Source organism: Microcoleus sp. AT3-A2 (assembly GCF_036705685.1).
GTDB lineage: Bacteria > Cyanobacteriota > Cyanobacteriia > Cyanobacteriales > Microcoleaceae > Microcoleus.
Genome location: NZ_JAUBVF010000028.1, coordinates 1 through 86,640, shown reverse-complemented (window position 1 = coordinate 86,640; position 86,640 = coordinate 1). Strand labels below are relative to the sequence as shown.

Genomic DNA, 86,640 nt, shown 5'->3' with positions numbered 1-86,640 from the left:
TGCATATTGACCCTACCTCTCGCTCTTTGCTTATCGGTGATAAGCCTATAGTTTTCAAATCTGTTTCTGAAGTTGTTGCGGAGGAAGAGATTGACTCTATCCCTTTTGATTCTGAAGGTACTTTTCATGAGTTTTGATATGGAACAACAATTTGACTTGCAATCTCAGTTAGCTGCTGCTCAAGCTGAGATTGCACGGCTTCGTGAGGACAATGAGCAGATGCAATTTCGCATCCGTTCTCAAACTGAAACTATTAATAGAGCTAAAGATATCAATCCTGTTGCTCGCCCCAGTTTTAAAAGAGTTTTAGCACTTGCTCAGGCTGCTTGTTTTGATTTATGTAAGCATCCTGGTGGTGGTTGGCTTCTTAGTTTAGGTCAGCGCGTCCGTAAGTTTAAGTCTCTTACTCAAATCTGGGATATTTTGTGCTTGGATGATTGGTTTTTGGAGGATTTATTGGGGGAGTTCTTAGTAATTAAGCCGCCCAAGATTTTGGATGTTTCCCGTGATTTTGACTGGGACAATGCTGTTTCTGGTAATGTTTTGACTCAAGCTCAGAATTCTTTTGAAGCTTGGCACAATTTTGCTGGTTTTATTCCTTTTTCTTCTGAATAACCGCCTGATGATGGCTGTGTGACTTAGCGGCCGAAACTCATTTTGAGTAGCGGATTGAGTCCAAATCATCCGTCAATTAATTAAGTTATAGTTTAGGGCTTTAAAAATGAAACAAGCTGTAATGGCTTTTCTGGCTTCATAAGCTCGGCTATTTCTTGATTGATTGCAATCTTCCCCTGCAATTTATAGCTTTAAGAGTGAATTAGGCTTCTGGCCTTTGGGTGATTCATAAGCTTTGCTATGGGGATTTGGAAACTATCACCTGTAAAAATTTAATGCAAATTATTGGACTTGACGTTAGCAAGGCCTCAGTTTCTGCTTGTCTTTTAACGCAGAAGCCAACTGAACCTCGACAATTTTATTATGATTATGACTTTCACAAGTTTGATGCTACAGCTTTTGGGATTCGTGGATTGCTGGCATTGATTGGTGGCGATGTATCTAATACGATCGCAGTGATGGAGCCCACCGGGGTTAATTATTCTCGTCTCTGGGGAACTCAGCTTGCGCGGGTCGGTGTGGAAGTGCGGCTAGTCGGTCATAAGGAATTGAGAAGTTTTCGCGAGCACCATCTCGGACTGCCTGATAAAGATGATGATGCCGATGCTCTTGCCCTGGCGATTTACGGTTGGGATTTTCTTGAAGTTCCCCGGCGATTTGTTCAAGTGCGATCGCAAACGATTGTCGAAATTCGCCGTTTAGTTTTGCGACTGTCTCATTTGAATCGCGTGCAGTCACCTATTATTAACCGTGCTCGTCAAGATTTGGCCTGGCAGTTTCCAGAGGTGGCGCTCGTGCGATCGGTGCGACTGGGTGAAAAAGTTCCTTTGTTGTGGGGTTGGCTCTGCGGTCAGAGACAGTCTGTTAAGTACGATTTGCTTTTGGAAAAGTCGATTGGATTGGGTTTGACTGATGAACTTTGTCGTCACGCTGCCCGCATCTGTGACATTCAGCGAGAAGAGATGGTTTTAGAATTTGAACTTTCTAAGTTAGTTGGAGAGCCGCAGTTTTTGCCTTACCGCAAAGTTTTTGCCCGTTTTGGGTTTGGTCGCCGCGTTGAGGCTCTTCTATTGTCGCAAATATACCCATTTGAGAATTATCTGCTCGACGGCAAACCAGATGTGAAGATTCGTAAAGGCCGAAATTCTGGTAAGCCGACTAAGCGGCATTTGTCACTTCGGCGATTTTGTAAGGCTTTGGGGTACGCTCCATCTCAAGAGTCCAGCGGTGATTTGCAAAAATCCAAGGTCAGTGGTGGTAGTGATTTGTGTCGGCGCGCGCTCTGGCAATGGATATTCACTAGGATTGAACCAGTTCGCGCTCGACTTCATAATGACATTGGCGATCAGCTCGGTGCAATCATGGATGCGGAAAAACTCAGCGGTCGGCCGGTGCGGTTAGTGCGATCGCGTGTGGCGGCTAAAGCTGTTAAGTTGTTGTTCAAGGAACTTGTGCTCGAGCTTGTTCAATCTAAAATCTAAAATCTAATTTCCAGCGGGGTTTTTGTCAGGGGCCGCAAGATTTCCGGCGAAGTGTCAAATATATAATTCGGCCCCTGCAAAAATTCCGCCACCCGTCCGGTAGGACACCTTAGTATATTTTGGTAGTGTTTAATTTTTTGTCGCTTTAAAATCTAGAATTGTTAGAGTGAAGCCAGTGTTAACGTTTAAAGCCTAGGAACGGGGCATTTGAGAATTAAAAATTAAACAAGGGTAAGGTGCGCGCCGAGCACCCTACTAATTTTTAATTCTCGGCCCTATTTCCGATGCCCCATGCCCTATGAATGATTCTCAAGTATCACCAAATCCATCAAAACCTGTCCATCCCCTAAAGCGGCTGATGAAGTACGGGCGCCGCTACCGCCTGAAAGCTTGGCTGGCCAGTATCTGTTCGCTGCTGAATAAATTCTTTGATTTAGCGCCGCCAGCATTAATCGGTATTGCCGTTGATGTGGTGGTGAAACAGCAAGATTCTATCCTCGCTCAGTGGGGCATAAAAGATGTCTTTTGGCAACTGGCAATTATCACTCTTTTGAGCGCGGTTGTTTGGACGTTGGAATCTCTTTTTGAATATGCCTATGATTATTTGTGGCGCAATTTGGCTCAGGATATTGAACACGATTTGCGTCTGGAAGCTTACAGTCATTTGCAGGAATTAGAATTAGCTTATTTTGAAGAACGCAGCACGGGCGGTTTGATTTCTATTCTCAATGATGATATCAATCAACTCGAACGTTTTTTGGACGACGGTGCTAATGAGGTAATTCAGGTAATTACCACTGTTGTTGTGATTGGCGCGGCTTTTTTTGCTGCATCTCCTGGTGTTGCTGGGCTGTCAATGCTGCCGATACCTTTTATTATTTGGGGTTCGATCGCCTTTCAAGATCGCCTCGCTCCTCTCTATGCTGATGTGCGGGAAAAAGTGAGTTTCCTGAACGGGCAACTGTCGAATAATTTGATGGGAATTACTACTATTAAAAGTTTTACTTCCGAAGATTATGAAATTCAGCGTATCGAAGCACAAAGCCAAGCTTACCGCCAAAGCAACCGACGGGCGATCGCACTTTCGGCAGCTTTTATTCCGCTAATTCGGGTTGTGATTTTCTTGGGGTTTATTGCAACACTATTTCTGGGCGGTTTGGAGGTGGTGGCGGGCCGGTTGTCTGTGGGGACTTACAGCGTTTTGGTGTTTTTAACCCAGCGGTTGCTGTGGCCGCTGACTCGCCTGGGAGATACTCTGGATCAATACCAGCGCGCAATGGCTTCTACTAATCGGGTGATGAATTTGTTGGATACTCCGATCGCAATTCGCACGGGTGATATTCGGCGGCCTGTTAGTTCGATTAAGGGTGAGTTGGAATTTAAAAATGTTACTTTTTCTTACAATCACAGAAAGCCGATTTTGCAGTATTTTTCGTTGACTCTGCCGGCGGGCAAAACTACTGCGATTGTTGGCGCTACTGGTTCGGGCAAAAGTACGCTGGTGAAACTAATCTTGAGGCTGTACGAGGTACAGTATGGCAATATTTATCTCGACGGTATAGAATTAAATAACCTGAATTTAAAAGATTTACGGAGAGCGATCGGATTGGTGAGTCAAGATGTGTTTTTATTTCACGGTACGGTGGCTGAAAATATTGCTTACGGCAGTTTTGAGGCTAACAATCGAGAGATAGTAAATGCTGCGAAAATTGCGGAGGCTCACGAGTTTATCGTACAATTGCCGGACGGTTACAACACTATTGTAGGGGAACGCGGTCAAAAATTGTCGGGGGGTCAGCGGCAGCGAATTGCAATTGCACGGGCTGTTTTGAAGAATCCGCCGATTTTGATTCTTGATGAAGCTACTTCAGCGGTGGATAACGAGACTGAGGCGGCAATTCAGCGATCGCTCGAACGAATTACCAAAAATCGCACTACAATTGCGATCGCCCACCGTCTTTCTACTGTCCGCAATGCCGATTGCATTTGTGTCATGGAAGAGGGGCTGGTGGTAGAATCGGGGCAGCACGAACAACTGATCGAACAGGACGGAATTTATGCGGCGCTCTGGCGCGTGCAATCTGGTATAAGATAGAAACGCAGCGGTTTTGGGTAATTGGGAATTGCTAATTTGTAATTGGGGATGGGCCATTGGGCATGGGTAACTAATGACAACAGTCAACTGCCAACTGCCAACTGCCAACTGCCAACTGCTAACTGACAACTGACTGTAAAATATTAGTTTATACAAACAAGAAGAGAAAATGTTTCTATTTGATAGCCCTGAGTCTAAACCCAACGAAAATAGCTGGAGTCGGAAATTAGATAAATTTGTGAAAGCTAATCAACATGAATTGGCTGCTTTGGCTTGGGGGCTATTTCTGGAAAGGGGAGAGGAAAGCGAGGAGATTTTGGCAATTGATGTTGCAGAAACTGCGCGTTTTGTGTATTGTAAGAAAGAGGCGGTTGAGGAGTTGAACCGTCAAGTAAAAAGTCATATTCAGGAAGTTGTAGGTGTGTTGAACGCTCACAAGCCTGAGAAGGAAGTGGCGATTTTGGCGATCGGTGAAGGTCAAATTAAGTTGATTCTTTTTGAACCTAAGCCTGAACCTCCTGTTTGTTTTGAGGAAGCTGCAACAGATGTTGATACATTGTTGGCTAAGCTGGAACAGCAGATGGTTGAATATATGAAATAGGAGTTATATCAAATCCGGTGGCATCGGAATTGATATTACCTACAGTCAGGAGACGACGCCGTGCGGTTTCCCTGCAATTAATCGGGCGATTGTTACATCTCTTATCGAGGAAGATTGATTATTTGGTGGTAGGGAAACGGCAATCCCGTGTTTTCATTTGCCTTATTGTCGATGGTTATATCCGATCGCAATCTGAGAGCAATTCTATCCCGCAGTCTCTTTCAATCCCTGGGTGATCTCAACTTCGTATCAGCAACAGGCTTTCAGGCGTGTTCCACAAAGAGTAAACCCGGACTTATTATAAATATCAGAATAACCAGCAATCAAAATAACCAGCGGGCGGCGAATCGTCAAGCAAAATTTGAGCTTTGTCTAAATTAGGTATAGCTTCCGCCAATTCTCTACCTAATTTTACTTCCTGTGATCTGTCTGTTAATGGAAATGAAAATTGATAGCTATCTTGCAAATATTTTGCCTTAGCAACAATCTCATCTTTCTCCAAAATCTGGCTGTTGCTACCAATCAAAATGCTATTACTTTCCTGGCAAACACACAGGCACACCTGAGAAAACACACTTTGAAAAGTCGTGATTTTTTCGGCATAAAACTGATCTCTGTGCAGCAGATTTGCTACCACAACTCCCTCGTTTGACAAGTGTTTTTCGCAGATTTGATAAAATTCTTTGGTGGATAGGCGGTGCGGAAAGTAGCCGTTGCCAAAAGCTACGTCGATCATAATGATATCGTACTGAGTATCTGATTTTTGCTGCTCTAAATACTCTCGGCCGTCTTGAATTGTTACAGTTAGCCGATCGTCGAATTTTACCCCAAAACACTGTGTAGCTGCTTCGATCGCGATCGGGTCTACATCCGTACATTCTATAATAGTTTCCGGCAAATAGTGGTGCAAAACTAAGGGAATTCTGCCGCCGCCAAATCCAGCCATATAGATTCTTTGAGGTTGGTTTTGCCACACTAAACCCAACATCATCGCCTGAGTATATTCAGACACTAGATGTAAAGGATTGTGGAAATCGAAAACAGATTGCAGTAAATCTGTTTGCCGATTTACTTTTTCTACTAAAGATAGCTTAATGTGCGATCGCTCTTTTGTGACTGCAACATAGTGAACACCAGACTCTTTGCAAAAAATAACTTTGTCTGGCTGTTGCTGTAGCCAAGCCAGCCGCTGTCCAATAGCGGATAAATTAATAGATTGCCAAGTTTTGTGTTCATCAATCATCTGATTTTAAATTTTATTTAAATTCGATATTCTCTAAGAATATAGCCTCATCAACGCGGTTTCTACCAAAATGGCTTAGTCGCCCGATATCTGCGAAGAAACCGGGTTTCTAGTCAAGGCTGGCGCAAGTCATGTTCTCATTTTCCAGCCGGGCCAAAAACGAGAACACAACAGAAATTCAGCCGATTACAGCCGCTTGTACGCCACCAACTCCAAACCTGAAACCGAAAGTTCCACTTTTTCCCAGTCTTCCTTGTCACCTTCTAACTTTTCAAAAGCTGCTGAGGTAAGCAAAATCTCTCCCCTTTCCGCCAAATCCTCTCCCAGCTTAGATGCCAGATTAAATTCCGATCCGTACATATCCTCTCCTTCCAGCATTAAAACATCGCCACAGCCAATACCAATGCAGAGGTAAATATCCATATCCGGCGGCAGTGTCGTGTTGACAGCCGCCGTTTGTTTCAAAGAGTCGATCGCAGCTTCCACCGCCGATTTTACATCGGGAAACACTGCAAAAATATTGTCTGCTTCCTCCTTTACTACAGTGCCCCTGCATTCTGAAATTATCGGTTTGACAATTCCGTGCATCCGGTGAATCATTGCCAAAAAATGAATAATTCCGTAGCGGACTGTCGTGCGCGAAAATCCCGACATATCCATTACTAAAATTGCGTAATTTTGGCGAAAAGTTTCATTTATTTTCGCATCAATTTCCGCCATTCTTTCGGGATGCTCGTTCCTTTCTTGCAGCAACTTTTCTAAGTTAGCGCGGTTATTTGTTTTCATCTTTGTTTAATTAAATTCCCAATCGCGACACAGTTCTTGAGGGCGCCCAGCAGGATGCACCGCACAATTGATGCCATCCTTACCGTAATAATAATCGCAGACTTTGCAAGGTTTAGTTTGCTCTAATTTTTTCATCAAAATTGCCCGGATTGCCTGGACTCGGTTTCGATACTTGTTTGCATTCGAGTGACTCGGTTCAATTGCCAAAGCTTGCTCGAAAGCTGCTAAGCTGGAATCGTACAATTTAATAATTTGGGAACTGTACTTTGTCCAAGCATCGGCATGGCTTTGATACAGTTCGACTGTACTTAAGTTTAAAATTCCGTATTCTGTCCAAGCGTCGGCTGAAGCTCGATCGAACTTAATATTGGCATTGAGCAAAACTTTTTTGATCGTTGCCAAAAGTTCCCTCGGCTGCCAAGGTTTGCTAACATAAGCCTCGGCGCGATCGCCCTGGAACCTCGCAAATAAAGCTAACTGCTGTCCCTTGCCTGTTAAAAATACCACTGGTATGTTCCGAGTTTCGGGATTAGCTTTAATTAAACGACAAACCCCGTAGCCGTCTAGACGGGGCATTATGACATCTAATAATACTAAATCGGGGCAATTTTTCTCAATTTTATCCAGCGCTTCCACACCGTCCGATGCCTGAATTACATTCAATCCGCTGCATCTCAACTGATGTGAAATGCACTCCCGCTGGCTGCGGGAATCTTCCACCACTAAAACTGTACTCATCACTCCCCACCTGGTTTCTGAGGTAAACTTGTTCGCTGCTTCGAGTAACCCTTGCTGAAATCAGTTTACCCATATTGGAAGAGTTTGTTATCACTGGCAAGCTAAACTTACTAAAATTGCAACAAATCTTAAACTGGGAAGCAAAGGTGATACTTATCAGAAAATGCTTGTTGCTAATACCCGAAAAATTATTAGATATTTGGGCGACAAATATTCGACTTTTAAGCCTTCATAACGCCAAATCTTACTGATGTCGGACGAAAACCTTGTTGAATTGCAACAGATAATCGGTTACTGTATACATTAAAGTTCTTAAAGACGACAAATGAATAGATTACTCCTCACTTTATTGGTAAGCCCCACGCTGTTTGGATCTGTGATGTCTTTGAGCGCGATCGCAAATCCCGCTCAAATTGGTGAAACACCAAGCCAATCGGCTGATTCGCCCCGCTGCGTGCGATCGCCCCACAGTCAGCGTCTGACTTGCGTGCGCCTCCCCGCCAAAGCTGCTGCTAATTCTAAAGTAAAAATCAGTTGGCAGCGGCCTGATGATCAGCAGGTGGCGATGCTGGATTTTTCGGAAGAAGAAAGCGATGCGGCTGTGGCCCTGTTTGGCTGCGACTGTCAGATGTGTATCAACTCGCTGCGACAGTTGCGCGGTTTGCCACCTCTGGATCTAGCTTCTTGAGGGCGATCAGACACCATTGGGAGTCAGTCTCAAAAATCTGGTTTCCGATCGCTGCGGGCTTTGGAATGCCTTTAGCTTTCTCACTTTTAGAGAAATTGTAGCCAATTTGTTCCATAATTTATAGAGTTTTTTTATCTCTCAAAACCGGGCCTCTACTTTTTAGCTAGAACTTGTTTAAGTTGAGCAGTTGCTTGCTCAATTTTTTCGATACTACCTGGGTTGACCAATCCGTAGTAGTCAAAAACGTAAACTCGATTATTTTTTGTGGCCGTTAGTTGATTCCAAAATGAATCAGATTTAAATTGGTCTAAAATTCCTTCTCCCCGATCGACTACAATGATTACTTCGGGATTAGCCTCTAAAACCTTTTCCGCTGAAAGCGTTACGTAGCCTCGCACGGGGCTATCTCCTTGCAATTGGGCTGCGACATTTTTCACGTTAAACTTACCCAGCAAATCTCCAGCCCAACTGCTTTGATTCGGCGATAAAATTGGTTTTCTGCTTACCAAAACTAAAGTGGCGGGGCTTTGATTTGGGATGTCTGCTAAAAATGTTTGGTAGCGTTTTAACAGAGGTTCGGGATTTGTATTGAGGGATTTAGCTAAAGTTGTTGTTAACTCTTCTAGGGATTTCCAGCTATCAACTTGAGTGAGTAAAGTTTTTATTCCTAGCTGCTGCAACTTTTGCATTGTTTGGTCATGAAACCCCGACGCACCTACCACCAAATCCGGTTTCAATGCGATGATTTTTTCCAAATTAGGAGGGGTGCGTTCGGCAGTGACTGCGGTAATTCCTGTAAATTTGGGGTTGCTGCTGACTAATTTGCTGCCGGGAATTCCTACAAGTTTGGTTGAGTCGAGTTGATGGATAATATCGGCGGTTAAAGGTGTTAAAGCTACAACTTTTTGTGCTGATTCGCTGTTAGTTCTTTGCGGTTGATTTGCTGGCGAAATAGCAGGAGTTGATGGCTGAATTTGGGGTGAAGTGGCGGCGGAGCAAGCGGTAAATGCTAAACTCAGCAACAGGATAGCGGTACGAGAAAAAAAAGTTTTGTACATAGTTTATGCTGGATTTACAGCGAGTTTAGACCAGGTTGAGACAGAATTGACGGGAAGTGCGATCGCACTTTAGCGCTTAATGATTTAAATATCAATAGTTTACGGTAGATTTTGTATAAAAAACTGCGCTTATTGCCTGAATTATGATTTTTTAAGTATCTCTTAAGTTTTATTCGATCCTTTGGAACCACTACTAAGCAATAGTTTAAAGCCTGTGCTACTCAGATAGAACAGCGGATTGTGGCAATAAGTTAATAGAAATAATTATGAAGAAATTGATAATTTAGTGCAAGATACAGCTTATACTTATCATAAAAGTATTAAGTGTGAAAAGTGGGAGCGATCGCACAAATCTGCAAGCCGACAGAAGTTTCTAAAATAATAGCTTCGACGCCAAAAATCTGAGCTAAATTATCAGGAGTTAAAACTTCTGCGGGAGTTCCTACACAAAAAAGTTCTCCTTTATCTAACATAGCAATCCGCGAACTGTACCTAGCAGCTAAGTTAATTTCATGCAGCACCGTAATAATCGTCAATTTGTGTTTTAAATTTAGTTTGTTAAGCAAATCTAACAATTGCAACTGATAGCAAATATCTAAATAAGTAGTAGGTTCATCTAATAGCAAAACTTGCGGATTTTGAGCCAAAGCTAAGGCGAGGAAAGCGCGCTGGCGTTCGCCTCCTGAGAGTTGTTCGACGGGGCGATCGCGGAATTCCTCAATCCCAGTTTGACCGATCGCAACTTCCACCTTTTCCGCATCTTCCTTGCTCAATTCCCACTGCCACCAACCCTGATGAGGAGAACGCCCCAAACTAACTAATTGCCTTACCGTCAAACCTTCAGGTACTGTTTGCTGCTGCGGCAAAATCGCTAATTTTTGAGCGACAACAGCCGCAGGTTGAGTATGAATTGCCTTGCCATCAAGCAACACACTTCCTTGCTGCGGAGTTAGGATGCGGCTAACTAACTTCAAGAAAGTAGACTTACCAGAACCGTTGGCACCGATGAGACTCAACCACTCACCAGGTTGTAAAGATAAAGTGATGTTGTGGGCGATCGCAACTTCGCCGTAACCACCAGTTAAATTTTGAATTTCTAAAGACATTATATTTTGGTAATGGGTAATTGGGCATGGGGCATGGGGCATGGGACATGGGACATTGGTTACTAATAACTAATGACTGATGACTAATAACTAATGACTAATGACTACTGACTAGAACGCCGATAAAGTAACCAGACAAACAGCGGAGAACCCAACAAAGCCGTAACCGTACCCACAGGCAATTCTACCGCACCCAAACGAGCCAAAAAATCAGCAAAAGTCAACACCCAAGCACCGCCGATCGCACTCAACGGCAATACAAACCGATAATCATTACCAACCAACAAACGCACCCCGTGAGGCACAACCAATCCCACAAAACCAATCAATCCGCCGATGCTGACAGCACTCGCAGCTAGCAAAGTAGCAACACCACCAATCAATAAGCGCGATCGTACCAGCGAAACCCCCAAACCAACAGCTAAATCGTCGCCCAAAGCCAGCAAATTTATCGATCGACCCAAAAAACATCCTAACAGCAAAGCAGTCAAAATATAAGGTGCAGCCACCTGCAAATCCGACCAACCGCGACCGTTCAAACTACCGATTAACCAATTCAAAGCAGCTTGCAAACGGCTGTCTTCAGCTAACAGCAGCAGTGTAGTTTGTATTGCCCCAAACAGAGAACTTACAGCCACACCAGCTAAAACCAAACGTTCAACAGAAATCCCGGTTTTAGTTTTTCCCAAAAAGTAGACCAGCATCGAAGTGAAAATAGCACCTATCCAAGCAGCCAAAGGCACCCAAGTTTGAAATATTCCCAAAGTCAGCATGGTAATCGCAACCAACCCTGCACCAGCCGAAATTCCTAATACAAAAGGATCGGCTAAACCATTGCGGAGTAACCCTTGCAGCAAAGATCCCGACATTCCTAAAGCCGCACCAACTGTCAGCGCCGCCGCAACTCTGGGCAAACGCAATTCCCACAAAATAGTTTGATTGACAGCATCACCTCGGTGCAGAAATGCTTGCCACAATTGATCTGTACTCATCGGCACCGCACCAAAAGAAAGCGAAAGAACGATGGTTAACAGCAAACCCAATCCTAAGAATGCAATTGCCTGAAAAACTCGATATTCTAGCCAGATTTTTTGCAGATTCACTACATTACACCACAATCTTCATTAACAGCACGAAATACCATATTTCCTGCGTTTTTAACGCTCGAACTCGTTAACTACAATAACAATAACCGATTCACCTGAAGACGGCTGCAGTGGGAGCAGATGAGCAGGCGATCGCACCCGCCGCCAAAATTAAATGTATAATATTAACGAAGTAAACCGCTACGAGTGAATCATGTCCGCAAACACCGCGCTACCCGCAGCCCTAGCTAAAATCGTTCAGCGCTTTCAGCGACATTCCGATCCCAAACAGCGCTACGAACAACTGCTGTGGTATGCCAAGAGACTCCCAGCATTTCCTGAAAGCGATAAACTGCCGGAAAACAAGGTTTCTGGCTGCGCGTCGCAAGTTTATGTTACTGCAAATTTGGCAGAAGGAAAAGTATTGTTTCAAGGCGATTCAGACGCTCAGTTAGTCAAAGGATTAGTTGGCTTACTGGTGGAAGGTTTGAGTGGATTGACGCCTGCTGAAATCGTCAGCGTTACCCCAGATTTTATTCAAGATACGGGATTGAATGTCAGCCTGACACCCTCCCGCGCTAACGGATTTTACAACATCTTTCAAATGATGAGAAACAAAGCCCTTGCTTGCGAAGTGAGCAAGCAAGCCGAAGCAAATTAAAAGAATAAACAGCCATGACTCAAACTACAAATTTAACAAAATCAGGTTCTGGCAACTACCCCGTCGCAGTACAACAATATCTCTGGAATTGGAAAGAAACGCAAATCAAAGTTATTTACGAAACCAGAGGACAGGGAAACCCTGTATTGCTGCTGCCGGCTTTTAGTACGGTTTCCACACGAGAAGAAATGCGTCCTTTGGCAGAATTGTTAGCTTCTAACTTTCAAGTTGTGAGTTTAGATTGGCCGGGTTTCGGCGAATCGGATCGCCCGCGAACCGACTATCAACCGCAATTATATCATCAATTTCTCAAGGATTTTGTTGAGGCAAATTTTAATAGTCCTGTTGCTGTAGTTGCAGCAGGTCACGCTGCGGGTTATGTGATGCAATTAGCGCAATCCCAGCCGAATGTTTGGTCAAAGATTGTATTAGCTGCGCCGACTTGGCGTGGGCCTTTGCCGACGATGAGCAAACAGCAAAGCGGGTGGCATGGAATCGTGAGAGAATTAGTACGATCGCCCTTACTGGGACAATTCCTATACAAACTAAACACTGCGCCGTCATTCCTCAGTCTCATGTACCGTCGCCACGTCTATGTTGATGCAGCTAAAGTCACGCCGGATTTCATCCAAACCAAATGGCAAGTGACGCAAAAAGCGGGCGCGAGATACGGTTCCGCTGCCTTTGTGACTGGTGGTTTAGATCCGGCAAAAGTGCGATCGGAATTTACAGATAAATTTAAACAGTTAGCAGTACCGGTGATGGTTGTAGTTGCTGAAAATGCGCCGCCCAAATCCAAGGCTGAAATGGAAGCATTAACGGAATTACCGGGTGTTGAATCGCGAGTTATTCCCGGTTCTTTGGGTATGCACGAAGAGAATGCAGCAGCTTTAGCAAATGCGATTCAATCTTTTATTTGAGAGGATTAAGAGGGGATGAACCGCAGAGGGCGCAGAGAACGCAGAGGGGAGAAGGGAAGAGGAGAGGAATGCAAGCTGTTTTTTTTACGTTAGTTTGGATGGTTTGCTATTGGTTTTGTCTGCCAGTTTATGCTGTCGGAGATTCGCCGATAATCAATTTGCCAAAGAGTACGATCGAAAGTGCGATCGACTTTCACATTCATTCTTCTCCTGATGTGATTCCCCGCAGATTGGATGATTTTGAGGTAGCGAAATTAGCTGCTAGGGCGAAGATGAAAGCTGTGGTATTGAAAAATCACTTTGCGAGTACAGCAGCGCGGGCAGTTTTGGTTAATAAAATAGTACCAGAAATCGAAGTTTTTGGGGGAGTGGTTCTCAATCATTCGGTAGGTGGCCTTAATCCCGATGCTGTAGAAGCAATGCGCCGAATTGGCGGCAAATACGGTAAAGTAGTGTGGCTACCAACGGTTGATGCTGAGCATCACTTGCAGGTTTTTCACAAGTCGGGAATTGGGATTAAAGTTGCGAAAAATGGCAAGGTTTTACCGGAAACAGCAGCGGTATTGAAGATTGTAGCAAAAGAGAATTTGGTATTGGAAACCGGTCATATTTCATCAGAAGAAGTGATGGCGGTTGTCGGTGCAGCCAACCTGCTCAACATTAAGAACATCCTGATTACCCACGCAATGGCGGATGTACCCGGTTTATCCCTAGAAAATATGCAAACAGCCGCCCAGATGGGAGCTTTTCTAGAACTCGCATTTGTCAACGATTTGATGGGAGAAAATGCCGTTGATGACGGACACAAAAACTGGCATCAAGTTTCTATTAGTAAGATGGCAGCAGCGATTAAACTAATAGGAGCCGAGCATTTTGTTATGAGTACAGATTTGGGAAGAAAACCCGATCCTTTACCTGCGGAAGGTTACAAATTATTTGTGAAAAAATTGATAAATCAAGGCATTTCCCCGCACGAAATTGATTTGATGATGAAACACAATCCAGCTCGATTGTTAGGCATTTAGAATTGGTAATTGGTAATTGGTAATTGGCAATCGGGGATTGGGAACTGCTAATTGGGAATTCTATTCCCTCTTTTCTCTTCCTTCTTCCCTCTGCCTTCTGCCTTCTGCCTTCTTCCTGACATCCGTTACATCCGTTACATCCGTTACATTATCCGTTGCCGAACTTCCTTTTTCTATTCTTGATTGCCTTTGCCCCGCAGGTATCCGTTATCTGCAATGCGCCAAGCACCCCCAGCATTGCCCGTTAAATCGCTATCTTCCACGGTAGCAATGCCATCTCTGTAAATGGCGATCGCCTCACCTTCATTACCATTAATCCGACACCGGCGCACGATCAATTTTCCTCCCAATCCCACACCTATTCCCAAACTGCCGTTGTCAAAAATACTGCAATCTTCCACCGTTGCTTTCCCATGATCCGATATAAAAATTCCGTTCCATACCCCATCATGAATTTGACTGCGGCGGAGGATAGAATTTGCATCGGGGCCGCAAATTCCCACCACAGAATAGTCCGCAGAAGTGATATCGCTGTCTTCTATGATTAACTCGCCTTTGCGAATATCTACAGTGTAATATTTCCCAGTTGCGTTCAGTGTTAAACCGCGCACTAAAGCACTGTCAGTTGCCATTTGAATGCAGTTTGAGTTGATACTTTCAACCACAATGCGATCGACATCTCCGCTGCCGATAATTTCTACCGATTTGTCGATAATTAGACTTTCGCGGTAAACGCCTGGATGCACGTCAATGCGCGTGCCCGGTGCTGCATTTTTCAGCGCTTCGCTAATAGTAGTATAATCGCCTTCACCCTGCTGAGAAACAACAAATCCTTGACTCTTCCCAACTTTGGTATCTGAAGTAGATGCTTTAATTTGCTCTGATTCCGAGTCAAAATGCTCAGATTGTCGATCGCCCGCTTCGGAAAGTTGCGATGTTACCAGCAAGCGTTCTTGATAAACTGTCTCTAGCTGATGTTCTAACTCGGATACTTGAGATTGAAGTTGAGCTTGATTCTGGTTGGCTGTCTCGATTTGACTATGAGTTTCCGAGAGTTGAGAATAAAGGTGCGATCGTTCTCTGTTAGCAGTTTCTAGCTGAGATGCCAATTCAGAGCGAGTTTGGCGAACACTTTCTAACTGGTGTTCTAACTCGGATACTTGAGATTGAAGTTGAGCTTGATTTTGATTAGCTGTTTCGATTTGACTTTGAGTTTCCGAGAGTTGAGAAGTGAGCTGAGATTCCAATTCAGAGCGACTTTGACGCACACTTTCTAACTGACTTTCTAAGTCGGATACTTGAGATTGAAGTTGATTTTGATTCTGATTGGCTGTCTCGATTTCACTTTGCAATTGGGAGATTTGAGAAGTGAGCTGAGATTCCAATGCAGAGCGACTTTGACGCACACTCTCTAACTGATTTTCTAACTCAAAAATTTGAGATTCAAGTTGATTTTGATTCTGATTGGCTGTCTCGGCTTGACTTTGAATTTCCGAGAGTTGAGAAGACAGTTGCGATCGTTCTGTGTTAGCAGTTTCTAGCTGAACTTCTAATTCAGAGCGAGTTTGACGCAGGCTATTTAGCTGATTTTCTAACTCGGATACTTGAGATTGAAGTTGATTTTGATTCTGATTGGCTGTCTCGATTTCACTTTGCAATTGGGAGATTTGAGAATTGAGTTGAGATTCCAATTCAGAGCGATTTTGACGCACACTTTCTAACTGGTGTTCTAACTCGGAGATTTGAGATTGAAGTTGATTTTGGTTCTGATTTGCTGTCTCCGTTTCACTTTGCAATTGGGAGATTTGAGAAGTGAGTTGAGATTCCAATTCAGAGCGATTTTGACGCGCAATTTCTAACTGGTGTTCTAACTCAGAGATTTGAGATTGAAGTTGATTTTGATTCGGGTTGGCTGTTTCGATTTGACTTTGCAATTGGGAGAGTTGAGAATAAAGTTGCGAGCGTTCTGTGTTGGCATTTTCTAGCTGAACTTCTAATTCAGAGCGAGTTTGACGCACACTTTCTAACTGGCGTTCTAACTGGGAGATTTGAGATTGAAGTTGAGTTTGATTCTGATGGGCTGTCTCAATTTGACTTTGGGATTCCGAGAGTTGAGAATAAAGGTGCGATCGTTCTGTGTTAGCAGCTTCTAATTCAGCTTGCAGTTCTGATAACTGAGATTGGAGTTGCGAGCTATCTCCCTCCTTGCGATGTATCTGAGACTCCAATTCTGACAACTCAGACAGCAGTCTCTCTCGCTCTAAAACCACCATTTCGGATTGAAGTTGTAATTCATGAACTTGAGAGTTTAACTGCATTTTCTCCTCATTAGCTGCTTCTAACTGTCTTTGCAGTTCTAATAATTCAAACGGAGGTTGCTTTGCTTGTTCGCGAGCTGTTTGCAATTGAGAGTTGAGTGTTTCGCGTTCTTGCTCTGCACTGTCCAATTGAGCTTGTAGCTCTGACAATTCCGAAGTAAATTGCGATCGCTCTGCTTCGACTAATTGCAGTTGAGTTTGCAAACCCGACAGTTGAGACTGAAGTTGGTGCCGCTCTTCAATGGAGCGATCGAACTTAATTTGAATTTCCGACAACTGGTACTGTACCTGCAATCTGCTTTGGCTAGCCGTTTCCAACTGACTCTCAAATTCCGACAGCAGAGCGTGAAATTGAGAACGTTCTGCATCCACCGCCTCTAACTCTGCTTGCATTTCCAGCAATTGAGCGTTAAGTTGCGATCGCTCCCGATCCGCAACTTCTAACTGATCTTTAAGTTCGGCCACTTCTGCTAACTGCGACTCAGCTTGTTGAGCATTTTCTAGTTGAAACTGCAAATCCGCAATCAAAGCATCAATTTGCGATCGATCCTGGGCAATTCCTGCCAAAAATTCTTCCATTTCCGACACTTGATTGTTTAACAATTCTTGCTCGCGAGTCACAGTTTCCAACCGACTCTGCAACTGCGACAATTCAGAATTTAGCTGATTTTCATTCTGTACTTTTTGTCGCAATTCCGAAGTTCGGGCATCCAACTGAGCAGCCAAATTCGATATAGCCTCCTGCGAACCCTGCATCCGCACCAAATTGCGTGAATTTCGCTTATTCAAAATTAGGTAGCAGACTAATGCCCCGCCTCCAAAGCCTATTAATAAAAGTAATGCTTCCATTTGTTTTATCTAATTAAAATAAATTGACTTGTTTTGATACTGACCAAAAAATGGACATCCACAAATCGCTATCTTATATCGTTTCCGGTTGCATCGGAATAATAAAATCGAGTCAACAGTTAACACTCAACCATTCAGTCTTCTGACTCCGAGCCAACAGTCAACAGCCAACAGTCAACAGCCAACAGTCAACAGCCAACAGTCAACAATCATGAGAAGTGCAACCGGAATTGATATTACTCAAAGCTATCACAACTTGTCAGCCTGTGTTCACTTGGCTCAACAATTTATATTTCTTTACAAATCCCTTTTGTTTAGAGGTAAGGTGCAGCGCACCCTGCAAGTCCGATTAATGAAGCAAATCCACAATATGAGGAATAATTTCGATATGCTGAGTCAACAAATAATCCAACCTATCCGCCAATAAACTAAAAATTAAATCGTTATAACTCATCCCGTATTCCGCCAAACCTAAAGCTACCAAACTCGTCACATTTTCCCCTGGATGTTTCAAATCCGGTTTAGGATTTGCTTCCAAAACATAAAGAGAGCCATCAGCATCACTTCGGACATCAATCCGCACCAAACTGTTCAAACTAAACTCCCAATAAATTTTTCGAGCTAACTCAATTAACTTTTGTTTGAGTTCCGGTTCATCAGCGCCCATCAACCGCCCTCTATCTGCCGTAATCGCCTTTTGATCCATAGAAGTAAAGATACGTTCGTCAGGCTCCAGCACGCGCTCCACAGTCGAAAAAGCAAAGGGTTTTGTATGTTTATCAAATCTGCCTTTAGCATAAGTAACATAGCCACAGACCGCTACACAAAATTCTCGTCCCGGCAAATATTTTTCAATTAAAGCAGTATTGTGAGTGTCTCGGTGAACTTCCGAAACCGCCTGAGACAAACCCTCAACCTTGTCTACAAAATGAACGTGCAGCGAAGCGCGACCGCATACTGGTTTGACAACAAACGGCCCTTGATACTCCCCGAATGCAATGGCAAAACGTTGATGCAAATTAGGCTCCAAAATCCCTTGAGAAGGATGCCAAGTCATAAAGGGAGCGGTTTTAATTCCGACTGATTGCAGTTCTCGTTTAAAAGCGTGTTTGTTATCTAAAGTTGAACTATTTAAAGGATTATGACCGACATAAGGCATTCCCAACATTTCCAACAATGCGGGAGTGTGACAAACAGGATTGTAGCCCTGGACTCCCCCAGTATTCAGCCACACTAAATGGATATTTTTTTGTTTTAGTTGTTCCGCCAAGTTCATGTCGTCAGGCATGACAAAGACTTGCTGAAAGCCAATTTTTGCTAATGCTTTAGCAATCTCGCGGGCGACCACTTCGTAACTCTTCCAAGCGCGGGGATTGTGAGTTTTGTAAATCACAGAACCAGGGCGATCGCAGTTGCCGCCGAACACCACAGCAATTCGCAATTTAGCAAACAGCACCTCCAAATATTGAGGCAGCAAACTAAAGTCATAATGCCAGCGATTCAGGCTAATTGATGTTGGAATCATTTAAGTATTTTTTCCTGTGTGTTTTATTTTTTATCGGCCGAACGGCTAGATTTTGCCAAATATATTCCCGCTAAAACTACCGAGAAAGCAAACCAATTAAACAAGCTCAAACTTTCCGCAAACAGCACCCCAGCAATAATCGCAGTAATCACGGGTTCTAGCAGCAGGAAAAGAGCGACAAATCCCGACGACAAACGACCGAGACTGTGGATGAGCAGTCCCTGGCCGAAAGCTTGACAAATCACCGCCAAACCAATTACAGCCAGCCATCCCTGCCAAGAATAAGGAAAAACTTGATCGCCCGCCAGCAGAACCAGTGGCCAAACCAATATACTACCAATAAAACAGCGCCACATCAATATAGTTGTCGCCGGAAACTTCGTTCGCAAATGTTCTGCAATCAGCAGATTTCCTGCATAAAACATCGCCGATAAAAGAGCAGCAACGTCGCCGACAAGAGTGTCTCCCGCCGTTTGCAAATCGTCGATTCCGATCGCAATTGCACCACACAAAGCCACCGCCAGTCCCACCAAAAACCTGTTATCAAAGCGCCGCCCCAATAGCAGCCATCCCCCCAAAGTAGTAAATAAAGGAGTTAAGTTTCGCAGTACAGTAGAATTAGCGACATTAGTCTGAGTTAGTGACCAGGCCCAGAAACCCAAAGAAGCAGAAGAAACCACGCCTACGGCTGTTAACAGCATCACATCTTGCAGAGTGTAGCTCGATCGCTCTTCTACTTGGGCCCCAGACATTCGGCGGCGCGCAGCATCAGCACCATTCCACACTCCAAATACTACAGTTGCTATCCACAAACGGTTAAAAACAGTAGCATTCGGGCTGATTTCCCGTTCGCTAAACTTAATAAAAATCGCAGCCAGCGACACCGCTAGCAGCGCCGCAGACAGCGATACGATCGCCCAAAATTTGCCTTGACTGTCAGCTAATTCACCGTTATTTAAACCGTCTTGCTTTCCCGAAACAATAGTTTTGTCTTCAGTTGTCAAGGCAGAGTTTAACTCGGTTTTTTCCAAAATATTGCGCTGAAGTTCAATATTTGGCTCTGGCAATCCCAGTTTTTTTGACATTATTAAAAGTTCCAATGAAGGCAGAATGCAGTTGTGTAGGGTGCGTGACAAAAGAAAATTTGGGCGACGAATGGAGTGACTCAAAAGTCACGCACTCTACTTACTATGGCTGCACCAACTATTTTTTATAGTTAACAGCAGCTTAGGCTGAAGGTTTAACAGAAAGCCTCGTCAAAGCCTCCTTTATCGCCGGTGGCAATTGCCGGATAATCTTGTTCTTGTCACGATCGACACCAACCAAAGTTACCTGTGCTGTCACATATAACTCCTGAGTATCAGCCGATCGAATTTCGTAATCCCAAAGCAGCCGCACACCCTCGGTAGCAGCGATCCGCGTTCTGACTGCCACAGATTGACCCATTTGTACAGCCCGGTGGTAGCGCAGCGAAAGTTCCACCACGGGCAATTCCAAACCCTGCGCCACCCAGTCTGCATACTCGATGCCAAGAGAGCGCAAACTTTCTACCCTAGCCTCCTCCATCCAAGCAATATAAGTCCCGTGCCAAACCACACCGCTGTAGTCAGTATGATGAGGGTACACTCGCACCAAATATTCAAACCAGCCCTCAGAGTCCATCCCGGGCCGATTTTGAATAGCACCAGCCGGTGCGAGTTCTGGTTGAGTTCGATCGTTCTCTAACACTTTACAAATCGTTCCAAAACGCTACATTTCTACAAATCATAAGACAAACTTCAGGTCTATGCTTAACATTAACGAACTAGAGTACCAACGGCCTAGTTTAACGTCGCACAAGAAAACTCAACTGTTTTTACCGCCAAAACCATGATAGAAAAAATTTTAGTAGCCGTCGCCGGTCGCGGCTTGTGCGAAGAGATGTTTAATATGTTGATGGACATCCCTTCCTTGCAACAAACCTCTGTCACCGTCTTGCACGTCGTGCCGCCGCAAGTAACCTCTGATGGCATGGCCGAGAAGTTGGAAGAAGGAGGAAAGATCTTAGCACAAGCAGTCCAGTCTTTGAAAATAGATCCCAGCAAAGTCAACCCCCGGCTCAAACAGGGAGACCCGAAAACCACAGTTTGCCAAGTCGCAGAAGAAGAACAATCCGACTTAGTAATTATGGGTTCTCGGGGACTCGGACGGCTGCAATCGATTTTGGAAAACTCTGTCAGCCAGTACGTTTTCCAGCTAACATCCCGACCGATGTTGTTAGTAAAAGACGACATCTACGTCAAAAAAATCAAGCGCGTCATGGTGGCAGTAGACAAATCAGAAGCTGCCAAACAGTCATTAGAGCTTGCGCTATCTTTGGTTAAAGAAGTCAGCGGGGGAGAGATAATTTTAGTACACGTCACCAAAGATTTGACGGGAAAAGCCAGCGAAGATTTAACAGCAAGTGCTGAAAAAGACCCCGTATTAGCTCCGGCAGTAGCACTAGCGAAACAAATGGGAGTTAGCTACCGCTGCGTGAGTGCTACAGGCAAGCCAGGGGAAGAAATTTGTCGGATTGCAGACGACTTGAATGCCGACTTGTTGGTAATCGGTTCCCCGGATCGGCGACCCAATGTTGCCAAAAACTTTGTGGATATCGATCGACTCCTAGGAAATTCGCTATCAGACTACGTGCGAGTTTACGCCAACTGTCCCGTCTTGCTAGCCCGCACAGTCGGCTAGAATCTCATAAAAATTAATACGGGATGCGGGAAACTCAGTGGCTTCAGCCCTGAGAGGGAAGCGGCACGGGGGAATTCAGTCCCCGTGTCTTTCTTTGTTGCTATTTCTATTGAAATATTGTACTCTGATCGAGAAGTGAGTAAGAACAACCATCTACGTGTTGAGACATCCTAGTACGGAGAAATTCCCGCCCCTGGAAACAACGATCAAGTGCAAATTTGATGAAAGTATGACAGTAAAGGGCAAGTAATAGCAGGTTGTTGAGCGTACCGCATTTTGGCTTAGCGATGGACTCGGAAAGCTTTAAAAAAATAAAAGTAGCTAGAAACCTAAATTTAATGTGGGTGACTAGGTAGACGGCGTTTGACGGTCGTAGCGAGAGTAAGACTTAAAGCTTCCTCTGTCAGCAGAATCTCAGTGGCTTCAGCCCTGAGAGTGTCAACGTTAAGAGTTAGCAGCTAACACTCAACAGTTAATAAAAAAAGCGCCTCAGCAAAAAGCTGTTGGCGCTTTTTTTTTGCAAGCAGCTTGCGCCTGACAGAAATAGCAGCAGTTGCTAATCTTTTCTACCTTGACGGCTAGCTGTTTGAATGTACAGAATGATTAGAAAAACACTGGGAACCAATACAAACAGAATGGTTGCCACAAACCCTAAATCGTTAACTTCCATGAAGACGCTCGCCTCTATCGGAAAATAGAAAAACACACACAACTAGGATATCACTCAAAGGCAAAAGGCAAACTCGAAGACAGAAGAAGAGCTGACGGACAAGCATCTAAACCCGCTTTCTGCCTGGATGCCTCGCGGCCGAATCTCTTATTTGTCCTAGAAACCAAGTTTCTTTTCCTAGGTCGGCAAAAGGCGTGATTATACAGTGAAATAGGAAAAAAACACAATTATTGCATTCTTCATTTTTCTTTCTTTCTGCATTAGAGCATCTCTAGCCTTCTGCCTTCTGAAAGTTACGGTTTAGTCTTCACGCTCACCTGGCCATTGACCATAGCTTGACAAGCCAACCGATAGTTTTCGGGCTTTTTCTTGAGCTTGCGGTTCTCAAAGTCAGTGCGGGGCGACAGATTTTCACTGCCCTCGACAATTTCCACAATGCAGGTGCCACATTGACCAATGCCCCCGCAATTCATGAGCTTTCCCGAAAACGTGTACAAATCGATGCGGTTTTCTAGAGCTTTGAGTCTCAAATTGGCTCCGTCTGCTGCGATGACTTCCTGATTTTCCTTCACAAACTTGATATTGGCCATTGCCGATTCCCTAACGCAGTTGACATGGAACTCTATTACAAAATATTAACGAATGTGTCAGACGTTTAATACAGGATGTCCAATTTTTCTGGTAATTAAAGCTCGCCCCAACTCAATGTCAAGGAGCATCCGAGAGGTTATTAGTCGGAAGATTGCTCACAGCCCGCTGAAGAGACGAAAGCCCCAGGTTGTACGTGACAATTGCCGACAATCGGTTTCTCTCAGCCCTAGTCAAATCAGTTTCCGCCTGAATCACATCCGTCTGAGTACCCACACCAGCTTGAAACCGCAGTCTCGCCAGACGCAGAGCTTCCCTCGACTGCAAAACCCCCGCCTCCGAAGTTTCGATATTCTCAAAACTCGACTCTAAGCCAAAATAAGCTTGTTCTACTTCCCGGCGCACCTGATTGCGGAGTTGGTCGAATCGACTTTCGGCGATCGTAATATCAGCCTCCCGCTGTTTTACCCTGGCGTTCGCCGCGCCCCCGTCGAAGATACTCCAAGTCAGACTCGCCCGGATCGAATAACCATCGGCCCACCCACGAGGAATAAACGGAGCGGGGTCGTCAGGGTCTTGTCCCTGCACGTTGTAACTACCTCCAACACTAAGTTGAGGCAAACGCCCCGCCTGAATCGATCGCCTCTGCTGCTTGCTGATATCCCTCTGCACCAACTGCTGTTCCAACTCGGGGCGATTCCTAAAAGCCTGCACGATACTCTCTTCCAAAGACAGCCTCCAAGAGCCCGCTTGCTCTACCGGATCAGCCGCTGTCAAGTTCGCCGACTGGCTGACATTCAAAATCTCAGCCAGACGCCGCTGGGCAACTCGCTGATCGCGACGGGCAACTGACAGTTGTTGCACTTCGTTAGCCAAATTTGCCTGAGCCTGCAACACAGCAAATCTGGTTCCCACCCCTGCCCGTTCCAAAGCTTCGGCATCCCGCAAACTTTGCTCGGCATTTCTGACCGAAGCTTGGCGGATGGCAACTTGTCCGTCCGCGTTTTGCAAAGTGTAGTAAGCCTCAGCAGTATCGAAGCGGAGTTGCTCGGCTTGGCGTTCCACATCCAGTTCCCGAAGGCGCAACTGTTCCTCTGCCGCGCGGATGTTAGCCCGCCGCCTTCCGAACAAATCGACATCATAGCTCAACTGCAAAGCGCTGTTGAGACTGTTGCTGCCTAAATTTGGGGGGGCTTGGGGGGCGGGCTGCCCGGTTTGGTTTGCCACAGAGTTGAGGCGACGCTGCTGAGCCCGGACTTGGAGTTCTCCGCCGGCACTCACAGAACGGCTGGCGTCCATTTGAAAATTCAGGTCTGGATAAAGAGCAGCTTGCTGTTCGCGCAAAGCTGCTCTGCTTTGTTCCACTTGCTGTCCGGCGATTTGCAAAACTTGGCTGTTGCGGCGGGCGAGGTCGATCGCCTGCTGCAAGGTAATTGACTCTGTTTGCTCGATCCTGACATCCTCCGGGTTTGTCGGAAACTGCAGGGGATTCGGGTTGGGTTCCAGGGAAGCCGGAGGCTTGGTGTCTAAAATGCCCCTCGGAGGGAGAGGGGGGAAACTTTCGTTCGGAGTGCCCCGGAGAATTGGTACCGGGGAACTGGGCACAGGAACATTGTTGGGAGGGTTCGGGGAAGGCTGCTGAGTCTGTGTCGGTTCCAACCCTCTTAGAGGCGTCGAACCGGCCTGAGACAGAGTTGATGGGGAAGCCGGAGCAGCCTGTTGAGGCTTTGATGCTTGCTCGGGACTGGTTTGAGGGTTAAGGGCGATCGACTGTTCGGCCTGTGATGCTGATTCTGCCGCTGTGTTCGAGGTCGATCGAACATTCGGCCCTAATTCGACGAGCTGATTGCTAGGGGCCAAGCTGTCCTGAGACTGAGCCGGAGGCTGTGCTGAAGCACTCTGTGCGGCGTTGCCCAAAGTAATTGCAGCGCCCACTCCGACTCCGATGATTTGACGAAAAACACGCATAATTTTTTAATTAGTCTGCAATCCTAGAGACAATTTTAGAGCAAGAGTTGGCTTCAAGTTTCTAGTTTGTAGCCTAAACTCGCCAGTTACAAGTCAGAATTACCCTACTCATCTTAACTTTTGAATGTTCGATTCAAAATTTACAATTCAACCTCAGCAGTTGCCAGACCGATCGCCGCCGAGATTAGTTCCTCTACTCCGCTCACCGGCAAAATCCGGGTTTTCAGCGAGCTGGCAAGCTGTTCGAGGGTCATGTCGTCTAGAAAACGCGGTTCCCCCTGTTTTAGCATCACCGACGGCAGCAGGATGCCATCTCCCAAGTCTCGCCCCTGCAAAGCTTCGAGCAAATCTTGCCCCGTGAGCAAACCTGTGACAGTGATAGTTTGTCCCCAGTAGTGGCTGCACAGTGCTGCCATGTTGACGGACAAGCCGGGAATTTGGTTTAGTTGTTGTACGATCGGCTCAAAAGCTTTTTCTACAGCATTCCCCACCACCCAAACTAACTTGCGCGGGGGTTCGACTTGCATCGGTTGCAGCTTCTCAAAAGCCGTTTCAAACTGCTGGATAAACTGCCGAATCGAACCCACACCATTACCAATTTGGGGATAATCTTCGTAATCAGCAGCCGACGGCAAATCTAAACCCGCTATTAAAAACCACTCGTCAGCCAGCCAAATACAGCGCGATTTTGCATTCTGCTTTTTCGCCTTTTGACCACCTTTTCTTTTACTTAAAAGCACTTGAATTTTCTGCACTTGCTCAATTACTTCTCGCGCTTTTTCCGCAGTTACTGCGCTCAGTTCATCTTCTGCGGGGCGAAAGCGAGTTAAACCCACCGGCACTACAGCCACCGATGCTACAGCGGGAATATTTCCGGTATGGAATTTTGCCAAATCTAACAAAGTGCGTTCTAAATGTTCGCCGTCATTAATACCGGGACAAACAACTACTTGAGCGTGAATTTGCAAGCGGCGTTCTTGAAACCATTTGATTTGTTCGAGAATCTGGCCAGCGCGGAGATTTTTTAACAGCCTAATTCGTACTTCCGGTTCGGTAGCGTGCACGGAAACATAGAGAGGAGAAAGCCGCATTTGCTCGATTCTCTCCCACTCTTTTTGAGTCAGATTGGTCAGAGTGAGATAGCTACCATAAAGAAAACTAAGTCGGTAGTCATCATCTTTGAGATACAAAGTTTCTCGCTTTCCCGGTGGTTGTTGGTCGATAAAGCAAAAAGGGCAGCGGTTGTTGCACTGAATTAGTCCATCGAAGAGAGCAGTTTCAAATTCCACTCCCAAGTCTTCGTCGTACTCTTTTTCGATTTCTAACTTGTGAGTTTTGCCTTTACTGTCTAATACTTCTAGTTCGAGAAATTCATCGGAACACAGGAATTGATAGTCGATCAAGTCACGGGGTTTTTGACCGTTGACGGCGACGATTGAGTCTCCGGGTTCAAATCCGATTTCGGCGCCGATGCTGTCGGGGATAACTTTGGTGATTAGGGCTGGTCGGGTTGATAATTCGCTCATATTTATTAGTGATTCCCAATTAGTTATTTGTTATTAGTGGGACTCTGTTACACTTGTTTTGAATTGATAAAACTTAGGCTATTTTATCGCCAACGATGACAGCGATTGGAACCGCATAATGAATTTTCTCGCCTCGAAAATGCGCGCCAATTCCGAGACTATCAACACCAATATCCTCTCTAAAAATTTCTCTGATTTTCTGGTCATCGCCGGGGTTGGGAAAAGAAGCAGCTAACTGTTGTTCTAGTCCAAGTTCTACCTTGTAAAAAGCCAATTTAACATTTTGAAGATTGGCATCTGCGACTAATTTTGGAAACTCTTCCAGAGTCAAGGCGCGAGTATGAGAGGGATCGCGCAACTTCTCAATCCGGTCATAAGCATTCACTTTATCCGGTGGCAAAGCAACATCAGCAATCAGGATTCGACCACCTGGACGACATACGCGAACCATCTCTGATAGAACAACATCTGGCTGCAAAAAATGATGGAAAGCGTAACGACTCAGAACAATAGAAAAAGTAGCATCGGGAAATGGTAGTGTTTCAATATCTCCTTGTTGCCAGGACAGATTAATCAAGTTTTTCTGTTGCGCCAGAATCTGGGCTTGTTCGAGCATCGCTGGTGTGATATCAATGCCAGTAACGTGACTGGCAACTTCCGCAAAAGCACAACTAACAATACCTGAACCGCAAGCAACATCTAAAACTGTGTCTTTGTCAGATACACTCGCCATTTCTCTCAGCAGGTACAGAGACTCTTGATTGGTGTGAGCGTACAATTTAGAGAAGGGGATTGCCTGACGAGTGAACTGGTCGATGATGGATTCCTGATGTGCGGTCATAGTTTAGGATGTGGCTAGCGGAGAATGTTTACAGTTTAACTTGTCTAGGCTGAATTTGGCGATCGGGCAATTTGCCCTTTGTTTTCACCAGGGACTCATTTCTTCTGGCACCTTTTTAATGGTGTTTTGCTGTACCTGTCAGCAAGAAGCCTGCTCTTAAATTGGTCAGAGCAAGTAAAAAATTAAAACTCAAAGTAATATATCGCGCATACTCCCTCTCAGGTTCCTACGATCGCATACCACAAACTCAGCATCAGGCACAAACTCGCTAAATGTTGCGGAATCAAAGATTTAATTGAGCGCTTGGCAATTTTTTGAGTCACAAATATTGTAACTAATAATGATACAATCAAAGTTAAACCTTGCAAGAAACTAATCACCGCTGGATCGCCAATAAAACTCGGTAAATCGTCTCTCATTTGTCCGAAAGTGGCAAAAGTTACGGGAATCAATCGGCCGCCTTCCTGCAATCCCAATCGCCAATAGTGAGCCAAACTACCGCCCCAGACTAAGGGTAAATAACCGTAGGCGAGAGATACAAATGAGAGGGGTTTGTAGGTTGTAAATGGCATGGTTTCTGCTTGTCCCAATCGATAAATTGCCTGCATGATTGCGTAGGCAATTAGGGGAATGATCGGCGGGATAATTAACACTGCGATCGACAGTCCTAAATGAGGTAAAAATTGCTCTAAATTGATGCCCAGCCCCAACCAACTATTTATCTCCGGCAAGCGATGGAGATAGATACCGCCTAATAATAGAAATAACAGGGCAACTTCATAACTGTGAGGAACGTGGGTAGTCCATAATTCGATGCCGGGAGGGCGCAGATTTAATTCTACCGATCGATGCGGACAAGCTTTTAAGCAAGTCATGCACAACACGCAATCTTTATTATCGGTTAATTGGGCGGGATGGGAATAAATCGGACAGCCATTAGTAGTTAATCCTTCCCCCAAGCCGGGGCCGCCTTTGTAACATTGGTAGGTGCTGCATTCCGCCCCGCAGGTTCCTTGTTGGGCGCGAAGTTCGATAATTGAGAGTTTAGCAAATAATCCATTCATTCCCCCGATCGGGCATAAATAACGACACCAAAATCGCCTCTCGAAGATTAGGGAAAAAACTACCGCTCCGGCGGTGATGAGCAACAACAAACAACTGGATAAATAGGCGGTATTTTCTAAATTCCACAACTCTTCCCACAGAAATATCAGAGTAAATAGTCCAAATAGAAGCCAGCCACCCCATTTTTCGGCTTGTTGGCGCGGCCATTTATTGAGAGTTCGAGGGAAAATTTTTAGCGATAATTTTTGGACGATTTCCCCATAAATCATAAAAGGGCAAAAAGCACACCACAATCGCCCGATGATGGGGAATAATAATAAAATTAACGGCCACCACCACGCCCAAAAGATATTTAGGGCAAAATTATGTTGTCGATCTTGGGGAGCAACAAACAGGATAATTACCACCAATGCAAACACCCAGGTGGTAAACCAATAATTCACGCGATCGGGATACCAATCGCTCCGTAAAAATTGCCGAAATTTTGGATAAATATTTAATAAATTCAGGCGAAACTTTTGTTTCTTCGCTGCCTGTGCCCAAAACACTTCTTCCGTTAATACCTGACTCCCCTGTGCTTGAACTAAGGCGCGATCGACCATTCCCTGCAATTCCTGCAAGTTCCCTGGAAAATCGTAGGCTTGTAAGCGGCGAATTGCTTCCGGTGTAACTTGGGGCTTGACTAATTTCTTTTGGCGACCAATGATATTGAGATAATAGTTGACTTGTGCCTCTAAATCTGCTTTTCGCACCCGCAAGGATGGGACTTTAATCTTGTGTTGTGTCAGCTTATCTAGCTTGGGCTGCACAATTTCTGAGATTAAAATTATCCGGGCCTTACTAGAACGCGGTGGTCGCGGTATTTGTCCTTCCTTGACAACGGGCGTATAGGTTCCCTCGGTTAATAATTGCTGAATTTGGGGGCATAATTGAGCGGGTAATTCTTGCACGTCATTTAAAATTAACGTCCCTTCTCCCAACCATTCCAACAGCCCCGGTTTGCCGCCCAACCGCCCGAATAATTCCGCTCCATTGCTCTGAAGTAAAGCAGTTTTAATCTGAATAATTGGCTCGTTGCGACGCTGGGAACCGAAATGAATTAAAGCAGCTAAATTATCTTTTTCTAAACCAGGTTCGCCAGAGATTAATACCGATCGGCTGTCACTCGATGCCATGCGAATTTGTTGGCGCAATTTCACTGCATAACGACTATTGCCAATGACTCCTCGTTTTGCCCTGGGTACTAGATAGCTGCGGAGGGCATTTTGACGCTCGCGTTCGTAGGCAATTTCTGCTTCTAACTGCTCTAATTTCGCTGCCAAGCGTTGAGCGTAGGCTTCGGTAATGCGTGGATATCTTTTTAGCAAATTGCGCCAGCGATCGGCACTAATTACCCAAAATTGACATTCTGTCCGAGTTATAATTCGACTATCGGCAGGTTGCGATCGCTGGAGGGCTGATAAATTCACGATCGCCCCCGGCAACAAACTACTCGCCCACATTAATCCCGGTTGTTTGCTGCGGTAGCGATCGGCTTGTCCCCGTTCTAAAATATAGAGATTAGTGACAGGCGTATCTTCAATTACCACTCGAAATCCGGGGGGAAAAGTTGCCATTTCCATTTCACGCGCGATCGCCTGTAAAATCTCGCGGGATAATATGCCTAATTCGGTGGTCGATTCGAGCCAGTTAACTAATGTTTCGGTAGACATCGCTTAGCGTCGGCGAAAGCCGAATCGTGGTAGTTGGTGTAGAATCTATTATATGCAAAAACTCGATAACCATTCCTCAGCCATTTGGGGAGATAGCAAATGTACCACAGATTTACAGATGATCAAACCATTTACCTTTAATTGCAGTTTTACCTACAGACACTACCTAAGAGGCAACTTTTTCCTTCATCTTAATCTCAGCAATAGCCACTAGGAAACCTGGATACTCACTAGGTATCAAAGCAATTTCTTCAGCAATTTCATCGGGAATATTTTTGCTGTTGATTTCTCTAGTAAAGCGATGAAAACTGTAAGGTTCAAATACTACCCCTTTGGCATAACTCCCTTGAATAACATTACGAACTTCTCCCCACATTGAATAGTCATTTCCTAAAAGCTCTAACGATAATTTATGGCAAAATTTAATAATTGAAATGTCTGATCCATTATAGTTTTTTAAGTATCTTGAATTGCGAATCAGTTCAGTATATCTGATGTGATAAACACTTTTGCTACTTCGTTCCCGATCTATATATTCGCGATATCATTGGAGTCAAATATTTGTGACACAACCAAAGCACGCGGTAACTAATCATCTAACCCTTGAATATTGGACTATTGTCTGGCCAGCCTTCGGGCGGATTAAAGTAACCCGAGATCATTCGTTTAGTCATCAACCAGGAATGCACGTATAGCGGTAGATCGACATAAACCAGAGTATCCGCCTCATCAAGTCGCAGCCAGACGGTTTCCATGCAACCAAACCCGTCAATAATCCATCTGTCAGTCTGCAAAATTTCCTGATGGGCGTGCTTGTATTCTTCCTGTGACACCTCAACGCCGCCCGATCAATATTTAATCTTGTCCAAGACGTAAAGCGGCAACCCAGTGATGTCCGATAATCTCTTGCTGAGAGTTGATTTACCGCCTCCAGCGTGGCCCAATACTGCTACTTTTGTAAAGTTTTTCCACGTCAATGATAGTTTTAGAGTTTAAGGCTAAGGCAAAAACAACTCAATACGCTGCTGCAGACGAAGCGATTAAAACCGCTCAGTTTGTCCGCCACAAATGTGTCCGTTTTTGGATGGGCAACCGAGGTGTGGAACAAAAAGATATGTATCGTCACAATACAGCATTGAGAGCCGAATATCCCTTTGTCAAAGCCTTAAACTCTCATGCTTGTCAAGTTGCAGCTCTTACGGCATATATAGGGCAAAAAAGTGTGAGTAAGGTGCTAGGGCGAGCGATTGCTTTATTACCCATTACCGAACATACCTCACTGCCCTTGAGAAGGGCTATAATTAGGTTCAAGTTAGTCGTGTTTTAGATATTTCTCAGCCCCCCACCTGCGAGCGCCGTTAAAATGGCTACGCCAAAAGCTAGCCGATATAACACAAATATCCACGTCTTTTGAGTTTGCAGGAACTTCATTAGCCACGCGATAGACAAATAAGAAAACACAAATGCCGAAATCGTTCCCACTATCAAAGCTGCAACTCCAGCATCGCCGATTCCTTGTCCCAAATCACCCTTTAATTCCACTAATCCAGCCAGAGTAATTGCCGGAATTCCCATTAAAAAAGAAAACCGCGCGGCGGCAGGCCTTTCCAATCCCATGAACAATCCTGCTGTTAGAGTGGAACCCGATCGCGAACACCCCGGAATCAATGCAATTGCTTGAGCTAATCCCATAAAAATTCCGTCTAAGACAGTTAACTTTTCATAAGTGCGATTGCGCTTGCCAGTTTTTTCTGCTGTTGCTAACAGTAGCGACATGACGATCGAAGCAATGGCGATGCTGGCCAAACTCCTGAGTGGCGAGTTGTCAAAATCTGGAACCAATGCCTTGATTAGCAGCCCAAAAAAGACTATAGGTATTGTTCCCAAAACCAGTGCTACCGCCATTTGAAACTCTTGCGATTTGTAGTCGCGCCGCACCACGGATTCAACTGCACCAACAGTTATATTTGTCAAGTCTTTCCAGAAATACCAAAGCACTGCAATAATGCTGCCCAACTGAATAACAGCAGTATAAGCAACCCCCGGATCGCCCCATCCCAGGGCGATCGGCACTACCTTCAAATGAGCGCTGCTGCTGATGGGCAAAAACTCTGTTAATCCTTGTACAATCCCTAAAACAAGGGCCTGCACCAGATTAATTTGAGCAGACCCGGAAACATCAGCAGCGGGCGTTTGGGCGAGGAGTGCGTTAAGCAAAACTATCATTAGTTGTAAATTCCCAGTTGTCAGTTTCTAGTAATCAGTTGAATTTAATATCTTGCACCCTTCTGGCAAGCTAGAAGCTCACCCCACCACAAATAAATTTTATTGTGGCGCGGACAGTTCCAGTCCGCCGCTGAAAAGCCGAACGCAAATAGTGATCTTCTGCCTGTAGAATCGCCTTGTCGATCGCCACTATCAGCAATTTATGATCATCGAGCCGAAACTACTTTAACCTACTCAAGAACATTTGCCTACATTTTGCTGATAAACTTAGGAAAGTTTTTGCATCTGATTTCGCTTTCCTTACAGCAACTGCCAACAACCTATGATATTTCCTGAGAACAAAAATTCACTTGTTACTGCTGCTTCAGGCATCCGCTGGCTGAGGCGAATCTTGTCAGCCAGTCTTGCAACAGTGGCGATCGCACTTAGCTTAATACTGCTAAGCGGAACGGCCCCAGCCTTGGCAACTCTTACGGACGATCGCTTTGACGGTACAATATTTGCCCTCTACGCCGGCAACGGTTCCCTAGTTCCTCCTAAAGTCAAGATTGCAGATTCTTTCAAACGTCATAAACCCGTACTGTTAGTTTTTTACACTGATGACAGCAGCGACTCCAAGCAATACGCGATCGTCGTCTCTCAACTCCAGGAATTTTACGGTCGCGAAGCCGATTTTATGCCCATAACAATTGACTCTTTGCCTCCGCAACCGTCACCAGAAATCACCGAACCAAGCCATTATTACGAAGGTTTCGTACCTCAAACTGTCATCCTCGACCAATCGGGAAAAGTAGTGTTTAATGAGAAAGGACAAATACCATTTGAACAGGTAGATGATGCTTTTCGGAAAGTATTTGACTTGCTGCCCAGAGAAAAATCAATCCCGCTCAAACGCCGTGTCGTGAACGAACTTAACGTCGAATTGTCGAAGTAATAGGTAATGGCTAATTGCTAGTCGCTATAGCAATTTTCAATGATTCCTTAACGAGAGTTTTTTTGTTTTATATTGGGTAAGGTGCGCTAGGCGCACCCTACATTTCGGGTGAGACAGTCAACAGTCAAAAGTCAACCATTATTCTCCCTCAGTAATTCTTTACAAACACCATATCGGGTCTCAGGGCAAAATGGACGTGAACTATTTAAACTTTAAACAATGAGTAGAACCTTAATTCCTGTGATTCTGGCCGGCGGTAAAGGTGAACGTTTCTGGCCACTGAGTCGCAAACAGCGCCCCAAGCAGTTTTTGAGTCTCGACGGTAGCGGCAAGAGTTTGCTGCAAGCTACAGCAGAAAGACTATTAACATTAGGTAACGGCTGGGACGATTTGTGGGTGGTAACGTCGGAAATGTTGGCTGCGGGGGTTCGCGAACAGTTGCCGCTGTTACCTCCTGAGAATTTGCTGGCGGAACCGGAGGGCCGGGATACTGCGCCGGCGGTGGCATGGACTGCTATAGAAACTGCGAAGCGTTACGGTGAGGATGCGGTGGTGGGTTTTTTCCCGGCGGATCACTGGATTGGGGAACCACAGGAGTTTATCAAGACTTTGGAGGCGGCGGCGGAGTTGGCGAACAATCAGGATGCGATCGCCACTTTGGGAGTAAAACCGAGTTATGCTTCCACCGGCTACGGCTACATCGAACAAGGCGAGGAAATTGGCAGTTTTGGGGGTTTTCCGGCCTATCGAGTGGCGCGGTTTACCGAAAAGCCCGATCGCACAACTGCTGAAGAATTTGTAGCCAGCGGCAAGTTTAGTTGGAACGGCGGAATTTTTGTATTTCGAGTCGGAACTGTCTTGACAGAATTGCGAAATCATGTACCGGAAATGATGGCAGCTTTGGAAGCAAAAGGCGCCCAGGCGTACTCGGAATTACCCAAAATTAGCATCGATTACGCGCTGATGGAGAAGACGCAAAAGGCTTGTGTTCTGCCCGTAGGCTTTAGCTGGGACGATTTGGGAGATTGGAATGCGATCGGTCGTTTGCTGCAAGGAGATAAGCCGAATGTGGAGTTAGCAAAACACGTCGGAATTGATACGAAAGGTGGCATTTTCTATGCAGCCGATGAGAATGAGGTGATTGTCACCATTGGTTTAGAAGATGTCGTAGTTGTCAGAGATGGCAATGTAACTTTGATTGTGAAAAAGGATAGGACGCAAGAGATAAAACAGGTAATTAAAGTGTTGGGAGAAGATGAGAAATTGAAAGATTTGCTGTGAGAGTGAAATGAGGCAGCACGACACGGATTCTGAAGGCGGATACACCAACTATTCATCACTGTTTATCCAGGCATTCGTTTTTGAATCTGTGTTGGGCATTAATATTTACTTATTTACATAATTTCTTCTAAATTCAACACAAAACCAGGCAGTACATCTTCACCTGATAGAGTGGCAGGATTTTCGAGAATTTCAACATCTTGACCGGGGCGATAAATTTCTACCCGCCGATTTTGCCTGTCAATTAACCAACCCAATTTAGCACCGTTCTCTATATATTCTTGCATTTTCTCTTGAAGTTTCTTCAAGGAATCAGTCCGAGAACGCAACTCAACAACAAAATCAGGACACAAAGGAGCAAAACTGTCTTTTTGTTCCGGTGTTAAAGCATCCCAGCGTTCTTTTTTGACCCAAGAAGCATCAGGAGAGCGATCGGCACCATTGGGGAGTGTAAAGCCTCCAGAAGAGTCGAAGGCAACTCCTAGATTATTTTGGCGGCTCCAGGCTCGAAGTTGATACGATAGATCCATATTGCGCTTGCTAGTTTCACTGCCTGTCGGTGGCATAATAATTAATTCCCCGGATGCTGTACGTTCAAATTGATAATCGCGGTTGTTCTGACAAAGCTGAAAAAATTGCTCGTCAGTTAAGTTGATGGATAATTCGATCGAGTTGGTAGGAAATTGGATGGCAATCATGTCTTTTATACGGTTTTAAACACATTTAGACTCGGGTTATTTGATCACTTACTCATTCCAGTATTTAACACAATTTTTCAATTAAATAAATTTAATTATAAAAATATTATGTCTGCTTTAAATGTAAATTACTATGAGAAGTAATGCCAAAGCCAAAGACCGATCGCCCCCACACCCCAAAGCTCTCACGCGCATTCCCACTATTTCGCCCAAGTTATTCCCCAAGACACTGGTCAGCCCGGTCAACAGCGCTATCCTAGTAGTTATATAGCCCTTAAACCGATCGACCCGGAGGCCCCTTGTTTAGCCTAGTTCAAAACAATTCTCGCAAAGGAGAAATTCTAGAGGTCGTCTTCCGCAACGGTTGGGACTACATGAAAAGCCTCCTAACCGGCCGCAAAACCGACGCACCCAGTCTCCCAACTCCAGCAGTGCTCCGCAACATCCTCGTCGAATTAGGCCCAGTATTTGTCAAATTGGGTCAATTGCTGAGCACCCGTCCTGACCTTTTACCCGCCAGCTATATCGAAACTCTCTCCACGCTACAAGCGGAAGTGCCGCCCGTACCGTGGTCGCAAGTAGAAGCAATCGTCCGCCTGGAACTCACACAATCTCTCGAAAATACCTTCGCCAAATTTAACACCGAAGCCATCGCCGCAGGTTCCATTGCCCAAACCCACAAAGCTACTTTAAAAGACGGTCGCGAAGTCGCCCTCAAAGTTCAGCGCCCCGGTATTGATATTGTCATCGAACAAGATATCGCCGTGCTCCGAGGTTTGGCAGAACTTGTCATGCTCACAGACTTCGGTCAACAATACGATATTGTCGCCCTAGCTGAAGAATTTGCGATCGCCCTGCGTGCAGAATTAGACTTCATTCAAGAAGCCAGCTACACAGACGAACTGCGCCGCAATTTATCTAAAAGTAAATGGTTTGACCCTACACAAGTTGTCCTACCAGAAATTAACTGGGAGTTAACTACAAAAAAACTCTTAGTAATGGAGTGGCTGAACGGAGTCCCGATTTTGTTAGGCGATTTGCAAGGAATTCGCCAAAAAGGAGATGTAAATGCCGAACGCGAAGAAATTACAACGCTGCTTTGCCGCGTTTTCTTCCAGCAGTTATATATCGACGGATTCTTTCACGCAGACCCGCATCCCGGCAATTTATTTTATCTCAAAGACGGCCGCATAGCTTTGCTAGACTGCGGCATGGTCGGCAGATTAGACCCGCGAACTCAGCAGAATTTGACCGAAATGTTGCTGGCAATTGTCGATTTAGACGCTCAGCGCTGCGCTCAATTAACTTTGGAAATGGCAGAATTTGCTCAGCCGACAAGTTTAGTTAATCTAGAGAACGATTTAGCTCGAATGCTCCGCAAGTATTACAATGTGAGCTTGTCGCAAATGAACTTGTCGGAAATTTTTTATGAGGTGCTGGAAATCACCCGCAAAAATAAAATTCGGCTGCCCAGCAATCTCGGTTTGTATGCAAAAACTCTCGCTAATTTGGAAGGACTGGCGCGCTCTTTTAATCCCCGGTTTAATATTGTAGAGCAGGTGAAGCCGCTGATGACCGATATGTTTCGGCGTCAGTTATTAGGAGATGATCCGATACAAGCTCTGCTGAGAACTGCTCTGGATCTCAAAAGCTTATCTTTGCAATCTCCGCGACAAGTGGAAGTGCTTTTAGACCGAGTTACTTCGGAAACTTTGAAGTGGAACTTGACACTAAAAGAACTCGATCCGCTACGCCGCACTCTGGGGGATTCTGCGAACCGACTTTCTTTTAGTATTGTCGTGGGTTCGCTGATTGTGGGGGCGGCAATTATTTCTTCAAACGCACAAACTTCTCAGTTATCTTTTCTGAGCACTGGTTTGTTTGGGGCGGCAAGTTTTTTGGGTTTTTGGTTGATTATTAGCATTCTCAGATCAGGGCGTTTGCGGAGTTGATTGGAAAGAGGAAATAGAGAAAATCAGGAGATATAGAAATCCTTTCGGGAAACGCGCAACTGGCTTTTTTTGTGAAGGAACCGCGAAGACTCTCTTGACGCGGATGTTGATAAGAGAAGAGAAAGATTTCACACTTTATGCCAGGAGTGCTATAGCATCCTCAACTATTAAGCAACATCTCTGACTTAAGATAGGCGATCGCCCGCAGCCGCTAAGTCTAAGCTAGAAATTGTTCCATAAACCTAATTGAGGAAAAAAAGATGAGCAGCGGTCACGCCAGCCATAAAGGTTCTTCCACAAAACCCAATACCAACACAAACGGTCAAATTACATCCCCTGACGACCAACCCGCTGACCCGCTAAATCAAGAAACATCCGGTTATCCGTTCCATAACGAAGCAATGGAAAATCCTGTTGCCACCGCGCGACCCGGCGAAGATGCTGAGTCTGGCGAAGAACAGCAATAGTTATATCGATTAAATAGGCCTCGATATGCTATCTGCGACGCGGTTGATTAGATCTTTGATAAAAATCCGGTTTGTACTAATTACATCTTGCACTTGCATAGTCCGCCAGGGATTTGAATCTCCGGCGGACTCTTCGGGCAGGTTCAGTAGTACCTCATATCAAATCCGTTGAGATCGGAATTATCATCTCTCTCTTCTCTTTCTCTGTGTCCTCTGTGCCCTCTGTGGTTTAATCATTCCGATACAGCCGGAATTGATATCACAGCTTCAGAACCAAGGACTAAAGTCCTTACTACAAAACTATCTAACCTCTAAAATTCAAGTTAGGAATTATTGAGAAATGAGCGAGATTAACCAACTATTTCAAAAAGACAAATTGCCGGAATTGGGGTTAGTCTGCATTACAACATCCAATGAAGTTCGCTTTCGCACTGTCACGCGGAAGCGACTTTTACAGCTTTCGGAAACTGAACAAGAAACTGTATTGCGCGAGCTTTATGCAGACAACTTAAAACGGCTTGACAAAGCGATCGACTTCTGTTGTGCTAATCAAATTAAGCTCTACCGCATGACTTCCGCACTGTTCCCTTTTGCAGATACAGATTTGGGGGAAGCAGTGCTACACTCCATGACTGAGGAATTGCGGATTATCGGCGATCGCGCTCTTTCTTTGGGCATCCGCTTGGTACTCCACCCGGATCAATTTGTCGTCCTCAGTTCCGACAAGCTTTCTGTAGTTGAAAACAGCATTAAAATTCTTGCCACTCATGCTTTAATTTTAGATATGTTGGGACAGCCCCGATCGCCCCAGGCACTGATGAACATTCACGGCGGCAAGAGCGATCGCACTTCGCAGCTCAAATCAGTCATCCGCGATTTACCCGAATCAATTAGATCGCGCTTAACCTTTGAAAATGACGAATACGCTTACAGTTCCTCGGAAATTTTAGAAGTTTGTCTCGATACCGGCGTACCAATGGTTTTTGATGCCCACCACCACGTCATTCACGAACATTTAGAAACTTACGACGATCCCAGCGTTGCCGAAATGCTCGCAGCAGCCCGCACAAGTTGGTCGGTTCCTGAATGGCAATTAGTGCACATATCGAATGGCAGAGAATTTTTTGCCGATCCGCGCCACAGCGATTTAATTACAGAAATGCCTAATTGCTATTATCAGGCTCCGTGGATTGAAGTAGAAGCTAAATTCAAAGAATTAGCGATTGAAAAGTTGCGCGCCGAATGGTTGTCTGCGAATGTTCCACAATTTAGCAATGTCTAGTAGGGTGGGGTTTTACAAACCATCTTTGCCTAACACGAATAATCTCCAAAACCCGCCCCGCTTGGGCGGTAAATCGCGATGTCTCGTAGGGGCGGGTTTTACCAACAATCATTGCCTAACACGCATAATCTAGAAAACCCGCCCCGCCCAACGGTAAATCCCAATCTACCTTTTTGTTAATACCAATTATAAATTATGTGTGGACGATACACTTTAACTACTTCAGGTCAAATCATAGCCGAATTCTTCAAACTTTCGGCAGTTCCCGACATCAAACCGCGATACAATATCGCCCCAACTCAATCAGTTGCCACAGTCACAGTTTCTCAAGAGCAAATGCAGCGACAGTTCCAATTTATGCGCTGGGGTTTGATTCCAAGTTGGGCAAAAGACATGAAAATAGGCAGCAAGATGATTAACGCGCGATCGGAAACTGTAGCCGAAAAACCTGCTTTTCGCAGCGCCATCAAGCACAGGCGATGTTTGATAGTCGCTGACGGTTTCTACGAATGGCAACAGCAGGGAAAGAACAAACAGCCTTACTATTTTCAAAAGGCAGATGGGGAACCTTTTGCTTTTGCCGGTTTGTGGGAAAATTGGGAGTCTCCTGAAAAAGAAAACATTGTATCTTGCAGTATAATTACTACCGCTGCTAACGAAACAGTGCAGCCGATGCACGATCGAATGCCGGTGATTCTCCCCGACAGCGATTGGGAACAGTGGCTCGATCCTGCTGTTAAAAATGCTCAGGAAGTTTTGCCCTTGTTAAAGCCCTATGCTGCTGCGATGAAAGCAAAGGCGGTAAGTGCGATCGTCAACAGTCCAAGTAGAGACACTCCCGAATGTATTAGCGATCGGCAATAAATGATGGGAGCGGACAACACCGAGATAGTGTCAGTTATGATGTAAAATGATGTTTGAGTTGTAGCTTTGGTTTTCTAAGGATCAGTTTAACTCAGTTGTTATTTGCTCAAACATTTTTTTATCTTAACATCAGTTAGAGGACAAAAAATATGATTGGATACGTTACAGTCGGCACCAACAATCTTGAACGTGCAGCCAAGTTTTATGATACTTTGCTTGCGGAAATTGGCGCTCAACGATTCATGGAATTCGACCGATTTATCGCATGGAGCGTTTCTCCAGAGATGCCAGGATTTGCTGTTGCAAAACCCTTTGATGGCAACGAAGCAACTGTTGGTAATGGCGTAATGATCGCACTTCAAGTTGACAGTCCAGAAAAAGTCAACTTAGTTTATAACAAAGCGATCGAACTTGGCGCTAAGGATGAAGGAGCAGTGGGGTCAAGAGGCACGTTACCGGGGTTTTATGTGGGATATTTTCGGGATCTAGATGGGAATAAGCTGAACGTGTTTTATATGATTGGGCCAAACAGTTAAGAAAAAAAACCGCTAGGTTAAGGTGCGTCGTCACTCGTCAATAATCTACAACTTTCCCTTGAATATCTGACAGCGACGCACCTACAAAATCAAAGAATTCTCAATCTATTTAAGCGCAACATGAGAACATTAGAGCCAGAGGTAAAGCTGATTGATTTCAGCCAAGAGAAAGCAACAGATTTTATGCTGCCTCAGCCTGCTGTCCTGACAAGTTCAGGATGGGATAATATATATTTTGAACACCATCAACAGCCGCAGTTTGAAACGCCCGATCATCAAGGTACATGGCACGTTATTGCTTATTGTCCTGCTTTTGATGTGTCGGGAGAGCGATCGGGAGAACGATGGTTGGATGGTAAGCTGAAAACAGAAGCGCGGAATCAGGGAGACATTGCGGTGATTCCGGCGGATATTTCCCAGCGGTGCAATTGGAATACTTTAGCTCAGTTTACCATTTTGGCGATCGCCCCTGCACTCCTGGAACAAGTCGCTCAAGATTGGGTAAATCCCGATCGCATTGAACTGATCCCTCATTACATGACAGAACAAGATATCCTGATTCAAGGGATATTCGGCGCTTTGAGACAAGAATTAGAATTTGGCAAAATCGGCGGTTATTTGCTGATTGATAGTCTCAAAACCGCATTAGCTATTCACCTGTTGCGGAATTATTGTACCGCGCAACCTCGACTTTCTAGCTATACGGATGGATTATCTAAACCCAAGCTGCAACAGATAACGGAGTATATCAACGAACATCTTCATGAAGACGTAAAGCTCCTTGAACTTGCTGCGATCTCCCAAATTAGTCCTTATCACTTTTTACGTCTGTTCAAGCAAAGCATGGGCTTAACACCCCACCAGTATATCTTGCAGCGCCGCATCCAGAAAGCCAAGTACCTATTGCAAGAGAGCGAACTTAGTATCGCAGATATTGCTTTCCGGGTAGGATTTTGCGACCAAAGTCACTTCACTCGATGTTTCAAGCGCCTGCTGGGGAGGACACCGAAACAATTCCTGGCCGGGCGATCGCAATAATCTACCAAAAATCCCGCAACTTTTTTCTATATTTATCAATAGCGAGCTTCCTAAACTATTAGTAAGTTTTACGAGGTTTGTTTATGAATTCGCTTAACATGACCTTTCCTCTCTGGGGTTTAGCAATTTTCATTGTGTGGACAATTGCTGTGGTTATCCTTCTCCTCGCAGTCAGAATCCGGCACCTATCTGCGGGTGGATCAGTAAAAGATTTTGGGACACCAAACGATGAAAGCTTGCTGTGGCGACTATTTCGGGTTCAGTCAAATTTAGTAGAAAACCTGCCTTTATATCTGGGAGTTGTTTTCCTGCTTACAGTTCGGGGCGTATCTGGAACAGCGGTAGATTTGCTGATTGTTGCATACATCGTGTTTCGGCTTGTACACTCAGTCATTCACATCGCTGGGATTAATCCAATATTTCGCCTTTTTTGCTTAGTGATTCAGTTAAGTTGCTTAGTTACCTTAACTTTGATGACTTTCTTCTAAAGGCAGAAGGTAGAAGGCAGAATTTTTGATTCTTCCAACTGCCAACTGCTTTCCTGTCAACTGACCAATCACCAATGACTAATCACTAATCATTAAATTAACTGTCGTACATCCGGGCTTCAGCCGCCTCGGGATTTTCCTCGCAATACTCGTCAAAAGCCGTTTTTTCAAGCTTCATCGATCGCTGGTGAGAAGCCTCAGCCTGCATTTCCTCTACAATGTCCCACGCTACCGCGCACTCTCTAGAAGTAGCGCCTTTCTCGGCACAGATAGTTCTGGCATCCGCGATCGCCTGTTCGATTTGTTCCTCAAATAAAACACTTTTCGGCTTCTCGACAAAATCGCTTTTTGTCAAGATATCCGTTACCGAAATAATGCCCAGCAGTTTGTCTTTAATCACCGGAGCTCGGCGGATTCGGGTATTGGCGAACAGCCTCGCCACGTATTCCACGCCCAGGTCGGGATTCACCGTGATGCACGGTTTGGTCATAATCTCGAAGACGCGGACTTTCTGCGGGTCTACTCCGTAGGCTGTTACTTTGTAAACAATATCCGTTTCCGTCACAATTCCGTAGGCGTCTTGTTCGTGGCGGCGTTCCACAATTAACGCGCGCAAACACAGTTCGTTCATCATCGCCACCGCTTCAGCTACAGTTGCCGAACCGCGAATGGTAACAACTTCTGTTGTCATAATATCTTGGGCTTTCATCATCATTTTTTATTCCTTCCCGCTGATAAAGTCTACTGCGTCCCGATTTGGGGCTGTCCATTTGATTTGCGATCGTCATTAGGACTTACCCTCAGAAACCCGGTTTCCACCAAAATGTTGGGTTTAGTAACGATAAATCCGGTCTAGCAACTAGGTTTCTGAGAAATCGTGGGATCGCAAACTAATCATAAAACCTTTAACGGCACTCGGAATGACAAGTTGCCTGAAACAGCCGATCGCTCCCCCGGAGCCTCTGGAGTCCGCGATTTAGCCCTCAGACGGGGCTAGCGTGCGATCTTCCAAGCAACAGTGAAGTATTGCGATCGATCTTTGAGCTTGTTGGGATCAGATTTTCCAGCCCCAGTCTCAAAGAAGCAAAAGTTAACACAAACTAGGCAACTGCTTGCGCTCGCACAGATCCCCGCCTCTGATAAACTTGATTGCTGGGAGTGCAAAAGAGCACAAGGCACGCATCAGCAGTTGAGAGGATCTAGTTCGTGGACAATGTAATCGGTTTAGAGATTATCGAAGTAGTTGAGCAGGCAGCCATCGCCTCCGCTCGCTTGATGGGCAAAGGCGAAAAAGATGAAGCCGACAGAGTGGCTGTAGAAGCCATGCGGGAGCGCATGAACAAAATTCATATGCGCGGCCGCATCGTCATCGGCGAAGGCGAACGCGATGACGCACCCATGCTTTACATCGGTGAACAAGTAGGTATTTGTACCCGCGAAGATGCCAAAGATGTCTGCAACATAGATGAATTGATCGAAATTGATATCGCTGTGGACCCCTGCGAAGGTACTAACCTGGTAGCTTACGGTCAAAACGGTTCGATGGCAGTTTTGGCAATCTCTGAAAAAGGTGGTTTGTTTGCGGCACCGGATTTTTACATGAACAAATTGGCTGCTCCTGCGGCTGCTAAGAATCATGTAGATATTCGCAAAACGCCCACTCAAAACCTCAAAATTATCTCTGATTGCCTCGGCCGCAGTATTGAAGATTTGGTAGTGGTCGTGATGGATCGCGATCGGCACAAAGGTTTAATTAAGGAAATTCGGGAAGCGGGTGCAAGAGTTCGGCTGATCAGCGACGGCGACGTTTCGGCAGCGATTTCTTGCGCGTTTTCTGGTTCCAACATCCACGCACTTATGGGTATTGGTGCAGCACCGGAAGGTGTGATTTCCGCAGCAGCAATGCGCTGTTTGGGCGGTCACTTCCAAGGGCAGTTAATTTACGATCCGGCTGTCGTAAAAACTGGTTTGATCGGTGAAAGCAAAGAGAGCAATATCGCCCGCCTGAAAGAGATGGGCATCACAGACCCAGACAAGATTTACAATGCTGAAGAGCTGGCATCTGGAGAAACAGTTCTGTTTGCAGCTTGCGGGATTACCCCCGGAACGCTGATGGATGGAGTTCGCTTCTTTGGCGGCGGCGCTCGCACTGAAAGTTTGGTAATTTCTTCTCAGTCGAAGACTGCTCGGTTTGTGGATACAATCCATATGTTTGACCAGCCTAAATCTCTGCAATTGAATTAGTGATTAGTTAGTGGTTAACAGTTAAATGTTAACAATTAACAGTTAACGGTTAACAGTCACCGGTGATTAGCAATTAGCGATAAACTAATAACTAATAACAGGTGACTGTTAACACCTAAGCAAGAAATAGTGACAAATCACAGATATGAATATTGCAGTCATAGGTCTCAGCCACAAAACAGCGCCGGTTGAAGTTCGCGAAAAACTGAGCATTCCAGAACAGAAAGTTGAAGCCGCGATCGCCCAATTGCGTGGCTATCCGCACATTCAAGAGGTTGCCATCCTCAGCACTTGCAACCGCTTAGAGATTTATATTGTTACCAGCGAGTCGGAGCCTGGTGTGCGAGAGGTTATTCAGTTCCTTTCGGAATGCAGTAAAGTTCCTTTGCAGTCTTTGCGCCCTCACCTGTTTATTTTGCTGCACGAAGATGCGGTGATGCACTTGATGCGAGTGGCTTCTGGCCTCGACAGTTTGGTGCTCGGAGAAGGACAAATTTTGGCTCAGGTGAAACAAACTCACAAACTCGCCCAGCAGTACAAAGGTGTAGGCAGAATTTTAGAGCGCTTGTTCAAGCAAGCTCTCACAGCAGGGAAGCGAGTTCGCACGGAAACTAGCATCGGTACCGGTGCAGTTTCTATCAGTTCGGCGGCGGCAGAATTGGCTCAAATGAAGGGTCAGCATTTAGCAAGCAGCAAAATAGCAATTATCGGTGCTGGCAAAATGTCGCGGCTTTTGGTGCAGCATTTGCTCTCAAAAGGAGCTAGCCATATTTCGATAGTTAACCGCTCTGTGCGGGGCGCCCTGGAGTTGGCCGGTCAGTTTAAAGATGCTCAATTGCACCTCTATCAGCTCTCGGAAATGATGCAGATAATTGCCGCTTCTGACTTGGTTTTTACCAGTACGGCAGCTACCGATCCGCTGTTAAATAAAGCTAAATTGGAAGCGGTTTTAGACCCGAATCGCCCTTTGATGTTGGTGGATATTTCTGTGCCGCGCAACATTGACTCGGATGCGAACGAACTCGCTAATGTGCGATCGTTTAATGTGGACGACTTGAAAGCAGTGGTAGCTCAAAATCACGAAAGCCGCCGCAAAATGGCAATGGAAGCTCAGGGCTTGCTCGAACAGGAAGTAGAGGCTTTCGATCTCTGGTGGCGCAGTCTGGAAACTGTTCCTACTATTAGCTGTTTGCGGGATAAGATAGAATTGATTCGGGAACAAGAGTTAGAAAAAGCTTTATCGCGTCTGGGTTCGGAATTTTCGGAGAAACATCAAGATGTGATTGAATCTTTAACAAGGGGGATTGTGAATAAGATTTTGCACGATCCGATGGTACAGTTGCGCGCTCAGCAGGATATTGAGGCGCGGCGGCAAGCGATGCAAACTTTGCAAACACTGTTTAATTTGGATGTGGATGTCAATCAGCAGTACAGCTAATTTGTCATTAGTCATTAGTCATTAGTCATTTGACAGGAAAGCAGTTAGCCCTTGACCCGAAAGCAGGTGTCATATCATGTCCGGTCGAGCGACCGCGATTTTTGTAGGGGAGGGTTCGCCAACAATACCTGCCAATAATTGACCAGCTCAAAAACCCGCCCCGACCGGGATATTATGGTTAATCGATCGGACATGATATCATATTATGTCCGATCGACTACCATGAATAAAAATGCCTCCAACCCTTGCGGCAAAAGCATCATTCGGGAGGGTAATTTGCTCAAACCTGATATCAGTTATCATTTAACCAATAACTAATGACTAATGACTAATGACTAATGACTAATAACTAATAACTAATGACTAATAGGCGAATTTATCAAATAATCCTACTGATTGGGGGGCTATGGCTGGTTGTTGAGTTTGCCTCCCGCATTGCTGCAGAAATTCTCTGGTTTCAGGAAGTTGGATATCTTCAGGTTTTTCTCTTAAAGCTGAAAACTCAAGGGTTGCTGGGGGCGATCGCAATTGCCGTTTCTTCTGTCTTTTTGCTCGGAAATTTGGCTTTAGCCCGCCGCCTGCAACATCCCGCAGAGGAAATGAAATCGCCGGTTGCGGGGGCGCTATTGGCTTCACTGAGGGCGAACAAAACGGGGAAGAATATTGGGAAGAATTACGAAATACCTGTTGCTAAATCCCAAATAACCTTTTCCTGGCTGCTGTTGGCAGTATTTGGATTGAGTTCGATCGCAACTTTTATAGTAATTCACTGCGGGCTGTTAGCTGCAAGCAGCATCACCTATTTGGGTATAGCTGACAATTTACCTGCGTCGCCTGTGCAGTTGGGAATTGAGTCAATCCAACAAATAGGGGTGCAGCTATTTTCTCACTGGTGGCAGTTGGGCTTGCTGCTGGGGACAATTTTAGCTGTGGCAATTAAGCCTGATTTTTTGCTGCAGGCGATCGCCCTTTTTCTCAGTTTGGCGATCGGGCTTATTGCCACCAGTCGCTGGACCAATGTTTTGCAATGTTTTCACCCTACTAATTTTAACACAACCGACCCTCTTTTTAATCAAAATATTAGCTTTTATGTATTTATTTTGCCAATTTTAGATTTACTAGGCTTCTGGCTGACAGTTGTATTTTGGTACAGTTTAGTATCTTGTGCTTTAACATATTTGCTGTCAGGAAATAGCCTGAGTCAAGGGAGATTTTTGGGGTTTTCTCGATCGCAGCAGCGGCACTTGTACGGGTTGGGTGCAGCTTCAATGCTAGCCGCCGCATTCCGCTACTGGCTGGGGCGCTACGCATTGCTGTATTCGCGGGGAGACGTTACTTACGGGGCGAATTATGCTGACGTGACGGTGCGGCTGCCCTGGTATGGATTTTTGAGTATTTTGGCGGGGGCGATCGCACTTTTGATGCTGTGGCAGGTTTACCAATTCAAAATTAAAAATGAACTCATAAAAAAAATTCTTTTAGCGTGGCTAACTTTAAGTTTTTTGGGAGTTTTCCTGCTGCCACAAATTGTGCAGCAACTCCTAGTTAGACCCAACGAACTAGCACGAGAGAAGCCATATATCCAGCGCAGTATTGCCTTTACTCAAGAAGCCTTTGACCTCAACACAATCGAAATAAAAACTTTCGATCCCGCCGGAAAACTTACTTATGCCGACTTAGAAAAAAATCAACTTACTATCAGCAACATCCGCCTGTGGGACAAGCGACCGCTGCTGCAAACCACCCGACAGTTACAGCAAATCAGACCATATTATACATTTCCTGATGCCGATATCGATCGCTACACAATCAAAAATGAAAAAGCACAAAAGGGAGATTCGGAAAGCCAACAAGTGTTTCTGGCAGCGCGGGAATTAGATTACACAGCAGTTGCCCCCGATGCTCAAACTTGGGTGAACGAACACCTAGTTTATACTCACGGTTACGGCTTTACTCTTTCTCCCGTAAACAGAGTCGGTGTCGGCGGTTTACCCGATTATTTTGTCAAAGATATTGGAGTTGCAGCCCAGAAAGGAGAGACTGCTTTGGAAGTCACTAGCGATCGAATTCGGGCCAGTATTCCGATCGGCTTCCCGCGAATTTACTACGGCGAAATCACCGATACAGACGTGATGGCGCCCACACAAGTCGCAGAATTCGACTATCCCAGTGGCGAAGAAAATGTTTACAATACTTACAGCGGTAGGGGCGGAATTGCGATCGGTCCTATTTGGCGGCGCTGGCTGTTTGCTAATTATCTCAAAAATTGGCAAATGGCGCTTACCCGCAATTTTACGCCAGAAACTAAATTGCTGTACCGCCGAAATATTAATAAAAGAGTCCGGGCCATCGCTCCTTTTTTGCGCTACGATTCCGACCCGTATTTAGTAGTAGCAAACGCCAATCTTAGCAATGATGACATAGAAAAAGCCAGGGAGGACAATGGCAACAAGATTAAACCTTCACCCTCGGCTACTGATAAATCTCCCAACTATCTTTACTGGATTATCGATGCCTACACAGCGAGCCCTGGCTATCCGTATTCTGACCCGGGAAATCATGAGTTTAACTACATCCGCAACTCCGTCAAAGTAGTGATTGATGCCTACAACGGGTCTGTTGACTTCTACGTTGCCTATCCCTCCGATCCCATTATTAACAGTTGGATTGCTATCTTTCCCGGACTCTTCAAACCCCTTGACAAAATGCCTCCGGCTCTCCGCACACATATCAGATACCCAGTAGATTTGTTGAGCATTCAATCCGAACGCTTGCTAGCTTATCATATGGAAGACCCGCAAGTATTTTACAATCGGGAGGATTTGTGGCGAGTTCCCCGTGAAATTTATGGCAGCGAACAGCAGCCCGTAGCACCGTATTATTTGATTACGAAACTGCCAACGGAAACAGAAGAAGAATTTATTTTGTTGCTGCCATTTACACCAGTAAGCCGCAACAATTTAATTGCTTGGATTGCAGGGCGATCTGATGGTGGCAATTACGGAAAATTGCTGTTGTATCTGTTCCCCAAACAGCGATTAGTTTACGGCCCGGAACAAATAGAAGCTTTAATTAACCAAGATCCAGTTATTTCCGAACAAATATCTCTCTGGAATCGCCAGGGTTCAAAAGCCATTCAAGGAAACTTATTAGTAATTCCTATCGAACAATCTTTACTGTATGTGGAACCTCTTTACTTAGAAGCAGAGCGCAATAGTTTACCAACTTTAGTCAGAGTTATTGCTGTCTACGAAAACCGCATAGTCATGGCAGAAAATCTTGACTTGGCACTCAAGGCACTTTTTCAGCAACAATCTACCAACAAACCGGCCATTATTCGACCTGTAGAAGGAACAGCACCAGCTTTAAATAGTGAATGATATCAATTCCGGTTGCACTCCTGATGATTGTTTACTGTTGACTGTTGATTGTTGACAATCAAGCATCCAAGATGCAAGCCCCCGCATTCATCGGTGGAGAAAGAAAAAATCTGTATCCGATGAAACTTGCCCCTCGAATTTATCCGTGGGGTCAATGCTTCAATCGAAAATCGAAAATCGAAAATCGAAAATCGATTGACTCTGGGTCAAAAAACTGAATGGTTGAGTGTTAACTGTTGACTCAATTGTATTATTCCGATGCAACCAGAAACGATATAAATTACTGCAATTTCTGTTCGCTAGCAGCCTTAATATCCTGCCACCAAACATCGACATAGGGCCACATCAATCTCTCGTGTCCTCCAGAATCTAGTTTCACAGTCACCTCATAACGGTAAATATGCGTGAGTTCGCCAGTTTTACCATTCAAATAAAATTGTTTGGGATTGTCGGTGATAATTTCTACCCTTTGATTCAACAGCGGCAGCATCTGGGTAGAAGAACCCTGAAACGGATTTTTGCCTTTGATCACATAGCCACCAATCAAAGAGAAGTACATTAAAGCTAGGAAAAATACTGTACATAAACCCACAATTACCAGTGTTTTTTGTTGTGAAAAACTGGTATAAACGCTCACATATCCTACGATCATAGTTCCCAAAAACAACAAATTTGGCAGGTACAGCCCATCTTCCAAAAAAACGCTACCAAAAAATATGAGGGCTACCTGAAAACCAAATAATGCAGCCACCCAACTCCAGCCAGTTAGCAACGATGCAGATAGTAGCAAATTCATTGCTACAGTAAGGGCGATCGCCATTGCTATAGCCGCAAGTGGTGCTGCATAATCGTACTGTCTGAAGGGAAGAAGAACAAAAAAGACTAAAGCATAAGCAAAACCCCCAAAAGCCAGTGCTAATCCACTAATTATTTCATTCCCGTTCAGCATGGCGAGGCATTTTTTGCTCGGTAAAGTGAAGCGTTCATCTTCTGTTGTGATAGTAGCCGTTGAAAATTCCCAGCGGACTCAGGCCAGGAACTCTAAACGTAGCGTACGCCACAAGCAGCTTACCGCTATATTTAGGGTAGCGAACCGATTTGTTAACCAAGCGTGCTATCCCAGTTTCCGAAGGCAGAATTCAGCCGGATCTGAAGGTAGAATTTTCAGCAAACCAGATTATTTAGGGTCGATCGACTTAACAAATTGTTGCACAGGCTGCGGTAGAGCCGGCACAAAAGTCTTTCTAAAACCCCTAACATCGAACACTCGCCACAAAATACCCACCGCTACGGTCAAGAAAAATAACGCTCCCAAAAAATTGAACACAGTAGACAGAAAACCGCTGTCCCTTTTTTTCGGAGGTGTAATATGTTTCATTCGATATACAGCCGGCTCGTAATCTCTCGATTCCTCGCGACTGCGCCGCGGCGTTTTGGGCCGGGAACTCGCACTGCGCTTCTCAGTCAAACCCGTTTTATTAGTTTTAGTAAAACTGCTAGCCGACTTCAATTCAGAAGCGCCGCGCGTCCCCGTTAACTGGCTACCCGAAGTCCCCGTTGTCCCTACAGCAGCATCCTGAATTCTGCTGTTAGAGCGCTGAGTCGATTTGCGTTCGGCGAGGGTACGCATCAAACTTTGCAATTGCTGAGTCGCCGCCGGCGGGCGTTCCCCTTTCCTCGCCCAGTTTAACAGCATCGCCCCGGTAATCCCGCAGAGATTCGTAGCCCCTACAGAAGCCAGCCGCTTCAGCAGAGGCTGGCTGTTGGACACAAAAATCACCAATGCCTCCGGGTGTTCGGTCGCCAAACCATAAACGCACTGAGCCGTGGCAACCACGAGCATTGCTGGCTTGCTTTGATTTTTGATCGAAGGTTCGAGAGCTCGGTGTGTTTCCTGAGCGTCAGTTGCAATCCAGCCGCTGTCGGCAAAAAATCGCATAAATTCTCTAGCTACTTGCTCTTGAGCTTTTTCCACAGCTTGCCCTGTCAGACGATCTATTTCGTCGTACACTACTTCCGGGATATAGCAAGTTCCCACTTTGGAATATTCTTGCCACACTTGGGTTCTGCCAGTCATTAAAACATCTGCATCAAAAGTTACCAATACAGGAGGAAGTTGATTAGCCATGACTTTATCCTATAGGCTCAGATAAGTTATTTAAACTTAATCGATCAAGTTTAAACAAATTTTGGGTTATAAAAAAATCAACTTTTGGTAGTAGATAAATTGCCCTGGGCGGGGGTCTTAATTGGAAATTAGTAGTTAGAAACCCGATCGCCCTTCAGTTACCAGTTTGATCGCTCAATTCTTATATTCCACTAATTTACCGCAACCCAAGAGCCTATTACCAAAGATGCCCGACTACTGCTAGTTCCCGATTCCCAGACGGCCAGCCAAAGCCGGAGTCAAAGGCAACAGGGCAGCAATCATCAAGAACAAAGCTAGCAAACCCAAAGCCGCGCGAGCGTCGTCAGGCTCAGTCAGCTCGTTGAGGCTCGGTCGCTCCAGATTCCGCTGTAAAATCAGAATCACGATCGCCCAATACAGAGCCAAAGGATTAACTAAAGAAACGATGGCTAGCACCACAAAAGTCGCCAAAGTAGCGCGACTAGCTATTTTCCGACCGTAGATGGCTTGCACGATTCTACCCCCGTCCAACTGTCCCGCCGGCATCAAATTAATCGCCGTTATTACCAAGCCCAACCAACCGATAACTACCAGCGGGTGAACGTCAACAATCTGCTGCTGCAACGCCGAACCCAAAACCACTTTTGCCAAAGTTCCCACCAAAACCGAGCCCTTGAAAAATTCTGCGGGAATTTGAAATAAACTGCCGGGGTGAGACAGCAGCAAACCCGTTACCAGCATTAGCACAGAAACTATTCCCCCAGCCGCTGACCCGGCAAAAGCGATGTCAAACAAAACTTTACGGTTGGGCAACAGCGACTCAAAACGGTCGATCGCTCCAAAACAACCTATCTGCAAAGTTGGTATAAAAAACGGCCAACTCAAGCCAACCTTGTACCGATTTGCCAGCACTCGGCGAGCAATTTCCCCAGAGCCTAAAACCGCCCAAATTCCGGCTGCAATTGGCAAAACTTCTAGATATCTAGCCGGCGAGTTAAAGAAATCGAAACCCAGCAGCAAACCGCCTGTTTCCAAGCTGGTAGCAATTGTTGCCAGCAGTAGCACGACTGCTAGGATTTTTTGAGATAGGGTAGTTGACTGCGGGTCGTTGGTGCTGGGCAAGATAATAACTACTGGCTTGTCGTCCTGATTTTCTACTAAAAATAGACGGTAGCGATCGTTTAATCTTTCTTCCAAACTTGCCGTCAAACGTGAGTGTACTTGTTCTGGGTCTCCCCGGAGATTCCCTTTCAAGATTACCCCATCTTGATAGGGAATCGTTTCTGTGGCAAAGAAAGTATCAATTCCAAAGATGCCTTTAATTGCCTTGAGGTCTTCAACTGGAACGGGAATTATTTCTGATTCATTATTCGCAGGCGACGAGGTGACGATCTTAATGGTTTCTGGGCCTGGTGGTCGCTGCGACTCAGGAGCCGAGAAAGCATCGCTTTGGGACTTTACCTCAGCAGCATCCGGCCGCGGCAGCACTGTATCAGATGCAGCCTTACGCAATTGCCGGCCCAGATAAATGTACAATCCCGTGGATGCCACTAGCAGCAACAATACCGCAACTAGATTGAGGTAAATTCCGGCAGCGAACAAACCAAAAAACAGCAGCCAGGGACTCATCAGCGCAACAGACTGCAACCAAGCCAAAATTCCCAGTTTGCCAAAAGGTCTGGCGCGATAAAATCCCCAACCCAGAATTCCCAGAGCGACCAATACGAGCGCAATTGTTGCCGTATTTTCCGATGCAACTATAGGCATTCCGGTTGCTTGCGCCAATAGGGGCTTTAATCGGTCGATCGGGCTGCGGTCGAGTAATAGCATTAAATTTTGGGGAACATGAAATAGAGTTGTTGGGAACATATCCAAACCTGTCGGAAACTAGCCTGATTACTAAGGATAACCTCTGAGGGCTACTCGGCCCACAACCTGCTGCTGGTGCTGTTTGAACATCGCAGGATCTAGGCTATTGACACAATAGACTTTTTATGATACCACATCGGCTGTGGCAAACCTATACTCAGAAAGGTAGCAGTGTCGATCGGTCAGAAGCAGGAAGATTCGCCCGGTTTGGCAGGTGGGGCTTTTGCTTCGGATTTGTTTCGGATGCCCGAATCCGAAACAAATCCGAAGCAAATAAGATCTCAGCCTCTCTTTTCTTGGCGGGATAAAACTGCTGAAACCCTTGATCTCATTAAATTTATGTAACGGGTACGGCAGGACTTGAACCTGCGGCTCGCTGCTTAGAAGGCAGCTACTCTATCCAACTGAGTTACGCACCCAACTCAAAAATCGCTAACAACATTATTGTATCGGTGCAGTGTGCGATCGAGCAAGTAAATTATGTGATGACTTACGCAGAAACCGCTTTGATGTACAAAAATATGGCGTGCAGCGCGATGATTCGGGAAAAAAAACCAAGGTGATGAGAGTGCCTTTGCCTCCAAGACTGTATCTGACAAAAGCTGGAGGGACTCACCTGCAAACAGCACAATTGTAAATTTACAATCAAAACTAGGTAGGACGTGAAGTCGGGTAAAGTATTTAGAGGTCGAGTTGAAACCCCCATATTTGGTCGATCGGATATCTCCCCAAATTAAGACGGAGCTCAGACAGGAAAAGAGTCACAGGTACTTTTTCCAATATCTCTATTAGTTATGTTAACATCCCCTAGTGGCAAAGCCTAAAACGCTGACCGCATTACCGCAAAACCAGAGATCGTCCCCTGCCTGATTTGAGGTATGAGTTGAGCCCGAATGAATAATTTGCTGATATTGAGTTATGTTGGCTAACATTCTACTCGACTTGATATTTCATAAAAATGTGGTAGAACTAGGATTGAAAGACTCAGGTGAAAATCCCTGATGGTACGGAGCCTCTATATAAGCTTCCTCTACGGCATCAAAGCAAAACAGTCAATCGCCCGCTCGGCACGAGCGCTAAAATCAAGCGTTGCCAGTACAGCAGTCGTAAATTGTGCGCGGGGGATTTTCCTTCGTGCATAGATTTATACGCCAAAGCTGAGAGACAATCTCAGCTTAGATATTTGTTAGCATTTGTTAGCAAAAAAGTATCGGAACGCTTGAGGAGAGAACCATCTCTGGGTGATCGGGAGCAATCCTGCTAATTTAAGTGGACTCGCTGAATCAAGAATCCCCTCGCCTTTAGGCATGGGGAGTGTCAAAAGCACAGCACCTCGGCCATGACAGGAGTCAAATCGCAGTGTCATGTTTATTCTGAAACGGCAGGATGTTGAAATAACCAATTTTCAACACCCAAAACGGGATCAACAAATTCCCATTCTCAATTATCAGGGGCAGACTTTTCGCCTGATCAGCGCCTTCAACGGCAAGCAAGCAGAAGACGCCAGAGCCTTGTGGCGGGACTTAACCGACAACCGAGGCAAAGCCTGTGTTCTGCTAGAAGAGCCGGATAGATATAGCGTCTGGGGAAAAGTCCGTTTAGATCAGCTTGCCGGTGAAGAACCGGCAGGGAATGAAGCAGCCAAAGCACCACTGTTCGCGCAGGCTTGTCTGCTGCTGCTCCAAGCTGTTTACTTCGATGTAGAAGACCTCTTAGGCGCAAGGCAAGCCACATCGTTTCAGAAAGATATCGCCAAGGTATTTCAGCAGGGAAACTTCCCCCAGGCAGACTCCCCTGATGCGATAAAAAACTGGCTAACCGTTAGTCCCTTGGAAAATCACAAGGTGCCTCCTTGGCAAGAGCAGCATCTCAAGACCTTATTGCAAGAACTCCACCGCTTGGGCAAATCATATTTTGGCAATACGGACTTCGCGGAGGGAGTGAGCGATGTGCTACAAGATATGCCAGCACCGGATCGGACTCAGTTTCTAGATTGGCTGAAACAATCAGCCCTCAACAAGTTGTGGATCGCAGGATAGAAAATCTGTGACAATTGCTCAGACAATTGGGCCCAGATAAGGGAGCTTAGATAATTGCACTGTAGGGGGTACGCGATATACAGGTTGGATGGCCAACTTGTATTGACCAACCAAATTGTTGATTCGGTTTGGAGGCCACCTATGGTCTGGCAATTTAACTCAGTTTCGATCGCAGTCCCCACCCACAATCATTGATATGAGTGGGGGAGTGTGAAAGCAAAAAAACATATCCCTCAACATTTGAGGGTAGAATTTCCGAGATAGATTGGGTACTGTAAAAGCCTTAAGGGTTGAGACATATACCGTATTTCTATCATTATATTTTCGGATACAAGATCGACTAACAACTAATTCATTGAATTAGTAAATAGATATTATTCTTGCTTAGTCTTTCTAGAGTGTACGAGGGCAAAAGTCCCGACGACACACTGAGGACGCCAGTTATTCCGGAAGCGTCAGATCAAGGTTTTTTGGCGAAAGAATCCTCATCTCGAATCAAAGATTGAGATGGGGTGCGTTCAACCGCTAGTTAGGTCTCGTGGAATCCCTATGAGTAGCACTTCAGAAAAGTCATCTACATCTTCATCTTTACTGTCAGCTCAGACCCTAGTGATTGCGGGCATTGTCTGGGCTGTAATGGCGCTGCTGTTCTTTTTGCTGTTCAGCGTCCCGCTCTCAGCAGAAGAGGGTTTACCTCTTTGGTACTCGATCGGCACTTATATTTTTGAATGCGGAGCATACTTGGGAGCGGCTTTAGTCTGTTTTAGAAACTGGCAAAGCCCGCACATGGTCAGCGGGCGCAACGTCTGGCTGGGCATTGGTCTGGGGATGCTGTTCTATTTCATAGCCGGCGTGCTGTTCGGGATTTGGGAACTGTATTTCGAGTTAGACCCGGACGTGTCTCCTGCAGATGCGTTTTATCTGGGCAGCTATGTGGTCCTGATCGGGGGCATGGTTGTAGCTGTGACTTCCAAGCGACTGAATCTAGAAATTTGGCAGTGGGCTTTGTTAGCGGGAATTGCAGCCTTCGGGATTGCTGTAGCTATTTGGGTTGCTGCACCTGACTCTTGGAGGGCCCAGCTAGGAATGGCTCCGGCAGCCACTCAAGAATTAGTGACAGAATCTGCACCAGCAACCGCTACCACAGGAAGAGCGCCTGCTTTGGACAATTCTTCCAAGATACAACCAAAAGCAGCAGCGACTGATGCTGCATCCGCACCCGAAGAAGAAGAAGCAGAAGCAGAAATCAAAGCTCCGGGATGGGTGATGGCACTTGACAAGCAACTGGCGCCTCACAAAAACGCAATCAATTTGTTTTACATCGTTGGGGACGTTTTTCTGCTGATTATTGCTACTGCATTGCTGCTGGCGTTTTGGGGAGGACGTTTTTCCCAATCTTGGAGAATGATTGCGGCTGCAACTTTTTCGCTTTACATCGCAGATATGTACTTTAAATGGCGCGATACTCAGGCTGAGGGTAGTTATCAAAGCGGCAGTTTGCTGGAAGTCTTTTTTGTTTTCAGCGCCATCCTGTTCGGAATTGGAGCTATCTTGGAACATGACATCTCAACCCGTTCTCGCCAGAGCAGGCGCAGTCGTCGCGCATCCTAGCGATTTGAGATTAGGGTTGCTTTGGCAAGCGATGGGGACGCGAAAGCTGTTTTGCCCTTGTCGGCATCTGTGAGCTTGAAATCGAAAATGAAAAATCACAGTTCGCTAACTGCTAGCCTGGGTCTTTTCACGTCTTTTTGCTGGAAAACTTGGCATGACGCCTACAAAACTCTCCGATTCAGACAAACGCGAACTCATCAGGCTGTACCGACAGTCAAACGAGAATACTGTCACTCTGGCAAAGCGCTACGGAGTGAGCAGTTCGACTGTGAGGCGCATCATTCAGGGGGCTTTGTCGGAGCCGGAATACGAATTTTTAGTGCAGCAAAAACAAAAGCGTTTGTCCGATCGCACAAGTGTTTCTGAACCGACAGAGGCCACTACTGAGCCGTCGGCAGATGGCGAAACCGATCCTGTAGGTGTCCCCCTGTCGGAGTCAGCCCCTGTCCAGCAGTCAGCCTCTAATTCGAGACCGACGATCCGAAAGCGTTCTGGATCAGTCCCTGAACCAGTTGCAGAACTCGAAATTCGAGGGAATGTAGAGTCGGATTTGGATGTTTCTGATGTGCCAGATGCCCAAGCAGCCACTCTTGCCGATCAAAGCCACCGCGCTGTTGTGACTCGTGAACTAAAGGCAATGCTGCCAGCAGAAGGGCTGCTGGCAGGTGAAGACTTTAGCGATTTCGAGGAAGATGATGAGGATGAGGATGAGGATGAGGATGAAGACGATTTAGATGACGACTTCGACGAAGATTTAGACGATGAAGACTCTGTATTTGAAGGCCGTCTCCTGGGTTCACTATCTTCGGGCGAGTCGAGCCTCTTCGATGGCTTCGCTAACGAGCTTCGGGGTACAGGGCTGATTCAAGTTTTGCCTTTAAGCGAAGCATCTCTGCCCAAAATTTGTTATTTGGTAGTCGATCGGGCGGCAGAGTTAATCACCAGGCCTCTAAAAGCTTTTGGCGAACTGGGTCAAATTCCGGCGGCGGAAATTCGCGAGAAAACCCTGGCAGTGTTTGACAATCACCGAGTGGCCCGCCGATTTGCTACTCGCAATCAAAGGGTTTTCAAGATTCCTGACAGCAGTATGCTGCAAAAAGCAGCGCCTTATTTGCGAGCTAAGGGAATTACTCGGCTACTGATTGACGGTCAGGTATATTCCCTCTAAGGGATCAAATTTATTTAATATTGTATGGTGTCGGATTCTTCTGGATTTGCCGGAAATTTAGGACGCGAGTTTTGGGAATCTGAAAGGTTCCACAGCGGTTGCAGTAGCGCACCTCCGATCAGTCCTGCACTCAGGCTCATTGCCAACACTACTCCTACGGGCATTTGTATCGATTGAAAAAAGATAAAATTTAAGGAGACTGGGGCGGCGTTCTGCACTGAAATAATGCCGATCGCGCTTATTAAAATTGCTACTAAAAAACTAATGGCGAGCAGAGGAATTGTTTTCATAAACCGGTTGACAGGCTAGTGATTTAACTTATATACTTGTTTTTATAATCGAAATCTGTGTAAAAATTTTATTTTTGCAAACACCCCATTATTCAATAATATACAATTTTATCGCGATAAAAGTCAAGTAGATTTGGAAAAGATTTATGAATTTTTTAAATTAATTAAAATTTTAACAAACATAAATAAATTTACACTTCCCAAACTTTAACAAATCCCAGTGTATTGCAAATATATAAATGGCCCAGCAGTATCGATGATTAATGTTCAGAGGCTTTGCAAGAGTTATCAAAAAAAATACGTAAGGTGCGCTTCGGCGCACCTCACAATCCCAAGCGCTACGGGAAAAACCCCTGTTGGAATAGGTAGAAAATTAAACAGGTTCTAACTGGGAAATTACCTTTTCCATGTGTTGGGCAACTTGGCTTTCTTTTTCCACAGAATTGGTTTCCATGTAAACGCGCATCAAGGGTTCGGTTCCCGAAGGGCGCAGCAGTACCCAGCCACCGTCTTCAAGATAAAGTTTAATCCCGTCTTTGCGGCCGATTTCCTTAACGCCAATACCTGCTATTTCTGTGGGGGGATTCTTGGTAAAAGATTCCAAAACGGCTGCTTTGTGGGCTTCTTCTAGGTGCAAGTCCAAACGTTTGTTGTACAGGGGGCCGTTGGCTTCTTTAATGGCTTCTTCGACTAGCTGAGAAAGCGGTTTGCCTTCATAGGCGATCGCCTCAGCAACTAGCATATCAGCCAAAATCCCGTCTTTTTCGGGAATGTGACCCAAAACGCTCAAACCGCCAGACTCTTCGCCACCGATGAGCACCGCAGTTTCCCGCATTTTTTCGCCGATGTATTTAAAGCCGACTGCAGTTTCGTAGATTGTTAAACCGTACTTGGCGGCCAAATTGTCCAGCAAGTGGGTAGTTGCGACTGTACGGACGATCGCCCCAGTCAATCCTTTATTCTTAACCAAGTGACGCGCCAGCAGCAACAGTACAGTATTTGGAGTCAAGACATTTCCCAACTCATCAACAATACCAAAGCGATCGCTGTCGCCATCGGTAGCTAAACCCAAATCCGCCGAATCCTTCTTAACAGCTTCCACCAACTCAACTAACTGTTCCCCCTTGGGTTCGGGCATTCCGCCACCAAACAGCACGTCGCGGTAGGTATGAAAACTTTCGACATCGCAGCCGCAGTGTTCCAAAACGCCGTCGAGATAGCCGCGAGAAGTCGAGTAGAGAGCGTCGTACTTCACCTTCAACTTAGCAGAGCGAATCCGCTCCACATCGATCAAAGTATAAAGAAACTTCAGATATTCGGGTTTCGGGTCAAAACTGGAGATTTTATCGTTGTGGCTGCCTTTGGCTGGGGCATCAGAAGCACCAGCAATATTGGCCACAATTGTATCAGTAATTTCCGGGGTGGCTGGGCCCGCGTAGTCGGGGATGTATTTGATGCCACAGTAAGGTGCGGGATTGTGGGAAGCCGTGAACATCAGGGCTCCTGCGGAGTTGAGATGCTTGGCGCTGTAGGCGATGACTGGTGTGGGGCAATCTCGATCGACCACTTTCACCGTCCATCCCAAATCTGCCAATACTTCCGCTGAGGTGCGGGCGAACTCGTCTGCCAGAAAGCGGGTATCGTAGGAGACTAGAACTGGACGGTCTTTGGTGTAAGCGGTTTCTAGGTAACTGGCGATCGCCCGGGTGACTTTTCGCACGTTGGCAAAAGTAAAGTCATGGGCAATCAGTCCCCGCCACCCATCGGTTCCGAACTTAATTTCTGTTGAATTGCTGCTAGCGCTCATTTTATCCACTTCCTCTCGTCCTACTAATCCTACCCGAAGCCATAGCCTTAAAGACGTACTGGCCGTGCTGTTTGTGAGGATTGATCGCCCGTGGGACCTAATAAGCCTAATCCTATCGTTGTAGGGACAGGCTTCCGCCTCCGGCAGAGGACTCGAACCCGCTGGATTTGGCAAAATGTGCGGGCTACCGGGCGAGTCACTCGCTAATTCTGGTTTTGAAGGGTAGGTGGCCGATCGAATGGACAACGATCAATTGCGGGCGATTCCCTACGGGATAGCTTCGCTTCACGGGGAAGCTAAAAAACTGATCCCAAAAAACGGCCCTGGCAATAGCCTTAACGAAATGCACATAAATCTCATCCTAATCTTAAATTTAATTTTTTATTTAGAAAAGCCGATTATTAAATTTGTTAGGGTTTCCTAACAATCGCCCGACTCACAATACATTTCTAATTCAGCTATAGAAATAAATTAACCAAGGTCATCGCTAGATCGTGCTGTAGCCTAGCTTCTTTAAGAAATTAGGGCGATCGACCAAAGCGCTTCAAAACAAAGATAAAGTATTTCAAGCAGCAGTTTTTTTTGAGGCAGATTTGACTTTAATTATCAGATTTTAAGACAAATTAAATTTACTTCTCGTCCTCTTTATAGGTCAAAAAAATAATTAGGATCGCGATCACAGGGTGATGGTGATCGCTCGCACAATAAATAACGTTATTAACGTGCAACTTATAAAAGATGCAGGCAGTCGAGCCAAATGGCTTATAGCTTTAAGCGTAATGGCTGATGACTGTCAGCGTACAAAGGCAGAAAATTGTAGTTAACAACGTTAAAAATTAGGGGATTCGATCGAGTGCGACTTAATAAAAAAACGAGGTTTATCATGACGAGTATTTTACAAATATCTTCAAAATCTTTACCAGCAGCCGACCAACTTCAACACGGTCCAAGTCAGGCGTCCCAAGGTATTACCGGACCCGACACTGACAAACCCCCAAAAGCTCAAGGTGTCAGCGTTTCTTCCTTCGCAGTTAGCTGGGCAAAAAAATATTACAGTACAGTTGCGACACGAGAGAACCAAGCGCCACGTCAAATTCTCCCAAGCCTCGATTTAACTAATTTTGAGGGGAATAGAGCCCCAATAGTTGAAAAATTGACAGATACCCTAAACTTAGCCAGCGAGATAGCTTGGAGTAGAGTAGAAGCTCTTTTAGGGAAACAAATAGAGCGGCACGCGATCGATCCAAGTTTAATTAATTCTTTAGAAATTCCCGGTGATTCTCGCACCTTATATCGGAAAGCAATAGACGCTTATGCGGATAGAGAACCTGTTTTCCGCTTGTCAGTGCTGGTGGGAAAAGATATTATCAAAGTGAGGCGAAAATACTCAGAGACAGATCCGTTAGTGCTGGGATTTGTGACAATGCAGTTTCAATACACTAGCAAAATCTTGTTAGGATGTCTTTCGGAGTCAGAGCGAGCGGAATTTGCGCCATACTTAAAAGTTGTAGACGACTACCTGCACATTCCCTACGGAGAGATTAACGAGGCTGCGGCGAATCAACCCCCGAATTCAAGAGCTCTATTAGCCGTTCAGCATTTGTTGCAGCACACGACTCAGATTGCTAGTGCAGTGTACGATCGAGCTAGTGCCCAGCATCAAGGATACCGCAGCAGCAGCGGGTATTTGAACGATCGCGAGGTAAAAATTTCTGGTATTCGGGATGTCGAGATTTTTCAAAGCTATTTGTGCTGGTGCGTTTTGGAAGGTAGCATTCACCCGGTACAACAAGAATTGTTTCCAATTTGCGTGATGTTGTACCCGAAACTTCATGTAAGTTGGGAGTTAGTGCAGGATATGCTGCTGATTTTGTTTTGGGAAATATGCGAGCGGCTTCCTGCTGAAGATTTAACGGTATTTGTACCTTACTTGCGTACTTTGACAGAGCTGTTTTCCAGGGATGTGTTTGATAATTAGGGAATTGGGCATCGGGCATAGGGCATGGGGTCGAAAAGCGGAACTCTCGCGGAGGGATTTGGCATAGGGAATTGCCAATCTCTATTTAAAACTAAAAGCTGCGACTGCCAAACATCCCCAACCAACAATAAAAGCAACTCCGCCCAGCGGGGTAATTGCACCCAGCCATTTGATGTCGCTCAAACTCAGGGCGTACAAACTGCCTGAAAAGATGATAGTGCCGGCAATAAAAGCCCATCCAGCCACTGCAAAAAAGGTTTGAGACTCTTGGGCGTGGCTCAAGAGTAAAGCGACGAGTAATAGAGCCAGGGCATGGTACATTTGATATCGGGCGCCGGTCTCAAAAATGGTTAAAGCTCGATCGCTCAATTGATTTTTCAAAGCGTGGGAGGCGAAAGCACCGCCTGCAACGGATAAACCTCCGAATACGGCTGCTGTTGCTATGAAAATGCGCGTTAGGATTAGCGTTGACATATTTGTTTAATTGGTAATTTGATGCGAGCCGGTCAACCGCAGATATAAGGCAGATGCAACGCAGATACACGCAGATAATTTCATTCTGATGAAAGCTGCGAAATGCAATGCAAGTCTATTACTTTAAATCGGCGAAGGAAAGGTGCGTGGCGCGCACCCTACGTTTATAAGAAAGTCGCTTTTTAACGGATATTTTTACCCTATTTGCGAACTGCTTCCAGCAACCTAGAATAGTAAAAGCTAGTGCTATTCATGGCTGTTCTGTTAATAACAAAGCCGTTGGTTTCTAGGATTTTGATAATATCAGCTTCGCGGTGCTGGTAAGCCCGGGTAGTTTTGCTGGGCCCTGGGAAAAGCTCACCAAATTTTTTGAGGGCGGTAAGTGCTAAGGTTTTGGGGGCAAAACTAAGAATTAGTCGCGATTCGGCGATCGAACTTAGGTGAGCGATCATTTCAGCAGCCTTATTTTGAGGATAGTGGATTAGCACATCCAAACAAATCACTGTGTGAAATTTGCCGGTTAAAGCTTCCAAATCTTGGGCGGCGAAGGAGATGTTGTAGAGCTTGCCGGGAACTGCTGTCGATCTATCGTAAGCTTCTGCTACCATTTTTTCTGAGATATCGCTAGCGCAAACAATTGCCCCAGCGTCAGCCAGAGGAATGCTCAGAGATCCTACACCGCAGCCGGCATCGCAGACACAAAGCCCGGATAAATTCCCGTCAGCTTGCAGCCATTCGATGACTGTATCCACCGTTTTCTGGTGCCCGGTGCGGATGTCTAGCTGAACTTTATTGACTTTGCCGTCGCCGTAAATTCGCTGCCACCGATCGAATCCCGTCGAGTTAAAATACTGTCTAACTATAGTCTTGTCGTCTACCAAATTCATCGATCTGCCTGCTGCTGAGTTATTGCCAACGGTTAGACATTATATAGCAATCCGGTTCGGAAAATGTGCAAATTGCAACAACCTATTTTAGATTTGCGATTTTAGATTTTAGATTAAAACGGCACATCTAAAATCTAAAATTGATCGGGTAATACCCGTTCGCACATTCCCACTTCATCAATTCTTTAATTTAAAATAGTAAAACAGGTTAAAAGAGTCGATGCCAAGTCAATTGCTTTGTCGCAGCATTTAAATGCCAGCGCAACAATTGAGTTGCCTGTTTTCCAATAATTCCCGAAATTCCGATCGCCCTTCTTGGAGATTCAGTTGCCAGGGCGATCGCACTTTCGGCATCGCAAATTCCCCACTCCACCAAATTCTGAACTCCCGCCAACAGCGGCAGAGTTGTACCTGCCAAAGTAGCAGATTCCAGGGGCGAGTGGTAATCTAATCTTACCCAAGCTGTACCTTTTCTGACTTCAATTTGTCGGGAATCCCAAGGATAAACACCGTCAGGCAAACCCAAAGGAGCCAAAGCATCGCTCACTAAAAAAACGCCTTTTTGATACCTACCAGCGCGTAGCAAAAAATCAATCATTGTCGGAGAAACGTGCTTGCCGTCGGCAATTAAACCGCATTTTACGCCCGGATAAACAATCGCCGCTCCCAATAAACCCGGTTCTCGGTGGTGCAAACTCGGCATCGCATTAAAAGCGTGAGTTACCATTGAAGCTCCCCGCTCAAATGCTTGCTGTGCCTGCTCAGCCGTCGCTTGGGAGTGTCCAAGACTGACGGAAATTCCCAAACTTTGCAAATAGGAAATGACTTCGCCAGTGCTGTCTAACTCCGGCGCTAAAGTAATTATTTTGACAATATCGGCACAATCTCCTAAAACTCGCTTGACATTTTCTATAGTTAGCGGTAACAAAAACTCAACTGGGTGAGCGCCTCGCTTCAGGGGGTTGAGAAAAGGGCCTTCGAGATGAACGCCGAGAATTTCCGCTGTTTTGGGTTTAATTCTTGCGCGATCGGCGGTTTGTACAGTGCGGATATAATCAGCTATAGTCGAGAGCGATCGCCTAAACTTATCCAGCGAAGTTGTCACCAAAGTCGGCAAAAAAGCATCGACTCCCTGATTCCACAAAAATTGACAAATTTTTGGCAAAATTTCAATATGCTTGTTTTCTAAATCGGGAAAAGCAAAACCCATGGCGCCGTTAATCTGCAAGTCAACACCGCCTAGAGAAAGCCAATCGCCTGCTACATCAAGCACTTGCAAATCGGGAGGACAAATCCGTTTAAATACAGCGTCCATTGGCCAAACTTCTTGAATGATGCCCGTTTCGTCAACAGCAAGCATCTGCAAATCCTTGCAACCGGGGAGGCGAACATTGAGAATATCTGTGCGGGCGGCAGGTGGGGTTGTGGCTTCAGTCATCCGATTTTAGATTTTAGATTTTAGATTTAATATTCGCTACGGATAAATCCGGTGGCTGTCGATGAGGAGGGGGAGCTTTTTGCTTTTTGCTGGCTGCAGAGCTGCTCAGACGGGGGCTTGTGGCAAAATTGCTTTTAAGGGTCAGTTTTGGTACAAAATATCTAAATTTGAGTTAACGCAATCATTTAAAATTAGCATTTATCTGAAATCTCAAATCTGAAAATTTTATGAATCAAGCGACAGTTGGAATTATCATGGGTAGCGATTCGGATTTACCAACCATGAAAGATGCGATCGCAGTTTGCGAAGAATTCAGTGTTGCTTGCTCCGTGGCGATAGTCTCGGCGCACCGGACCCCTGAGCGCATGGTGGAATATGCCCAAACCGCTCACCAACGAGGCTTGAAAGTCATTATCGCAGGTGCCGGGGGAGCGGCGCACCTCCCAGGTATGGTAGCATCTTTAACCCCCTTGCCAGTAATTGGGGTGCCTGTACCGAGTCGGCACCTGCAAGGGATAGATTCGCTGTACTCGATCGTGCAAATGCCAGCCGGGATACCCGTAGCAACAGTGGGGATCGGCAACGCTAAGAATGCTGGCTTGCTGGCAGTTCAGATACTGGCAGCTCATCAGCCGGAATTGCTAGAGCGAGTTTTGCATTACCGCAAAACTTTGTCCGAATCTGTACTGAAAAAACAAAATCAACTAGAAGAGCTAGGCTATCATAACTATCTCAATCTCAACAAATAATCCATAAACTTTTGTAGTAAGATTGGAAAGTTTTCCGAATATTGCTGAGCTTACTAGCCGTAAAGAGGGTAAAAGTGATTAAAATGACTGTCGGAAAGAAAAAGTCGAAACAAGTCAGGCGGGAGACTTTAAATTTGCCAGCAGCTAAATTTTTTACGAAAGTCAACAGGTTGAAGAAGTTACAAAGGGCGATCGCCCGCCTCACTCCAAGTTGGCAAGCCTGCATACCTTTAGCAGCAATCATCGTCTTGGTGTGGGGATATGCGGCGGTAGCCCAAACAGCTCCCGCGCCAACCACCGAGGAACAATTAGCAAGCCTTAAGGTGGGCATGGATACCATGTGGGTCATGGTGGCGGGGATGCTAGTGTTCTTTATGAACGCCGGTTTCGGTATGTTGGAAACCGGTTTTTGCCGTCAGAAAAATGCCGTGAACGTGTTGTCCAAAAACTTGATTGTTTTTGCGCTTTCTACGATCGCATTTTGGGCGATCGGCTTTGGCTTAATGTTCAGCAATGGCAACGATTTTATCGGCAGCAGCGGATTTTTTCTGTGGAATGTAGCCGACAACAGCCCTGCCACAGGAGAGGCTTATCAAGGCATTTTCGAGTCGCTTAACTGGACGGGAGTCCCCCTCAACGCTAAATTCTTTTTCCAATTAGTTTTTGCGGGAACTGCTGCGACGATCGTTTCTGGAGCAGTTGCAGAGCGAATTAAATTCCTTGAATTCTTAATTTTCTGCTTGCTGCTAGTAGGCATTGCTTACCCGATTACCGGACACTGGATTTGGGGCGGCGGCTGGCTGGCAGACGCAGGCTTCTGGGATTTTGCCGGTTCGACGGTGGTTCACTCGGTTGGCGGTTGGGCGGCTTTGATGGGAGCAGCATTTTTGGGGCCGCGGCTTGGTAAGTACCGCGACGGCGATACTGTGGCGATGCCGGGACACAATATGAGCATTGCCACCCTGGGCTGTTTGATTCTGTGGTTGGGTTGGTTCGGGTTCAATCCCGGTTCGACAATGGCAGTCGATCCAAATGCGATCGCCCATATTGCGATCACCACCAACACTGCTGGTGCCTTCGGGGGAGTTGCTGCAACCATTACTGCTTGGCTGTACCTGGGCAAACCCGACCTTTCGATGATTATCAACGGCATCCTTGCGGGCTTAGTCGGCGTAACAGCGAGCTGCGCTTGGATTAACGTGCCCAACTCTGCCATAATCGGCACGATCGCCGGCATTATGGTAGTTTTCGCAGTAACTTTCTTCGACAACTTGAAAATTGATGATCCTGTAGGCGCAACTTCAGTTCACTTAGTCTGTGGCATCTGGGGAACTCTGGCAGTTGGGCTGTTTGCTGACGGGCCTACAACTGGGCTTTATACCGCAGGCCCCGCAGCCGGATTGCTTTTGGGCGGAGGTTTCGGTCAACTCTGGGCGCAGTTGGTCGGCATTATCTCTGTAGGGGGGATGACCGTGCTGCTGAGTACGATTTTTTGGCTGGCACTCAAAGCTTTGCTGGGTATCCGCGTTTCTGCTTTAGAGGAGGCGGAAGGTTTGGATATCGGCGAACACGGGATGGAAGCTTACACGGGGTTTGTGAAGGAAACGAGCTTGGATAACAGAAGTGAGACCAGCTACGGCGGTTATGGTGGGGGTTCTGGAGGCAAGACTAGCAAACTGTAGAGCGTGCGAAGAGATCGATCAATTCAGCTTTCGTGTCCTAGATTAGCTATTTATCAGCTAATTCACGCCTTTATTCAGAAAAACCACACTCTGAAATAGCCACTAACTTATGGCTGTCTATCGTTGTGCTCGCGTTTCTATCTTCGATGCGAATGCGGGCATATTTTTATTTTTAGTTGACCTTTAATGTCTTAAAGATGGCGTTGCACAATTTGAGGATGATTATTGTGGGGTGTCCCGCCTGTTGTGAAAATACAAAGGAGGGTCTACCAGAACAAATCAGAGAAAAAAATCACAATCATCCCGCTATTCTGCAACGCCTTAAATATAGTAGTTTCCGATTGCATGAGATGTGCGTCTGTCATTGGTAATGGGGAATTGAGAATCTGTAACTAACGAACTTTGCAAGCTGGTGTATTGATTAGAGTTTACCGGCAATGGCTTTAAGTTCTTCAACGACGCGCTTGTTATTGGGATTCGTGCTGCCATCAAGGCGGGCGGAGACAACAGTGATTATTTCTAGTATATCTTTAGCTAAATCCTCGTCACAGCTAGTATTTTCGGTTTGATTTATAATCACTACCTCTGTCCCAAAGTGTTCGCACAAATTAAAAATTAGTTCAGAACCAAATCTCAGCAGTCTGTCTTTGTGAGTTAATACCAACCTTTCGACTTGATTGTCTGCGATCGCCCGAATTAGATGTTGTAAACCCCGCTTACTGTAATTAACCCCAGAACCTACATCCTCAATGATTTGGAATTGCCACCCCTGAGATGCACAAAACAATTCCAAAACTTGTTTTTGTCTGTCTAAATCATCTTTTTGGTTGTGACTGCTAACCCGAGCGTAAGCAATGGTTAAAGCGCCGTTGGGTTTTAAGCCGAGAAGATGAGCTAGGTCATAGCGTCTGTGACCATTAGCCGTGCGTTCGGGTATTAGCTTGCCTTCGGCTTCCCATCTTCGCAAGGTGGAAGCGCTCACACCTTTAAGTTTGGCTGCTTCAGTTATAGTTAATTTTTTCATTTTTGGATTTTAGCATCAGAAATGGGTAATTTCGGTAAGTTTTAGATATATTTATGTCCCCGTCTGCGGGTTGGACAAGTCCGATTTATGTGCAAGAAAGTTTGGTAGGCAGATTTTTTATGGTAAAGTAGTGCCAAAAAGCAAAGTTCTGCATCGCCGCCCTTGCCCAACACAGCACAGTGCTTGATTATTACAAGAATTGAGGCTTTAATTGAGCGGTAAAATTTGATGCAGCAATGAGTGCAAATTATTCGGTGTGATGGCTGCAAATAGCTTGAGTTTATGGATAAGTTTGGAGGAGGTAGCAGAAGTAGAACTCATAAATCCCTCTTAGGGATGGAAGTTAGCCGATCAAAAACTGTTCCGGTTTGGGCTTTGCTATCTTTGGTGACGAACGGGGTACTGATACTTACAGTCACTCAACTACTGCTGCGGGGAAACAAGTTGACAGAAAGCTTCCAGGCGAATGATGCGGTGACGGCAGAAGCGGCCCAGGAACAAATTGACCAACCGGCGATCTCTGCAAAGGCAGTGCTAGACGTGCCCGTTCCCGGGCCGCGACATAAATGGACTTACCAGCAGTGGGTGACGCAGTTGGGTCGCGAAGCTGAGGCGGCGGCGGCGAATCGACCCTCAAGACTGAGTGTTTTGGCTGGGGATTCTCTGAGTATGTGGTTTCCGACCAAGTTGTTACCAGTTGATCGAATTTGGCTGAATCAAGGGATTTCGGGGGAGACTTCCCTGGGTTTGCTGAAGCGGTTGCAGTTGTTCGATCGCACTGCGCCGGATACAGTGTTTGTGATGATTGGGATTAACGATTTGTTGCGGGGGGCCAGCGACGAAGGGATTTTGGACAACCAGCGGCAGATAATTCGCGATTTGCGGTGGGCTCACCCCAAAGCACAAGTGGTTGTTCAGTCGATTTTGCCGCACAGCGGGGAACAAGCTACTTGGGAAAATCGCGATCGGCTGTTGGCGATTCCTAACAGTCGGATTAGGTCAATAAATCGACGGCTGAAAGAAATTGCTAGTTCGGAAAATGTTTTGTATCTGGATTTGTACCCGCTGTTTGCGGATGCTGACGGCAATTTGCCAACTGAACTCAGCACAGACGGCTTGCACCTTAACGATCAAGGTTATCTGGTTTGGCGATCGGCTCTCCAACTATTCGATCAGATGCAGTTGAAAAATGAGTCATGAGTCATTAGTCATTAGTCATTAGTTAGAAAGATAAAGGATAAAGTAACATTCTCCCCAACTCTCCCCCTCTCCTCCTCCGACTCTCCCCAACTCAAAACTCCCGCCCTCTCCTCAACTCCCCCTCTCCGACTACTCTGCGATCACTGGCTATGTCAAGTATCCACTGATAGATTAAGAAACATGATAGTTAGCCATTTAGTATAGGGTGATACAGAATAATTGTTCGTACAAATGGTGCAATCCAAAAGGCATAGACCATTAGATTGATAGTTGACGAATTTAGATGAGTCCGGCTATACAAAGTCGGGAGGTTGAGGATTGGGGAATTATCTATTGAAGATTTGTTCCGCTAAAACACGGACTTAAAACCAAATAACTATTGCATCTAAAATCCTCGCATCTAAAATCGGCTCGGTCTTCCTTAAAAATTGCTGAGTATGAGAAGGTACAACTAACGTGATCAAAAAAAGTTTAACGATCGGCATCATCGCGCTGTGGCTGTTAAGCGTACCGCTAACGGACAATGCCTTAGCTCAAGATGCTGCTGGTACTGCTGCTGCAGTGGTGCCGAATCCGATCGACACCGGCGATACGGCCTGGATGTTGGTTTCCGCAGCACTGGTATTACTAATGACACCGGGGCTGGCGTTTTTCTACGGGGGACTGGTGCGATCGCGCAACGTCCTCAACACCATGATGATGAGCTTAGTCATGATGGGACTGATCGGCGTCACCTGGACGCTGTGGGGCTACAGTTTGGCCTTTGACGTTTCGACTCCAGCGTCCGAAGGCTTTGGGAAAGGGATCGAAACCTTCATCGGCGGTTTCGACTGGATGTTCTTGAACAACGTCACGGCCGACAAACCAGATCCGATCGGCTACGCACCGACCATACCCCACCAAGTCTTCATGGTTTACCAGATGATGTTCGCCATCATCACTCCGGCCTTGATTTCAGGGGCGATCGTCGAACGGGTAACATTTAAAACCTATTTCTGGTTCGTACTGCTGTGGTCTACCTTCATTTACTCTCCTTTAGCCCACTGGGTTTGGGGTAGAGGCTGGCTGGGGGCGATGGGAGCTTTAGACTTTGCCGGCGGCACAGTCGTGCACATCAGTTCCGGTGTGTCTGCCGTTGTCGCAGCTTGGGTAATCGGACCGCGCAAAGACCATTTGAACAAGCCCCACACCCCCCACAACGTACCCTACGTCTTGCTGGGAATTGGGCTGCTGTGGTTCGGCTGGTTTGGCTTCAACGGTGGTAGTGCTTTGGGTTCTGGTTCTTTAGCAACAGTGGCTTTTGTCACCACCATGATCTCAACAGCAGCAGGCGGTTTAACTTGGACAATCCTGGAATGGGTGCTCAGAGGCAAACCGACAGCAGTGGGAATTGCTAGCGGTTTCCTAGCGGGATTGGTGGGCATCACACCTGCGGCTGGATTCGTGCTGCCAGTGGGGGCGCTTTTGATCGGATCGATCACTTCGGTTTGCTGCTTCTTTGCGGTTAGTTTCCGGGCTAAGCTGGGATTTGACGACTCTTTGGATACCTTCCCGATTCACGGCTTAGGCGGAACTGTGGGTGCGATACTGACTGGTGTGTTTGCGACTAAAGCGGTGAACGCTGCCGGAAATGACGGGCTGTTTGCCGGGAATCCGGGGCTAATCGTCACCCAGTTTGTAGGCGTTCTAGCTACTTACGTGTTTGCGGCTGTCGGCACTTTTGTGATCCTGAAAATTTTGGAACAGTTTATGGAACTGCGAGTGCCGTCATCTACTGAAGACCAAGGTTTGGATATTGGTCAGCACGGGGAAGAAGCTTACGGTGAGGATTTTGCCGGCGGTTTCAGTTCGTTTGAATCGAGTTCTCCTTTTGCGCCGAAGAAGGTGTAAAGCTGATTTTTTGAATAAGTTCGATCGTGCAGAGACTCAGCTATCTGGGTCTCTCTGCTTTTTTAAGTTTTTTTTTTACGAACCGCGTCTTCGCGATTCATTCCTTCTTCCCTCTCATGTGTCGATCGTATAAATAGCATATCCCCTCTTCGCTACTGAGCCAATAAGCCCGATCGCACCCCACGCATTCTAAAATCAAAGGTAATTCACCTAGATTTCAACTCGATACCGCATGGATACTAAAGCTTTTAAACGATCGCTCCAACAGTCGGAAAACTACCACCGCAAGGGTTTCGGACACGAAGCTGAGGTAGCTGGGGTAATGCAGACGGCTTATCAAAGCAGTCTGATCCAGCAAATTCGCGACAATAATTACAGACTCGAACGCGGCGCAGTCACGATCCGACTGGCTCAGGCTTTTGGTTTTTGCTGGGGGGTGGAACGCGCTGTAGCTATTGCTTACGAGACTCGCCAGCATTTCCCAACCGAACGGATTTGGATTACTAATGAGATTATTCATAATCCGTCTGTCAATCAGCATTTGCGGGATATGGAAGTTGGTTTTATTGCTGTTGAGAATGGGCAGAAAGATTTTTCGGTTGTCGATAGCGGCGATGTGGTAATTTTACCGGCTTTTGGGGCGAGTGTCCAAGAAATGCAGTTGCTTAATGATAAGGGCTGCAAGATTGTTGATACTACTTGTCCTTGGGTTTCTAAGGTTTGGAATACTGTTGAAAAGCACAAAAAAAAGGATTATACTTCGATTATTCACGGTCAGTACAAGCATGAGGAAACTGTTGCTACGAGTTCTTTTGCTGATAAGTATTTGATTGTGCTGAATTGGCAAGAAGCTGAATATGTCAGCAATTATATCTTGCATGGGGGCGATCGCGCTGAGTTTCTGGCTAAGTTTAGTAAGGCTTATTCTGCTGGTTTTGACCCGGATCGGGATTTAGAAATGGTGGGGATTGCTAACCAAACTACTATGCTCAAAACTGAGACAGAGAATATTGGCAAGTTGTTTGAAAAAACGATGATGCGGAAGTTCGGGCCGGAGAATTTGAGCGAGCATTTTCTGAGTTTTAATACTATCTGCGATGCGACTCAGGAACGGCAAGATGCTATGTTGAGTTTGGTTGAGGAAAAGCTGGATTTGATGCTGGTGATTGGGGGTTTTAATTCTTCTAATACTACGCATTTGCAGGAAATTGCGATCGACAAAACTGTTCCTTCTTATCACATTGATTGTGCAGAGCGCATTTTACCGGGAAATCGGATCGAACACAAGCCTTTGGGGGCAGATTTGGTCGTAGCTGAAGGTTGGCTACCGGATGGTAAAATTGTGGTGGGTGTGACTTCGGGTGCTTCTACGCCTGATAAGGTTGTTGAGGATGCGATCGATCGCATTTTCGCGATGAAAGCAGCGGCTGCGATTGTGTAATTATATTGTTGCGGCACTGCACTCGGAATCATAATTTTCTCAGTTAATTTTCTCAGTGCAGGACGAGTGTCTCTTTGCGAGTGCGATCGAGACGCTCGCTCGCAAAAAGATATAATTCCGATGTTAAACTAATTTCAACTCATTCATTCTCCCCAATTACCCGATCGATCGCATTTCTGATACTATTCACCCGCGTCATCGCCTCTGTGAATTTCTCCCTGCCTCCAAAAAAAATTATTTTTTAAATAAAATATTAAAAAATCGCCTTTTTTTTGGGGTAAAAAGCTTGACTTGGCTATTTTGATAATGTATTATTTAATAATGGGAATATTAGCAAAATTAAAATTTATGTCACCACTACCATTATCTAAAATATACCCCAAAAATCAACTGGAGTCAATAGGTAAAAATTCTTTTATTTGCGCCGCAATTTGAAACTGCCCAAGGAACAGGAACGATACAAAACTCGATACAAAAAAAGGTGAATTAAGCTTTGCAGGTTATCCTAGATTGTCTGGTGCCTGCCTGAATCACGAGACGCAAGAGAGCGATTTATGCCATCTCCGACTTAAGGCGGATGCGAGGAAGAGCGAGGCTAAACTAAACACAAGATTGATCGCACATTTGAACCTTAAATTTATAGGCTTTAGTCGCCGTCTCTGAGCGCGCCAAAAACTCGGGTAGTCTTAATCCAGCTAAAATAAAAAAAAGCAGGACTCGCGCGCCGAGTATTTCATGAAACAATCACTGACTCCCCAAATCACAGCAGGTATCGGAATGGTAGTGGCGCTGCTAATTTTCAATGCGGCAACTTCCTACCGCAATACTCTCAAGTTAGTCGAAAACGAACGCTTGGTGAGCCACACTCACCGAGTTTTAACCGAACTCGAAGCCACGCTTTCCACATTAAAAGATGCTGAAACCGGACAGCGCGGTTATTTGCTGACGGGAGAAGAACGTTATTTAGAACCGTATCACAGCGCGATCGCCCGCATCAACCAACAAGTAGTCGGATTGCAGCAGCTAACCGCTGACAACAACCTGCAGCAACAGCGCATTCGCAACTTGAAAATTGCGATCGACTCTAAATTAGCCGAACTTGAAGGAACCATCAATCTGCGACGCCAACAAAACTTAGCAGCAGCCCTGCAGCAAGTAAAATCCGGTAGGGGAAAGCAAATCATGGGCGACATTCGGCAGCAGATAGCCGCCATGACTGCGGAAGAAACTCAGCTATTGCAGCAGCGCGCCCGAGAATCTCAAACGAGTGCTAATTTGACAATCCTGACTTTTACCGTTGCTGCTTTACTAAATTTCTTGTTGATGGTGTTGGTTTACTATTTGGTGAAGCGCGATCGAACTTTGCGCGACAATGCCGAAATCAAGCAAAATCAACTGTTAGAACAGCTAGAACAAGATCGCCACTCCCTACAATTAACGGAAGAACGTTTCCGCCTCGCCATTCTCAACGCACCGCTGCCAATTATGCTGCACGCTGAAAACGGAGAAGTTTTGCAAATTAACTGCGCTTGGACTGAACTCTCAGGCTATGAATATTCCGAAATTCCCACAATTGAAGATTGGACAGAAAAAGCTTACCACAGCCGCAAATCCCTAGTGCAAGCAGATATCGATCGACTGCACCAATTAAACGCGCGCATTTCTGAAGGCGAATATATGATTGCCACAGCCAGTGGCGAAAGCCGAATTTGGGACTTTTTTTCCGCACCTTTAGGCAAGCTTTTTGACGGCAGAAGTTTAGTAATTAGTACCGCCATTGACGTGACTGCGCGCAAACAAGCAGAAGCGGAAATTCGGATGCTCAACGCTACGTTAGAACGGCGAGTGGAACTCCGCACCAATCAACTTCAAGCAGCTAACGAAGAATTAGAATCTTTCGCCTATACCGTTGCTCACGATTTGCGTGCTCCTCTGCGGGGAATGCAGGGATTGGCTGAAGCTTTATTAGAAGATTACCGCGACATCCTCGACGAACTAGGTCAAGAATACGCCCAGCAAATTGTTAATTCGGGGCAACAATTAGAAGAATTAATCCAAGATTTGCTAGCTTACAGCCGCCTCAGCCGCAGTGATTTATCGCTGCAAGTTTTAGAGTTAGAATCTGCTGTCGCCGAAGCAATTGCTATGGTACAAGCCGACGCTAAATCCAGGGGCGCTCAAATCAGTGTTCAATCACCCTTGCCTGCGGTAATTGCCCACCGCGTTACTTTAGTTCAAGTAATCGCCAATCTGCTAACCAATGCTATAAAATTTGTGGAAGGCGCATCCCCCCAATTGCAGATATGGGCCGAGGAACTTGAGCTGCCTCAAGAGGGACAGAGAGACACGGATACAGCGGGAGAATTGGAAAGGGGAACTGTGGGAGAGTGGGAACATTCCCAGTTACTTATGGCCAGTTGCCTATTGCCAGTCGGCTTCATCCGTCTTTGGGTAGAAGACAATGGCATCGGTATTGCTGCAGAACATCAAAAACGCATTTTTAGGGTTTTTGAACGGCTGCACGGTATCGAATCTTACTCCGGAACTGGTATAGGATTAGCTATTGTAAAAAAAGGAGTCGATCGCATGGGCGGTCAAGTTGGAGTGGAATCTCAATTAGGACAAGGCAGTCGATTTTGGATACAACTGAGGAAGCATGACGCAAACGCAGACAATTTTACTGGTGGAAGATAACCCCGTTGATGTTTTGTTGATGCAGCGGGCATTTCGGAATGAGACTTTTGCTAATACTTCGCTGCAAATTGTCCGAGATGGAGATGCAGCGGTTTTTTATTTAAATGGTGACGGAGAGTACAGCGATCGCGATCGCTATCCTTTACCTGCGATAATTTTACTAGATTTGAAATTGCCCAGGCGGTCCGGTCACGAAGTTCTGGTTTGGCTGAGGCAGCAGCCGGAACTAAAACGCTTGCCGGTGGTTATGCTTACTTCTTCTAGGCAAACACTTGATGTCAAGCGAGCTTACGATTTAGGGGTAAATTCTTATTTAGTCAAACCAGTCGGGTTTGCTTCTTTATTAGAAATGATGCAGAGTTTTAGGGAGTATTGGCTCAACTATACCGAACTACCGGAACCGAGAGAATTTAGTGGTTTGTAGTGGCTGTTTATCGGTTTTTATTGCTTGTTTCCTCGTTACCAGGCTGTTCCTGGTAACGAGTGAATTAAGTTTTTAGTGAGGAATCCCGTCATTTTTTTTAAAGGGCAACCTCCCAGATTTTTATTAGGAGTGATTGATCGGGGCTATAGCTAACAGCCAAATTATAAGTTGTTAAAGTGGTACACATTCTAGTAATTGACGACAACCCAACAGATAGGCTGCTCGTCAAACGCGAGTTAGAGCGGCAATTGCCGCAATTGCAAATAACGGAAATTTCAGACGATAGATTATTCGAGGAAGCACTGAAACGAGGGGGATTCCATCTGGTAATTACCGATTACCAGCTACGCTGGACAAACGGTTTAGATGTGCTGAAAACTATCAAAGCCAGTTATCCAGAATGCCCGATTGTAATGTTTACGAATACTGGCAATGAAGAAATTGCTGTAGAGGCGATGAAATCAGGATTGGACGACTACATTATCAAGTCGCCGAAGCACTACGTCCGCCTTTGCGTTGCTGTTCGTGCAGTGCTCGATCGAGTTGCAGCCTGGGAACGAGTTGCTCGACTGGAAAACCAACTTCATTCTCTGCTAGAACGCTTAAATGTCGGAGTTTTTCGAGCGAGTTCCGAGGGGCAGCTTTTGGAAAGCAATCAAGCTTTTTTGCGCTTGTTTGATACCAGCAATTTAGCAGATGTCCAAGGGATTTATCTCCAGCAATTGTTTGTCCAACCCCTAGATTCAGGGAAGTCTTGGTCTCAAAATATCGAAATTACATTTCCTTTGGCAGACGGTCGAGTAAAATGGATTCGGTTTACTCAATATCTCTACAGCGCAGAAGGTGAAAGTACAATTGAGGGATTGGTAGAAGATATTACTGAGATCAAGCAGGCTGAACTTGCTTTGCGGGAATTTAATGAAACTTTGGAAGAGCGGGTGAGAGAGCGTACTGCTGAGTTAGAAGAAGTTAACGCACAGCTCGAATCGTTTACCTATTCAGTTTCTCACGACTTGCGCGCTCCTCTGCGGGGAATTTTGTTTTTTGCTGAAATGTTGCTTAAAGATAAAGCCAGCGAGTTGGATGCTACCGCACAGGATTACTTGTCTCGGATTAATGATGCTGCAAGTCTGATGAATACTTTAATCGAAAATTTGCTAGAGTACAGCCGCCTCAGCAAAGCTAACTTACCACTAAAAGCAGTTTCTCTTCATTTAATTGTAGCTCAATCGATCGCGCAACTAGAGGTTGAAATTGCCCACAAACAAGCTCGGATAACGGTTGTCGAACCGCTACCTACGGTGTTGGCCAATCCTGCTACGCTGCTGCAAGTCTTGGTTAACTTGCTCTCCAATGCTATTAAGTTCGTGCAGCCTGGGATAGAGCCGCAGGTGCGAGTTTATGCAGAAGCCGAGGAGGAATGTATCTATCTTTGGGTAGAAGACAACGGCATTGGTATTGCAGAAAAATTTCAAGAGAGGATTTTTGGGTTGTTTGATCGCCTGCACGGTCAAGAAGTGTACCCAGGGACGGGAATAGGGCTGGCGATAGCGAACAAAGGAGTCGATCGAATGGGGGGTGCGATCGGGCTGAAATCGACTCTGGGAATCGGTACCCGCTTCTGGGTAAAATTACGCAAGTGCCAGAGTTGAGGAAGGAAGTTCGGCAACGCGCAGTGAATCGTGATTTAAAAGATGAGGTTGCCACTAAGAGGCTTTTAACAGCAATATTCTGCTGTAGCTGACAAGCATCAATCCCCGCTCTTCTTCACACCAGCACACAGAATAAACAAGTAGTATAGTGAGAGTTAACTGAGCTCTTGCACCGTTCCCGGCTGAGCATGGTTTCTGATCGGTTTTACAACAACTTACTTAATTCATTTGGTTGTGGGCACGCCCCTAAAAGGCGGGTTGAGAATATTACAAGCTGTAAAATATAATAAAATACAAGCAAATACAATAAATTTATTGGCAAGTCTAATTAACCCACCAAGTACATATTTAAATTGTCGAGATTGCTCAATAACGTATTGTTAGATTTAAGAATGTTTGCGCTGATACAAAAACTAAAAGGCTAATGCTGTCTATTCTGTTAATCGACGACAACCCGAACGATCGCCTGATGATCGATCGAGAACTGAGGAAAACTTTTCCCGATTTAGAAATTAAGTCCGTTATTGATATCCAAACTCTAGAACACATCCTGGCAGCCGGGGGTTTTGATATAGTAATTACCGACTATCAACTGCACTGGAGCGACGGATTAACTATTCTCCAAAAAGTTCACAGCCGCTACCCGAATTGTCCGGTAATTATGTGTACTGACAGCGGCAGCGAACAAGTGGCAGTCGAAGCGATGAAAGCGGGTTTGAGCGATTACGTGTTCAAAGGGCGGCACTTCAAGCGGCTGGCGGGGGCCGTGGGCGAAAGCTTGAAAAAACAGCAGTTGCGCGAGAACTACGCGAAAACGTCGGCGCAGTTGGCAATTTCGGAGGAAAGACTGAGGTTGGCGATCGAAGCCTCGAAAATGGGAACTTGGGATTGGAATGTATTAACTGGCGAGGTGGTTTGGTCGGAGGGACACGAACTGTTATTCGGTTTGGAAAAAGGCAGTTTTCCGGGAACTTACGAAGCGTTTTTTAGCTGCATTCACCCGGATGACCAAGCCTCGATCGCCCGGGCTGTTGCCTTTGCTTTAGAAAACAAAATAGAATACCAATACGAATTTAGAGTCATTTGGCTCGACGGCAGCTTGCACTGGATCGCCAGTAGGGGCAAGTTTTTTGATGATGATACAGGTAAATCGGTGCGATCGAGCGGCGTGGTTTGGGATATTACCGATCGCAAATTATCGGAAGCGAGGGTGCAAGAAAGCGAGGAAAACTTGCGCTTTGCCCTAGAAGCAGCTAACATGATCGCTTTTACCTGGGATGTGGCATCGGGGGAAGTCCGCCGCTCGTCCAATGCCGAAACACAGATGGGTTTGGGCCCAGACAGCACCTTTGGTACTTTTGAGCAAAAAAAGAATGCGGTGCATCCAGAAGACCGCGAAAGGTTTTTGGCAGATGTGGATGCCGCACTCAGCGGGACGGGAGTTTACGAGTCGGAATACCGCAAATTGCGACCCGACGGCTCAGTGATTTGGCTTCACGACAAAGGGCGGGTGTTTTTTGACGCATCTGGCACACCCCTTCGGTTGTCTGGCGTGGCGATCGACATTACGGATCGCAAACAGTTAGAATACGACCGCTCGCGCGCGTTGGGCCGTGAGCGGTCGTATTTGCGCCGCCTGCAAAAGTTAACCTCCGCGTCAGTTGCTATCAACTCCACGTTGTCGGTGGCAGAAATACTTCAGTTAGCTGCCGATAGCGCCCGCCAAATTCTGGAAGTCCACCAGGTAGCAGTCAACCTCAACCCTGCAGCCAACTGGGATGCGGGAATTAGCAAGTTTTCCATGTCAGAAAAATACGCCGCGTGGCAAGATTACTGCGAAGATCCAGACGGTACGGGCATTTACCAACAAGTTTGCCAGCACCAACAGGCGATGCGAATGACTCAAAGCGAGTTAGAGGCTCATCCGGCGTGGCGGGGGTTCGGCAAGGCTGCGGGGAAGCATCCGCCGATGCGGGGCTGGCTGGCTGTACCGCTGACGACTCGGGACGGCAGAAATCTGGGATTGATTCAGTTGTCGGACAAGTATGAGGGGGAGTTTGCCGAAGATGACCAAAGTATTTTAATGCAGTTGGCTCAGGCGGTGTCGGCGGCGATCGACAATGCCCGGCTTTACGAGGAATCTCAGCAGGCAAATCGGATGAAAGATGAGTTTTTGGCAACTCTTTCTCATGAGTTGCGATCGCCTTTAAACGCGATTTTGGGCTGGGCGCAACTGCTGCAGCAACGCAGTTTCAATCCGGCTGCTACTGGGCGGGCTTTAGAAACGATCGAGCGAAATGCTAAATTGCAAACTCAATTGATTGATGATTTGCTGGATATTTCTAGAATTATTCGCGGCAAGTTGACTTTGAATCCTTCTGCGGTAAATATGATTTCTATGGTGGAAGGAGCGGTGAATACGGTGCGGTTGGCCGCCGATGCTAAGTCGATCGATTTGCGGTTTGCAATTGTAGATTTGGGCTTGGAGACTGCTGAATTTTCCGAACTTGGGAAGGTTTCTGGTAATCCTGAATCTCAGTTAAATCCGAGATTTTGGGTATCAGGAGACCCCGGCCGCTTGCAGCAAGTAATTTGGAATTTGTTGACGAATGCGATTAAGTTTACGCCGCGCGGGGGGCGAGTTGAAATCCGGCTTTCGAGAGTTGATTCGGAGGTTGAGCTGGCTGTTACCGACACGGGAATTGGGGTTGCTCCGAATTTTTTGCCTTACGTGTTTGACTCTTTCCGCCAAGCGGATGCTACGATTACTCGCAATTATAGCGGTTTGGGGCTGGGTCTGGCGATCGTCCGACAGTTGGTAGAACTCCACGGCGGCACCGTTTGGGCCCAGAGTCCGGGACTGGATATGGGATCGACTTTTAGTTTCCGCCTCCCTGCGATGCAGCTAAATTCGATCGCCGGCGAGGAAGCGCAGGTTTTGGCTGGCGCTGGTAATTTACTGGGAGTTAAGGTGTTGCTGGTTGATGACGAGGTTGATTCGCGGGAATTTATGAGGTTTGTCTTGACAGATTCCGGGGCCGCTGTCATGGCTGCATCGTCTGCTGCTGAGGCGTTTGAGGTGGCTTCGCAGTTTGGACCGGATGTTGTGGTCAGCGATATCGGAATGCCGGAGGAAGATGGCTATTCGCTGCTACGAAGGCTGCGTTCTTTGGACACGCAGACAGGGAAATTTTGGGTGATCGCTCTGACGGCTTATGCTAGGGATGAAGACCGCGATCGTGCTTTTGCTGCTGGTTTCGATCGACATCTGTCTAAACCTGTGCAACCCGATGTGTTGGTAGAGACTATAGTCAAGTTGAGGCAGCAAGGGCGAACAACTTAGAAAATTCTATTAATAATTGATAATTGGTAATGGGAATTGGCAATTGTGTTTGTAGTGACCGAAAGCATCCAGGATACAAGCCCCCGGATTCATTCCTTCGGAGACTCAGGACCCAGAAATAAAAAACCTGTATCCGATGAAACTTGCCCTCCGAATTTATCCGTGGGGTCAATTCTTCAATTCTTCAATTCTTTAATCTAAAATCTAAAATCTAAAATCGATTGACGACTTTAATCCTGGTAAAACTCGCTCGGACTTGCCTTCCTCACTACCAATCTATAATGCTGATTTTACCGGACACCACCTGATTAACCGGACTTGATATGGACGGAAATCGATCAAGTGAGAAATATAAAAATTTGTATTTTTCAAACTCTTCAACTTCTGCTTGTGGGGCATTGCTTCTAGCCCGCCTAAAATATGCAATTTCTATGCCGATTAGGTGAGGGGTTTGTGTTAATATGCTAAAATATCCAACAACCACGCGGTAATAATTAGGTGGACAAACTTCAGACAGATATAGAGGCAATTTACTCTCAAATTGAGGAATTGCGCCGGGAACGCCAGCAGCTTAGTATTGCCGATGTTGTCCCAGCCGGTGATTCGCCCCAAGCGATCGCCGATGCTTATCGGCGTCACGCAAGGGAAACGGCACAAGTGTCGGCAGAAGTCAAGGGGATTGATGATGCGATCGCGGCTCTGTCTGCTCAACTAAGTCAGAAACAGCAGAAGTCGGTAAAGTTGCAAAGAATCACTCCGATGGAGGAGCAAGTTGAAGAAGGAAGATTACTAGCTCAGGGACACGCGGAACGGATTAATGAACTGGCGGCGGAACTGGCGGCGGAAGTGAAGGGACTCAAAGCCATCGCCGACCAAATTAGTCCCAGCTACTGGCAGGTTTATTACAAGCCTTTTATTACTGGTTTTAAAAGTATTTCTGTTCCCTACGTGCGATCGGACGGGGATGTTTGGACTATTGTCAATCGAGTAGTTTAGAGAGGCTGCGGGAGCAGAAATAATCAGCGCTCAAGACAATTTTTTTCCTGTCCCTATTCCTCTACCTCAACCTCGCAGCAGTTGCTTAATAGTGCCGACCAATTCTTGAGGGTGAAATGGCTTGGCGATGTAAGCGTCGGCTCCTTGTTTCATTCCCCAATAGCGATCAAACTCTTCGCTTTTGCTAGAACACATTACCACCGGCAAATTTTGGGTTTTAGGGTCGCTTTTGAGCCGGCGACAGACTTCGTAGCCGTTCATCCGGGGCATCACGATATCCAGAACGACTAAATCCGGGCGGTTAGCCTTGATTTGCTCTAGAGCTTCTACGCCATCACTCGCTACCGTGACGTTGAGTCCTCTACCTTTGAGCAAGTCGGCGATCATCTCCCGCAGAGTGACGCTATCATCAACAACCATAACTGTACTCATAGAATAATCCCTACCAAGTTTCTGGGTTGAAACGTTTACATTAACGTTTACCTTCAAAGGTGTCTTTTCCGGATTGAGATTGCGCTCTGCTAGATGTAGTTTACCCACTTTTGCTCACTTCTCAATCATTTTCTGAGTATTTATCGCAAAATTAAAGATCCGCGCAATCTCGGTTGACACACGAGGCTCTGTCCGTTAGTCTATCATTTTCTTTCTCAAATGGTACTTTTATCAAAAAATGATGGTGTAGCTTGGTTGTGCGTTTCCGGTTGATGCAGGTGGCGCTACGCCGCCTGCATCAAAATTTGTCTAATTAGGATTTTTCCTACCTAAAGCCGATAGTTTTTGATCGTAGGCCGTCTCTAAAACGACCGGGCGCTGCCGGTAGCTGTAACCGGGGTTTTTGCAGCCGTTAGCAACGATTCCCAAGACGGAAGCTCCAGAAATTTTTAATTCTTCTAGAACTTTGCTAACTTGCGATCGGTCTGTTTGCCCAATTTGGACGACCATAATCGTAGCGTCTGTGTGAGCTGCGATCAAGTGGGTGTCTGCCAAGCCTGCTAGTGGCGGGGTGTCATAAATCACTAAGTCAAAAAATGCTTGAAATTGCTCCATCAGATAGTGCATTTTTTTGGAAGAAAGAACCTTGATCGGATCGGGGGGAATTTGGCCGGCGGTGAGTACGAACAAATTATCTTGGTTCGGCGCTCGCTGAATCGCGTCGTTGAGGCTGAGGTCTGTGGAGATGGCATCGCTAAGCCCGCGCACGTTTGGCAGTCCTAACTTAGCGTGCAGTTGCGGGCAGCGCAAATCTGCATCTACTAACAATACTCGCTGTCCGACTGCTGCTGCTGTGGCGGCCAGGTGCAAAGCTACTGTAGATTTGCCGTCTCCGGCTACGGCCGAGCCGACTAAGAGCGATCGAATCGCCCTGCCTGCACTGAGCAAGTGAATGTTCGTGTAGAGCGATCGAAATGCTTCTAAAAATTGATAGTCCAAGTCGCTCAAAATACTTGGCCCCCCAAGCATCGGAGCAGTAGGTCTAGCTTCGCCCGGTTCGACTACTTCCACTTTCGAGTTTGATCGAGCCGATGTTAGTTTCCTCTGTCTGGCTGGCGGTCTGCGCTTGACTTTTTTGGTAAACGGAATCACCCCGAGTATTGGCAATCTTGTGGCTATTCTCAGTGATTCTGGAGTGTGGAACACAGTATTTAGTACCTCTACGAGCAAGCCGATTGCTATGCCCAGGAGACCGCTTAAAATTACTGCTAGCGCTAACTGTTTTTTGGTTTGTTTGACGGTAGCTGTTATAGGCCTGCCGAATTTGTCTAGCGGAATTTCCGGAGGAGTGATCAGCACCCAGGGTATTTGCTGCTGAGCCGCATCGATCCGCAGGGCTTCTCGTTTGGCCAAGAAGTCCGAGAAACTCTTAGTAACTACTTGGAGTTCCCGCTGTAAATTGTCGTATTGTCGGGTTGTAACTGAAAAGTTTCTAATTTTTTGGTTGAGAGCATTTTGCAAAGCGGTCATTTCGCGATCGCGCGCTTCCAATTCTTGGATTTGGCTCTCCAAATTTCCCATGACCCCTTCTTTTGCTTGTTGAGTGGCGGTTAAAATCAGTTCTTCCCGACTTTTTCGCAGTGCTAAAACTGGCCCACTGTCTTCTCTGTACTGAGCTAATTTCATTGATAAATCCGAGTCTATTTTCTGGATTTGACCTAACAGTCCAGCGTAACCTTGTCCTTGGGTCATCAGCACCCCCTGGGGATTATTTTCTTTGAGTAATTTTTCATAGCTTTGGTAGAGGTTTCGCATCCCTTTTAGGTTAACTCTGATTTCTACTTGCTGGCCCCGAATGCTTTGCACTTGTTCAGAAAGAGATTTTCCCTCTAACTGGGGGTCAAACAAGTTGCTCTGCTGACGCAGTTTTTGGACTTGCAGTTGCAAAACTTCGACTCTTTCTCGGAGCTTGGGCATTTCCATATCTATAAATTTAATCCCTTGATTAATGCCCGTCAGTCGCTGCTGCAAGCTGTACTCTAAATAAGATTTAGAAACTTTATCCAATACGCGGTAAATTTTTTCTTTGTCTGAATCTTTGTAGCGAACTTCTAAAATTTTTGTGCCTTGCTGTTTGCCATCTTTGGTGTAGCTGATGCGGTTGATCGACAGTTTTGACATCAGTTCGCTGTAGGTCATTTTGGGATTCGTAGCGCGCAATTCCTGAAGCACGGGCTGCATCATTTTGGGGCTGCGCAAAATCCTAATTTGGGTTTCGTAGTCTACTAAGCTAATTCCTTCTATATTAATTTTTGCTAAGTCGGCAGCGACGGTGTTGTCTAATTGTTTGGATAGCAAACCTTCAGCGGTGGCTGGTTCTACTAACAGAGAAAAGGAGCCTTCATACTCGATCGTAATCTGTTTAGACGTGAGGACGATCGCTGTTCCTGCGAGCGCGCTCAAAGCAACGGTGGCTGCTGCCATGACCAGGAAGCGGCGGCGCAGGACGCCTAAGAGCCAGGACAAGTCTAGCTTTTCTTCCTCTGTCTCCTCGACGAAGTTATCTCTGTAGTTCTGAGCCGAAAAGTCCGGCAGTTTGCCATTTGATTTGGGTGTGAAGGGTTGGTAATCTTGTCTGCTATCCATATTCAGCCTGGGTATTCTTGAGGTTGATATTTTTGATGTTGATATTTTTGAAGCTGCCGCGCCGCGACTGGGAAATCCTATTGTTTAGTTTATTCTAGCCTTTGCCAGGAATTATCCACCTCAGCAGCAGCGTTCTTACCTGAATAAAGATCGGAGAATGCTTATAAAATTTAACACTCCGGTAGCTGGCCCGACAGGTCCGATTACAGCGTTCATGCGGTCTACTAATTTGGTGAGACCGCTGCGGGATACGATAATCATGTCGTTGTTGCGAAGTTGAGGATTGAGTTCTTCGTTAATTCCTTGAGTTAAATCGACTTCGATCGTCCGTTTAGTAGCTGTACCGTCGTTGTTGAGGCGGACTAGCTCAACTTGATTCCTTCTAGCTCTGTTATTACCGTAGCCAAAAAATCCTCGGGAAATTAAAGCTTGGTTCAGCGTGGCATTAGCTGGGAGGCTCAGCGGATCGAGGCTTGTGGTGACTTCTCCTACTATAAAAACGTTAATGCCGGGGCGAGCAAAGTTAGTGGTAGCAAGCACGCCAGCTTCTGCGGGGTTGACTATCGTGGCTTTGGGCACGATGATCGTGTCTCCCTCCTGGAGGATGGTATCTTGGGCGCCGTCGCCGGACTCTAGGAACTGCCACAGGTTGACTGGGATAATTTGTTCACCTCTTCTGGTGAGACGACGCACTTGGATTTGCCGGATGTCGGCATCGGGGGTGATGCCGCCGGCTAGCTGAATGGCCCGGATGACGGTGGGGAAACCTTCTCGGCTGAGGTCGCTTGTGGTATTGCCGCCGATGACGACGTAAGGCCCGGGGCGGGTGACTTGGCCGACGATGGAGATTGAGCGAGGTTTTTCTGGCGGCGGCGAAAAGTTGGCTGTCGCAAATTGGCGAGCTTCTGCTTGGTTGAAGTTGGCGACTGTGGGAACCACGATTGTGTCTCTGTCTTGCAAAATGATGTCTTGAGAGATGTCTCCTTCTTGCAGGAATTTCCACAGGTTGACGTTGAGCACTTGATCGGGGCCGTCTGGTTGGGGACGGCGGACGCGGATGTTGCGGATGTCGGCGACACCCGTAACGCCTTCTGCGAGTCTGATCGCTTGGGTGACGGTGGGGTACTGGACACTCGGCGCGACTCCCGGGCCAGAAGTTAGGGTGATAGTGAAGTTTCCGGGCCTGGTAACTTCTCCGATGACGCCCACGTTGAGCGGGCGGGCGGCGACCAGGCTGACTGTGACTATGGGGTCTTTGAGGACGCGGCGGTAGGCGTTGCGGATGATATTGGTCGCTTCTACTAAGGTGCGACCGCGGACGGAGACCAGGCCGATCAGCGGCAGGTTGACTGAACCGTCGGAAAGGACTTCGTAGTTGCGGGTGAGGTCGGGTACTTCGAGTATTTCTACTAGAATGCGATCGCCACCGCCGAGTTTGTAGCTTTCGGGCGATCGTGGAACGCCGCCAGATTGTGCGATGGTTGTTTCGGGCCGCAATCGCACTTGTGCCGCCGCAGCGAGGGGAAATCTGGCAGCAATAATACCGTTGGCGGCGATCGCGCACAACGTCAAACTCAAGACTGGCGCGGTGATTTGTTTAGGAAAATCGGCGTTAACCACAAGCTACCTCTTTTCTTTTGGGTTCCTTCATTAGTTTAATCCGTTACAATTCAAATGCCCTCTCGATCGCAGCTACAAGGAAACAAAAATCAGCAACAATTGTCAGCGCCCGGTGAAGCCTCTCGATTTTCCTTCCCCGACTCAGCTTGAGAACAAAAAAAACAGGATGCAGCCGGATGCCTTTTAGCTTCTTTGGTGTTGCGTATCTAAGTCCGCATATTTCAATCAATATCGTTGAATTCTCGGGCCCTCCGACACTCGGACCAGGGGACTCGGACGGGGGCAGTAACAGACAATTTAGATGCAACGCAGCCCGCGCCAAGGCGATCGGGCGACAACAGCCTTGGTTTCTTGTTAACTTGGTGGAGCTGGGGGGGTGACAACCAGCCTGAAACCGAGAGGTGGTGAGGATTGAGCCAATGTGTGCTAAAAAAAGATAGGCAGC

70 protein-coding genes and 1 tRNA gene are annotated in these 86,640 nt (G+C 46.1%); 37 read left to right on the top strand and 34 right to left on the bottom strand.

Annotation, left to right across the window (positions count from 1 at the left end):
- The first annotated feature begins 138 nt into the window (after positions 1 to 138).
- From QUB37_RS17120 to ccmS, 4 genes are all read left to right on the top strand, one after another.
- Positions 139 to 615: a hypothetical protein gene (locus QUB37_RS17120; RefSeq protein WP_333164091.1), complete on the top strand. Its 477-nt coding sequence runs from the start codon at positions 139 to 141 to the stop codon at positions 613 to 615.
- A gap of 275 nt (positions 616 to 890) precedes the next feature.
- Positions 891 to 2,096 carry an IS110 family transposase gene (locus tag QUB37_RS17115; RefSeq protein ID WP_333164089.1) on the top strand — a complete coding sequence of 402 codons (1,206 nt, stop codon included), beginning with the start codon at positions 891 to 893 and terminating at the stop codon, positions 2,094 to 2,096.
- Between the two features lie 298 nt (positions 2,097 to 2,394).
- Positions 2,395 to 4,191 carry an ABC transporter ATP-binding protein gene (locus QUB37_RS17110; RefSeq protein WP_333164087.1) on the top strand — a complete coding sequence of 599 codons (1,797 nt, stop codon included), beginning with the start codon at positions 2,395 to 2,397 and terminating at the stop codon, positions 4,189 to 4,191.
- 169 nt (positions 4,192 to 4,360) lie between these two features.
- Complete coding sequence (gene ccmS / locus QUB37_RS17105) at positions 4,361 to 4,792, top strand: beta-carboxysome assembly chaperone CcmS (RefSeq protein ID WP_333164086.1); 432 nt, start codon at positions 4,361 to 4,363, stop codon at positions 4,790 to 4,792.
- A gap of 307 nt (positions 4,793 to 5,099) precedes the next feature.
- Here ccmS and QUB37_RS17100 read toward each other — a convergent pair whose 3' ends face one another.
- From QUB37_RS17100 to QUB37_RS17090, 3 genes are all read right to left on the bottom strand, one after another.
- Complete coding sequence (locus QUB37_RS17100; protein WP_333164083.1) at positions 5,100 to 6,035, bottom strand: fused MFS/spermidine synthase; 936 nt, start codon at positions 6,033 to 6,035, stop codon at positions 5,100 to 5,102.
- Between the two features lie 186 nt (positions 6,036 to 6,221).
- The gene (locus QUB37_RS17095) at positions 6,222 to 6,821 is read right to left on the bottom strand and encodes an adenylate/guanylate cyclase domain-containing protein (protein ID WP_333164081.1); all 600 of its coding nucleotides are present in this window, start codon (positions 6,819 to 6,821) and stop codon (positions 6,222 to 6,224) included.
- A gap of 6 nt (positions 6,822 to 6,827) precedes the next feature.
- On the bottom strand, positions 6,828 to 7,559 hold the full coding sequence (locus QUB37_RS17090) for a response regulator (RefSeq protein WP_333164079.1): 732 nt from the start codon (positions 7,557 to 7,559) through the stop codon (positions 6,828 to 6,830).
- Positions 7,560 to 7,884: 325 nt separating this feature from the next.
- Between QUB37_RS17090 and QUB37_RS17085 the strand changes: the two genes are divergently transcribed.
- The gene (locus QUB37_RS17085; protein WP_333164076.1) at positions 7,885 to 8,247 is read left to right on the top strand and encodes a hypothetical protein; all 363 of its coding nucleotides are present in this window, start codon (positions 7,885 to 7,887) and stop codon (positions 8,245 to 8,247) included.
- A 152-nt stretch (positions 8,248 to 8,399) separates the two neighbouring features.
- Here the strand turns inward: QUB37_RS17085 and QUB37_RS17080 are convergent, their stop codons facing one another.
- From QUB37_RS17080 to QUB37_RS17070, 3 genes are all read right to left on the bottom strand, one after another.
- Positions 8,400 to 9,305 carry an ABC transporter substrate-binding protein gene (locus QUB37_RS17080; RefSeq protein ID WP_333164074.1) on the bottom strand — a complete coding sequence of 302 codons (906 nt, stop codon included), beginning with the start codon at positions 9,303 to 9,305 and terminating at the stop codon, positions 8,400 to 8,402.
- A 320-nt stretch (positions 9,306 to 9,625) separates the two neighbouring features.
- Positions 9,626 to 10,411, bottom strand: coding sequence for an ABC transporter ATP-binding protein (locus QUB37_RS17075; RefSeq protein WP_333164071.1), 786 nt, complete (start codon positions 10,409 to 10,411; stop codon positions 9,626 to 9,628).
- 104 nt (positions 10,412 to 10,515) lie between these two features.
- Positions 10,516 to 11,514 (bottom strand): iron ABC transporter permease, encoded by a 999-nt coding sequence (locus QUB37_RS17070; protein ID WP_333164067.1) that lies wholly within the window; start codon positions 11,512 to 11,514, stop codon positions 10,516 to 10,518.
- A 196-nt stretch (positions 11,515 to 11,710) separates the two neighbouring features.
- Between QUB37_RS17070 and QUB37_RS17065 the strand changes: the two genes are divergently transcribed.
- From QUB37_RS17065 to QUB37_RS17055, 3 genes are all read left to right on the top strand, one after another.
- The gene (locus tag QUB37_RS17065; protein WP_333164065.1) at positions 11,711 to 12,157 is read left to right on the top strand and encodes a SufE family protein; all 447 of its coding nucleotides are present in this window, start codon (positions 11,711 to 11,713) and stop codon (positions 12,155 to 12,157) included.
- Positions 12,158 to 12,171: 14 nt separating this feature from the next.
- Entirely contained in the window at positions 12,172 to 13,077 is a 906-nt protein-coding gene (locus tag QUB37_RS17060; RefSeq protein WP_333164062.1) for an alpha/beta hydrolase, read from the top strand.
- 68 nt (positions 13,078 to 13,145) lie between these two features.
- A complete protein-coding gene (locus QUB37_RS17055; protein ID WP_333164059.1) occupies positions 13,146 to 14,102 on the top strand; it encodes a DUF6282 family protein in 957 nt (318 codons plus the stop codon).
- Between the two features lie 173 nt (positions 14,103 to 14,275).
- Here QUB37_RS17055 and QUB37_RS17050 read toward each other — a convergent pair whose 3' ends face one another.
- From QUB37_RS17050 to QUB37_RS17035, 4 genes are all read right to left on the bottom strand, one after another.
- Complete coding sequence (locus QUB37_RS17050; protein ID WP_333164057.1) at positions 14,276 to 17,269, bottom strand: right-handed parallel beta-helix repeat-containing protein; 2,994 nt, start codon at positions 17,267 to 17,269, stop codon at positions 14,276 to 14,278.
- A 349-nt stretch (positions 17,270 to 17,618) separates the two neighbouring features.
- Positions 17,619 to 18,794, bottom strand: a complete 1,176-nt coding sequence (locus QUB37_RS17045) for an ATP-grasp domain-containing protein (RefSeq protein WP_333164055.1) — start codon at positions 18,792 to 18,794, stop codon at positions 17,619 to 17,621.
- A gap of 23 nt (positions 18,795 to 18,817) precedes the next feature.
- Entirely contained in the window at positions 18,818 to 19,879 is a 1,062-nt protein-coding gene (locus QUB37_RS17040; RefSeq protein WP_333164053.1) for a DMT family transporter, read from the bottom strand.
- A 142-nt stretch (positions 19,880 to 20,021) separates the two neighbouring features.
- Complete coding sequence (locus QUB37_RS17035) at positions 20,022 to 20,522, bottom strand: thioesterase family protein (protein WP_333164051.1); 501 nt, start codon at positions 20,520 to 20,522, stop codon at positions 20,022 to 20,024.
- A gap of 141 nt (positions 20,523 to 20,663) precedes the next feature.
- On the opposite strand from QUB37_RS17035, the gene QUB37_RS17030 reads away from it, so the two are divergent.
- Entirely contained in the window at positions 20,664 to 21,515 is an 852-nt protein-coding gene (locus QUB37_RS17030) for a universal stress protein (protein WP_333164049.1), read from the top strand.
- Between the two features lie 556 nt (positions 21,516 to 22,071).
- Here QUB37_RS17030 and psbM read toward each other — a convergent pair.
- The 8 genes from psbM to QUB37_RS16990 all read right to left on the bottom strand — a co-directional run bounded on the left by psbM (position 22,072) and on the right by QUB37_RS16990 (position 30,718).
- Complete coding sequence (gene psbM / locus QUB37_RS17025) at positions 22,072 to 22,185, bottom strand: photosystem II reaction center protein PsbM (RefSeq protein ID WP_015177760.1); 114 nt, start codon at positions 22,183 to 22,185, stop codon at positions 22,072 to 22,074.
- A 293-nt stretch (positions 22,186 to 22,478) separates the two neighbouring features.
- Positions 22,479 to 22,775: a 2Fe-2S iron-sulfur cluster-binding protein gene (locus tag QUB37_RS17020; protein ID WP_006631487.1), complete on the bottom strand. Its 297-nt coding sequence runs from the start codon at positions 22,773 to 22,775 to the stop codon at positions 22,479 to 22,481.
- Positions 22,776 to 22,893: 118 nt separating this feature from the next.
- Positions 22,894 to 24,741, bottom strand: coding sequence for a TolC family protein (locus QUB37_RS17015; RefSeq protein ID WP_333164046.1), 1,848 nt, complete (start codon positions 24,739 to 24,741; stop codon positions 22,894 to 22,896).
- 140 nt (positions 24,742 to 24,881) lie between these two features.
- Complete coding sequence (locus tag QUB37_RS17010) at positions 24,882 to 26,267, bottom strand: TIGR03279 family radical SAM protein (protein ID WP_333164043.1); 1,386 nt, start codon at positions 26,265 to 26,267, stop codon at positions 24,882 to 24,884.
- 73 nt (positions 26,268 to 26,340) lie between these two features.
- Positions 26,341 to 27,108, bottom strand: a complete 768-nt coding sequence (locus QUB37_RS17005) for a methyltransferase domain-containing protein (protein WP_333164040.1) — start codon at positions 27,106 to 27,108, stop codon at positions 26,341 to 26,343.
- A gap of 218 nt (positions 27,109 to 27,326) precedes the next feature.
- Positions 27,327 to 29,885: a sigma 54-interacting transcriptional regulator gene (locus QUB37_RS17000; RefSeq protein WP_333164037.1), complete on the bottom strand. Its 2,559-nt coding sequence runs from the start codon at positions 29,883 to 29,885 to the stop codon at positions 27,327 to 27,329.
- A gap of 166 nt (positions 29,886 to 30,051) precedes the next feature.
- A complete protein-coding gene (locus QUB37_RS16995) occupies positions 30,052 to 30,261 on the bottom strand; it encodes a hypothetical protein (protein ID WP_333164035.1) in 210 nt (69 codons plus the stop codon).
- Positions 30,262 to 30,481: 220 nt separating this feature from the next.
- Positions 30,482 to 30,718 carry a hypothetical protein gene (locus QUB37_RS16990; RefSeq protein WP_333164031.1) on the bottom strand — a complete coding sequence of 79 codons (237 nt, stop codon included), beginning with the start codon at positions 30,716 to 30,718 and terminating at the stop codon, positions 30,482 to 30,484.
- Positions 30,719 to 30,861: 143 nt separating this feature from the next.
- On the opposite strand from QUB37_RS16990, the gene QUB37_RS16985 reads away from it, so the two are divergent.
- Positions 30,862 to 31,212 carry a hypothetical protein gene (locus QUB37_RS16985; RefSeq protein WP_333164029.1) on the top strand — a complete coding sequence of 117 codons (351 nt, stop codon included), beginning with the start codon at positions 30,862 to 30,864 and terminating at the stop codon, positions 31,210 to 31,212.
- Here the strand turns inward: QUB37_RS16985 and QUB37_RS16980 are convergent.
- Positions 31,209 to 32,111, bottom strand: a complete 903-nt coding sequence (locus QUB37_RS16980; protein ID WP_333164027.1) for an undecaprenyl-diphosphate phosphatase — start codon at positions 32,109 to 32,111, stop codon at positions 31,209 to 31,211. The genes QUB37_RS16985 and QUB37_RS16980 overlap by 4 nt on opposite strands.
- Positions 32,112 to 32,433: 322 nt before the next feature.
- Here QUB37_RS16980 and QUB37_RS16975 point away from each other — a divergent pair, with 322 nt between their 5' ends.
- Together QUB37_RS16975 and QUB37_RS16970 are read left to right on the top strand one after the other, a co-directional pair.
- On the top strand, positions 32,434 to 33,045 hold the full coding sequence (locus tag QUB37_RS16975; protein ID WP_333164025.1) for a thylakoid membrane photosystem I accumulation factor: 612 nt from the start codon (positions 32,434 to 32,436) through the stop codon (positions 33,043 to 33,045).
- 219 nt (positions 33,046 to 33,264) lie between these two features.
- Positions 33,265 to 34,326, top strand: coding sequence for a mannose-1-phosphate guanylyltransferase (locus tag QUB37_RS16970; RefSeq protein ID WP_333164023.1), 1,062 nt, complete (start codon positions 33,265 to 33,267; stop codon positions 34,324 to 34,326).
- 113 nt (positions 34,327 to 34,439) lie between these two features.
- On the opposite strand, the gene QUB37_RS16965 is transcribed toward QUB37_RS16970, so the two are convergent.
- Complete coding sequence (locus QUB37_RS16965) at positions 34,440 to 35,024, bottom strand: Uma2 family endonuclease (protein WP_333164021.1); 585 nt, start codon at positions 35,022 to 35,024, stop codon at positions 34,440 to 34,442.
- 299 nt (positions 35,025 to 35,323) lie between these two features.
- Between QUB37_RS16965 and QUB37_RS16960 the strand changes: the two genes are divergently transcribed.
- From QUB37_RS16960 to QUB37_RS16930, 7 genes are all read left to right on the top strand, one after another.
- Entirely contained in the window at positions 35,324 to 36,976 is a 1,653-nt protein-coding gene (locus QUB37_RS16960; RefSeq protein ID WP_333164019.1) for an AarF/ABC1/UbiB kinase family protein, read from the top strand.
- Positions 36,977 to 37,236: 260 nt separating this feature from the next.
- Positions 37,237 to 37,443 (top strand): hypothetical protein, encoded by a 207-nt coding sequence (locus QUB37_RS16955; protein ID WP_333164016.1) that lies wholly within the window; start codon positions 37,237 to 37,239, stop codon positions 37,441 to 37,443.
- Between the two features lie 340 nt (positions 37,444 to 37,783).
- Positions 37,784 to 38,725 carry a UV DNA damage repair endonuclease UvsE gene (gene uvsE / locus QUB37_RS16950; protein WP_333164013.1) on the top strand — a complete coding sequence of 314 codons (942 nt, stop codon included), beginning with the start codon at positions 37,784 to 37,786 and terminating at the stop codon, positions 38,723 to 38,725.
- Between the two features lie 195 nt (positions 38,726 to 38,920).
- Positions 38,921 to 39,589, top strand: coding sequence for an SOS response-associated peptidase (locus tag QUB37_RS16945; protein WP_333164009.1), 669 nt, complete (start codon positions 38,921 to 38,923; stop codon positions 39,587 to 39,589).
- 149 nt (positions 39,590 to 39,738) lie between these two features.
- On the top strand, positions 39,739 to 40,125 hold the full coding sequence (locus tag QUB37_RS16940) for a VOC family protein (RefSeq protein ID WP_333164006.1): 387 nt from the start codon (positions 39,739 to 39,741) through the stop codon (positions 40,123 to 40,125).
- A 120-nt stretch (positions 40,126 to 40,245) separates the two neighbouring features.
- Positions 40,246 to 41,163 carry an AraC family transcriptional regulator gene (locus QUB37_RS16935; protein WP_333164004.1) on the top strand — a complete coding sequence of 306 codons (918 nt, stop codon included), beginning with the start codon at positions 40,246 to 40,248 and terminating at the stop codon, positions 41,161 to 41,163.
- A gap of 83 nt (positions 41,164 to 41,246) precedes the next feature.
- Complete coding sequence (locus QUB37_RS16930) at positions 41,247 to 41,651, top strand: MAPEG family protein (RefSeq protein ID WP_333164001.1); 405 nt, start codon at positions 41,247 to 41,249, stop codon at positions 41,649 to 41,651.
- 97 nt (positions 41,652 to 41,748) lie between these two features.
- Here the strand turns inward: QUB37_RS16930 and QUB37_RS16925 are convergent, their stop codons facing one another.
- On the bottom strand, positions 41,749 to 42,366 hold the full coding sequence (locus QUB37_RS16925; protein WP_333163998.1) for a CP12 domain-containing protein: 618 nt from the start codon (positions 42,364 to 42,366) through the stop codon (positions 41,749 to 41,751).
- 491 nt (positions 42,367 to 42,857) lie between these two features.
- Here QUB37_RS16925 and glpX point away from each other — a divergent pair, with 491 nt between their 5' ends.
- From glpX to QUB37_RS16910, 3 genes are all read left to right on the top strand, one after another.
- Positions 42,858 to 43,895 carry a class II fructose-bisphosphatase gene (gene glpX / locus QUB37_RS16920; protein WP_333163996.1) on the top strand — a complete coding sequence of 346 codons (1,038 nt, stop codon included), beginning with the start codon at positions 42,858 to 42,860 and terminating at the stop codon, positions 43,893 to 43,895.
- Between the two features lie 145 nt (positions 43,896 to 44,040).
- A complete protein-coding gene (locus QUB37_RS16915; RefSeq protein ID WP_333163994.1) occupies positions 44,041 to 45,333 on the top strand; it encodes a glutamyl-tRNA reductase in 1,293 nt (430 codons plus the stop codon).
- Positions 45,334 to 45,692: 359 nt separating this feature from the next.
- Positions 45,693 to 48,713, top strand: a complete 3,021-nt coding sequence (locus tag QUB37_RS16910) for a UPF0182 family protein (protein WP_333163992.1) — start codon at positions 45,693 to 45,695, stop codon at positions 48,711 to 48,713.
- A 280-nt stretch (positions 48,714 to 48,993) separates the two neighbouring features.
- On the opposite strand, the gene QUB37_RS16905 is transcribed toward QUB37_RS16910, so the two are convergent.
- The 4 genes from QUB37_RS16905 to QUB37_RS16890 form a co-directional block, all read right to left on the bottom strand.
- Positions 48,994 to 49,662, bottom strand: a complete 669-nt coding sequence (locus QUB37_RS16905) for a hypothetical protein (protein ID WP_333163989.1) — start codon at positions 49,660 to 49,662, stop codon at positions 48,994 to 48,996.
- 228 nt (positions 49,663 to 49,890) lie between these two features.
- On the bottom strand, positions 49,891 to 50,841 hold the full coding sequence (locus tag QUB37_RS16900) for a PIN domain-containing protein (RefSeq protein WP_333163988.1): 951 nt from the start codon (positions 50,839 to 50,841) through the stop codon (positions 49,891 to 49,893).
- A 240-nt stretch (positions 50,842 to 51,081) separates the two neighbouring features.
- The gene (locus QUB37_RS16895) at positions 51,082 to 52,608 is read right to left on the bottom strand and encodes a site-2 protease family protein (RefSeq protein WP_445300033.1); all 1,527 of its coding nucleotides are present in this window, start codon (positions 52,606 to 52,608) and stop codon (positions 51,082 to 51,084) included.
- Positions 52,609 to 53,055: 447 nt separating this feature from the next.
- Positions 53,056 to 53,129 (bottom strand) — tRNA-Arg (locus QUB37_RS16890).
- 945 nt (positions 53,130 to 54,074) lie between these two features.
- Between QUB37_RS16890 and QUB37_RS16885 the strand changes: the two genes are divergently transcribed.
- From QUB37_RS16885 to QUB37_RS16875, 3 genes are all read left to right on the top strand, one after another.
- Positions 54,075 to 54,749, top strand: a complete 675-nt coding sequence (locus QUB37_RS16885; RefSeq protein WP_333163983.1) for an Npun_F0813 family protein — start codon at positions 54,075 to 54,077, stop codon at positions 54,747 to 54,749.
- Positions 54,750 to 55,298: 549 nt separating this feature from the next.
- The gene (locus QUB37_RS16880; protein WP_333163980.1) at positions 55,299 to 56,360 is read left to right on the top strand and encodes a hypothetical protein; all 1,062 of its coding nucleotides are present in this window, start codon (positions 55,299 to 55,301) and stop codon (positions 56,358 to 56,360) included.
- A 154-nt stretch (positions 56,361 to 56,514) separates the two neighbouring features.
- A complete protein-coding gene (locus QUB37_RS16875) occupies positions 56,515 to 57,528 on the top strand; it encodes a hypothetical protein (protein ID WP_333163978.1) in 1,014 nt (337 codons plus the stop codon).
- Between the two features lie 14 nt (positions 57,529 to 57,542).
- Here the strand turns inward: QUB37_RS16875 and QUB37_RS16870 are convergent, their stop codons facing one another.
- Positions 57,543 to 57,818, bottom strand: a complete 276-nt coding sequence (locus QUB37_RS16870) for a LapA family protein (protein WP_333163975.1) — start codon at positions 57,816 to 57,818, stop codon at positions 57,543 to 57,545.
- 373 nt (positions 57,819 to 58,191) lie between these two features.
- Positions 58,192 to 59,625, bottom strand: coding sequence for a phosphoglucomutase/phosphomannomutase family protein (locus QUB37_RS16865; RefSeq protein ID WP_333055871.1), 1,434 nt, complete (start codon positions 59,623 to 59,625; stop codon positions 58,192 to 58,194).
- A 238-nt stretch (positions 59,626 to 59,863) separates the two neighbouring features.
- Here QUB37_RS16865 and QUB37_RS16860 point away from each other — a divergent pair, with 238 nt between their 5' ends.
- Positions 59,864 to 60,049, top strand: a complete 186-nt coding sequence (locus tag QUB37_RS16860) for a hypothetical protein (protein ID WP_333163972.1) — start codon at positions 59,864 to 59,866, stop codon at positions 60,047 to 60,049.
- A gap of 459 nt (positions 60,050 to 60,508) precedes the next feature.
- Complete coding sequence (locus QUB37_RS16855) at positions 60,509 to 61,603, top strand: hypothetical protein (protein WP_333163969.1); 1,095 nt, start codon at positions 60,509 to 60,511, stop codon at positions 61,601 to 61,603.
- Positions 61,604 to 61,684: 81 nt separating this feature from the next.
- Here QUB37_RS16855 and QUB37_RS16850 read toward each other — a convergent pair whose 3' ends face one another.
- The 3 genes from QUB37_RS16850 to nagA form a co-directional block, all read right to left on the bottom strand.
- On the bottom strand, positions 61,685 to 62,077 hold the full coding sequence (locus tag QUB37_RS16850; protein ID WP_333163967.1) for a DUF423 domain-containing protein: 393 nt from the start codon (positions 62,075 to 62,077) through the stop codon (positions 61,685 to 61,687).
- Positions 62,078 to 62,277: 200 nt separating this feature from the next.
- Positions 62,278 to 62,964 (bottom strand): magnesium protoporphyrin IX methyltransferase, encoded by a 687-nt coding sequence (bchM, locus tag QUB37_RS16845; protein ID WP_333163965.1) that lies wholly within the window; start codon positions 62,962 to 62,964, stop codon positions 62,278 to 62,280.
- 208 nt (positions 62,965 to 63,172) lie between these two features.
- Complete coding sequence (nagA, locus tag QUB37_RS16840; protein WP_333163963.1) at positions 63,173 to 64,402, bottom strand: N-acetylglucosamine-6-phosphate deacetylase; 1,230 nt, start codon at positions 64,400 to 64,402, stop codon at positions 63,173 to 63,175.
- Between the two features lie 227 nt (positions 64,403 to 64,629).
- Here nagA and purE point away from each other — a divergent pair, with 227 nt between their 5' ends.
- Positions 64,630 to 65,151 carry a 5-(carboxyamino)imidazole ribonucleotide mutase gene (gene purE, locus QUB37_RS16835; RefSeq protein WP_333163960.1) on the top strand — a complete coding sequence of 174 codons (522 nt, stop codon included), beginning with the start codon at positions 64,630 to 64,632 and terminating at the stop codon, positions 65,149 to 65,151.
- An 83-nt stretch (positions 65,152 to 65,234) separates the two neighbouring features.
- Positions 65,235 to 66,833, top strand: a complete 1,599-nt coding sequence (locus tag QUB37_RS16830; protein ID WP_333163958.1) for an ammonium transporter — start codon at positions 65,235 to 65,237, stop codon at positions 66,831 to 66,833.
- A 421-nt stretch (positions 66,834 to 67,254) separates the two neighbouring features.
- Here the strand turns inward: QUB37_RS16830 and QUB37_RS16825 are convergent, their stop codons facing one another.
- Positions 67,255 to 67,857 (bottom strand): IS607 family transposase, encoded by a 603-nt coding sequence (locus QUB37_RS16825; RefSeq protein WP_333163956.1) that lies wholly within the window; start codon positions 67,855 to 67,857, stop codon positions 67,255 to 67,257.
- A gap of 282 nt (positions 67,858 to 68,139) precedes the next feature.
- On the opposite strand from QUB37_RS16825, the gene QUB37_RS16820 reads away from it, so the two are divergent.
- From QUB37_RS16820 to QUB37_RS16785, 8 genes are all read left to right on the top strand, one after another.
- Positions 68,140 to 69,057 (top strand): SGNH/GDSL hydrolase family protein, encoded by a 918-nt coding sequence (locus tag QUB37_RS16820; RefSeq protein WP_333163953.1) that lies wholly within the window; start codon positions 68,140 to 68,142, stop codon positions 69,055 to 69,057.
- Positions 69,058 to 69,513: 456 nt separating this feature from the next.
- Complete coding sequence (locus QUB37_RS16815) at positions 69,514 to 70,947, top strand: ammonium transporter (protein WP_333163951.1); 1,434 nt, start codon at positions 69,514 to 69,516, stop codon at positions 70,945 to 70,947.
- Positions 70,948 to 71,179: 232 nt separating this feature from the next.
- Positions 71,180 to 72,388, top strand: a complete 1,209-nt coding sequence (locus tag QUB37_RS16810; RefSeq protein ID WP_333163949.1) for a 4-hydroxy-3-methylbut-2-enyl diphosphate reductase — start codon at positions 71,180 to 71,182, stop codon at positions 72,386 to 72,388.
- Between the two features lie 735 nt (positions 72,389 to 73,123).
- Positions 73,124 to 75,082 (top strand): CHASE3 domain-containing protein, encoded by a 1,959-nt coding sequence (locus tag QUB37_RS16805; RefSeq protein ID WP_333163947.1) that lies wholly within the window; start codon positions 73,124 to 73,126, stop codon positions 75,080 to 75,082.
- Entirely contained in the window at positions 75,045 to 75,506 is a 462-nt protein-coding gene (locus QUB37_RS16800; protein WP_333163944.1) for a response regulator, read from the top strand. The genes QUB37_RS16805 and QUB37_RS16800 overlap by 38 nt, the downstream gene beginning before the upstream one ends.
- A 176-nt stretch (positions 75,507 to 75,682) precedes the next feature.
- Positions 75,683 to 77,158, top strand: a complete 1,476-nt coding sequence (locus QUB37_RS16795) for an ATP-binding protein (protein ID WP_333163940.1) — start codon at positions 75,683 to 75,685, stop codon at positions 77,156 to 77,158.
- A 424-nt stretch (positions 77,159 to 77,582) separates the two neighbouring features.
- Complete coding sequence (locus tag QUB37_RS16790) at positions 77,583 to 80,501, top strand: response regulator (protein ID WP_333163938.1); 2,919 nt, start codon at positions 77,583 to 77,585, stop codon at positions 80,499 to 80,501.
- A 498-nt stretch (positions 80,502 to 80,999) separates the two neighbouring features.
- On the top strand, positions 81,000 to 81,497 hold the full coding sequence (locus QUB37_RS16785) for a hypothetical protein (protein WP_333163936.1): 498 nt from the start codon (positions 81,000 to 81,002) through the stop codon (positions 81,495 to 81,497).
- Positions 81,498 to 81,563: 66 nt separating this feature from the next.
- Here QUB37_RS16785 and QUB37_RS16780 read toward each other — a convergent pair whose 3' ends face one another.
- The 3 genes from QUB37_RS16780 to QUB37_RS16770 all read right to left on the bottom strand — a co-directional run bounded on the left by QUB37_RS16780 (position 81,564) and on the right by QUB37_RS16770 (position 86,195).
- A complete protein-coding gene (locus tag QUB37_RS16780) occupies positions 81,564 to 81,929 on the bottom strand; it encodes a response regulator transcription factor (protein WP_039886668.1) in 366 nt (121 codons plus the stop codon).
- Positions 81,930 to 82,238: 309 nt separating this feature from the next.
- Positions 82,239 to 84,575, bottom strand: a complete 2,337-nt coding sequence (locus QUB37_RS16775) for a polysaccharide biosynthesis tyrosine autokinase (protein WP_333163934.1) — start codon at positions 84,573 to 84,575, stop codon at positions 82,239 to 82,241.
- A gap of 135 nt (positions 84,576 to 84,710) precedes the next feature.
- A complete protein-coding gene (locus QUB37_RS16770) occupies positions 84,711 to 86,195 on the bottom strand; it encodes a polysaccharide biosynthesis/export family protein (RefSeq protein ID WP_333163932.1) in 1,485 nt (494 codons plus the stop codon).
- Between the last annotated feature and the right edge of the window lie 445 nt (positions 86,196 to 86,640).

What these genes read in the sequence shown, in the direction of transcription:
- QUB37_RS17120 (WP_333164091.1), top strand. Translation starts at nt 139, where the DNA reads ATGGAACAACAATTTGACTTGCAATCTCAGTTAGCTGCTGCTCAAGCT.
- QUB37_RS17115 (WP_333164089.1), top strand. Translation starts at nt 891, where the DNA reads ATGCAAATTATTGGACTTGACGTTAGCAAGGCCTCAGTTTCTGCTTGT.
- QUB37_RS17110 (WP_333164087.1), top strand. Translation starts at nt 2,395, where the DNA reads ATGAATGATTCTCAAGTATCACCAAATCCATCAAAACCTGTCCATCCC.
- ccmS (WP_333164086.1), top strand. Translation starts at nt 4,361, where the DNA reads ATGTTTCTATTTGATAGCCCTGAGTCTAAACCCAACGAAAATAGCTGG.
- QUB37_RS17100 (WP_333164083.1), bottom strand. Translation starts at nt 6,035, where the DNA reads ATGATTGATGAACACAAAACTTGGCAATCTATTAATTTATCCGCTATT.
- QUB37_RS17095 (WP_333164081.1), bottom strand. Translation starts at nt 6,821, where the DNA reads ATGAAAACAAATAACCGCGCTAACTTAGAAAAGTTGCTGCAAGAAAGG.
- QUB37_RS17090 (WP_333164079.1), bottom strand. Translation starts at nt 7,559, where the DNA reads ATGAGTACAGTTTTAGTGGTGGAAGATTCCCGCAGCCAGCGGGAGTGC.
- QUB37_RS17085 (WP_333164076.1), top strand. Translation starts at nt 7,885, where the DNA reads ATGAATAGATTACTCCTCACTTTATTGGTAAGCCCCACGCTGTTTGGA.
- QUB37_RS17080 (WP_333164074.1), bottom strand. Translation starts at nt 9,305, where the DNA reads ATGTACAAAACTTTTTTTTCTCGTACCGCTATCCTGTTGCTGAGTTTA.
- QUB37_RS17075 (WP_333164071.1), bottom strand. Translation starts at nt 10,411, where the DNA reads ATGTCTTTAGAAATTCAAAATTTAACTGGTGGTTACGGCGAAGTTGCG.
- QUB37_RS17065 (WP_333164065.1), top strand. Translation starts at nt 11,711, where the DNA reads ATGTCCGCAAACACCGCGCTACCCGCAGCCCTAGCTAAAATCGTTCAG.
- QUB37_RS17060 (WP_333164062.1), top strand. Translation starts at nt 12,172, where the DNA reads ATGACTCAAACTACAAATTTAACAAAATCAGGTTCTGGCAACTACCCC.
- QUB37_RS17055 (WP_333164059.1), top strand. Translation starts at nt 13,146, where the DNA reads ATGCAAGCTGTTTTTTTTACGTTAGTTTGGATGGTTTGCTATTGGTTT.
- QUB37_RS17050 (WP_333164057.1), bottom strand. Translation starts at nt 17,269, where the DNA reads ATGGAAGCATTACTTTTATTAATAGGCTTTGGAGGCGGGGCATTAGTC.
- QUB37_RS17045 (WP_333164055.1), bottom strand. Translation starts at nt 18,794, where the DNA reads ATGATTCCAACATCAATTAGCCTGAATCGCTGGCATTATGACTTTAGT.
- QUB37_RS17040 (WP_333164053.1), bottom strand. Translation starts at nt 19,879, where the DNA reads ATGTCAAAAAAACTGGGATTGCCAGAGCCAAATATTGAACTTCAGCGC.
- QUB37_RS17030 (WP_333164049.1), top strand. Translation starts at nt 20,664, where the DNA reads ATGATAGAAAAAATTTTAGTAGCCGTCGCCGGTCGCGGCTTGTGCGAA.
- psbM (WP_015177760.1), bottom strand. Translation starts at nt 22,185, where the DNA reads ATGGAAGTTAACGATTTAGGGTTTGTGGCAACCATTCTGTTTGTATTG.
- QUB37_RS17020 (WP_006631487.1), bottom strand. Translation starts at nt 22,775, where the DNA reads ATGGCCAATATCAAGTTTGTGAAGGAAAATCAGGAAGTCATCGCAGCA.
- QUB37_RS17015 (WP_333164046.1), bottom strand. Translation starts at nt 24,741, where the DNA reads ATGCGTGTTTTTCGTCAAATCATCGGAGTCGGAGTGGGCGCTGCAATT.
- QUB37_RS17010 (WP_333164043.1), bottom strand. Translation starts at nt 26,267, where the DNA reads ATGAGCGAATTATCAACCCGACCAGCCCTAATCACCAAAGTTATCCCC.
- QUB37_RS17005 (WP_333164040.1), bottom strand. Translation starts at nt 27,108, where the DNA reads ATGACCGCACATCAGGAATCCATCATCGACCAGTTCACTCGTCAGGCA.
- QUB37_RS17000 (WP_333164037.1), bottom strand. Translation starts at nt 29,885, where the DNA reads ATGTCTACCGAAACATTAGTTAACTGGCTCGAATCGACCACCGAATTA.
- QUB37_RS16995 (WP_333164035.1), bottom strand. Translation starts at nt 30,261, where the DNA reads ATGTGGGGAGAAGTTCGTAATGTTATTCAAGGGAGTTATGCCAAAGGG.
- QUB37_RS16985 (WP_333164029.1), top strand. Translation starts at nt 30,862, where the DNA reads ATGATAGTTTTAGAGTTTAAGGCTAAGGCAAAAACAACTCAATACGCT.
- QUB37_RS16980 (WP_333164027.1), bottom strand. Translation starts at nt 32,111, where the DNA reads ATGATAGTTTTGCTTAACGCACTCCTCGCCCAAACGCCCGCTGCTGAT.
- QUB37_RS16975 (WP_333164025.1), top strand. Translation starts at nt 32,434, where the DNA reads ATGATATTTCCTGAGAACAAAAATTCACTTGTTACTGCTGCTTCAGGC.
- QUB37_RS16970 (WP_333164023.1), top strand. Translation starts at nt 33,265, where the DNA reads ATGAGTAGAACCTTAATTCCTGTGATTCTGGCCGGCGGTAAAGGTGAA.
- QUB37_RS16965 (WP_333164021.1), bottom strand. Translation starts at nt 35,024, where the DNA reads ATGATTGCCATCCAATTTCCTACCAACTCGATCGAATTATCCATCAAC.
- QUB37_RS16955 (WP_333164016.1), top strand. Translation starts at nt 37,237, where the DNA reads ATGAGCAGCGGTCACGCCAGCCATAAAGGTTCTTCCACAAAACCCAAT.
- uvsE (WP_333164013.1), top strand. Translation starts at nt 37,784, where the DNA reads ATGAGCGAGATTAACCAACTATTTCAAAAAGACAAATTGCCGGAATTG.
- QUB37_RS16945 (WP_333164009.1), top strand. Translation starts at nt 38,921, where the DNA reads ATGTGTGGACGATACACTTTAACTACTTCAGGTCAAATCATAGCCGAA.
- QUB37_RS16940 (WP_333164006.1), top strand. Translation starts at nt 39,739, where the DNA reads ATGATTGGATACGTTACAGTCGGCACCAACAATCTTGAACGTGCAGCC.
- QUB37_RS16935 (WP_333164004.1), top strand. Translation starts at nt 40,246, where the DNA reads ATGAGAACATTAGAGCCAGAGGTAAAGCTGATTGATTTCAGCCAAGAG.
- QUB37_RS16930 (WP_333164001.1), top strand. Translation starts at nt 41,247, where the DNA reads ATGAATTCGCTTAACATGACCTTTCCTCTCTGGGGTTTAGCAATTTTC.
- QUB37_RS16925 (WP_333163998.1), bottom strand. Translation starts at nt 42,366, where the DNA reads ATGATGATGAAAGCCCAAGATATTATGACAACAGAAGTTGTTACCATT.
- QUB37_RS16915 (WP_333163994.1), top strand. Translation starts at nt 44,041, where the DNA reads ATGAATATTGCAGTCATAGGTCTCAGCCACAAAACAGCGCCGGTTGAA.
- QUB37_RS16910 (WP_333163992.1), top strand. Translation starts at nt 45,693, where the DNA reads ATGACTAATAGGCGAATTTATCAAATAATCCTACTGATTGGGGGGCTA.
- QUB37_RS16905 (WP_333163989.1), bottom strand. Translation starts at nt 49,662, where the DNA reads ATGCTGAACGGGAATGAAATAATTAGTGGATTAGCACTGGCTTTTGGG.
- QUB37_RS16900 (WP_333163988.1), bottom strand. Translation starts at nt 50,841, where the DNA reads ATGGCTAATCAACTTCCTCCTGTATTGGTAACTTTTGATGCAGATGTT.
- QUB37_RS16895 (WP_445300033.1), bottom strand. Translation starts at nt 52,608, where the DNA reads ATGCCTATAGTTGCATCGGAAAATACGGCAACAATTGCGCTCGTATTG.
- QUB37_RS16885 (WP_333163983.1), top strand. Translation starts at nt 54,075, where the DNA reads ATGTTTATTCTGAAACGGCAGGATGTTGAAATAACCAATTTTCAACAC.
- QUB37_RS16880 (WP_333163980.1), top strand. Translation starts at nt 55,299, where the DNA reads ATGAGTAGCACTTCAGAAAAGTCATCTACATCTTCATCTTTACTGTCA.
- QUB37_RS16875 (WP_333163978.1), top strand. Translation starts at nt 56,515, where the DNA reads ATGACGCCTACAAAACTCTCCGATTCAGACAAACGCGAACTCATCAGG.
- QUB37_RS16870 (WP_333163975.1), bottom strand. Translation starts at nt 57,818, where the DNA reads ATGAAAACAATTCCTCTGCTCGCCATTAGTTTTTTAGTAGCAATTTTA.
- QUB37_RS16865 (WP_333055871.1), bottom strand. Translation starts at nt 59,625, where the DNA reads ATGAGCGCTAGCAGCAATTCAACAGAAATTAAGTTCGGAACCGATGGG.
- QUB37_RS16860 (WP_333163972.1), top strand. Translation starts at nt 59,864, where the DNA reads ATGGACAACGATCAATTGCGGGCGATTCCCTACGGGATAGCTTCGCTT.
- QUB37_RS16855 (WP_333163969.1), top strand. Translation starts at nt 60,509, where the DNA reads ATGACGAGTATTTTACAAATATCTTCAAAATCTTTACCAGCAGCCGAC.
- QUB37_RS16850 (WP_333163967.1), bottom strand. Translation starts at nt 62,077, where the DNA reads ATGTCAACGCTAATCCTAACGCGCATTTTCATAGCAACAGCAGCCGTA.
- bchM (WP_333163965.1), bottom strand. Translation starts at nt 62,964, where the DNA reads ATGAATTTGGTAGACGACAAGACTATAGTTAGACAGTATTTTAACTCG.
- nagA (WP_333163963.1), bottom strand. Translation starts at nt 64,402, where the DNA reads ATGACTGAAGCCACAACCCCACCTGCCGCCCGCACAGATATTCTCAAT.
- purE (WP_333163960.1), top strand. Translation starts at nt 64,630, where the DNA reads ATGAATCAAGCGACAGTTGGAATTATCATGGGTAGCGATTCGGATTTA.
- QUB37_RS16830 (WP_333163958.1), top strand. Translation starts at nt 65,235, where the DNA reads ATGACTGTCGGAAAGAAAAAGTCGAAACAAGTCAGGCGGGAGACTTTA.
- QUB37_RS16825 (WP_333163956.1), bottom strand. Translation starts at nt 67,857, where the DNA reads ATGAAAAAATTAACTATAACTGAAGCAGCCAAACTTAAAGGTGTGAGC.
- QUB37_RS16820 (WP_333163953.1), top strand. Translation starts at nt 68,140, where the DNA reads ATGGATAAGTTTGGAGGAGGTAGCAGAAGTAGAACTCATAAATCCCTC.
- QUB37_RS16810 (WP_333163949.1), top strand. Translation starts at nt 71,180, where the DNA reads ATGGATACTAAAGCTTTTAAACGATCGCTCCAACAGTCGGAAAACTAC.
- QUB37_RS16805 (WP_333163947.1), top strand. Translation starts at nt 73,124, where the DNA reads ATGAAACAATCACTGACTCCCCAAATCACAGCAGGTATCGGAATGGTA.
- QUB37_RS16800 (WP_333163944.1), top strand. Translation starts at nt 75,045, where the DNA reads ATGACGCAAACGCAGACAATTTTACTGGTGGAAGATAACCCCGTTGAT.
- QUB37_RS16790 (WP_333163938.1), top strand. Translation starts at nt 77,583, where the DNA reads ATGCTGTCTATTCTGTTAATCGACGACAACCCGAACGATCGCCTGATG.
- QUB37_RS16780 (WP_039886668.1), bottom strand. Translation starts at nt 81,929, where the DNA reads ATGAGTACAGTTATGGTTGTTGATGATAGCGTCACTCTGCGGGAGATG.
- QUB37_RS16775 (WP_333163934.1), bottom strand. Translation starts at nt 84,575, where the DNA reads ATGGATAGCAGACAAGATTACCAACCCTTCACACCCAAATCAAATGGC.